At 61.6% G+C, this 105,919-nt stretch carries 86 protein-coding genes (1 of these 86 only partly in view); 32 read left to right on the plus strand and 54 right to left on the minus strand.

What is annotated here, in order from left to right; all coding sequences use genetic code 11:
• The 13 genes from H0Z09_RS07235 to H0Z09_RS07290 all read right to left on the minus strand — a co-directional run.
• On the minus strand, positions 1 to 1,583 hold the 5' portion of the coding sequence (locus tag H0Z09_RS07235; RefSeq protein ID WP_186688980.1) for an AMP-binding protein. 121 nt of this gene lie to the left of the window's left edge; only the first 1,583 of its 1,704 coding nucleotides appear in the window; its start codon is at positions 1,581 to 1,583; its stop codon lies beyond the left edge, outside the window.
• A gap of 31 nt (positions 1,584 to 1,614) precedes the next feature.
• The gene (locus H0Z09_RS07240) at positions 1,615 to 2,913 is read right to left on the minus strand and encodes an acetyl-CoA C-acetyltransferase (RefSeq protein WP_186688983.1); all 1,299 of its coding nucleotides are present in this window, start codon (positions 2,911 to 2,913) and stop codon (positions 1,615 to 1,617) included.
• Entirely contained in the window at positions 2,910 to 3,800 is an 891-nt protein-coding gene (locus H0Z09_RS07245) for a MaoC/PaaZ C-terminal domain-containing protein (RefSeq protein WP_186688986.1), read from the minus strand. The genes H0Z09_RS07240 and H0Z09_RS07245 overlap by 4 nt, the downstream gene beginning before the upstream one ends.
• A gap of 3 nt (positions 3,801 to 3,803) precedes the next feature.
• Positions 3,804 to 5,147: a 3-oxoacyl-ACP reductase gene (locus H0Z09_RS07250; RefSeq protein WP_186688989.1), complete on the minus strand. Its 1,344-nt coding sequence runs from the start codon at positions 5,145 to 5,147 to the stop codon at positions 3,804 to 3,806.
• Positions 5,148 to 5,300: 153 nt separating this feature from the next.
• On the minus strand, positions 5,301 to 7,826 hold the full coding sequence (locus tag H0Z09_RS07255) for an acyl-CoA dehydrogenase (RefSeq protein ID WP_186688990.1): 2,526 nt from the start codon (positions 7,824 to 7,826) through the stop codon (positions 5,301 to 5,303).
• A 198-nt stretch (positions 7,827 to 8,024) separates the two neighbouring features.
• Positions 8,025 to 9,479 (minus strand): outer membrane protein transport protein, encoded by a 1,455-nt coding sequence (locus H0Z09_RS07260; protein ID WP_186688993.1) that lies wholly within the window; start codon positions 9,477 to 9,479, stop codon positions 8,025 to 8,027.
• A 102-nt stretch (positions 9,480 to 9,581) separates the two neighbouring features.
• Entirely contained in the window at positions 9,582 to 10,073 is a 492-nt protein-coding gene (gene praB, locus H0Z09_RS07265; protein ID WP_186688996.1) for an alkane oxidation protein activator PraB, read from the minus strand.
• Between the two features lie 133 nt (positions 10,074 to 10,206).
• The gene (locus H0Z09_RS27475) at positions 10,207 to 10,332 is read right to left on the minus strand and encodes a hypothetical protein (protein WP_273017008.1); all 126 of its coding nucleotides are present in this window, start codon (positions 10,330 to 10,332) and stop codon (positions 10,207 to 10,209) included.
• Between the two features lie 287 nt (positions 10,333 to 10,619).
• Positions 10,620 to 12,074 carry an outer membrane protein transport protein gene (locus tag H0Z09_RS07270; protein WP_186688998.1) on the minus strand — a complete coding sequence of 485 codons (1,455 nt, stop codon included), beginning with the start codon at positions 12,072 to 12,074 and terminating at the stop codon, positions 10,620 to 10,622.
• A 129-nt stretch (positions 12,075 to 12,203) separates the two neighbouring features.
• Positions 12,204 to 12,698, minus strand: a complete 495-nt coding sequence (praB, locus tag H0Z09_RS07275) for an alkane oxidation protein activator PraB (RefSeq protein WP_186689001.1) — start codon at positions 12,696 to 12,698, stop codon at positions 12,204 to 12,206.
• A gap of 131 nt (positions 12,699 to 12,829) precedes the next feature.
• The gene (gene praA / locus H0Z09_RS07280) at positions 12,830 to 13,324 is read right to left on the minus strand and encodes an alkane oxidation protein activator PraA (RefSeq protein WP_186689005.1); all 495 of its coding nucleotides are present in this window, start codon (positions 13,322 to 13,324) and stop codon (positions 12,830 to 12,832) included.
• A gap of 130 nt (positions 13,325 to 13,454) precedes the next feature.
• Positions 13,455 to 14,735 carry an alkane 1-monooxygenase gene (locus H0Z09_RS07285; protein WP_186689008.1) on the minus strand — a complete coding sequence of 427 codons (1,281 nt, stop codon included), beginning with the start codon at positions 14,733 to 14,735 and terminating at the stop codon, positions 13,455 to 13,457.
• A 294-nt stretch (positions 14,736 to 15,029) separates the two neighbouring features.
• Positions 15,030 to 16,091: an alpha/beta hydrolase gene (locus tag H0Z09_RS07290; protein WP_186689011.1), complete on the minus strand. Its 1,062-nt coding sequence runs from the start codon at positions 16,089 to 16,091 to the stop codon at positions 15,030 to 15,032.
• 203 nt (positions 16,092 to 16,294) lie between these two features.
• Here H0Z09_RS07290 and H0Z09_RS07295 point away from each other — a divergent pair, with 203 nt between their 5' ends.
• From H0Z09_RS07295 to H0Z09_RS07305, 3 genes are read left to right on the plus strand one after another with little or no spacing between them, the layout of a single operon-like run.
• On the plus strand, positions 16,295 to 17,833 hold the full coding sequence (locus H0Z09_RS07295; RefSeq protein ID WP_186689014.1) for an NAD(P)/FAD-dependent oxidoreductase: 1,539 nt from the start codon (positions 16,295 to 16,297) through the stop codon (positions 17,831 to 17,833).
• Positions 17,830 to 18,720, plus strand: coding sequence for an SDR family NAD(P)-dependent oxidoreductase (locus H0Z09_RS07300; protein WP_186689028.1), 891 nt, complete (start codon positions 17,830 to 17,832; stop codon positions 18,718 to 18,720). The genes H0Z09_RS07295 and H0Z09_RS07300 overlap by 4 nt, the downstream gene beginning before the upstream one ends.
• Positions 18,721 to 18,735: 15 nt before the next feature.
• On the plus strand, positions 18,736 to 19,569 hold the full coding sequence (locus H0Z09_RS07305) for a metal-dependent hydrolase (RefSeq protein ID WP_186689030.1): 834 nt from the start codon (positions 18,736 to 18,738) through the stop codon (positions 19,567 to 19,569).
• Here H0Z09_RS07305 and H0Z09_RS07310 read toward each other — a convergent pair.
• Positions 19,566 to 21,641 (minus strand): EAL domain-containing protein, encoded by a 2,076-nt coding sequence (locus tag H0Z09_RS07310; RefSeq protein WP_186689033.1) that lies wholly within the window; start codon positions 21,639 to 21,641, stop codon positions 19,566 to 19,568. The two genes, H0Z09_RS07305 and H0Z09_RS07310, sit on opposite strands and share 4 nt — an antisense overlap.
• 285 nt (positions 21,642 to 21,926) lie before the next feature.
• Here H0Z09_RS07310 and H0Z09_RS07315 point away from each other — a divergent pair, with 285 nt between their 5' ends.
• Positions 21,927 to 22,256, plus strand: coding sequence for a DUF6388 family protein (locus H0Z09_RS07315; protein ID WP_186689034.1), 330 nt, complete (start codon positions 21,927 to 21,929; stop codon positions 22,254 to 22,256).
• A gap of 4 nt (positions 22,257 to 22,260) precedes the next feature.
• Here the strand turns inward: H0Z09_RS07315 and H0Z09_RS07320 are convergent, their stop codons facing one another.
• The 16 genes from H0Z09_RS07320 to tssA are packed head-to-tail and all read right to left on the minus strand — an operon-like array spanning position 22,261 to position 41,925.
• Positions 22,261 to 23,106 carry a serine/threonine-protein kinase gene (locus H0Z09_RS07320; protein ID WP_186689037.1) on the minus strand — a complete coding sequence of 282 codons (846 nt, stop codon included), beginning with the start codon at positions 23,104 to 23,106 and terminating at the stop codon, positions 22,261 to 22,263.
• Positions 23,103 to 23,816, minus strand: coding sequence for a PP2C family serine/threonine-protein phosphatase (locus tag H0Z09_RS07325; RefSeq protein ID WP_186689040.1), 714 nt, complete (start codon positions 23,814 to 23,816; stop codon positions 23,103 to 23,105). The genes H0Z09_RS07320 and H0Z09_RS07325 overlap by 4 nt, the downstream gene beginning before the upstream one ends.
• Positions 23,813 to 27,151: a type VI secretion system membrane subunit TssM gene (gene tssM, locus H0Z09_RS07330; protein ID WP_186689050.1), complete on the minus strand. Its 3,339-nt coding sequence runs from the start codon at positions 27,149 to 27,151 to the stop codon at positions 23,813 to 23,815. The genes H0Z09_RS07325 and tssM overlap by 4 nt, the downstream gene beginning before the upstream one ends.
• A complete protein-coding gene (icmH, locus tag H0Z09_RS07335) occupies positions 27,152 to 28,015 on the minus strand; it encodes a type IVB secretion system protein IcmH/DotU (RefSeq protein WP_186689053.1) in 864 nt (287 codons plus the stop codon). It lies immediately after the preceding gene.
• A 5-nt stretch (positions 28,016 to 28,020) separates the two neighbouring features.
• Positions 28,021 to 29,349: a type VI secretion system baseplate subunit TssK gene (gene tssK / locus H0Z09_RS07340; protein WP_186689060.1), complete on the minus strand. Its 1,329-nt coding sequence runs from the start codon at positions 29,347 to 29,349 to the stop codon at positions 28,021 to 28,023.
• A gap of 1 nt (position 29,350) precedes the next feature.
• A complete protein-coding gene (tssJ, locus tag H0Z09_RS07345; protein WP_186689075.1) occupies positions 29,351 to 29,836 on the minus strand; it encodes a type VI secretion system lipoprotein TssJ in 486 nt (161 codons plus the stop codon).
• Positions 29,837 to 29,841: 5 nt separating this feature from the next.
• Complete coding sequence (gene tagH, locus H0Z09_RS07350) at positions 29,842 to 31,011, minus strand: type VI secretion system-associated FHA domain protein TagH (protein WP_186689088.1); 1,170 nt, start codon at positions 31,009 to 31,011, stop codon at positions 29,842 to 29,844.
• 13 nt (positions 31,012 to 31,024) lie between these two features.
• Complete coding sequence (locus H0Z09_RS07355) at positions 31,025 to 31,156, minus strand: type VI secretion protein (RefSeq protein WP_186689091.1); 132 nt, start codon at positions 31,154 to 31,156, stop codon at positions 31,025 to 31,027.
• Positions 31,157 to 31,198: 42 nt separating this feature from the next.
• A complete protein-coding gene (locus H0Z09_RS07360) occupies positions 31,199 to 32,731 on the minus strand; it encodes a sigma 54-interacting transcriptional regulator (protein WP_186689104.1) in 1,533 nt (510 codons plus the stop codon).
• Entirely contained in the window at positions 32,728 to 35,160 is a 2,433-nt protein-coding gene (locus H0Z09_RS07365) for an AAA family ATPase (protein WP_186689120.1), read from the minus strand. The genes H0Z09_RS07360 and H0Z09_RS07365 overlap by 4 nt, the downstream gene beginning before the upstream one ends.
• Positions 35,161 to 35,172: 12 nt before the next feature.
• Positions 35,173 to 36,180, minus strand: a complete 1,008-nt coding sequence (gene tssG / locus H0Z09_RS07370) for a type VI secretion system baseplate subunit TssG (RefSeq protein ID WP_186689129.1) — start codon at positions 36,178 to 36,180, stop codon at positions 35,173 to 35,175.
• Complete coding sequence (gene tssF / locus H0Z09_RS07375; RefSeq protein ID WP_186689134.1) at positions 36,144 to 37,931, minus strand: type VI secretion system baseplate subunit TssF; 1,788 nt, start codon at positions 37,929 to 37,931, stop codon at positions 36,144 to 36,146. Before tssF ends, tssG begins: the two co-directional genes overlap by 37 nt.
• The gene (gene tssE / locus H0Z09_RS07380; RefSeq protein ID WP_186689138.1) at positions 37,921 to 38,322 is read right to left on the minus strand and encodes a type VI secretion system baseplate subunit TssE; all 402 of its coding nucleotides are present in this window, start codon (positions 38,320 to 38,322) and stop codon (positions 37,921 to 37,923) included. The genes tssF and tssE overlap by 11 nt, the downstream gene beginning before the upstream one ends.
• Positions 38,323 to 38,336: 14 nt before the next feature.
• Positions 38,337 to 39,812 (minus strand): type VI secretion system contractile sheath large subunit, encoded by a 1,476-nt coding sequence (gene tssC, locus H0Z09_RS07385; protein WP_076950555.1) that lies wholly within the window; start codon positions 39,810 to 39,812, stop codon positions 38,337 to 38,339.
• Between the two features lie 29 nt (positions 39,813 to 39,841).
• Positions 39,842 to 40,339: a type VI secretion system contractile sheath small subunit gene (gene tssB / locus H0Z09_RS07390; protein ID WP_076950556.1), complete on the minus strand. Its 498-nt coding sequence runs from the start codon at positions 40,337 to 40,339 to the stop codon at positions 39,842 to 39,844.
• A gap of 32 nt (positions 40,340 to 40,371) precedes the next feature.
• A complete protein-coding gene (gene tssA, locus H0Z09_RS07395) occupies positions 40,372 to 41,925 on the minus strand; it encodes a type VI secretion system protein TssA (protein ID WP_186689154.1) in 1,554 nt (517 codons plus the stop codon).
• Between the two features lie 479 nt (positions 41,926 to 42,404).
• Between tssA and H0Z09_RS07400 the strand changes: the two genes are divergently transcribed.
• A complete protein-coding gene (locus tag H0Z09_RS07400; RefSeq protein WP_025858362.1) occupies positions 42,405 to 42,920 on the plus strand; it encodes an Hcp family type VI secretion system effector in 516 nt (171 codons plus the stop codon).
• Between the two features lie 52 nt (positions 42,921 to 42,972).
• Here the strand turns inward: H0Z09_RS07400 and H0Z09_RS07405 are convergent, their stop codons facing one another.
• The gene (locus H0Z09_RS07405; RefSeq protein WP_186689157.1) at positions 42,973 to 43,794 is read right to left on the minus strand and encodes an aldo/keto reductase; all 822 of its coding nucleotides are present in this window, start codon (positions 43,792 to 43,794) and stop codon (positions 42,973 to 42,975) included.
• Between the two features lie 106 nt (positions 43,795 to 43,900).
• Here H0Z09_RS07405 and H0Z09_RS07410 point away from each other — a divergent pair, with 106 nt between their 5' ends.
• The 12 genes from H0Z09_RS07410 (at position 43,901) to H0Z09_RS07465 (ending at position 59,516) form a co-directional block, all read left to right on the plus strand.
• Positions 43,901 to 44,395 (plus strand): DUF1543 domain-containing protein, encoded by a 495-nt coding sequence (locus H0Z09_RS07410; RefSeq protein ID WP_186689160.1) that lies wholly within the window; start codon positions 43,901 to 43,903, stop codon positions 44,393 to 44,395.
• A gap of 97 nt (positions 44,396 to 44,492) precedes the next feature.
• A complete protein-coding gene (locus H0Z09_RS07415) occupies positions 44,493 to 44,774 on the plus strand; it encodes a peptidylprolyl isomerase (protein ID WP_076950560.1) in 282 nt (93 codons plus the stop codon).
• A gap of 130 nt (positions 44,775 to 44,904) precedes the next feature.
• Positions 44,905 to 46,764, plus strand: a complete 1,860-nt coding sequence (locus tag H0Z09_RS07420) for an extracellular solute-binding protein (protein ID WP_186689163.1) — start codon at positions 44,905 to 44,907, stop codon at positions 46,762 to 46,764.
• Positions 46,764 to 47,825 carry a microcin C ABC transporter permease YejB gene (locus tag H0Z09_RS07425; protein ID WP_186689166.1) on the plus strand — a complete coding sequence of 354 codons (1,062 nt, stop codon included), beginning with the start codon at positions 46,764 to 46,766 and terminating at the stop codon, positions 47,823 to 47,825. The genes H0Z09_RS07420 and H0Z09_RS07425 overlap by 1 nt, the downstream gene beginning before the upstream one ends.
• Complete coding sequence (locus H0Z09_RS07430) at positions 47,825 to 48,847, plus strand: ABC transporter permease (protein ID WP_076950563.1); 1,023 nt, start codon at positions 47,825 to 47,827, stop codon at positions 48,845 to 48,847. The genes H0Z09_RS07425 and H0Z09_RS07430 overlap by 1 nt, the downstream gene beginning before the upstream one ends.
• 10 nt (positions 48,848 to 48,857) lie before the next feature.
• Complete coding sequence (locus H0Z09_RS07435) at positions 48,858 to 50,429, plus strand: ABC transporter ATP-binding protein (protein WP_186689169.1); 1,572 nt, start codon at positions 48,858 to 48,860, stop codon at positions 50,427 to 50,429.
• Between the two features lie 141 nt (positions 50,430 to 50,570).
• Entirely contained in the window at positions 50,571 to 51,977 is a 1,407-nt protein-coding gene (locus H0Z09_RS07440) for a sigma 54-interacting transcriptional regulator (RefSeq protein ID WP_186689172.1), read from the plus strand.
• A gap of 287 nt (positions 51,978 to 52,264) precedes the next feature.
• The gene (locus H0Z09_RS07445) at positions 52,265 to 53,656 is read left to right on the plus strand and encodes a GntP family permease (RefSeq protein WP_186689175.1); all 1,392 of its coding nucleotides are present in this window, start codon (positions 52,265 to 52,267) and stop codon (positions 53,654 to 53,656) included.
• 7 nt (positions 53,657 to 53,663) lie between these two features.
• Complete coding sequence (locus tag H0Z09_RS07450; protein ID WP_186689177.1) at positions 53,664 to 54,437, plus strand: 3-hydroxybutyrate dehydrogenase; 774 nt, start codon at positions 53,664 to 53,666, stop codon at positions 54,435 to 54,437.
• Positions 54,438 to 54,607: 170 nt separating this feature from the next.
• Complete coding sequence (locus H0Z09_RS07455) at positions 54,608 to 56,563, plus strand: acetoacetate--CoA ligase (RefSeq protein ID WP_186689180.1); 1,956 nt, start codon at positions 54,608 to 54,610, stop codon at positions 56,561 to 56,563.
• Positions 56,564 to 56,701: 138 nt separating this feature from the next.
• Positions 56,702 to 59,197, plus strand: a complete 2,496-nt coding sequence (locus tag H0Z09_RS07460; RefSeq protein WP_186689196.1) for a PAS domain-containing protein — start codon at positions 56,702 to 56,704, stop codon at positions 59,195 to 59,197.
• Positions 59,198 to 59,240: 43 nt separating this feature from the next.
• Positions 59,241 to 59,516 carry a peptidylprolyl isomerase gene (locus H0Z09_RS07465; RefSeq protein WP_003174397.1) on the plus strand — a complete coding sequence of 92 codons (276 nt, stop codon included), beginning with the start codon at positions 59,241 to 59,243 and terminating at the stop codon, positions 59,514 to 59,516.
• 120 nt (positions 59,517 to 59,636) lie between these two features.
• Here the strand turns inward: H0Z09_RS07465 and H0Z09_RS07470 are convergent, their stop codons facing one another.
• The 8 genes from H0Z09_RS07470 to H0Z09_RS07505 all read right to left on the minus strand — a co-directional run bounded on the left by H0Z09_RS07470 (position 59,637) and on the right by H0Z09_RS07505 (position 66,233).
• On the minus strand, positions 59,637 to 60,542 hold the full coding sequence (locus H0Z09_RS07470) for a sugar kinase (protein WP_186689199.1): 906 nt from the start codon (positions 60,540 to 60,542) through the stop codon (positions 59,637 to 59,639).
• A 118-nt stretch (positions 60,543 to 60,660) separates the two neighbouring features.
• Complete coding sequence (locus H0Z09_RS07475; protein WP_186689202.1) at positions 60,661 to 61,869, minus strand: amino acid deaminase; 1,209 nt, start codon at positions 61,867 to 61,869, stop codon at positions 60,661 to 60,663.
• Between the two features lie 9 nt (positions 61,870 to 61,878).
• A complete protein-coding gene (locus H0Z09_RS07480) occupies positions 61,879 to 62,643 on the minus strand; it encodes an IclR family transcriptional regulator (protein ID WP_076950574.1) in 765 nt (254 codons plus the stop codon).
• 168 nt (positions 62,644 to 62,811) lie between these two features.
• Entirely contained in the window at positions 62,812 to 63,201 is a 390-nt protein-coding gene (locus H0Z09_RS07485) for a RidA family protein (RefSeq protein WP_010210958.1), read from the minus strand.
• A 15-nt stretch (positions 63,202 to 63,216) separates the two neighbouring features.
• On the minus strand, positions 63,217 to 63,999 hold the full coding sequence (locus H0Z09_RS07490) for an amino acid ABC transporter ATP-binding protein (RefSeq protein ID WP_186689206.1): 783 nt from the start codon (positions 63,997 to 63,999) through the stop codon (positions 63,217 to 63,219).
• A complete protein-coding gene (locus H0Z09_RS07495) occupies positions 63,996 to 64,658 on the minus strand; it encodes an amino acid ABC transporter permease (RefSeq protein ID WP_186689209.1) in 663 nt (220 codons plus the stop codon). Before H0Z09_RS07495 ends, H0Z09_RS07490 begins: the two co-directional genes overlap by 4 nt.
• An 11-nt stretch (positions 64,659 to 64,669) precedes the next feature.
• The gene (locus H0Z09_RS07500; protein ID WP_010564617.1) at positions 64,670 to 65,332 is read right to left on the minus strand and encodes an amino acid ABC transporter permease; all 663 of its coding nucleotides are present in this window, start codon (positions 65,330 to 65,332) and stop codon (positions 64,670 to 64,672) included.
• Positions 65,333 to 65,384: 52 nt separating this feature from the next.
• Positions 65,385 to 66,233 carry a transporter substrate-binding domain-containing protein gene (locus H0Z09_RS07505; protein ID WP_076950577.1) on the minus strand — a complete coding sequence of 283 codons (849 nt, stop codon included), beginning with the start codon at positions 66,231 to 66,233 and terminating at the stop codon, positions 65,385 to 65,387.
• 322 nt (positions 66,234 to 66,555) lie between these two features.
• On the opposite strand from H0Z09_RS07505, the gene H0Z09_RS07510 reads away from it, so the two are divergent.
• Positions 66,556 to 66,804 (plus strand): hypothetical protein, encoded by a 249-nt coding sequence (locus H0Z09_RS07510; protein WP_076950578.1) that lies wholly within the window; start codon positions 66,556 to 66,558, stop codon positions 66,802 to 66,804.
• A gap of 385 nt (positions 66,805 to 67,189) precedes the next feature.
• On the opposite strand, the gene H0Z09_RS07515 is transcribed toward H0Z09_RS07510, so the two are convergent.
• Positions 67,190 to 68,758 (minus strand): TerC family protein, encoded by a 1,569-nt coding sequence (locus H0Z09_RS07515; protein ID WP_186689212.1) that lies wholly within the window; start codon positions 68,756 to 68,758, stop codon positions 67,190 to 67,192.
• Positions 68,759 to 69,237: 479 nt separating this feature from the next.
• Between H0Z09_RS07515 and H0Z09_RS07520 the strand changes: the two genes are divergently transcribed.
• Positions 69,238 to 70,245, plus strand: a complete 1,008-nt coding sequence (locus tag H0Z09_RS07520) for a substrate-binding domain-containing protein (RefSeq protein ID WP_186689215.1) — start codon at positions 69,238 to 69,240, stop codon at positions 70,243 to 70,245.
• A gap of 68 nt (positions 70,246 to 70,313) precedes the next feature.
• Positions 70,314 to 71,429, plus strand: a complete 1,116-nt coding sequence (locus tag H0Z09_RS07525; protein ID WP_076950582.1) for an alcohol dehydrogenase catalytic domain-containing protein — start codon at positions 70,314 to 70,316, stop codon at positions 71,427 to 71,429.
• A 41-nt stretch (positions 71,430 to 71,470) separates the two neighbouring features.
• Here H0Z09_RS07525 and sohB read toward each other — a convergent pair whose 3' ends face one another.
• Entirely contained in the window at positions 71,471 to 72,496 is a 1,026-nt protein-coding gene (gene sohB / locus H0Z09_RS07530) for a protease SohB (RefSeq protein WP_186689217.1), read from the minus strand.
• Positions 72,497 to 72,703: 207 nt separating this feature from the next.
• Between sohB and H0Z09_RS07535 the strand changes: the two genes are divergently transcribed.
• Positions 72,704 to 73,414, plus strand: a complete 711-nt coding sequence (locus tag H0Z09_RS07535) for a histidine phosphatase family protein (RefSeq protein ID WP_186689220.1) — start codon at positions 72,704 to 72,706, stop codon at positions 73,412 to 73,414.
• Positions 73,415 to 73,470: 56 nt separating this feature from the next.
• Positions 73,471 to 73,785 carry an SCP2 sterol-binding domain-containing protein gene (locus tag H0Z09_RS07540; protein ID WP_076950585.1) on the plus strand — a complete coding sequence of 105 codons (315 nt, stop codon included), beginning with the start codon at positions 73,471 to 73,473 and terminating at the stop codon, positions 73,783 to 73,785.
• 125 nt (positions 73,786 to 73,910) lie between these two features.
• On the opposite strand, the gene H0Z09_RS07545 is transcribed toward H0Z09_RS07540, so the two are convergent.
• Positions 73,911 to 76,547 (minus strand): glucosidase, encoded by a 2,637-nt coding sequence (locus H0Z09_RS07545; RefSeq protein WP_186689222.1) that lies wholly within the window; start codon positions 76,545 to 76,547, stop codon positions 73,911 to 73,913.
• A gap of 243 nt (positions 76,548 to 76,790) precedes the next feature.
• Here H0Z09_RS07545 and H0Z09_RS07550 point away from each other — a divergent pair, with 243 nt between their 5' ends.
• Positions 76,791 to 78,167, plus strand: coding sequence for a VOC family protein (locus H0Z09_RS07550; RefSeq protein WP_186689224.1), 1,377 nt, complete (start codon positions 76,791 to 76,793; stop codon positions 78,165 to 78,167).
• Between the two features lie 61 nt (positions 78,168 to 78,228).
• On the opposite strand, the gene H0Z09_RS07555 is transcribed toward H0Z09_RS07550, so the two are convergent.
• Complete coding sequence (locus tag H0Z09_RS07555) at positions 78,229 to 78,453, minus strand: DUF465 domain-containing protein (protein WP_186689226.1); 225 nt, start codon at positions 78,451 to 78,453, stop codon at positions 78,229 to 78,231.
• A 174-nt stretch (positions 78,454 to 78,627) separates the two neighbouring features.
• Between H0Z09_RS07555 and tkt the strand changes: the two genes are divergently transcribed.
• Complete coding sequence (tkt, locus tag H0Z09_RS07560) at positions 78,628 to 80,691, plus strand: transketolase (RefSeq protein ID WP_186689227.1); 2,064 nt, start codon at positions 78,628 to 78,630, stop codon at positions 80,689 to 80,691.
• 114 nt (positions 80,692 to 80,805) lie between these two features.
• On the opposite strand, the gene uvrA is transcribed toward tkt, so the two are convergent.
• From uvrA to H0Z09_RS07575, 3 genes are all read right to left on the minus strand, one after another.
• A complete protein-coding gene (gene uvrA, locus H0Z09_RS07565) occupies positions 80,806 to 83,325 on the minus strand; it encodes an excinuclease ABC subunit UvrA (protein ID WP_186689228.1) in 2,520 nt (839 codons plus the stop codon).
• Complete coding sequence (locus H0Z09_RS07570; protein ID WP_186689229.1) at positions 83,322 to 85,034, minus strand: ATP-binding protein; 1,713 nt, start codon at positions 85,032 to 85,034, stop codon at positions 83,322 to 83,324. Before H0Z09_RS07570 ends, uvrA begins: the two co-directional genes overlap by 4 nt.
• 165 nt (positions 85,035 to 85,199) lie before the next feature.
• Positions 85,200 to 86,117: a LysR substrate-binding domain-containing protein gene (locus H0Z09_RS07575; RefSeq protein ID WP_186689231.1), complete on the minus strand. Its 918-nt coding sequence runs from the start codon at positions 86,115 to 86,117 to the stop codon at positions 85,200 to 85,202.
• A 186-nt stretch (positions 86,118 to 86,303) separates the two neighbouring features.
• Between H0Z09_RS07575 and H0Z09_RS07580 the strand changes: the two genes are divergently transcribed.
• The 7 genes from H0Z09_RS07580 (at position 86,304) to H0Z09_RS07610 (ending at position 94,361) form a co-directional block, all read left to right on the plus strand.
• On the plus strand, positions 86,304 to 87,824 hold the full coding sequence (locus tag H0Z09_RS07580) for an ABC transporter substrate-binding protein (protein ID WP_186689233.1): 1,521 nt from the start codon (positions 86,304 to 86,306) through the stop codon (positions 87,822 to 87,824).
• Positions 87,825 to 87,925: 101 nt separating this feature from the next.
• A complete protein-coding gene (locus H0Z09_RS07585) occupies positions 87,926 to 88,843 on the plus strand; it encodes an ABC transporter permease (protein WP_186689236.1) in 918 nt (305 codons plus the stop codon).
• A gap of 9 nt (positions 88,844 to 88,852) precedes the next feature.
• Positions 88,853 to 89,755 carry an ABC transporter permease gene (locus H0Z09_RS07590; protein ID WP_186689240.1) on the plus strand — a complete coding sequence of 301 codons (903 nt, stop codon included), beginning with the start codon at positions 88,853 to 88,855 and terminating at the stop codon, positions 89,753 to 89,755.
• Positions 89,756 to 89,786: 31 nt separating this feature from the next.
• On the plus strand, positions 89,787 to 90,803 hold the full coding sequence (locus tag H0Z09_RS07595) for an ABC transporter ATP-binding protein (RefSeq protein WP_186689243.1): 1,017 nt from the start codon (positions 89,787 to 89,789) through the stop codon (positions 90,801 to 90,803).
• On the plus strand, positions 90,800 to 91,789 hold the full coding sequence (locus H0Z09_RS07600) for an oligopeptide/dipeptide ABC transporter ATP-binding protein (RefSeq protein ID WP_186689246.1): 990 nt from the start codon (positions 90,800 to 90,802) through the stop codon (positions 91,787 to 91,789). Before H0Z09_RS07595 ends, H0Z09_RS07600 begins: the two co-directional genes overlap by 4 nt.
• On the plus strand, positions 91,786 to 93,210 hold the full coding sequence (locus H0Z09_RS07605) for a M20 family metallopeptidase (RefSeq protein WP_186689248.1): 1,425 nt from the start codon (positions 91,786 to 91,788) through the stop codon (positions 93,208 to 93,210). The genes H0Z09_RS07600 and H0Z09_RS07605 overlap by 4 nt, the downstream gene beginning before the upstream one ends.
• Positions 93,207 to 94,361 (plus strand): M20 family metallopeptidase, encoded by a 1,155-nt coding sequence (locus tag H0Z09_RS07610; protein ID WP_186689251.1) that lies wholly within the window; start codon positions 93,207 to 93,209, stop codon positions 94,359 to 94,361. The genes H0Z09_RS07605 and H0Z09_RS07610 overlap by 4 nt, the downstream gene beginning before the upstream one ends.
• A gap of 10 nt (positions 94,362 to 94,371) precedes the next feature.
• On the opposite strand, the gene mdeB is transcribed toward H0Z09_RS07610, so the two are convergent.
• The 4 genes from mdeB to H0Z09_RS07630 form a co-directional block, all read right to left on the minus strand.
• A complete protein-coding gene (gene mdeB, locus H0Z09_RS07615) occupies positions 94,372 to 97,077 on the minus strand; it encodes an alpha-ketoglutarate dehydrogenase (RefSeq protein ID WP_186689254.1) in 2,706 nt (901 codons plus the stop codon).
• Complete coding sequence (locus H0Z09_RS07620; RefSeq protein WP_186689257.1) at positions 97,055 to 97,486, minus strand: hypothetical protein; 432 nt, start codon at positions 97,484 to 97,486, stop codon at positions 97,055 to 97,057. Before H0Z09_RS07620 ends, mdeB begins: the two co-directional genes overlap by 23 nt.
• Positions 97,487 to 97,503: 17 nt before the next feature.
• Positions 97,504 to 97,965 carry a transketolase gene (locus H0Z09_RS07625; RefSeq protein ID WP_186689260.1) on the minus strand — a complete coding sequence of 154 codons (462 nt, stop codon included), beginning with the start codon at positions 97,963 to 97,965 and terminating at the stop codon, positions 97,504 to 97,506.
• Between the two features lie 157 nt (positions 97,966 to 98,122).
• Positions 98,123 to 99,139, minus strand: coding sequence for a 1-aminocyclopropane-1-carboxylate deaminase (locus H0Z09_RS07630; protein WP_186689263.1), 1,017 nt, complete (start codon positions 99,137 to 99,139; stop codon positions 98,123 to 98,125).
• A gap of 199 nt (positions 99,140 to 99,338) precedes the next feature.
• On the opposite strand from H0Z09_RS07630, the gene H0Z09_RS07635 reads away from it, so the two are divergent.
• Positions 99,339 to 99,848, plus strand: coding sequence for an Lrp/AsnC family transcriptional regulator (locus tag H0Z09_RS07635; protein WP_186689266.1), 510 nt, complete (start codon positions 99,339 to 99,341; stop codon positions 99,846 to 99,848).
• A 71-nt stretch (positions 99,849 to 99,919) separates the two neighbouring features.
• Here the strand turns inward: H0Z09_RS07635 and H0Z09_RS07640 are convergent, their stop codons facing one another.
• From H0Z09_RS07640 to lexA, 4 genes are read right to left on the minus strand one after another with little or no spacing between them, the layout of a single operon-like run.
• Positions 99,920 to 103,012 carry an error-prone DNA polymerase gene (locus tag H0Z09_RS07640; protein ID WP_346656785.1) on the minus strand — a complete coding sequence of 1,031 codons (3,093 nt, stop codon included), beginning with the start codon at positions 103,010 to 103,012 and terminating at the stop codon, positions 99,920 to 99,922.
• On the minus strand, positions 102,988 to 104,400 hold the full coding sequence (locus H0Z09_RS07645) for a DNA polymerase Y family protein (RefSeq protein ID WP_186689272.1): 1,413 nt from the start codon (positions 104,398 to 104,400) through the stop codon (positions 102,988 to 102,990). Before H0Z09_RS07645 ends, H0Z09_RS07640 begins: the two co-directional genes overlap by 25 nt.
• A gap of 7 nt (positions 104,401 to 104,407) precedes the next feature.
• Positions 104,408 to 105,022 (minus strand): translesion DNA synthesis-associated protein ImuA, encoded by a 615-nt coding sequence (gene imuA / locus H0Z09_RS07650; protein ID WP_186689274.1) that lies wholly within the window; start codon positions 105,020 to 105,022, stop codon positions 104,408 to 104,410.
• Positions 105,022 to 105,639, minus strand: coding sequence for a transcriptional repressor LexA (gene lexA / locus H0Z09_RS07655; RefSeq protein ID WP_186689276.1), 618 nt, complete (start codon positions 105,637 to 105,639; stop codon positions 105,022 to 105,024). The genes imuA and lexA overlap by 1 nt, the downstream gene beginning before the upstream one ends.
• Positions 105,640 to 105,919: the final 280 nt, after the last annotated feature.

Below are 105,919 nucleotides of genomic sequence, written 5' to 3' on the forward strand. Positions count from 1 at the left end.
TGCTCCTGGGTCAGGTTCGGGTCCTTGCGCACCACAATGATTTTCACCCGTTCCCCCGTCACACCGTCTTCCACACCAATGGCCGCCACTTCCGCGACCCCTGGGTGCAACGCCACCACGTCCTCGATTTCATTGGGGTACACGTTGAAGCCCGAAACCAGGATCATGTCTTTCTTGCGGTCCACCAGGCGGATATAGCCGCGCTCATCCATCACGCCGATATCACCGGTCGACAACCACCCGTCGGCGTCCAGCACCTCGGCCGTGGCCTCCGGGCGTTTCCAGTAACCCTGCATCACTTGGGGGCCGCGCACTTGCAGTTCGCCCTGTTCACCGATGTCGGCCAGTTCGCCGTCTTCGCGCATGAAGCGCACCCAGGTCGACGGTAATGGCACGCCGATACTGCCGGTGAATTCCATCTCACGCATGCGGGCGATGTTGATCGGGCTGATGCTCACCACCGGCGAGCACTCGGTCAGGCCGTAACCTTCGATGATCGGCAACCCGGTGACTTCCTTCCAGCGCTTGGCGATCGCCGTGTGCGTGGCCATGCCGCCGGCGATCACCATGCGCAGGTCGGAAAAGTCCCGCGCGCAAAACGCCTTGTTTTCCAGCAAGCCATTGAACAGCGTGTTGACCCCGGCAATGCCGTTGAAGCGTTCCTTGCGCAGGATCATCTGCACCCGCTTCACGTCCCGAGGGTTGGCGATCAGGATGTTGCGCCCGCCCAGGCACATGAACATCAGGCAGTTCACCGTCAGGGAAAAGATGTGGTACAGCGGCAGCAGGGTGACGTTGGTTTCCTGCTTGTCCTGGTCCAGTTGGTCGCCGACCCAGGCCTTGGCTTGCAACAGGTTGGCGATGATATTGCGGTGGCTGAGCATTACGCCCTTGGCATCGCCGGTGGTGCCGCCGGTGTATTGCAGGAAGGCCAGGTCGTCGCGGTGCAGATCCACCGGGAAATGGGTGAGCCCGCGCCCCAGCTTCAATGCCTGGTTGAACCGCACCGATCCCTGCAAATTGAACGCTGGCACCTGCTTCTGCACAGTGCGCAGGATGAAGTTCATCGCCGCCCCCTTGAAGGTGCCCAGCAAGTCGCCGATGGCGGCGATCACCACGCGTTTGACACTGCTGCCGGCGATGACTTTCTCCAGGGTGTGGGCGAAATTCTCGAAGATCACCACGGTTTGCGCGCCGCTGTCCTTGAGCAGATGCTTGAGCTCGTGGCCGGTGTACAACGGGTTGACGTTGACCACCACCGCGCCGGCCAGGATCGTCCCCAGCAGGCAGATCGGGTACTGCAAGCAGTTGGGCATCATCAGCGCCACGCGATCGCCTTTCTGCACGCCCTGGGCCTGCAGCCAGGCGGCGAATGCAATGCCCTGCACCTGCCAGTCGGCGTAGGTCATTTCGGTGCCGATGCTGACATACGCCACACGCTCGTGGAATTTTTCCAGGTGCTCGAGGAACACCTCGCGCAACGAGGGGTAGTCTTCGATGGCCGCATCGATATCCGCCGGGACGCCGGGCAAGTAAGCGTTCAGCCAGATCCGTTCGGTGTGTTCCAGGCTTACAGCGTTCATGGCAGTTTCCTTGTTGTTGTTTTTGGCAAAACTACTTTTCGACGATGGCGGTAATGCCCAGCCCGCCCGCCGCGCAGATGGAAATCAGGCCGCGCCCGCCGCCGTTTTCGTGAAGGGTCTTGGCCAGTGTCGCCAGTTGCCGGCCACCCGTGGCGGCGAAGGGATGGCCGCAGCCGAGTGAGCCACCGTTGACGTTCATCTTCGCCCGGTCGATGGCGCCCAGCGGCGCATCCAGGCCCAGGCGCGCGCGGCAGTAATCGGCGTCTTCCCAGGCCTTGAGGGTGCATAACACCTGGGCGGCAAAAGCTTCGTGGATTTCGAAGAAGTCGAAGTCCTCCAAGCCCAGGCCTTCGCGCTGGAGCATGCGTGGCACCGCGTAGGCCGGGGCCATCAATAAGCCTTCGGTGCCGTCGACAAAATTCACCGCCGCCGTCTCGCCGGTGCGCAGATAAGCCAGCACCGGCCAGCCATTGGCGGCAGCCCATTCTTCGCTGGCCAGCAACACCACCGAGGCGCCATCGGTCAGCGGCGTGGAGTTACCCGCGGTGAGCGTGCCGTCCTGTCGGTCGTAGGCCGGCGCCAGGCCGGTGAGTTTCGCCAGGCTGGCATCGGCGCGCAGGTTGTTGTCCTTTGCCAGGCCGCGATGGGGGCTGATCAGGTCGTCGAAGAAACCACGGTTGTAGGCCGCCTCCAGGCGCTGATGGCTGGTGAGGGTCAGCTCATCCTGGGCCAGGCGCTTGATCTGCCAGCGCTTGGCCATGGCTTCGCAGTGCTCGCCCATGGACAAACCGGTGCGCGGCTCGCCATTGCGCGGCAGCAGCGGCTTGAACAACATCGAGGGCCGGGCTTTAAGCAGCGCCTTGAGCTTATCGCCCATGCCCCTGGCGCGGTTGGCCGCGAGCAAGGTGTGACGCAAGGACTCGTTAATGCCGATGGGCGCGTCGGAGGTGGTGTCGGCACCGCCGGCAATGCCCACTTCGATCTGCCCGAGGGCGATCTTGTTGGCCACCAGCAACGCCGCTTCCAGGCCGGTGCCGCAAGCTTGCTGCACGTCGTAGGCCGGCGTGTCGGGGGACAGCGTGGTCGAGAGCAACGACTCACGCGCCAGGTTGAAGTCCCGCGAATGCTTGATCACCGCGCCGGCGGCGAACTCACCCAGGCGTTGGCCGTGCAGGTTGTAACGATCAACCAGGCCCTGCAGGGCGGCGACCAGCAGGTCCTGGTTGCTGTCGTGGGCGTAGACGGTGTTGGAACGCGCGAACGGGATGCGGTTGCCGCCGATAATCGCGACGCGGCGGACCGGGGCCGGGTTGAAGCTGTAGTCAGTCATTTAAGGCTCTCATTCCAGATGAACAACCCACGCATATGGGGCTTGTCGCCCGCGAAATTGCGCACTTCGAACTCACGGCGCGGGCCTGTTACCGGGCGGTTCCAGAGCGCGACCTGACCGGGCAGGAAGATCGGCAGCTTGAAGTCGCAATGGGCCTCGGCCTGGTCCAGCCCGCCGGGCGGTTGCTGCGCCGCCAGCGCGCGGCCCAGGGTCCACATGCCGTGGGCGATGGCGCGGCGAAAGCCGAAGAGCTTCGCGCCGATCACCGACGTGTGGATCGGGTTGAAATCGCCCGAGACCCTGGCGAAGCGCCGGCCCAGGTCGGCGGGCAGCACCCAGCGTTGGGTGCGCAACAAGCCCTCGTCCTGCAACGACAGGGCGTCGACCCAAGGTTCGCCAATCGGGCCCTTGACGTCACGGCGCAGGTACAGACTGTCGCTCTCCCACACCAGGCAGCCGTTGCCGTAGGCGCGAGTGGCGATGCTCAGCGCCTGGCCTTTGGGATGGGCGACCCAACGCTCGCAATACACTTCCAGGCGCAACGCCTGGCCTGCGTTCAGGCGCTGGTGCTGACGAATGCGATTGGCCAGGTGCACCATGCCGCTGGCCGGGTACGGGAAACTCGGGCGGGTCAACAGCATCAAGTGCAACGGGAATGCCAACACATGTGGGTACGACAACGGCACGCCCTGCTCGCGGCGAAAACCACAAGCACGCGCATACGCGGCGATGCCGATGGCGGACAGTTCCACCGCCGAGCGCACCAGGCGCGCCCTGGGCAGAACAGGCGCACCGTCGAGCTTGGGCTTGCGCAAGGCACGCACGCCATCCAGCAACAAGCGGGTACGCGAGGGTGGCGGGTCGATAATCTGCGTCACGTAGTCCATGGCTCAGGCTCCCAGCAGGCTTTGGCCGCACACGCGTACGACTTGGCCGTTGACCCCGCCCGACGCCGGGTGCGCCAGCCAGGCAATGGTCTCGGCCACGTCGATCGGCTGCCCGCCCTGGGACAGCGAATTCATGCGCCGCCCCGCTTCGCGGATCATCAGCGGGATTTTTGCAGTCATCTGGGTTTCGATGAACCCCGGCGCCACTGCATTCACGGTGACATGCTGCGCTGCCGCACGCGGTGCCAGGCCCTGCACCAGGCCGATCACGCCGGCCTTGGACGTCGCGTAATTGCTTTGCCCCAGGTTGCCGGCAATGCCGGAGATCGACGACACGCAGACGATGCGCCCGCCGGGGTTGAGCCCCTGGCTCTCAAGCAATGCATCGCTCAACTGCAACGGCGCTTCAAGGTTGACCGCCAGCACGCTCCGCCAGGCGGCCTCGGTCATTTTGGCGATGGTCTTGTCGCGGGTAATCCCGGCGTTGTGCACCAGCACATCGAAAGCGCCGTATTGGCTGACGTGGTCCTGCAACCGTGCGACGGCATCCGCCGCAGTGATATCCAGGGGCAGCGCCGAACCGCCCACACTGTCCGCCGCCCGTTGCAGCGCGGCCTGGGCCTGGGGCACATCCACGCAAACGACGTGGGCGCCGTCTCGCGCCAGCACCTGGGCGATCGCCAGGCCAATGCCTCGGGACGCGCCGGTGACCAGGGCGCGGCGGCCGGCAAAAGGCTTGTCCCAATTGACGCTGACATGGCCGTCCACCGGTTTTTCAAGGCGCACCACTTGCCCCGACACATAGGCCGAACGGCGCGACAGGAAGAAGCGCAAGCTGCTGTCCAGTGCATCTTCGGCGCCAGGTGCCACGTAGATCAACTGCACGGTAATTGCCCGGCGCAGTTCCTTGGCCAGCGAACGCACCAAACCCTCGAGGGCGCGCTGGGCGATGGCCTGGGGCAAACCCTCGCAATGTTCCGGCGCGGTGCCAAGTACCACCACCCGGCCATGTTGGCCGAGGCGCCTGGCATTGGCGTGGAAGAACCCGTAAAGCTCGTCCAGTTGTTGCGGACCGGCCACGGCGCTGGCGTCGAATACCGCGCCTTGCACCTTGACCGTGGACGGCGCCGTGAGCGTGGCCGGGGTGGCGGTAACCGTGTCGGTGGCCGCGAAAATCCGCTGCACCTCGGCGGCCAGGCGCCCTGCCCCGGCGACGATGACCGGGTTGGCCAGGCCTTGTTGGCCGCTGCGATGGCGTTGCAGGGGCAAGGGCTGCGGCAAACCGACGGCCTGGGCCAGGCGACGGCCCCAGGGGGAATTGACGAACGAAAGGTAGCTGTCACTCATAGTTGGCTCTACTCACCACACTGTCTTGGCCTGTAAACCCGATCAGTGTGGGAGCGGGCTTGCTCGCGAATGGGCCCTTTCAGTCACCGGATACTTTGACTGATCCACCGCATTCGCGAGCAAGCCCGCTCCCACATTTGGACCGCGTTTCTCCTAATTAACCGAGGTACTTTCGACCGGGGTCGTGCGGCGTTTCGCCGTCGGTTCCAACGCCTGCTTACGCTGCTGCAACGCCTCCAGCAAGCCGAAGTCCTGCGGGAAGTCATCCACCTGGATCGCGTGATCGGCATATTCCACATAGCGCGCCAGCAAGGCTTCTTCGTCGTCGCTGATCAGGTCCAGCGCCCGCGCCTTGACGCGCCAGGTGGTGAAGGCGGTGGCGGAGATCGGCAGCGGTTCGATCAGGCCTTGCTTGACGGCGGGCTTGAGTCGGGCGTCGATCAGCTCGACCTGCGGCAACAGGCGCAAGCCCAGTTCGCCGTAGGCCAATTTGTCGATTTCCGGGCGAGGAATGTAGGAGTTGGCCAGCAAGCGGTCGCGGGTTTCGCCCGGTACCTGCACCACATCGGCCACCTGGGCCAGCAGGCGGTCCGAAGGTTTGCGCAGCGGGATACCGAACGGGAACGTCAACGCCTTCAGCACTGCGGCAGCAGGCTTGGACGGGTAGTTATCGAGCACTTCGGCCAAGGCTTCATGGGCGCGCAGCAACGCATCCTGGGCCGACCAATGCACCAGCGGCAGATCGGCCTGGGGCCGGCCGTCGTCCTCAAAACGCTTGAGCACGCAGGACAGGATGTACAGCTGCGAAAGAATATCTCCCAGGCGCCCGGTGATACTTTCCTTGCGCTTGAGAGCCCCGCCCAGCACGCCCATGGAAACGTCCGAAATCAGGGCCAACACCACCGACAGGCGATTGGCCTGACGGTAGTAGGACGCCAACGCCGGCTCGGTTTTGGCCGGTACGGAAATCAGCCGCCCACCGGTCAGCGAATGCACCGCTGCGCGTACGGTGTTGGCCAGCACAAAGCTCACATGGCCGAACATGGCACTGTCGAAGTCTTCCAGCGCCTTGCGCCGGTCAGGGTTGCGCGCCGCTTCCATCTCGCGGAACACATAGGGATGGCAGCGGATCAGCCCTTGGCCAAAGATGATCAGGCAGCGCGTCATGATGTTCGCGCCTTCCACCGTAATGGCGATGGGGCTTTGCTGGTAGGCCCGGGCCAGGAAGTTGTTGGGGCCCATGCAAATGCCCTTGCCGGCGACAATGTCCATGCCGTCATTGACGATGATCCGCGCGCGCTCGGTGACATGGTATTTGGCGATGGCCGAGATCACCGACGGCTTCTCACCCGCATCCAGGGAGGCCACCGAGACTTTGCGCACCGCATCGCAGGCATACAGGTGCCCGGCCATGCGCGCCAGGGGCGCCTGCACGCCTTCGAATTTGCCGATGGGCAGGCCGAACTGCTTGCGCATCGCGGCATAGGCGGTGGTGCCGCGCACCGCGACCTTGGCCAGACCAACGTTGGACGACGGCAGGGAAATCGCGCGCCCGGCGGCCAGGCATTCCATCAGCATGCGCCAGCCGTTGCCGACTTGCTCACGGCCGCCGATCACCCATTCCAGCGGGATGAAGACATCCTTGCCGGTGGTAGGACCGTTCTGGAACACGGCATTGAGGGGCCAATGACGCCGCCCGCTGTTGACGCCGGGGTGGGACGTAGGAATCAACGCGCAGGTGATGCCCAGCGAACCCGGCTGGCCGAGCAGCCCGTCCGGGTCTTCTGCGCGAAATGCCAAGCCGAGCACCGTGGCGATCGGGCCGAGGGTGATGTAGCGCTTGTCCCAGGTCACACGAAAACCCAGCACTTGCTCACCTTCGTGCAGGCCTTTGCAGACAATGCCCAGGTCCGGGATCGCCCCCGCATCGGAGCCGGCATAGGGGCTGGTCAGCGCAAAACAGGGAATGTCTTCACCCCGCGCCAGACGCGGCAGGTAGTAATTGCGCTGGGCATCGGTGCCGTAATGCAACAGCAGCTCGGCCGGCCCCAGGGAGTTGGGCACCATCACCGAAATCGCCGCCGCCGAACAGCGCGTCGACAGCTTCATCACCACCTGCGAGTGCGCATAATGGGAGAAACCTTTGCCGCCGTACTGCTTGGGAATGATCATGCCCAGGAAGCCCGCGTCCTTGGTGTACTGCCAGCCTTCGGGCGACATGTCCTGCCAGACCTGGGTGGTTTCCCAGTCGTTGGCGATGTCGCACAGGGTTTCCACTTCGTTGTCGAGGAAGGCTTGCTCTTCGGCGCTCAGGCTGGCCGGTGCGGCTTGCAACAAGCGCTGCCAATCGGGCTTGCCGCTGAACAGCTCGGCGTCCCACCACACGGTGCCGGACTCGATGGCGGCACGCTCGGTGTCGGACATCGCCGGCATGATTGTGCGAAACAGGTTCAAGGCCTTGCGGGTGAGCAAGGTGCGGCGCAGGGGTTTGAGGGTCATCAGCAACGCCGGCAACACCACCAGCACCGCCGCGACGCCAGTGCCGAACCCGGCCACTGCATTGAACAGGTAACCCGCCGCCAACCAGAGCACGCCAGCGCCCAACCACATGGCGGCAGCCGCTTGTCGATAGGCCAGGGCGATCGCTGCTGCGAAACCCACTATTAACCAGATAACCATGGAAATACCTCTACTCGATTCAGGGTACGGCTACGTGCGCCAGGTCGGATGACATGCGGCGTAACGCCACACTACAAAATTCGAAAACTATATTCAAATTTTGTTTTGAAATTATTATTTAATCCCTGAGCAAAAAAAAGGCGGCTGAGCGGGCCGCCTGGTCAATCAGTACCTTGGAGGAGTGGTTCTCCTTAAACGTCAGAAGGCGTAAGTGGCCGAAAGGCTGACGACGTCACCGGACGCATTGACCTTGCCATCAAGGTTCGCAGCGCCAAGGCGGTCGACGTTGCGGTTCTTCAACTTCACCTGCTGAACGAATTGGTGGGAATACGCAACATCCAGCGTCAGGCCCTCGACTGCCCTCACCTCGTACCCGGCGCCAAGGGACAGAAATGTGCGATCCCCATCCGGTATCCGCGGGTCACGGGTCGAATTGCGCGTGGGCGTCTGGTCAATGGCCAGGCCTGCACGCAAGGTCAATTCATCGGTCGTGCGCAAGTCACCACCGAGGGCGTACATCCAGGTGTCTTTGTAGTTGTAGGGAATAGAGACAATCGTGACGTCACCGGACGTGAGCGTCAGGTCTTTGAACGACGACCACTGCGTCCAGACCACACTTGCGCCCAGGGTTAAACGATCATTGAACCGGTGCACCCAGTCCAGGCCCGCAGTGGCGGGAATATCCAGCCGGGTGCTGGCTCGGGCACCGTCCGGAAACAGTTCTAGCCCCGGATACGCCGTGCCGACCAGCGTACCGCTACCGCCGAACGGGCTCGGTTGGGTCATGAGGTTGTAGGAAAATTTATCGGCATGGATGTTGTACTTGCCGGTCATCCTGTTCTTGATCCTGGCGTGGTAGTTCAAGCCCACGGTGTCTTTGTCCGTGGGTTTCCAGGCGACGCCGGTAAACCAGCCTGCCGAGATATTGTCGACCTTGACGCGCATCAGCGCGCCCCCGACATCAGACGGAAAAGGAATGCCGCCCAGTTCGGAATCGGACACCGCCGCCGCCGACAACAAGTCGATATTCTGGCTGACGAAGCCTTTGCTGTGTTGGACGATCATGCCGCCCCCGATGGAAAACCGCTCGTTGACTTTGAACGACAAGGACCCTGTCAGCCCTACGGTTTCAATTTTGGTGTCCACTGCAAAGCCGCGCAGTTTCGAGTCTTCATCCCAGGTTGAACGCATGCCCTGGGGCACAACCTGGCTCAGGCCAAAGGCGAATCGATCGCCCAGGGGCATCACCATGAAGCCCGTCGGCAGCCAGGCCGTGAACCCGCCTTGTCCGCCATCATTGGTGTTGACAGTGGTTGCCGAGCCGTCGGGAAAGCCATCGCTGTCCAACGGCGTAGTGGAGATGGGGTTGCCTGCATAGTCAGAGGCGTCGCCTTTGTACTTGATCCTGATGCGTGCGTAGTCAACCGTGAACTGCGCGATGTTGCGATCAACGAAGGCCATGGCGGCCGGGTTGTTATACGCCGAACTGGGATCGTTCCTGAACAGCGAACCGCCCGCGAACGCCCTCCCCCAACCGGGTGCACCATAAGTCGGCGTGGAGAAACCGCCGGCCTGCACAGGCAAGGCAATCAGCAACTCGCCGATCAATGCCAGCCCCAGCAGAACCCGTACCTGTCGCCTTTTATCATTCATACGGCACTCCTTACTGCGATAGCCCTCAGCCTGCGCAACCGGCGCCTCGCTTGAGGCGCCGGTCTTTTAACGGGCGATCAGCCCTGTGTGCTCAAGCCAGCGTCAAGGCACAATGGTGAATGCAGGCGTCGGCTTGACGCTCAGGCTCACCACGGTGCAGTTGCCCGCCAGGGATTGATTGGACGCGGTCAGCACGCCACCGCTGTAGCTGGAGGTGATGGTCGAAGCACCACACTTCGAGGCCGGGTACAGGATTGACCCGGCGATGGTGTAACCGACGTTGGACACAGAACCCTGGGTGGTCCCGGTCGCCGTCAATGTCCACGGCAGCCCGGTAATCTTGGGCAAGCTGCAAAGGCCGCCACCGGTGACGGCAACGCCGGTGATCTTCGCAACACCCGCGGCGTCGACATTGCCGGTGAAGGTCGCCCTACAGTTAACGGCAGCCTGGTAGGAAGACGGCGATTTCACCGAGATCGTGCCAGGAGCGGTGAAGTTGGTGTTTATCGGAGTGATGCTATAGGCATTGGCCAGTGAAGCTGCGCTCATGCAAACAGCCAGGGCAGACAATGATACGAGGGTCTTGAAGTTCATCTTTATTATTCCTCATCTATAAAGGCGAGTGACTCGCCGGGGGTAATGGCCATGATCAAAAAGCCCTGCGCAAACAACAGGCCCTTTGGTCCAGCCAAATCATCAACTCACTGATCGGCACATAAAAAGAATCTCAGCGGAATACTTTAATGAGGGCGCGCTCGGCAACGCCATCCAAGTAAGACTTGATGACAAACGACAGGACCACAGCGATCCATTTAATATGAGCGGCTGACTTGCCAGAGGCGTGTTCAATCATTGCTCTTCCCTGGAAACTTACATCAATTAGGTAGAACAACTTTCTTGCATCTGAACACAAGCCGAAATAGGAATAATCTGAGCGATTAGTAGTACCAAACCACGCAACTAATATGCGCAATTGGTATATTCCTATGAGCGTAGGAAGTTTGCCCAACAGCGATAACTTCGCACCTTGGACAAGTAGGAGATATGAACGGGTTGCGTGAGTATCCCGTTAAGAAGGAGCGCAGAGGATAAAGCGCCAAGACGCGCTTGGCGCTTTATCCTTAATGCTGGGGTACAGGCTTAGAACGCATAGGTAGCCGAAACAGAGACAACATCGCCTGAAGATTCGGCCTTGCCATTGAGGCTTGCACCCCCCAGGCGATCAACGTTCTGGGTCTTGAGCTTGACCTCTTGCACGAACTGGTGGGAATAGGCCAAGTCGACACTCAGCCCCTTGATTGCCTTGACGTCGTAGCCAGCCCCCAACGACAGGAATGTACGGTCGCCATCCGGGATACGTGGATCGCGAGTCGAATTACGTGTAGGTGTCTGATCAAAGGCTACACCTGCACGCAGTGTCAGCTCATCGGTAACACGATAGTCCCCCCCGAGGGAGTACATCCAGGTGTCCTTGTAGTTGTACGGAATGGACACAATGGTGGTGCCGCCAGACTCAAGCGTCAGGTCTTTAAACGAAGACCACTGAGTCCAGGTTACGCTGGCCCCCAAGGTGAGCCGATCATTGAACTGGTGCACCCAATCCAGACCCGCCGTGGCAGGAATATCCAGTTGGACGCTGGCATGGGCGCCGTCTGGCGCCAGATTCAGCCCTGGGTAAGCAGTATTCACCAACGTACCGTCACCGCCAAACGGGCTCGGTTGAGTCATCAGGTTGTAGGAAAATTGATCGGCATAGACATTGTATTTGCCGGTCATCTTGTTCTTGATTTTGGCGTGGTAATTCAAGCCAAGCGTATCTTGGTCTGTAGGCTTCCAGACAACACCGGTAAACCAGCCAGCCGAAATATTGTCAACTTTGACACGCATCAGCGCACTGCCGACATCCGACGGGAAATTGATACCTCCCAGCACCGAATCAGACACGGCAGCGGCAGACAACAAGTCGACGTTCTGACTGACGAACCCCTTACTGTGCTGCACGATCACGCCACCACCAACGGAGAACTGGTCATTCACTTTGAAAGACAGGGATCCGGTCAACCCTACGGTTTCAATTTTGGTGTCCACTGCAAAATCGCGCAGTTTCGAGTCTTGATCCCAAGTGGAGCGCATACCCTGGGGTACAACCTGACTCAAGCCGAAAGCGAAGCGATCCCCCAGGGGCATGACCATGAAACCGGTTGGCAACCAGGCAGTAAACCCGCCTTGACCACCGTCGTTGTTATTGACCGTGGTCGCCGCTCCATCGGGGAAACCATTGGCATCCAATGGCGTACTAGAGATGGGGTTGCCTGCATAATCAGAAGCATCCCCCTTGTATTTGATCTTGATGCGAGCGTAGTCGACTGTAAATTGCGCAACGTTGTGTTCCACAAAAGCCATGGCCGCCGGGTTGTTGTACGCCGAGCTCGGATCGTTCTTGAACAGGGAACCGCCGGCAAATGCGCGTCCCCAACCTGGCGCGCCGTAGGTCGGTGTTGAAAAACCGCCGGCCTGTGCGGGCGCGGTCGCTATCGCCCCGCCAATCAAAGCCAGCCCCAGCAAAACCTGCACATGTTGTTTTTTATTATTCATGCGGCACTCCTTTTGTTATCTCTCTGAGCCAGCCCTGCCGGTTCGTCTCGCGGCTTGCAATTGAACTGGCGCCCAGTCAAGGCGCCAGTTTTTTCAACGGGCGATCAACCCTTCGTTCCTATGCGTTCTTCAAGGCACGATGGTCAGCGCAGGGCTCGGGGTAACGCTCAGGCTCACCACGGTGCAGCTGCCGCTCAGGGTCTGGTTGGTAGCGCTCAGCACACCACCGCTGTAGCCCACGGCGATGGTAGAAGGGCCGCAGTTGGAGGCTGGATAAAGAATCGAACTGGCAATGGTGTAGCCGACGTTCGTGACCGAACCGACAGCAGCGCCGGTGGCAGTCAACGTCCAAGGCAAACCGGTAATCTTAGGCAGTGCACACAGGCCGCCACCGGTGACCGCGACGCCGGTGATCTTGGCAACGCCTGTCGCATCGACATTCCCGGTAAACGTGGCCCCGCAGTTCACAGTGGCCTGGAAGGACGATGGCGACTTCACCGAAATGGTGCCCGGCGCGGTAAAGCTTGTGCTGACAGGGCTGATACTATAAGCATTCGCCATCGAAGCAGCGCCCATGCAAACAGCCAAAGCAGACAACGACACGAGGGTTTTCAAGCTTTTCATTGTTGTTCCTCACATGTTAAGGCGAGTCAGTTCGCCAGGGGTAATGGCCATGAACGAGAGGTCACGGTGAAACTGCAGAACTTCCCTTTCCAGCCAAATTTCAATTCATCTACCGCAACAATATCCGGCGGTTACTCAACAACTTTGAAGTTCGGCGGCATCTTGATCGACACCGTCTTGATCGTGCAGTCGTCGCCAATCGGTACATTGGCGGCTTCCAACTTGCCGGTGGCATTGTCCCAAGTACCTTCTGCGGTAGAAGGCCCGCATTTGCCGCCCAGGCCAAACGCATGCACATCCACGCTGATCTTCGACATGGAACCGCTCTTGGTGTCCTTGGCAACCAATACCCAGGGCAAGTTAATGGCTTCGACCCGGCTGCACTTGAGGCCGCCGTCGAATTCAACCTTGTTTACATTCACCGATGAACCATCGGCCGCCACGTTGCCGGCCACCTTGATGGTGCAATCGGCGCTGATCAGCGCACCTTTGGAGAAACTGATGGGGCCTTGGGCCGTGAAGGCGCTGCCGGCGGGTTCGATGCGGGCAGCCTGGGCCTGGTGATAAGCGATCAGCCCCAGGGCGGCCAATACAAGATGAGCAGTGAACTTGGCGGGTGAGTGCATGGTGCGTCCTTCCCTTTAAATTATTGTTGTTCGGGTCAAACTACTTAATGTGCAACTGGCGTGGGAAACAGTGGGCGACAGCGACCGCCAGATACACAGCCCCGAGCACACCCACACCTTTCAATTCACATCAGAACGGCTTGGCAGCGCCGCTGTATTTCTCCAGATACTTCAACCGCTGTGAAGGTTGAAGATTGGCCAGGCTGATATCGCCGGCATAATGGTTGAGCACGCGATGATCCATTCGCCGCCGCCATAAGTAAGGCACATAGGCCCAGACAATCATGCTTGCGTAGCCGTAGGGCAGTTGCGGCGATTCATCAAAGTGGCGCAACGACTGATAACTACGGGTCGGGTTGGCATGGTGATCGGAGTGACGCTGCAATTGGAACAGGAAGATATTGGTGACAATACGATTGCTGTTCCATGAATGCCGTGGCGAACAACGTTCATAACGACCATTGGGCAACTTCTGGCGTTTAAGCCCGTAATGCTCGACATAGTTCACCACCTCCAGCAGCGAGAACCCATAGATGCCCTGGATGATCAGGAACGGGATCACCGCCAGGCCCAGCCAGGCGATCATCGCGCCCCACAGCACCAGGCTGTACATCCACGCGCTGAGCACGCCGTTGCGCCAGTGCCAGGTCGGCAGGCCGAGTTTGCGCAGGCGTTCGCGCTCCAGGTTCCACGCCGAGCGCGCACTGAACCAGACCGAGCGCGGCAGGAACGCCCAGAAGCTCTCTCCCAGGCGCGAGCTGGCCGGATCTTCCGGTGTGGCGACGCGTACGTGATGGCCACGGTTGTGTTCGGTGTAGAAGTGCCCGTAGAAGGTCGGGGCCAGGGTGACCTTGGCCAGAAACACTTCCAGCGCATTGGGTTTATGCCCCAGTTCATGGGCAGTATTGATCGCAATGCCGGTGGCGGCACCGGTCGACATGGCCATGCCCAGGTAGGTAAGCGCGCTCACTTCACCATGCAGCTGAGTGCGCTCGGTGATGTAGCTGGCGAGTTGAGACAGCGCACTGGAGGGTTCGAGGTTCGCGGTCGTCTGCAACAAGCCGCCGTGGATGATCCAATCGATCCCGCCGGCGGCCAGCCAACCGGTGATCACCACCGATGAGAGGACGAACAGCACGCCGGTGTAGACGATCCAGCGGTAATAACGCTGGGACTCAAGGTGGCTGACGGCGGATTCGGGCGGGTTGCTTACGTCCTCACCGAGCAGGGCGTCGATCAGCGGGATAAGGCCGAAGATCACCAGCACGCCGACCCACCAGAGTGACTGAATACCGGTGGTGATCGCCAGGGCTCCGGACAGCAGCGGCGTGGCCAAAGGCATGATGCCCAGCCACCAGAGGTGACGCTTGCTGTCGGTCCATACGCTTGGGGCTGCCAGGGTCTGGTTCATGGCAGTCTCCGCGGCGGGAAAGCGCAAAACAGGTTCAGGGAGCGCTGAGTGCTCCAGGAAATCAACCATGCGATAAAAGACGTTTTTTTCATTTTTATTCGCTCTTAGGCATTTCAAAAACAATTTCAAAATAAACATTGAAATATTTTTTTAAAGAAATAGCGCGGAATCGATAGGTCGTCAACTACTTTTTCGAGGCCTTTTCAACGTGACCGGGCAGTCTGTTTTTCTGCGCCTGGGTCAGGTCTCTAGGGCAAGCATTTCGCAGCGGCTGCCCCGAAATGACAGCCACGATTATTTGTCGACCAGGGCAAACGGCGGATGCAAAATCGGTGTGGTCTCAGGTGGCCGCACGCGCTTGGCCAGCTGTTGAACCGCATCGACTACACGCGCTGTGGCGGTGATGGGCAACATATGCCCGCGCCCTTCCACCAGTTGCAGCTTGAGGCCCGGAACCTTGTCAGCGAGGGCCTGGCCGTGTCTGCGAAAGTCCAGGACCTTGTCGCGCGCGCCATAGACCAGGCTGATGGGCAGCGTCAGCTGCGGGTAGCGCTTGACCATGCCCGGCAGGTCGTTATTGACCAAGGCAATTTCGCTGGACGCGGCGTAGAAGTTATCGGGGCGCATGCCCAGCAGCCCGCCGCCACGGGTGGCGAAATCCTGAGGGGCACTGTCCGGGGCAAACACACCCTTGACGACCGATCGGCGTGTCAACAGCCCCATGGGCACGGTCAAGGTGTGCGACACCCAGCGTCGCAGCCAGGCCGGGCGCACCGCCAGTGACCAGAACACCAGCGGCAGCGTGGGCTGGGGATGGGTCAGCGGAGCCACCAACACCAGCCCCGACACCGCGTGGGGATGGTCCAGGGCCAGCGCCAGGGAAATGGCCCCGCCAAGTGAATGCCCCAGCACCAGCGGTTTATCCAGGCCGAGGGTGTTGATGAACCCAGCCACCTGCCGCGCCTGGGCCGGCAGGTCCGCGGCGGCGCCTTTATGGCGGGTGGAATAGCCCGACCCCGGGCGGTCAAGCGTGATGACGCGAAACTGTTCGCGCAGTTGCCCGGACAAGGCATAGGTCAGGTTGCGACTGCTGCCCATCAGCCCATGAATCATCACCAGTGGCGGGCCCTTGCCCTCCTCGTAGTAATGAAAGCGCTCGCCGTTGACCTCCACGAAACGCCCGTCGTTTGGCACGGCCGCTTCGATACGGCGCGTCATCCAGGCACTGAACCCCCATAAAGCGGCACTCACGCCGATAAAAACAGCTGCAGCGATCACCCATTCAACAGCCATAGCTCGGTCCTCTGCGTCCCTGCCGCTGGCGACCCGACCGGAATTGATCAAGGCCTCAGCCATCGCCTCACCAGGACCTGAACGGCGTGCCTGTCCGTCGGACAATCAGCACATAAGAGACCTGGGACTAGCGTAGGCGATATTTTCAGGTAGATTATTTAAAATCTTTTTTAAAATAAGTAATTCAATTTTTCTTTGCAATGGTGTTCTATCTAAAAAGACACAACAAGAAAAGGAGCACATCCAATGCCTACGAAGGACTGCTTATGAATGTCCGCAGTGAGTCAATTGACATCGCCATCATCGGCTCAGGCTTTGCTGGCCTGTGCATGGCGATCAAGCTCAAGGGAGCCGGGTTCACCGACTTCTTTATCGCCGAGCAGGCCGGCAGCCTCGGCGGCACGTGGCGGGACAACCACTACCCAGGTTGCGCCTGCGATGTGCAGTCCCATGTGTACTCCTTTTCCTTCGCGCCCAACCCGAATTGGACGCGGCAGTTCGCGCCGCAGGCGGAAATTCGTGCGTACCTGGAGCAATGCGCTAAGCGCTTTGAATTGGCGCCCTACCTGCGCTTCGGCATGGGACTTGTGCGCGCGGTGTTCGATGAAGCCCGGCAACGCTGGCAATTGAACTTCAGCGACGGCAGCCAGGTGAGCGCACGGGTGCTGGTGTCGGGCATGGGCGGCCTGTCGCGCCCGGCGCTGCCGGATATTCCAGGGCTGGACAGCTTCAAGGGCAAGCGTTTCCACTCCCAGCAGTGGGACCACGACTATGCCTTGAAGGGCAAGCGCGTAGCGGTGATCGGCACCGGCGCCAGCGCTATTCAGTTCGTGCCGCAGATCGCGCCGCACGTGGCGCATCTGGACCTGTTCCAGCGCACCCCGCCATGGATCATGCCCAAGCCCGACCGGCCGGTTTCACCGTTCGAGCGCTGGTTGTTCAAGCATTTGCCCTTCACTCAACGCCTGGTGCGTAGCGCTTTCTACTGGGCGCTGGAAGGCCGTGTGGTCGGCTTCGCGCTGCACCCACGCCTGATGGGCATGGTGCAGAAAATCGCCCTGCGCCACCTGCATAAACAAGTGGCGCGCCCTTCCCTGCGCAAGACGCTGACGCCGGACTACACCATCGGCTGCAAGCGCGTGCTGATTTCCAACGACTACTACCCGGCGTTATCGCGCAGCAATGTCGCGGTGGTCACCGATCACATAGCGCGCATCGAAGCCGATGGGGTGATCACCGCCGACGGCATCAAGCACCCAGCCGATTGCCTGATCTTCGGCACCGGCTTCCAGGCCACCGACCCCTTGCCCCGCAACTGCATCATCGGGCGTGGCGGCGTGGACCTGATGGACACCTGGCAAGACGGCGCCCACGCCTACAAGGGCACCACGGTGCCGGGCTACCCGAACCTGTTCCTGATCGTCGGCCCCAACACCGGGTTGGGGCATAACTCGATGATCCTGATGATCGAAGCCCAGGTGACCTACATCCTCGACGCACTCAAGCAGATGCAGCGCCATTGCATCGCCACTGTGGACGTCAAGCCCGCAGTGGAAAGCGCCTACAACAGACAACTGCAAGACAAACTCAAGCGCACCATCTGGAACACCGGCGGTTGCCAGAGTTGGTACCTCGACCCGCGCACCGGCAAGAACACCACCCTGTGGCCGGGGTCCACCTGGCGTTTCAAGCAGGCCACCCGGCAGTTTGCGCTCAAGGACTATGCGACCGACCTGCAGCCGATCAATGCGCCTGGCCATCCTGTGGCGGCGCCCCACTCCACCGTAGAAGGCAGCCTGTCATGAAGTCATTCAACGGCCGCGTCGCGGCAATCACCGGCGCGGCATCCGGCATGGGACGCGCCCTGGCCTTGGCTCTCGCGCGGGAAGGTTGCCACCTGGCCCTGGCGGACAAAAACGCCCAGGGGCTGGAACAAACCTTGGCATTGATAGAGCGCTCAACCCTGGTCCCTGTGCGGGTCACCACCCAGGCGCTGGATGTTGCCGACCGCCAGGCCATGGAGGATTGGGCCGCCCGATGCGTTGCCGACCATGGCCAGGTCAATCTGGTGTTCAACAATGCCGGGGTTGCGTTGTCGAGCACGGTGGAAGGTGTGGACTACGCCGACCTGGAATGGATCGTCGGCATCAACTTCTGGGGCGTTGTCTACGGCACCAAGGCGTTCTTGCCGTATTTGAAGGCCTGCGGCGATGGCCATGTGGTGAACACGTCCAGCGTGTTCGGCCTGTTTGCGCAGCCGGGCATGAGCGGCTACAACGCCACCAAGTTCGCCGTGCGCGGCTTTACCGAGTCCCTGCGCCAGGAGCTGGACCTGCAATGCTGCGGCGTATCGGCCACCTGCGTGCACCCCGGCGGCATTCGCACCGACATCTGCCGCAGCAGCCGTATCGACGCGAATATGACCGGCTTCCTCATCCACAGCGAACAGCAGGCCCGCGCCGACTTCGAGAAGCTGTTCATCACCGACGCCGACCAGGCCGCCAAAGTGATCCTGCAAGGCGTGCGTAAAAACAAACGTCGCGTGCTGATCGGCCGCGACGCGTTTTTCCTCGACCTGCTCGCCCGCTGCCTGCCGGCGGCCTATCAAGCGCTGGTGGTGTTCGCCAGCAAACGCATGGCGCCCAAGGCACGCCGGCCGGTGCTGGAAACCAATGACGAACCCCGCCACTGAACAGGAGCACGCACTATGTTGCCGATCCGCCGAGACATCCGTTTCGCCCTGCCCGCCGAGCGCATCAAGGACTGGCATGAACAGGGCCCGTTCATCACGCATTTCTTCAATGCCCTGTCGCTGCTGTTCCCCCAGGGTGAGCTGTTTTTCATGGACAGCGTGCGCCACTACCGCCAGCGCATCGACGATCCCGAGCTGAAGAAGGCGGTCCAGGGTTTTATCGGCCAGGAGGCCATGCACAGCCGTGAACACGTGGCCTACAACGACCTTCTGCAGGCGGCTGGCCTGCCGGCGCACACCCTGGACCGTCGGCTGAAATTCATCCTTGACCTGCAGAAAAAACACCTGCCGGCGTCCTTCAACCTGGCGGTGACCATTGCCCTTGAGCACTACACCGCGATGCTTGCGGAAATACTGCTGAGCGACCCGTCACGCTTCGGAAACTCACTCAAGGGCTACCAGCAAATGTGGTATTGGCACGCCCTTGAGGAGACCGAACACAAGGCCGTGGCCTTCGATGTCTGGAACCGCGTGATCAAGCCTGGCCCCAAGCGCTACTTGTTGCGTACCGGGACCATGCTGACCACCACGCTGTTGTTCTGGCTGGTGGTGTTCGATTTCCACCTGCGCCTGCTGATGGCCGATCGCAAGTCGGGTGGGCATCTGAAGGGTTTCTGGCGCATGTTGAAATTTCTGTATGGGCCCAAGGGGGTTTTCCCACGGATGGTGGTGCCATGGCTGCACTACTTCAAGCCTGGGTTCCACCCCTGGGACCACGACAACCGTGCGCGCCTGGCGGGCATTGACGAGCTGGTCGAAGAGATCGAGCAGACCCAGCGCGGGTATTAGCTCTGCGCCAGGGCGGCGCGCTCACGCACGAAACCCTCCAACTGATCGCCCGGCAGCGCCTTGCTGAAATACCAACCCTGGATAATCAGTTCGGCGCCGGTATTCAGGAAGGCCAGTTGCTCAGCGGTTTCCACGCCTTCCACCACCACGCCCAGGTTCAGCGCTTCACAGAAGCGCAACATGCCCGTCATGACCTGGGCGCCCTTGGGGTCGTGCTGGGCCACGACGAAACTGCGGTCGATCTTGATGAAATCCACCGGGAACTGGTGCAGGTAACTCAAGGCTGAAAACCCGGTGCCGAAGTCATCGATATAGACCTTGGCGCCGATGGCCTGCAACTTCTGGATGGTGCGGCGCGTGACCTGGATATCACCGACCAGCGCCTCTTCGGTAATCTCCACCGACACCTGGCCGTGGGCTTGGGCGAGGATCTCCACAAGGCGATCGCCATGGGCGGCATCGGTCAGGGTCGCGCTGGAAACATTGATCGTCATCGGCAATGCAAAGCCGAGCTTGCGCCACTTCTGGTACTGGCGCACCGCCTGGGACGCCACCCACACATCCACATCCGGCATCAACCGCGCCTGGGCCAGCCATTGCAGGAACTCCCAGGGTGAATGCACCGTGCCCTTGGCGTCACGGGCACGCATCAATGCTTCACAACCGGTGCACAGGCCGGTGCGGGTCGAGACCTGCGGTTGGAATTCGAGGTAGAACTCGTAGTCGCTGATCTGCTGGATGCGGCTGAACTCGCTGGCCTGGCGCGCCAAGGTCCTGTGGGAGGCGAGCACCGGGTCCAGCTCGCGCAGCCGGCCCTTTTCCTCAAGGCCACGGAAGGTCATGTCCAGGGACTTGAGGTACACCGTGCCGCCTTCGCTGGCCTGGCGATGGATCGCGCGGACATACGGCACATACACCAGGGTACCCAGCCCCACTAACGCCACTTGCAGCAACACCGCCGCCAGGTCGCCGTGAGTACTGAGATAGGCGTTGAGCAGCACCGGAGCCGTAAATGGAACGCTGACCACCGCCGGTGCCACCCATCCCATGTGCACGACGGACAACGCCACCATGGCGTTTAACGCCGGTACGATCAAAAACGGTATGAATAAGCGCGGGTTGAGGATGATCGGCAAGCCGAACAGCAACACTTCACTGACATTGAACAGTGAAAGCGGCAAACTCGCCATCGCCAACAGGCGCATGGACTGGCTTTTGGAGATCAACAGGATCGCCAGCAGCAGGCACAGCGCACCGCCCGAGCCACCGATAAACGCAAAACTGCCCAGCAGGCCACCGTTCAATATGTACTTGATCGGCTCGCCCGCCGCCAGCGCGGCACCATTCAGCACCACGGCCTGGTCGAGCACATCGAACAGCGGCTGCATGGCGTACACACCGTGGATCCCGAAAAACCACAGCAACGAATTCATCAGCGTCACAAACAGCCCGCTGCCATAAGGCGATTGCAAGGCGTCGAATACCTGCGGCCCCTGAAGCTGCGCTACATAGGGGACCTGCAGCAACAACGACAACGCCACCACCAACGCCAAGGCGGTGATGAAGCCCGGCACCACCATATTGATCGTGCCGCGCAGGTTGTGCCCCACCAGTTCTTCGTTGACCAGGCGGGTCCAACGGTAACGGTGCAGCCAAGCCATCGTCGGCACATTCAACAGCGGTGATGCAATGGCGATGAACAGCACGAAGGTGGCCGAAGCGCGGGGATATTCGCGCAGAATAAACGTTGCCAGCAGCACATTGGCCAGGCAAAGAAACGCGACCGGCAATTGCGGCAGGCGATGCTGGATAGCCAGCATGTAGCCGATGGAAGCCGCCACCAGCAGTGGGATGACGGAGCTGATCTGATTGTGCAGGCCAGCCAGGAACGCCACCACCTGCGGATCGAATCCGAATACCCGGGCACATTCGGACAACACCAGGAAGCCAGCCGACACCAGCAGGCACGGCAGGATCCACAACAAACCTTCGCGGATCGCTCGCAGCGACTCCGTGCTGGCCAAGGCGGCCAGCCGTTGGGTAAAGAAAAGCTTGAACAGCGTTTGCGCCATGACCTATCCCTCTGCCCATCGCACACTGTCCCTGGAAGGCAGCGCCGTAAACACGGGCTAACGCTACACGTCCTGGCACGGTGAGCGAAAGCCTTTTACCATTCGTCCGTGTGAATTTTCCGTATGGGATGACAGGCAATTCCCTGGTTTTTGCGCTTATTTGAATTTCCCGCCCAAGCCAATTTCTGAATCTGCTTCAATGCGTAGTGTCTGTACTACGCGAAGACGCACGATGCCACGGCGTTCAACGCAACCCCTGACCTTGCTATTGTTTGGAGTAAGCCCTTGTCAGCACCCGGCGATAACCACCAGCTCGCGCTGGACAGATTTCTCGACGCACACCCCGATGTGGCCAATGAACTCGACACCCTGAACCCGTTGGCCGCCCAGGCCAAGGGCGAAACCCTGGCGCAATATCGCGCCGAACGGCTGCATGAAGCCTTTGAGGCCGAAGCCGAACGCCAGGGCCTGTTTGCCTGGGAACTGACCCTCAAACTGACCGCCGAATCCCTCGACGCCTTTGAAACCCAACGCCTTGAGGTGCACAAGGAAGTAGCGCAGATGGCGGGCATGAGTTGGGAAGAATACTGCCAACTGCACAACCTGGACGGCTGACGCATTACCCGATGAACCAGCGACGACGCTGGTCCGCCATCCCTTCACGTAGCTCGGCGGCGCAGACGGTTCGCTGTTCGGGGTCCGGCGCCAATGCCGCACGCAACGGGGGCCAGCACTGCCTGGGCAACTGCCTGGGCCGAGGCAGGCGCAGATTGCTTTGGCGCTCATCGGGGCGGCGTCCCTCGGCCAGTTCATACAGCACACAGGCAGCGCCGTACAGATCAGCGCTGGCCGACGGCAGCCCTCCCGCCATCAGCTCCGGTGCGGCATACGCTGGGGTCCAGGCATTCAGGCGACTGCGGCTCAAGCCGGGCAATCCTGCCCTTGCCTGGGCCTCAGCGTGGCCCAAGCCAAAATCGAACAAGCGCACTCCCTGCTCCCCCACCATGATATTGGTTGGCTTTACATCGCCATGCGCCACACCCTGGCGTTGGATGTAGACCAGTGCATCCAGCAATTGCAGGGCCATGGGTTGCAGCTCATGCCACGCCAGCCCCTGCGGATACTGCGCGAGCATGCGGTCCAGGGTCAGGCCAGGCATCACTTCCATGGTGAAGAATGCCACCTGTTGGGCCGTATCGACCTCAAACGAAAACGCACGCACCAGGTGATCATGTTGCAGGCTTCGGGTCAGCGCGAATTCGCTGTACAGCAACACATGAGCATCAGCGCACGCGCAAAGGCTGTCGCCCAACAGCTTCAGCGCCACACGGCAATCCGGCTCGCCGAACGCCTCATGCAACAGGTCACGGGCGCGATAGACCACCCCCATGCCCCCAGTCCCGAGGATGCGTTCAAGCTGATAGCGTCCCGCAAGCAGTTTCGGTGGGCCAGCAGCGCTGTTCATGGCTGGATCACCACGGCCGTGAGGTCATCCCGCGCCGGCCCCCGCAGTACGTCGCTGAACAGCTGTTCCACCACTTGTCGGGGCGTTCCTGCACTCATGGCACGCCCCAGTTCCCGGTGGCTGAGGCCTTGGTACAGACCATCGCTGCATAGCAGGAACACATCCCCGGGCCGGGCGCGCAGTTCCAGGATCTCTAGGCTCAGTGGCTGGCGCGCTCCCACCGCGCGGGTCAAAGCCCTTGCGCCTGGATGAGCCTGGGCCAGCGCTGGACTCAACTGCTGCTTGTCCATCAAATACTGCTGAAGGGAATGGTCCCGCGACAGTTGATACAGACGCTGCCCTCGCCATAGGTAGCATCGGCTGTCACCTGCCCAGAGACAGGCCGCGCGGTTTTGCTCCAGTAACAGCACGACTACCGTACTGCCCATGACGCCGCCCACACCACAGGTCTGTTGCAATTGGCTGTCGAGGCCTCGCAGGCAGCGTCGGACGGCCTCGATCCGCTGATCCAGAGCGCCCTGGCCTAACAGCGCGGCAAGGCCGCTGACTACGCTTTGACTGGCTACATTCCCGGCATGGTGGCCACCCATGCCGTCGGCCACCGCCCAACAACCGCGCTGCGGGCAATCGAGGAATGCGTCCTCGTTGCGCGAGCGACTCTTGCCCTGCGCCGTGCGTCCGGCACTTCGCCAAGGGTGAGCCGGGCTCATAATTGGTCCGGCAGGCGGAAGGTGCGCCATGTCGCCATCTGGAACGGGCTGGGGCTGCGTTGGCTGGTCAGCACGTAATTGGCACGCAGGCCCGCCAGGTCGGCCTTGAGTATCTGGCCATCCCTGCCGCTGGCAGGCTCGGTTTGCATCAGCTCGAAAAACCGGAACAACGACCAGGCACCCCGGTCTTTTTCGATCCCCAACGGCCGCTCTGAACCGCGCTCCAAGACCAGGCTGCTACGGCCATTCTCTGCCTCGCTCGGCCAATGAAACGCCACCGGCACGATCGGGCCGTGACGGTACTCCAACTGCTGATTACCCACCCGCAGCGTCGCCCGGCTGACAGCCTGGTCCAGGCTATAGGGCGCCAGCGTGAACCGCACGGCCCAATCCCCCTGGTCCTCGCTGAAAAAACCCTGGCGAATGGTTTGCGCCCTGGCCAGTTGCTCCAGCACCAGACGCGACATCGGCAGGCTGCGTCCCTCCAGGGTCCGCAGACGATAGCGGTTGCCCTCGGCACTCACAAACGGTCGCAGGTACGCCTCATAAAAGCGCGCCATGGCCCCCCGTGGTTTGAAAAACTCCTGAAAATCGCCCAGGGCAACGTCGCTGCCGGCGTGTGCATCAAATGGGTATCGGCGCTGGATGGCCTTCGCATAGAAGCCATGAAGCTCGCTTTGATACCGCTGATTCACATAGCCATAGGCATCCTCGAGCAGGTAGCGCCAGCTCTGGTCGGCCATCCCTTCGAACCATCCCCTGAGCGGTTGCGGCAAACGCGCCGCCACATCACGCAGGTTGCCCAGGAGCGGCTGCTGCCCATCCATGCGTTGCCTGGCCATATTGAACGCAGCCTGCTGCGGCGAACTGTCCCGGCTCAGTGTCGACAACTGCAGGTGCAGCTCATCGAGCAAACGCAAGGCCTGCGTCAATTCGCCCCCAGGGTTCTGCTCTTCATCGAGCAATTGATGCAAGGGTTCGAAGCGGCGCTGCAAGGCTCGTCGAGCGGTATCAGGCAGCGCCGTCCGGGCCAGTACGCTGGACGTCATTGCGCCCAGCTCGCCGGCCTGTTGGCTCACTGTTTCAAGCCGATCGGAGAGCGGTACCAGCCGCGTGTTTTCGCGAACCTGCTGCAGCAACTGCACCAGGGCCGATTGGGCCGAAGTAAGGCTTGCGAGCTGCTGCGCACCTTGTCGCAGATTGCCACTGTCGAGCAGCCTGACCCGACCAAGCGCCTCACTCCATGCATCAGCGTATTCACTGAAATAGCGCTGCTCCAATTCAAGCACCAACTTGCGTAAGTCCATGACGCTGAGGTCGGTGCCTTCGCCAAGCACCCAGTTATCCTTGGCGATGGCATTGACCAGTTGAGGGCCCTGTTTTTCGAAAAACTGCAGATATTTTCGAGTATAGAACCCCGGTATAGGCGGCTCGACCCTCGAAAACGCCGGACCTTCGGCCAGGCGGTAAGGCTCCAGGCTCCGCGCTTGCTCGCGCAGCGTTCGGTAAACCACCTCCGCCAGCGACTCACCGCGTAATACCAGGCGGGCCTGGGCCACCAATTCGTCGTTCAACGGCGCCAGAAACGGCTGCTCAAGGAGCCGTGCCAGGTGTTGATTCAGACGTTTATGCGTCGAGGGGTCCGTTGGCCACTGGCCCGCCACATACTCCGCCAACCACGCCGTATCACGTCGTTCGCGCAGGTTGAGCATCAGGTAGGCGCGCAGGCTGTCCAGCAACCGCTCGCGATCCGCCAGGCGGCCTCGCACCTGTCCTTCGAGCAGCCTTGTCAGGTACGGCAGCAGTTGTTGGCGCAAGGCTTGTTCATAGGCGTTGACCACCGGCGGGCGGGTCGACTCCCCTTGGTACAAACCCGCCCGATCAACCCACCGGACGTCCGCCAACGGTGCATAGACTTTTGTTGCAGCCAGGCGGCTATCCAACAGGGCCAGCAACGTGAGGCTCTCGTCTGAACCCGGTGGAGCAGAGGGCCCGATAGCGCTCAGTTCCAGCAGTCGCTGATGGTTGAACGAGAAACTGTGCATCCACAACGCTGCCGCTGTGCCGATCACCACGGTTGCGGCCAGCGCCAGCAACCCGTGACGTCGATGTATGCGCTGGCGCTCCGGGGCATGCAGCCCGGCGAGATCGGCCTCGGCAAATATCACGCGATTGAACAGGCCCTGGACAAAATGAGCGCGCATATCGCCAGTTTTCGCACAGGTCAGGTAAAACCCTTGCAGGCCATTTATGCGCTGGTAGCGATGCGCGCAAAACGCGGTTTCGATGAACAGGCACAGGGGATCACCTAGGCGTGCGACGTGCCGGGGAAAATCCAGCATCCGGCCGCGACGCTCGATATTGCGCTCCTGATGCAAGCGCGCGATCAGCTCTGATCCCAAGCGTTGCAACATGTTCTGGAACATGTCCCTCACCTGGGCGATGTCCGTACCGGACGTGTCGGCGACCAGGTGCCCACCCAAGACTTCTTCTGTGCCGTCACCCTGCTGCGCGTCAAAGAACTCAGCAAACCCGGCCAGCCGATCCGCCTGGGTCAACACCAGGTATACCGGCACATCCACATGCAATGTCTGCTGGATCTCATGCAAGCGGGTACGCACATCACGCGCGTGGCGCTCAAGGTCATGTTCGTCGCTGCTTGAAAGTGTATCGACTGACAACGTCACCACTACGCCGTTGAGCGGCCGCCCCCTGCGCCACGACTTGAGCAGGCCCAACAGGGCCGTCCATCCCGCCGCATCGACCGCATGCTCGGGCTGGCCCAGATAGCGGCCAGCCGTCTCGACCATCACGGCCTCCTCGGCAAAGTACCAGTCACAGTAAGACGTTGTGCCTGCGGGCGCTTCAGCCCGATCGAGCGGAGACTGCAAGCCACCGGCGGCCAACAGGCAGGTCTTGCCACTGCCTTGTTCGCCGACCACCAGGTACCAGGGCAACTCGTTTCGCCATCGCTCGCTGCGCGAGCCGTAGCGCCGCGAGCTTTTCAACGTCTGCAGCGCCTCCTTGAAACGCCCTTGCACCTGTCTTATTTCATGACTGATCAGTTCCTGCCGCTGGTGAAGCGCCTGGTGCTCGGGCTCATGCAACCGAGCGGTACGACGCGCGCCCACCACTACCATCGCCAGGCCCCACATCAGCAGCAACCCGCTGATGGTCAGTAAACGGGACGTCGAGCTTCGCCAGAAACGGTGGTCATCCACCGCCAGCGAAGGCCCGCAAAACCACACCAGCAGCGCGCTGGACAACACCAGCAGCAGACTCCATACCCAACTTTTGCGCAGTACCGTACCCACGCCCTTGAAGAATGCGTTCATTCATTGCTCCAGCGTTACGAGGGCGTCCGGGACAGATTGAAACGTCTGCAGCGCCGTTATGCGTTCCTGGCCCAGTACCCAGGCGAATCCCGAATACATCACAAGCAAACAGGCCAGTACGCAGACGGCGGCCCAGGTGACCGAGACAATGCGCAGCCGTGGCCGGGATGCCCTCTTCGCGTGCGGCGCGATGGATGCCGGCAGGCGGTCACCGCGCACATGCCTGATCTGGCGATACACCGCGTCATGCACCGCTTCAAGGTGCACCCTTCCCCGCTCCATGACCCGGTACTTACCTTCGAACCCCAATAACAGGCACAGGTACATCAATTCCAGCATGGCCACATGCTTGACGGGGTCGCGGGACAAACGCTCCAGCAACTGGAAAAACTTTTCACCGCCGAAGGTTTCGTTGTGAAAACGGCTCAAAAGGCTTCTGCTCGACCAGTCGCTGCGGTTGCCCCACGGCGTGGTGACCACCGCTTCATCAATGACACTGCAAAGTACATAGCGCGCCGACATCACCTGACTGTCCTGCACGCCCAAGTGCAACGCATGGGCCTCAAACGCGTTAATCCCCGATGAAAGCTGGTCATTGAGCGCCTGCAGGCTTTCCCGGCCAGAAATGAACTTGAGCTGGACAACCTGCGACAACAGATCCCACGCTGCCGCCAACAGCGCGTTCGGGCTTATCTTGAAGCTCTCGCTCCCCTGCAGACGGGCCGCATAGATCATTCGGTCCTCCAATTGCTCGAAGCGCGGCGGCGTTGGGAAGTCGGTGATTGGCCCCTGCGCCGGTCCGAGCCCGTCACGGTCAAGCAGCACGGTTTTTTCGTCCTGCGGGTATTCACTGTCCATAGTCATGGTGTTCAGTTCCTGATAGCCCAGAAGTTGAGTTCCAGCTCGGCGAACTCGCCGCTGGCGTGGAAGGCGAAACCACCCGATTGTTCCAACTGCGCGATGTCGCGCGGGCTGAGTTCGAGCATGAAATAGGTCTTGCCGGCATGAAACGGGATCTGTCGCGGCGCTACCGGCAAGGGCGTGACCTTGATACCGGCGAGATGCAGGTTCACCAGTTCGCGGATGCGTTCCACGGGGCCGATCTTCAGATGCGCGGGCAAGCGGTGACGCAGCTCTTCGCTATCGCACTGGGCGGTGGCCGCCAGGATGAACGTCGCAGTGCCCAGTAACTTGAGATCGTTGACCGGACAGACCAACACCCCGTACTGGCGTTGCTGCAACGCGAGCTCGATGGCGTGTTGTTCCAGCACCCGCGACAACGCAGTACGAAGCCCCTCCATCAGCCCACGAAAGCTCGCCCCCTGATCGCCATGCTGGTACTGAAGCGTCAATGGCGCGCGCCTGTTGTCACTGGCAAAGGCCGACAGTTCGCCGAGAATCGACAGCAACTCCCGATACAACCGCTCCGGACGCACTTGGGCCTGACTCAGGTAGTGACGCAATATCAATTCGGCACGATTGGTCAGTTGCAGCATCAGGAAGTCGCCGACCTGCGCACCCGCCGAGGCACCGCTGCCCTGGATGCGCGCGGCAATCGCATCGCCACGGGTCGTCAGCAGGCTGATCACCTCCTTTAGGCACGACCACACATACCCCGAGCCCTTGAGGTAGATGAATGTCGGTACAAAATCCGCATCCAGCCTGGTGCCGCCGTCAAGGGTTGAATCCTGTACCTGGGCAACCTGGAGTTTCACGTAAAACGGGTCACTGGTGCCCTCCCCCAGCACCAGGCGCAAATCGGGGCGTGCACAGTTGACCTGGCAACGCGAGTCGACGCCGGCATTGGAGTCTCCGATTTCCGTTTCACAAGCGACGTAGCGCGCCAGGACATCGCCTTGCTCCTTCCTGCGCACTTCAACCTGATTCGCCGTCGCCAGGGGCAGCGCCAGATACACCGCCTGCCGGCCCACATTCGCAGGTATCTGCAATACCAGCGGTTCCATCGCACCGCTCAGCTCGAACAGGCTGCCATCCGGCAATACGCCGCTGGCCTGGTTGAGCACTATCTTGCCCAGGTTGAGGTACTGCAGATCCACATCCAGGCTCAGGAACCCCCAGGCATCGGTGTTCAGCAGGCGTGTGCGGTTGAGTTGTCGATGGAAGTAACGATCGCTGTGCTGCAAGTGCTGAGGCCTGAGCAGCATGCCTTCTTGCCAGATAACGTTATGGATCTGCATCTCAATCCTCCGCCCTGTCAGTGTGGGACGCGGCCATACGGATGCCCGCCTGGTCCAGCACAACGTCGGCACGGGTCAATTGCCCTGGGTTTACAGGCAGCACCAGCCGCCATTGCACGTGGGGCAAGTCGCGATAGGCCGCCAGCACGCCGACATAACGGCTGTGCGGCTCGACACTCAGCTTGAGTGCCAGGTGTTCACCGGGGCGCAATTCCAGCTCTTCGCTGGCGACCCAGTCCTTGGGCAGCGTCTGTTCGGCCCTGCCGTAAAGGCTGAAGAACTCGGCGTTTTCAAAAGCCACGGGGTGCCGCAGCTCGATCAGTTGCACCACCACGGGGGATGGACGGCCGTGAAGGTCCGGGTTGACTTCGTCAGCGGCCACCAAGGTCAGGTCCAGTTTGGTCATGCTCGAAAAAGGTGAGAGGGTGCTGCAGCCGGCCAGCAGGCCAAACGCCAACAGCCTTGATATAACGGCGATTCGATACATGAACATCATCCTGGGTGCCCGACGTGGAGAGTGGAGACCAGGCGTACCTGCTCTGCGTAGGCCTTGGAGAAGTCTCTGCGTAACAGCTGCTCGCCCGAGACCTCCTCGTCCGTCAGCCGCCGATAATGGCGCTGATACGCTCGCCAACGGGCACCATCACTGAAGAACCGGGGCGGCTTGCCCTCGCGCTCGAAACACTGCACTAAATGCCCAGGCGCGAAGGCGGCCAATGCACCGCGGACAGCGGCCCGACTGGCCACGACCAGCGCCAGTTGATGAACTTGCAAATCACGATAAGCCTGGGTCACCGCTTGTTCGGCAGAGAGTTGCCGCGACTCGCTGGCGCCCAGCAGTGCTGTCATGGCAGCGTGGCTGTCGGCGCAGTCTTTTAACGGATTGGAGGTAACGGACACCGGGGCGGTTGATGCTTCGTTCAACTCACTGTGCAGCTCGTCACGGGTCCGCAGGCTTTGCTGCAAGCCCTCGAGGGTCAGTTTGAACAGGCCTGCTACCTGGATTGCCAGCGCTTCACGCGCCGGCGTATCGAGCGTGTCCAGTGGCATGCCCAATGCTCTCGCAAACTGCGTCCAGAACGTTTCACCGGCAGGTGCGGCCGTGGCAAGTTCGCAAGAGGGGGCTTCTTCGGACGGTGCCGCCCATTTCGGTACGACCAGATGATCGCGATCCACAGGGCCCTGGCAAAGCGATGGGGGCAGCCCCTGCGTTGAGGTGTCCAGGGCGCCCAGCTCTGCCGATGAGTCACCGTCCATGTGCAAGCGCTCCAGCGCACAGACCGGGTCAAGACCGAAGAAGGCATCGTCTGGAATCTTGTCTTCCCGGGCAAACGGCCGCCGTTCCTGCGCCACCAGGCTGGCCCGAATATCCAGCCTGCCCAGCTGGTATACGTCACCGTCACTGATCAGCCGTGCCTGGCCTTTGCACAAGCGCTCCATGCTGCCCGATATGCCGATGCCGTTGCTGCTGATATCGGTGAGAAAGTAGTGGCCTTCCCGATAAACGACCAAGCCGTGATGGCTGGAAACCAAGCGATCAGCGCCCGCGATGATCCAGTCACAGCCCTTTCCTCGGCCGATCACGCCGCCAACGCCGTCAAACGTTTTGCGAGCAGGCGGCTCACCGCTTGCAGTACTGCAGACTTCAAAGGTTAATTGCATGCAGCTCCCCTGCTCATTGCCCACGGCGGACCGCCTGGGGGTCGCCCAATGGACGATAATCGGCATCGTCAAAAACGTAATTGCCGTTACAGCCGCTCAACACACACAGCGCAAGCACCACGGCTTGCCACGGATGAATACGCATCAGGTATCTCCCATAAGAATTAAGTGCCCATGCGTCGCTCATTCAGCATTCCTCGCGCATATCGCCAACCGGGATCTTCAGGCGCGCCAGCCGATAGAGCAGCGTGCGCCGCGCCACGCCCAACTCGCGCGCGGTGCGGGTGCGATTGCCACGGTTCTTGTGCAAGCAGTCGATCAGGAACACCCGCTCTACGCGCTCCAGGCGTTGGCGCAGCGTTGCATCGATAGGCTCATCGGCGGTCGGCGCGGGCAAGGACAGGTGCGCCGGCAGGATCACGCCGTCGTCGCAGAGCAGCACGGCGCGTTCCACCAGGCATTTGAGTTCGCGGACATTGCCCGGGAAGGCGTAACTGGACAGTTGGTCAAGGGCGGCGCTGGACCACGCCACCGGTGAGCGTCCCAGTGCAACTGAGGCCTTTTGCGCAAACTCGCGCGCCAACAGCAACACATCGCCGTCGCGCTGGCGCAACGGCGGCAGCTCAATGGGAAACTGCGCCAGCCGGTAGTAAAGGTCCTCGCGAAAACTGCCCTGCGCTACCATCGCGCAGAGGTTGCGGTGAGTCGCGGCAATGATGCGCACATCGACCTTGTGTGCCGCACTGGCCCCCAACGGGCGGACTTCGCCTTCCTGCAAAACCCGCAGCAACTTGGCCTGCAGCGACAGCGGCATGTCGCCGATTTCGTCCAGGAGCAGCGTGCCGCCATGCGCCGCGTCAAACAGCCCTGTGTGGTTACGTTCGGCGCCCGTGAAAGCACCTTTGCGATAGCCGAACAGTTCACTTTCCAGCAGCCCCTCGGGAAAGGCCGCGCAATTTTGCACCACGAATGGTTTTTGGCTACGCGGCCCCGCCGCATGAATAGCGCGCGCCACCACCTCCTTGCCCGTTCCCGTCTCGCCGCGCAGCAGTACGGTGTAGGGCGCATTCAGAACCTTGCCGATCAGGCGGTACGTCTCATCCATGGCCGTACTGCTGCCGATCAACCCAAACTCCACACGCAGAGCCGGTGGGCACCCCTTGGGTGGGGTGACATGCCCTGTGGAACGCTGGCACCGCAGCAAAGACAGTTGCATCGAGGCGAAACTGCCGAGTTGACTCAAGGAAACGCTGTAGTCCTGCAGTTTTTTTCGGCATTGGCTGGCATACACCAACACGCCGCTGATGGCCTTGCCGCGGTTGAACAACGGCACGCATGACACGGCTTCCCAGGGCCGCGCCATCACTGGCAGGAACCCGCATTCGTATACGCTGCCTGCAAGGTCTTGCAGGCTGAGAGCGGTCTGATGGCTAAGCACATAGTGCAACACTTGCTCGTGCTGAAAGTCCTCGGTACAGACCGGATCGACGGGGCGAAGGGCTGCGGGCAGATGCTGCGCAATCAGCTCAAGTCGGCCCGTGGATTCATCCCGCCAGTACCACTGGCTGAGTTCGCACTGGCTCAGTTGCGCCACCGCTGCGACGCACAAGCCGGGCAAGGTGGTTTCGTCGGCGTCGATGCCCAGGCGAATGAACCAGCCGAGCAGCGCATCGGCGTAAGCGGGAGCATGGAGCGCCTGGGTGAACTGCGGATCGCTCATTGGCTGAACTCACAGAGTGGGAAGCCATTGGCCTCCAGGCGCGCATGCACATGCGCCAAGGGTTCGCCTTGAGCCATGGCCGCCAGCAGACGATCCACGATCTGCGGCAACACATGCAGCTCGATCCACTGGTCGATATAACGAGCGCCGCTGTCACCGTGAACACAACGCTCGGCCATGTGGGCAACCAGCTCCGGCGTGTAGCTGAACGCCAGTTTGCGCAGGTGCAGCCGCTGCCCCAGGCGTTCCAGCTTGAGCCTTGCCAGGTCATGCAGAACCTCACCGGTGACCGGGTAATACGGAACCACACGCATCCGTGCCAACAAGGCGGGTTTGAAGTGTTCGCGCAGCAGCGGGCGGATCGTCTCTTGCAGTACGTGCGTGTCAGGTCGCTGGCCACCCGCGCAGCGTTCACTGATGCACTCGCTGCCGAGGTTGGACGTCATCAGAATCAGCGTGTTGCGAAAGTCGATTTCCCGGCCTTCCCCATCATTGACCCGGCCCTTGTCAAAAATCTGATAGAACAGGTTCAACACTTCCGGGTCGGCTTTCTCGACTTCATCGAGCAGCACGACAGAATACGGTCGCTGACGCACGGCTTCCGTCAGCACACCGCCCTCGCCGAAGCCGACGTAACCGGGCGGTGCGCCAATCAACCGAGACAGCGAGTGTTTTTCCTGGAACTCCGACATGTTGAGGGTGGTGACGAAACGCGCTCCCCCGTACAACAGATCGCCAAGGGCCAGCGCAGTCTCGGTCTTGCCTACGCCACTTGGGCCGACCAGCAGGAATACACCGACCGGCGCGTCGGCGTTGTTGAGGCCTGCGGCGACGGCACGAAGATTGCGATCCAGGGCCTGCACCGCCTGCTCCTGGCCAAGGATGCGCGAACGCAGCGCATCGGCGAAACCCAAGACCTGTTCACTGTGTTCGAATGACAGCTGTTCAACCGGGATTCCGGTCCAGGCACTGATAATCTGAGCCACCAGGCGCGGGCACACCTGCTGCGCCGATCCTTGCTGTTCCTGCCAGCAGCGCTCCAGATGCTCACGCTCCTTTTCCACGGCCTGCATGCGCAGGCCCAACCCGAGCAGGAGCTGTTCATCCACGGGGAAACCTGCGTCCCTGTCTCGGCTCATTGCTTGCAGCTGCCGGGCGCCCTCCGCTTGTTCCGAGTACAGGCATTGCAGTGCTTGCGGCGCGGTCTCCCGGCTGATTTTCAAACGGGCGCACGCGGTGTCCAGCACATCCACCGCCTTGTCGGGCAACTGGCGCCCGGTCAGGTAACGGGCACTCAACTGCGCGGCCGCCACGACCGCATCGTCGCGCACGTAGACGCCATGGCTGCGCTCATACACAGGCACCAATCCGCGCAGGATCGAAACCGCTTGCTCGACACTGGGCTCGTCCACCAGCACGGGCTGGAAGCGCCGCGCCAACGCAGGATCTTTTTCGAAGTATTTCTTGTATTCCGACCAGGTGGTGGCGCCGATGGTGCGCAGCTCGCCACGGGCCAGGGCCGGCTTGAGCAGGTTGGCCGCATCCGACGCACCGGCCTGCGCACCTGCCCCTACCAGCGTATGCGCCTCATCGATAAACAGAATCACCGGTCTGGGCGAAGCATTGACCTCGTCGATCACACCCTTGAGGCGCCGTTCGAACTCCCCCTTGATGCCGGCGCCTGCCTGGAGCAGGCCCATGTCCAAGGTCAACACCCGGACTTCGCGCAATAACGCCGGTACCTGCGCGGTGGCGATGCGAAGCGCGAGGCCTTCGACAACGGCCGTCTTGCCTACCCCGGCTTCGCCGACAAGGATTGGATTGTTCTTGCGCCTGCGCATGAGTATGTCGATCAACTGGCCGATCTCGGCATCACGGCACAACACCGGGTCGATACGCCCCTCTTGAGCCTGGCGTGTCAGGTCGTGGGTGAAGCGCTCCAGCAATGATTCACCCTTGGGCGCGGGATGCGTTTCAGGCGCCTGGCTCGACACGAAGCCGTACACACGCTGCGCATCCAACCGGTTCAATAGCCGCTGATAGGCGCTCCCTGCGTGATGCAGAGGGTGGCGCAACAGGGCCAGCAACAGGGCACCCTGATCGACCTCAGCCTGACGCAGCTCCAAATGGGCGACCATCACGGCCTGTTGCAGCCATTGCACAAGCGCCTGGGCAAACACCGGATTGCGCGACGCACTCGCCTCCACCTTGGGCTGCAGTGTGGCTTGCAACTCGCCGGCGTCGATACCCGCATCGGCCAAGGCCCTGGCCAACAGGCCATCGTGATGCTCGAGCAAGGTCAGCAGCAGGTCTTCCACCAGCACTTCCCTGCCGCCGCGCATGACGCAGCGCTCGGCCGAGCGCTCCAGGTCGCGACGCGCCTGGGAGGTCAAGGTCTGGATCAGGTGTTGCAGGTCAATATTCATCATAACGATTCATCCCTAATGAGCATTGCTCGACACGATGACCACGCCATCGGCGCACTCATGCGCCAGCCAACTGGTCCAGCCGAGGCGACAGACGTTGCGTTCGCCAATGTGCAGCGGCCTGATCTCTTCCTTGGCCAGCACCAGGCGCAGGTCATAGGCCAGAGGTTCCCGAACCGTCAGCCGCACCAACGAACACAGCGGCGCGTAGTCCGTGCCAGTGGGCAGGAACCCATGAAACTGCTGCCAGCCCAGATCCTGCAGATGCACCCTGAACTTGCCACTGCGGTCGGCGACCCGGTTTCCCAACACCTGGTCACGGCCGAGCACGCTGTTCGCAGCGCCGAGGCGGTTGCGCTGCGAGTCGGCGATGGCCACCATGCGCAGCACCCATTGCTCGATGAACACGCGGTCGTGCTTTGAGTAGTAGCGCAGCACCTTCTCGATCAAGGCTGCCGAATGCGCCCGCAGGCTCAGCAACCCCAGGTACGGCAACAGTCGCTTGCAATCCAATTGGGCAACACTGCGAATCTGCCGCCCACTCAGGCCAATCAATGCAAACAGGTGCTCGGAAAAGGCATCCCGTGCGCCCGCCTGGAAACACGCCCGATAGCGGTACTTGCGCCAGATTGGCAGCATCAGCCGTTGCAGACGGTGGTGAAATACGTTCAGGAAGTCGCGGGTGGTGTTGCCACTCACCCCGTCGGCGCACGCCTGCTCGCTATAAAACGCGGGCAATGGCGAACCCGCGCCACACAAGCCCAGTACGTTGAGGCGAAGACGCGCACGCAACTGGTCGTGCTCGATGAAAAACTCCACCCGATCAATATCGTGCCCCGGGAAACCAAGACCTGGGTTGGCCTGAAACTCCAGCAAGTCATACAGCGCGTCGTCACTCAACAGTGGGTGGGCATCACGCAGATGCTTGATTACCTGTAAAACCGCCTGGAACAGCGAATACTCGCGAATGATCCGGGACAGTTGCGTCAAAGCAGGGGCTGCTGCCCCATCCGTGGTGCCCATAGATACACGTCTCCTTGTGTGCTGATGACGCTCAGTTCGTGGTAGGTATTGAGGCCGGCGTAGAGCGCGAAAAATTCGTTGAGTACCGAGGCGAACACGAACACCTCGCCCTGCCCCAAAAAGCCTTGGGGGTCGACGGTCAGTTCAATTCGTACGCCGCGGAGCGGCAAGCCAAGGTGCAACCGGTCGACGGCAGCGTGGCTGACAGACCGCAGCGCGCCCAACCTCCTGTCGCTGACCTTCTGTGCCTGTCGGTCGTGATAGCGAGGAAAGTCATAGGTTCGAAGAATCGTCTTCAAGGCATTGATGTCGCTCAAGGACAGGTAGTTGAGCGACATGTTGCTGATAAGCCGCCAGAGAAAATCCTGGTCCAGGGGCGGCGAGAAACTCGCTGTCGGTGCGCAGATATTGCGGAATGACAACCCTTCCGGCGTCTTTTCGCACGGCTGGTTGATATCCCCTACCTGCAGCAGTCGGGGCAGGTTGTGATTGGTGCATGTCAACTCGATCGACAGGGTTTGCGGCGCGTGCTCCTGAAAGTTATCAAACCCAAGCCATGTATCGAGCCCTGCATGCTGTGCCGATGGCCGTTGGCGAACGCTGTAGCTCACAGGGCGCTCCGACACGTCGTTATCACCGTCATGTTCGAAGGATTCAAAGGGTACGTAAGCCTGGTATCCAAGCCCGCCCGGCTGCCAGCCCGTCACGCGGTCTACGGAAAATACACTGGCGTTCTCCCGTGAATATTCGCCAGGCATCAGCAAGTACTCGTCTTGCTTGCCGTCCAGGCGAATGGGCACCGCGTCATGCTTGAACAGGTTGACGATGGGCGTGCAGTAAAGCTTCACGTTATCCAGGGTGGGCTGTTGAGGCTCGCGCCATGGAGTGCGTAACTCAAAGCGCATCATCACGCCGCACACCTGCTTGAGCAGCTCGCCGGGCAATCCGTGCAGTACGTCCAGTCCTCCCACATCGACAAACAGGTATTTGGCGGGAAAGGCAAAGTACTCCTGCAAATGGCGATACCCCTGAAACGTATTCAGCGGGTACGGGACCAATGCCTGATCCTCACTGAAGCCCACCGGTTGCACACGGTCAGCGCCCAGCCTCAGCGAGACAGCCTGACCATCAAGATCGATGATCGGCAGGCCGTCGCGCCTCAGAGGCAGCAGCTCGATACCATCGAGATGACGCAACAGGCTCAGGTACAGTTCCTGGCTCATGTAGCGGTCTCCCGCCAGGTGCAGGCGTAACTGATCGAAGGTCCATTCACCGAAGTTACCCTCGGCGCTCATCTCCAGACGCAGGCTCAACATCCCCCGGTCCGCCTGGGCGCTGTACTCCAGCGCACTCAGTTGCAGCGCCAGGATCTGCGTGTCGTAGCAGGTACGAAAACAGCAACGCTGGTCATTGACGGCGGCGCTTTCAACCGGCGTATCCCGCGCAACCGAAACGGGCGGCCCCGAGCGTTTCAACGGGTCGAACTGCAGGATGCTGAACGCCGGCATGGGCCGCATGTAATTGGGCCAAAGCAAATGCATCAGCGAATGCGTCAGTTCTGGAAGCTCGTCATCCAGCTTCTGACGCAAGCGACCGGTGAGAAATGCAAAGCCTTCCAGCAGGCGTTCCACATCCGGGTCCTGGCCGGACTCTGCCAGAAAGGGCGCAAGCGCGGGATTGCGTTCCGAAAACCGCCGCCCTAGCTGGCGCAAGGCACTGAGCTCGCTCTGGTAATAACGGTTAAAGGACATCCGGCAAGACCTCTACGCGGCCGCTATCACTGAGCCTCGCGGTAAACGCCACAGGTTGTTTGCTGCCCTTCACCACCAGAAAGGCTTCGATCGCGAACGCCAGGGCCAGTGGGTCGTGATCCCGCGGCAATGCCGTGACCCGTACCTGCTTCAAGCGTGGCTCATAGGCGCGGATGAATCGCTCGATCAACAGGCGCGACTGGCTCAATGACTCATGCAGGCTCTGGTTCATGTCGTTGAGGTCGGGCAACCCGTAGTCCGGCAGTGTCTGCACACTGCCTGCACGGATGCTGAGCATTTTCCCCAGATGCAGCGCAACGGATGTCACGCCACACGCAGGGGCAGTTGCCGGGCGTCCTAGCCGCTCGAAAAGGCTTTGATGGTGGGGCATTCCTTGGCCTGCGCTCATTCTTTGTCGAGCTTCCCAACCAGGGACAGGGTGAAGTCCGCCCCCATGTACTTGAAGTGCGGGCGCACGCTCAGGTTTACGCGGTACCAGCCGGGCTCGCCCTCAACATCACTGACCACAATGCGCGCTGCCCGCAACGGACGCCGCCCCCGCACTTCGGCGCTCGGGTTTTCCTGATCGGCGACGTACTGGCGAATCCATTTATTGAGTTCCAGCTCCAGGTCGGTGCGCTCCTTCCATGAACCCAATTGTTCGCGCTGAAGGACTTTGAGGTAGTGGGCCAGGCGGTTGACCACCATCATGTAGGGCAGTTGAGTCCCCAGGCGGTAATTGAGCTCGGCTTCCTTGCCCTCGGGACTGAGGCCGAAGTGCTTCGGTTTCTGGACCGAGCTGGCCGAGAAGAACGCGGCATTGTCGCTGCCCTTGCGCATGGTCAAGGCGATGAAGCCCTCTTGGGCGAGCTCGTATTCGCGGCGGTCGGAAACCAGCACTTCCGTCGGAATCTTGGTTTCGATTTCCCCCATGCTGTGGAAGTGATGCAACGGCAAGTCTTCCACCGCACCTCCACTTTGCGGACCAATGATATTCGGGCACCAGCGAAAGCGCGCGAAGCTGTCGGTCAAGCGCGTGGCAAAGGCGTAGGCGGTATTGCCCCACAGGTAGTGTTCGTGACTGTTGACCACGTTTTCCTGGTAGGCGAAGGTCTTGACCGGGCATTCAAGGGGGTCGTAGGGCGTACGAAGCAGGAAGCGCGGCACGGTCAAGCCGATATAACGGGCGTCTTCGCTTTGGCGAAAGCTTTGCCATTTGGCAAATTGCGGGCCCTCGAAATGGTCCTTCAGGTCTTTGAGGTCCGGTAGACCGGTAAAGCTTTCCAGCCCGAAGAACGCGGGCCCGGCTGCGGCGATAAAAGGCGCATGGGCCATGCAGGCCACACTGGCTGCGTACTGCATCAGCTTCACATCGGGCGCGCTGGGGGACAGGAAGTAGTTGGCGATGATCGCCCCCACCGGTTGACCGCCAAACTGGCCGTATTCGGCGCTGTAGATATGCTTGTACAACCCGGACTGGGTCACTTCCGGCGAGTCTTCGAAGTCTTCGAGCAGGTCTTGCCGGGAGACGTTGAGCAGTTCGATCTTGATGTTTTCGCGGAAGTTGGTGCGGTCGACCAGCAATTGCAAGCCCTTCCAGGACGCTTCCAGGGCCTGGAACTGCGGGTGGTGCAAAATCTCGTCCATCTGCAGGCTGAGCTTTGTGTCGATCTCGGCAATCATCCGGTCGACCAGGCGTTTCTTGACGGGCTCGCCACGATTGTGCGGCTTGATCAACTCTTCGATAAACGCCGACACGCCACGTCGGGCAATGCCATAGGCCTCGTCATCCGCGCTCAGTAGCGTCTGCGCAACGATGTTGTCGAGGATGCTGTGCTGGTCAGTGGTCTGTTCAGGTAGCGAGTACTGTTGGGTAGTCATGGGGTCAGTGTCCTTTTACTGAAGAAATGTCAGGCGCCTGGGTTGCCCAGGCCCAGCTCCGCCAGAACCCGCGCGCGGGACTCGTCATCGGCCAGGGCCTGCTCGATCGCCTTGCGAAAGCTCGGGGTGTTGCCCAAGGGTCCCTTGAGTGCCATGAGCGCCTCGCGCAACGCCATCAGCTTGTGCAACTCGGGCACCTGCTCAACCAGGTTCGCGGGGTTGAAATCCTTCATGGAATTAATGCGTACCTGAATGGCGAGTTCCTCGACATCCGCCTCCTCCTGCAGGCGATTGGGCACGTTCAGTGTCAGGCTCAAGGCTTGCTTGGCCAGCACGTCATCCAGGGTGTTCTTGTCGATCGCGATGGGCTTGCGATCTTCGAGCTTGCGTACATCCTCACGCTGGGTGAAATCGCCCAGCACCAACAGTTTCAACGGCAGCTCGACTTCTTCCTGCGCCCCACCGATGGCGGGCTTGAATGTAATGTTGATACGTTCCTTGGGGGCTACCGAACCTTCTTTGGCCATGGTGCATCTCCGTTTTCAAGTGGCCCGAAAGCCTATTCAAGTGCCGCTTCAAGATCGAAGAGGCACAGCCTGCGATGGGTGTCTTCCTTGCGCTTGCGCACGGCATGGTTTTGCGGCAATAAATCGCAACAGCGATACAGAAGCTGGGTGACCTGAAGGGCCAGCTCCGGCTCCCAGCGTTCCAGGCCGGTGCGTTGCAGTTCGTGGTCAAGATGTTCAAGCTGGATCTTCGCCAGCTCGTGCTTGCCGGCCTGTACACACAAGCGCGCCAGGGCAAGCCGCCAATGAAAACGCGCACGATCACTGCGCGCCGTGTACATGCCCTGCTTGAGTTCATGGACGGCGTCCTTGAGCCCGTCCTTTCGCAACCGCCGGGCGACCGCCTGCAAGGCGACCTCCCAGGGCGCGGCATCGGCATCGACCACCACCGGGGTTGATTCGGGCATCTGCAGGTGGCGGGAAACCTGCAGCGTGATCCAGTCGCGCGTGGCGGCATCGGCAAACGGAACGCCGTCATGGAAGTGAAACGCCGGCAGGTCCGGCAGGCGTTGCAACAACAGGGCGAAGGTCACTTCCAGCTCAACCATGGCCTGGGCGGCCTGCAAGGCCTCCAGGCATTGCCAGAGCATGCGCAGCCCATCGAACCAGAACATCGCGCCGGCCAGGCTGGCTTCGAGCTCAAGCACCAGGTCGGCGTAATGGCCTTGGGCAAAGCGCTCCTGATAACGCCTGAGTTTGTCGGGAGCAGGCCCGCGCAAGGCTGTGAACCGTTCGTTGTCGGCGTCCGGATAGCTGGCCAGCGCCAGCCAGGTCAATGTTCGATTCAGGCGCAAGGCGCGCGCGTCAGTGGCGTTCTGGCGTAACCACCAGGCACACAACGCTCGGGCCTGCTCCTGCAAGGTGCGCAGCAATTTGTTGGCGTCTTTTTCGTTGTTCACCACCGCTTCGGGCTTGAGCAATTGGCCGGTTGCCTGCTTGACGTGGGCAATGACGTCGCTCAGCCCCACCGCTGGAGGATCGTCCTGCGCAGCCCGCTCCAGCGTCTGGGCCAATTGCCTGCGAACCGGCAGCAGCAACGGCGCGTCATTCCCCAAGTGCCTGGCCCAAAGCTCATCGAGGCACTCAAGATGCTCAAGCACGGCGCGGAACAGCGGTTGCTGGTTCTGCAACGGCACGCCCTGTGTAAACAATGGTTCAAGGCGCAGCACCAACCAGCCGAATGCCGCGCCACGGGTACGTGGTTTTTCCGGATAGACCACCGACCAATGATGTTCGCAGAGGTCGCGCAGCAACCCGAGCCCGGCCAGCAAGCCCGGAAAGGATTCACACTGGTGCAACGCCCAGGTCAGCCAGACGGCGACCTTCAGGTCCTTGGACTGCTGGCGTAGCAGTATCTCACTGGTTTCCCGGACCTTTTGCCAATCGGGCTGGTCGCCACCATGAATCGATTGCGCCTTGGCCAGCTCGAATTCCAGCGCCTCATATTCACTCGAAAAGCGTACATCGCTGCCCGCAAAACACGTTTGCGTGCAAGGTGAGCGTGCAACTTCAAGGTAATAATCACAAAGCTTGCCTGAATAAGCCATTTGGTACCGCGCGCAACTCGTCATGACAGGAAAGGCCAACTAACCGCATTTAAACCGCGCATCAGAATGCCATCTAGGCTTTGCCGGAAAATCCCGCAAAGCTCACGAACCTTAGTCACGACCAAAACATTCAGCAAGCGACGAAATAACACTTAATCCTTTTCCTACAAGTGCCTCTGAATGCATGAGCGCGCAGGATTTTTCGCACCAAAACGACCGTATCCACGACCCCCTTCGACCAACGCCAATGTTTGCGCAACAATCGATGTGAGCAACTAATTGCGCACTAATGCGCAATCCAATAGTCACTAAATCAACTAAATACTGCGCAACTCTTCATAAATCGCCACTTAAATAATTCAATACGCCCACCTTTATTGGCCAACGCACTTTCAGGCACGCTTCTTGTTATAGGTAATTCTCCAGCCGGCCCAATGACCGGCTGGAACTACCTCATCAATCAGACAAGGAAACCCGTCATGCCAACACCCGCGTATCTCTCCATCACCGGTGTCAAACAAGGTTTGATTACGGCAGGTACGTTTACCCAGGACTCGGTAGGTAACATTTATCAGGAAGGCCATGAGGACCAGATCCTGGTGCAGGCCTTTTCTCATCAGGTGATCATTCCGCGCGACCCGCAATCGGGCCAGCCGACAGGCCAGAGGGTTCATAAACCCCTGATGATCAGCAAGGTCTTCGATAAGTCGTCGCCCTTGCTGTTCAGCGCACTGACCAGCGGCGAAGAGGTCAAGTGCCGGCTCGAATGGCTGCGCACCTCTTCGGCCGGCACCCAGGAGCACTACTTCACCATTGAGCTGGAGGGGGCAACCATCGTGGATATCCAGTCACGCATGCCCAATTGCCAGGACCCGGACAACGCCCACTTCACCCACCTGGAAGATGTGTACTTCACGTACCGGAAAATTGTGTGGACCCACGAAGTGTCCGGTACTTCCGGTTCGGATGACTGGCGCAGCCCGGTTGCGGGTTAAGCCGGATTGACGCAGAGGCGGCGCCAGGGAAGGCGCCACCTCTATCGGTTGGCTACACCATCGCCAGCGGATGCTTGCGCTTGGGTGCGCCAAACACACGATCGATGGCGTCCAGGTCGTGTTCATCCAGCAGCACCTTGGCAGCGGCTGCGTTGAGTCGCACATGTTCCGGGGTGACCGCTTTGGGAATGGCGATCACACCGTCCTGGCGCAACACCCAGGCCAGGGCCACCTGGGCGGGTGTGACCTCATGGCGGCGGGCGATCTGCTTGAGGGTCGGGCTGGACAGCAGCTCACCGCCCTGGGCGATCGGGCAGTAAGCCATTAACGGCAAGTGGTGCTGTTGCCACCAGGGCAGCAGGTCGAACTCAATGCCGCGCTCTTCGATGTTATAGAGCACCTGGTTGGTGGCGCAGGCCGGGGATGCGAGTTCCTGCAGGTCGGCGACATCGAAATTGGAGACGCCCCAGCGGCCGATCTTGCCGGCTTCGCGCAGGCGTTCGAACGCTTCCACGGTTTCTTCAAGAGGGTATTGGCCGCGCCAGTGCAGCAGATACAGATCGATGTAGTCCGTACCCAGGCGTTCGAGGCTGGCTTCACAGGCACGGGGCACGCCCTGATGGCTGGCATTGTGCGGATAGACCTTGCTGACGAGGAACACCTGATCACGCCTGCCGCGAATGGCCTCGCCGACAACCCTTTCGGCGCCGCCCTCACCATACATTTCGGCGGTATCGATCAGGGTCATGCCCTCGTCGATGCCCAGTTGCAACGCCGCCACTTCGGCGCGGTGCTGGTCGGGATTTTCGCCCATGCGCCAGGTTCCCTGGCCTATGACAGGAACGGGAACCCCCGCCAGATCAATGGTACGCATGACAACCTCCTGGTGAATTCGCGGATTAACAGTGTGGCACTGACCGGACAAAAGGGTTCAATCGCAGTATGGTTACGCTTTGCCAAGTCGTCAGGAAGAACCTGCAATGCTGTTTGTCGTGATGCTCGGGGGCAAGCACCCACGGGCAAAAATTGAAGTTCACGATGTGGTGTTCGCTGCCGCGGACACGCTTGAGTCGACCTACCCGCAACTGCGCGCCGATTGGTTCGGCAGCCCCAAGGGCGTGCATATCGATTCGTGGATGGCCGTGGACGGTGTCGACGGTTGGAAAGTCGAACTCAGCCACCTCGCACCTGCCGCTGGAGCGCATCATCTGTATTTCATTAACCTCGGCGGTTATGAAGCCAAGAGTTTTGGCGAAGCCCACCACTACCTGCTGGTGGTTGCTCGCAACAAGCAGGAAGCAATGAGCAAGGGCAAGCAGAATACGCTGCGCCATTGGTCCCAGGCCCATACGGACGCTGTGATGGATATCGACGACTGCCTGCCCATCGACCTGGTAGCCGGACGCTACATTCACCTCGTACAGGGCCCACACCGACCGATCATCCAGCAGAACGACTATATCGTCCTGTCTTGACCCAACCCGAACCGCTCGGCAATCGGCAGGAACTTTGCCGGGAAATAACCGCCTGAATCCGGTAGGCTCACCCTTTTCACTCAAGGAGTTACTCCCCATGGCCAAAGCCACCGCCCGTCACATCCTCGTTTCCACTGAAGACAAGTGCAACGAACTCAAGACCCAGATCGAAGGCGGCGCCGATTTCGCAGAAATCGCCAAAGCCAACTCCAGCTGCCCCTCCAGCCGCGATGGCGGCAACCTGGGTTCGTTCGGTCCAGGCCAGATGGTCAAGGAATTCGACACCGTCGTATTCAGCGCCCCGGTCAACACCGTGCAAGGCCCGGTGAAAACCCAGTTCGGCTACCACCTGCTGGAAGTCACCAGCCGCCAGGACTGATCCGGTCTGCGCTGATGCGATAAACAACGGCCCGCCTTCTGGTGGGCCGTTGTGCATGTGATGACTGGCGACGCTGATGCCGTTAGCGTACAAATCCCTTTTCTTCTTCACACGGCGTTCAAGGCTGACAATGCGATTGGCTTTTTCCTATCTACTAAGTTCGAGCCTGGCCCTGCTGGTGGCCAGCACTGCGGCGTTCGCGACGCCGCAACCGTATCTGACGGTGTACGGCGAACCGGCCAAGTACGCCGCCGGCTTCACCCATTTCGATTACGCCAACCCCAATGCCCCCAAGGGTGGGAGCCTGCGCCGCTCGGCCATCGAGATCGGGCGCTATGACCATGTGTTGCCGTATATCGACAAAGGCATCGGCGTTACCCAGGTTGACGGCTGGGTGTATGCCCCGCTGGCCCAGCGCTCCCTGGATGAGCCCTACACCGTCTACGGCCTGGTTGCCGAAAAGATGGAGCGCGCCGATGACGGCATGTCGCTGCGTTTTTTCCTCAACCCCAAGGCACGCTTTGCCGACGGCAAGCCGATCACCGCCGAAGACGTGCGCTACAGCTTCGACCTGCTGATGACCCAGGGCAGCCTGCGCTTTCGCACCCTGTTTGCGGACGTCAAGCACGTTGAAGTCGAAGGCGAGCGCCAGGTGCGTTTTGATTTCTCCAGCAACGAAAACCGCACCCTGCCCCTGGATATCGCAACCCTGCCGGTCTTCCCGGAACACTGGTGGAAGACCCGTGACTTCGCCAACGGCGGTGGCTATGAAGCACCACTGGGCAGCGGCCCCTACAAAATCAGCAAGATCGATTCCGGCAGCACCATCACCTTTACCCGCGACCCGACTTGGTGGGGCAAGGATCTGCCGGTCAGCCGCGGCCTGTACAACTTCGATCACCTGAGCCTGGAATATTTCGGCGATACCGAAGTGGCCCGCCAGGTGCTGCGTGGCGGCGCCTACGATTTCAATCGTGAATTTTCCGCCACCGGTTATTCCATCGGCTACAACGGCCCGGCCCTGGACGATGGCCGCCTGCAGCGCGCCCACCTGGCCAAGGAAATGCCGCAACCGGCCCAAGGTTACGTGTTTAACGTGCAAAACCCGATGTTCAAGGACCGCCGCGTGCGCCAGGCACTGGCGATGCTGTGGGACTTCGAATGGGCCAACCGGCAGATGATGCGCAATATGTATATCCGCCAGCAAAGCTTCTTCTCCAACAGCCCGCTGGCGGCCAGCCAACTGCCGACCAAAGAGGAACTGGCGATTCTTGAACCTTTGCGCGGCCAGGTGCCCGACGAGGTGTTCACCCAGGTGTTCAAGGCCCCGGTCACCGATGGCAGCGGCATGATCCGCGATAAACAGTTGCAAGCCCTGGCCCTGCTGCAGGAAGCTGGCTGGAAACCGGACGGCGACAGACTGGTCAATGCCGAAGGCAAGCCGCTGGAATTCACCTTCCTCAATGCCCAGGCCGGCCTGGAGCGCCTGCTGTTGCCGTACAAGCGCAACCTTGCGCAGATCGGCATCACGCTGAATATCCGCCGCATCGACTCCTCCCAATACGTGAACCGGTTAATGGCCAGGGACTACGACATGATTGTCACCGGTTTTCCCGTCACCACGTCGCCCGGCATGGAGCTGTACAACTACTTCGGCTCGGCCGCCGCCTTCGATCCCGGCGCGAATAACTACATGGTGCTCAAGGACCCGGCCGTCGACAGCCTGATCAAGGGCCTGGTCAAGGCCGACACCCAGGCGCAGATGCTCACTTACGCCCATGCGCTGGACCGCGTGCTGCAATGGAATTACCTGTGGATCCCCAATTACTACCCACCGGGCACATCTGCCGCTTGGTGGAACCGCTTCGGCCGCCCGGTCATCGAGGCGAAGAACGACGAAGCCCTGGAAACCTGGTGGGAAATCAGCCCCACGCCACTGACTAACGAGCAAATGAGCGCTGAGTTGAAAAAACGCGGAGGGGCGCGCTGATGTTTGCCTATATCGTGCGGCGCCTGCTGCTGATCATCCCGACGCTGGTGATCATCCTGCTGGTGAATTTCGTGATCGTGCAGGCCGCCCCCGGTGGCCCGGTGGAACAAGCCATCGCCCACCTGCAAGGCATCGGCGGCGGTGGCGTCGGCGGCGCGTCCGGCGAAGGTATCAGCAGCGGTTCCCGCGCCAGCCGTGGCCTGGACCCGAAATTGATCAAGGACATCGAAAAACAATACGGCTTCGACAAGCCCGCGCCGGAACGCCTGTGGCTGATGCTCAAGAGCTACGCCCAGCTGGATTTTGGTAACAGCTTCTTTCGCGGCAAGACGGTGATCGACCTGATCCTGGAAAAAATGCCGGTGACCATTTCCCTCGGCCTGTGGGCCACGCTGATCACCTACCTGGTGTCGATCCCCCTGGGGATTCGCAAGGCGGTGCGCCACGGCAGCAGCTTTGACGTATGGAGCAGCACCGCCATCGTCATCGGCTATGCGATGCCGGCGTTTCTGTTCGCGATGTTCCTGATCGTGGTATTTGCCGGTGGCACTTCGCTGAACTGGTTCCCGGTGCGCGGGCTGGTCTCGGAAAACTTCGAAGAGTTGAGCACGATTGGCAAGGTGGCCGATTATTTCTGGCACCTGGTGTTGCCGGTGACGTCGCTGGTCATCGGCGGGTTCGCCACGCTGACCATCCTGACCAAAAACTCGTTCCTTAATGAAATCACGCGCCAATACGTGGTGACCGCACGCGCCAAGGGCTTGAGCGAACAGCGCGTGCTCTACGGCCATGTGTTCCGCAACGCCATGCTGCTGGTGATCTCGGGGATTCCCCAGGCATTCATCAGCGTGTTCTTTGCAGGCTCCTTGCTGATCGAGGTGATTTTCTCCCTCGACGGCCTGGGCCGCATGAGCTACGAAGCGGCGGTATCGCGCGATTATCCGGTGGTGTTCGGCTCGTTGTTTATCTTCACCTTGTTCGGCCTCTTGATAAAACTGATCGGCGACCTCTGCTACACCCTGGTGGACCCGCGTATCGACTTCGCCGCGAGGAACGCCTGATGCTTGATCTGTCTCCCGTTGCCCGTCGGCGCTTCGAGCGCTTCAAGAAAAACCGTCGCGGCTGGTGGTCGCTGTGGCTGTTTATCGGCCTGTTTCTGCTGACCCTGGGCGGCGAACTGATCGCCAACGACAAGCCGCTGGTGCTGAGCTTCAAGAACGAGCTGTATTTTCCGGTGTTCAAGCGCTACACCGAACAGCAGTTCGGCGGACAGTTGCCGTTCCAGGCCGACTACCGCAGTGACTACGTGCAAAAGCTGATCAAGCAGGACGGCGGCTGGATGCTGTTCCCGCCGATCCCGTTCAGTGACGACACCCCCAACTACGAACTGACCCGCCCTGCCCCCAGCCCGCCCTCATCGGTAAATTGGCTGGGCACTGATGATCAATCGCGGGATGTGCTGGCGCGGGTGATTTTTGGCGCGCGGGTGTCGATCCTGTTTGCCTTGGCGCTCACCGCGATCAGCGCGGCCATCGGCATCGCGGCCGGTGCGTTGCAGGGTTATTACGGCGGTTGGGTGGACTTGATCGGCCAGCGCGTGCTGGAGGTGTGGTCCGGGTTGCCGGTGCTGTACCTGCTGATCATCCTGTCGGGCTTTGTCGAGCCCAATTTCTGGTGGCTTCTGGGGATCATGGCGCTGTTTTCCTGGCTGGCCCTGGTGGACGTAGTGCGCGCCGAGTTCCTGCGCGGGCGCAACCTGGAATACGTCAAGGCCGCACGGGCGCTGGGCTTGGGCGACGGCAAGATCATTCGCCGGCATATCCTGCCCAACGCCATGACGGCGACGCTGAGCTACCTGCCGTTTATCCTGACCGGGGCGATCTCCACCCTCAGCGCTCTGGATTTCCTCGGCTTTGGCATGCCGGCGGGCAGCGCGTCGCTGGGCGAACTGATCGCCCAGGGCAAGCAGAACCTGCAAGCACCCTGGCTGGGCCTGACGGCGTTTTTCACCCTGGCGCTGATCCTGTCGCTGCTGGTCTTTATCGGCGAGGCGTTGCGTGATGCCTTCGACCCCCGCTCATGAGTACGTGCGTATGAACCTCATCGAAATACGCGACCTCAACGTCGCTTTCAGCGGCCAGACCGTAGTGCGCAACCTCAGCCTGGACGTGCGCCCCGGCGAATGCCTGGCGCTGGTGGGCGAGTCGGGTTCGGGCAAGTCGGTGACGGCCCATTCGATCCTGCAACTGCTGCCCGAGGCCGGTACGCACACGACCGGTTCGGTGAAGTATCGCGGCCAGGAGTTGATCGGTGCGTCGGCGGCCACCCTGCAGAAGCTGCGCGGCAACCGCATCGCGATGATCTTCCAGGAGCCGATGACGTCCCTGAACCCCCTGCACAGCATCGGAAAGCAGATCGGCGAAACCCTGCTCTTGCACAAGGGCCTGGGCGGCAAGGCGGCGCAGGCACGCATCCTCGAACTGCTCGATCTGGTAGGCATCCAGAAACCCCAGGAACGGCTCAAGGCCTATCCCCATCAGCTCTCCGGCGGCCAGCGCCAACGGGTGATGATCGCCATGGCCCTGGCCTGCGAGCCCGAGCTGCTGATCGCCGACGAACCCACCACCGCGTTGGACGTGACCGTGCAGCGCAAGATCCTGCTGCTGCTCAATTCCTTGCAACAGCGTCTGGGCATGTCGCTGCTGCTGATCAGCCATGACCTCAACCTGGTGCGCAGCATTGCCCAGCGCGTGTGTGTGATGCGCGCCGGCGAAATTGTCGAACAGGCCGATTGCGAAACCTTGTTCACCGCGCCGCAGCATCCTTACAGCCAGCTGTTACTGGATGCGGAACCCGCGGGCGACGCCGTGTGCGTTGACGAACGCGAGACGGTGCTGGAGGTGAATGACCTGAGCGTGCAATTCCCCCTCGGCGGCGGGCTGTTTCGGCGCAAGCGCTACTTACGCGCGGTGGACGGCATCAGCCTCAGCGTGCAGCGCGGCAAGACCCTGGGGATTGTCGGCGAGTCCGGCTCGGGCAAATCCACCCTGGGCCAGGCCATCCTGCGGTTGCTCGATTCCACCGGCAGCATTCGTTTTAAGGGTGAAGCCCTCGACCCGCTGAATAACCAACAGATGCGGCCCTGGCGCAAGCAGATGCAGGTGGTGTTCCAGGACCCCTACGGCAGCCTCAGCCCACGCATGACCGTGGCGCAGATCATCAGCGAAGGCCTGGAGGTGCACGCGCCTTGCAGCCTGGCCGAGCGCGATGCGCAGGTGATCCAGGTGCTCAAGGACGTCGGCCTCGACCCCGCCACCCGGCACCGCTACCCCCACGAGTTTTCCGGCGGCCAGCGTCAGCGCATCGCCATTGCCCGCGCCCTCGTGCTCAAGCCGGCGCTGATGCTGCTGGACGAACCCACCTCGGCCCTCGACCGCACCGTGCAGAAACAGGTGGTGGGGTTGCTGCGCGAACTGCAGGATAAATACGGCCTGACCTACCTGTTTATCAGCCATGACCTGGCCGTGGTGCGCGCCATGGCCCATGACATGATCGTGATCAAGGACGGCAAGGTGGTGGAGCGCGGCGCGAGCCACGAGGTGTTTGATGCGCCGCAGCATCCATATACCAGGGAACTGCTGGCGGCGGCGCACATTCCCTTGTAGGCACTCCCCCTGTGGGAGCGGGCTTGCTCACGAAGGCGGTGTATCAGTACCGTATAGGCCCGCTGACACACCGCTTTCGCGAGCAAGCCCGCTCCCACAAGGATCGCGATTCCCTTCCCCATTTGTGCTGGTAGCCTGAACATGAACATGACCGATAGCCTCAAGGACTACCAACAGGTTCGTGGCCTGGCCATCCAGTCGCTGTTCGAGATCATCGAGCAGTCCAGCGAAGGCACGGTGATTGTCGACCGCGACGCCACTATCGTGTGGATGAACGAGCGCTATGCCAGGCGCTTCGGGCTCAAGAGTGCCGACCAGGCCATCGGCCAACCGTGCGAACAGGTGATTTCCAACAGCCTGTTGCGCCAGGTGGTGCGCAATGACCAGCCGATATTGCTGGACATCCAGGACACACCCAAGGGCCCCCTGGTGGTGATGCGCCTGCCGATTCACAACGATGCCGGCGCGGTGATCGGGGCGATTGGCTTTGCGCTGTTCGATGAGCTGCGCAACCTGTCGCCATTGATCGAACGCTACCTGAGCCTGCAGCAGGAGCTTGCGTCCACGCGCTCGCTGTTGCGCTCACGGCAGAGTAAATACAACTTCGCGCACTTTATCGGCACCAGCGCGGCCAGCCTTGAAGTCAAGCGCCGGGCGCGGCGCAGTGCGAGTGCCGAATCGCCCGTGCTGCTGCTGGGCGAAACCGGCACCGGCAAGGAGTTGCTGGCCCAGGCGATTCATGGCGCATCGACGCGTGCGCACAAGGCCTTTGTCAGTATCAACAGCGCCGCCATCCCCGCCGACCTGCTGGAAGCCGAGTTTTTCGGCACCGCGCCGGGCGCGTTTACCGGCGCCGACCGCAAGGGCCGTCCGGGCAAATTCCAGATTGCCCAGGGCGGCACGCTGTTTCTGGATGAAATCGGCGACATGCCCTTGCCACTGCAAAGCAAATTGCTGCGGGTGCTGCAGGAAAAGGAATTCGAACCCGTGGGCTCCAACGAGATGCTGCACAGTGATGTGCGGGTGATCGCCGCCACGTCCATGGACCTGGAAGCGGCGATCAAGCGCGGCGAATTCCGCGCGGACTTGTATTACCGGCTGAACGTGCTGCCAATCCAGGTGCCGCCGCTGCGTGAGCGCCTGGATGATATTCCGGCGTTGAGCGAAGCCATCCTTGAAGAACTGCGCAGCCAGCACGAGTTGGATCAGGACGCCTTGACCTTGCTGGCGCAGCATGCGTGGCCGGGCAACATCCGCGAGCTGCGCAATGTGCTGGAGCGCGCGGCGCTGTTGAGTGATGACCTGGTGCTGGATGCCCGGGAAATCCGCGCGGCGATAGGGACGTTTACCCCGGTGGAGCGCAACCCGGTGCCGGCCGTCGAGGGTGAGTCGTTCAGTGCGGCACGGAAGCGGTTCGATCGGCAGGTGATTGGGGCGGCATTGAGCGCGTGCGGCGGGAATGTGGTGGAAGCGGCCAGACGGCTGGGGCTTGGGCGGTCGACGTTGTATAAGAAGATGGTGGCGCTGGGCATTAGCGAGTCTCAATAAAGAGACGAAATTCCACATAAAAAGACATTCCAATGTGGGAGCGGGCTTGCTCGCGAATGCGGTGGTTCAGTACCGAATTCTCTCGCTGACACACCGCTTTCGCGAGCAAGCCCGCTCCCACAGGGGATCTTCACTTGTCTCAAATAGGAGACTAAATTCAAGGTCACTTACCGAAAAAGATATTTTCCCCTTATATTTCAACACGTTAATCTTTTGGCACGCATCTCGCTATAGCCCTCCCCACAGCCACACCCCACAAAAATAACAATCCAACCTGGAGACACACCATGAGTGTGATCATTGCCCTGGCGGCCCTCGCGCTGCTGATGCTGGCCGCCTACCGTGGCTACAGCGTCATCCTGTTTGCCCCCATCGCTGCGCTCGGCGCTGTGCTGCTCACCGACCCGTCCGCCGTCGCACCCGCCTTTACCGGCGTGTTCATGGAAAAAATGGTCGGTTTCATCAAATTGTATTTCCCTGTATTCCTGCTGGGCGCGGTGTTCGGCAAGCTGATCGAGCTGTCGGGCTTTTCACGCTCCATCGTCGCCGCCGCGATCCGTTTGCTCGGCACACGCCAGGCGATGTTGGTGATCGTGCTGGTCTGCGCCCTGCTCACTTACGGCGGCGTGTCGCTGTTCGTGGTGGTGTTTGCGGTGTATCCGTTCGCGGCGGAGATGTTCCGCCAGAGCAATATCCCCAAGCGCCTGATTCCCGCCACCATCGCGCTGGGTGCGTTCTCGTTCACCATGGACGCCCTGCCCGGCACGCCGCAGATCCAGAACATCATTCCCAGCACCTTCTTCAACACCACCGCCTGGGCCGCGCCGTGGCTGGGTTTGATCGGCACAATCTTCGTGTTCTGCGCCGGCATGCTGTACCTGGCGCGCCAGCGCAACAAGGCGCAACGCGCCGGTGAAGGCTATGGCACCGAGTTGCGCAACGAGCCGGAAACCGCCGAGAACCTTACGCTGCCCAACCCTTGGATCGCAGTGTCGCCGCTGATCCTGGTCGGGGTGATGAACCTGCTGTTCACCCACTGGATCCCGCAGTGGTACGGCAAGACCCACAGCCTCAGCCTGCCGGGCATGAGCGCACCGGTGACCACCGAAATCGCCAAGCTCACCGCGATCTGGGCGGTGCAGGCGGCGTTGCTGGTGGGCATTCTCATGGTGCTGGCGTTTGGCTGGTCGGCGATCAAGAGCAAGCTCGCCGAGGGCAGCAAAAGTGCGGTCAGCGGCGCGCTGCTGGCGGCGATGAACACCGCGTCCGAGTACGGCTTTGGCGCCGTGATCGCCTCTTTGCCGGGCTTTCTGGTGCTGGCGGACTGGCTCAAGGGCATCCCCAACCCGCTGGTCAATGAAGCGATCACCGTGACCTTGCTGGCCGGTATCACCGGCTCCGCGTCGGGCGGCATGAGCATCGCCCTGGCGGCGATGTCCGAGAGCTTTATTTCGGCGGCCCATGCGGCCAATATTCCCCTTGAAGTGCTGCACCGGGTCGCGGCCATGGCCAGCGGCGGCATGGACACCCTGCCTCACAACGGCGCGGTGATCACGCTGCTGGCGGTGACCGGCCTGACCCACCGCGAAGCCTACAAGGACATTTTCGGCATCACCCTCATCAAGACCCTCGCGGTGTTCGTGGTGATCGGTACTTTCTACGCCACTGGCATTGTGTGAGGTGTTCATGACGACTTTGAATGGCAAGACCGCCCTGGTCACCGGCTCCACCAGCGGCATCGGCCTGGGCATCGCGTTGAGCCTGGCCAAGGCTGGCGCCAATCTGATCCTCAATGGTTTCGGCGACGCCAGCGCGGTGGTCGCTCAGGTGCAGGCGTTTGGCGGCAAAGTGGGCCATCACCCGGCGGATGTCAGCGACCCGGCGCAGATCGCCGACATGATCGCCTACGCCGAGCGTGAATTCGGCGGCGTGGATATCCTGGTGAATAACGCCGGAATCCAGCACGTGGCCGCCGTGGAAGACTTCCCGGCCGAGCGCTGGGATTCCATCATCGCGATCAACCTGTCATCGGTGTTCCACAGCACGCGCCTGAGCTTGCCGGGGATGAAGGCCAAGGGCTGGGGGCGTATCGTCAATATCGCGTCGGTGCACGGCCAGGTCGGCTCGGTGGGCAAGGCCGCGTATGTGGCGGCCAAGCACGGGGTGATCGGCTTGACCAAGGTGGTGGGCCTGGAAACGGCCACCAGCAATGTGACGTGCAATGCCATCTGCCCCGGCTGGGTGCTGACGCCGCTGGTGCAGAAGCAGATCGATGATCGCGCCGCCCATGGCGTCGACCCGCAGCAGGCGCAGCAGGAGTTGCTGGCGGAAAAGCAGCCGTCGCTGGAGTTTGTGACACCGCCACAGTTGGGCGAGCTGGTGCTGTTTTTATGCAGCGAGGCCGGCAGCCAGGTACGCGGTGCGGCGTGGAATATCGATGGTGGCTGGCTGGCTCAATAACCCCCGAATCCAGCCAACACGGGAGATCCAAATGTGGGAGCGGGCTTGCTCGCGAATGCGGTGGGTCAGTCACAGATGTGCCAACTGAAAGACCGCATTCGCGAGCAAGCCCGCTCCCACATTGGATCTGTGTTGTCTGGCAGACTTCTACAAGAACAAGAGAGCTCGCGATGTCCGACATCCTCTGGCAACCCTCCCCCGAACGCGTCCGCAACACGCGGATGGACCAGTTCCGGCGTTACATCAACGAGCGCTATAGCCTGCAGCTCAACGACTACCCGGCCCTGCACCAGTGGAGCATCGACCAGCGCCCGGCCTTCTGGCAGGCCATCGTCGAATACTTCGATGTGCAATTTCGCAGCCCGCCCACAGCGGTGCTGGTTGAAGGCACCGAAATGCCCAGCGCCCAGTGGTTCCCCGGCGCGACCCTGAACTTTGCCGAGCACCTGTTGCGCCGTCGCGACGATCACACGGCGGTGGTGGCCATTGGCGAAGACGGCCAGCGCGAACAACTCACCTATGCCGAACTGGCCGCACACGTCGCCGGCCTGCAAAACAGCCTGCGCGCCGCTGGCGTAACCCAAGGCGACCGCGTCGCTGCGTGTATGCCCAACACCTGGCAAACTCTGGTGGGGATGCTCGCCACCACCAGCCTGGGGGCGATCTGGTCGTGCTCTTCGCCGGACTTCGGCACCCAGGGCGTGATCGACCGTTTCGGCCAGATCGAACCCAAGGTCCTGATCACTTGCGCGGGTTACCGCTATGCCGGCAAAACCATCGACCAGCGCGCCAAGCTCAATGAAATCCTCACGCGCCTGCCGTCCTTGGAGCAGTTGATCATCGTGCCCTACGCGCGGCCACAGGCGCGGGTCGAGGACTATCAGATACGGGCCAGCGTCACTTTGTGGCAGGACTTCTACTCACCCGGCGGCGAGCCGGATTTCGTCGCGGTGCCCTTCGATCATCCGCTGTACATCCTCTATTCCAGCGGTACCACCGGCGTGCCCAAGTGCATCATCCACGGCACCGGGGGCGTGTTGCTCACCCATCTCAAGGAACACGGCCTGCATGCCGACTTGTCCAGGGACGACTGCCTGTTCTACTACACCACTTGCGGCTGGATGATGTGGAACTGGCTGGTCTCGGTGCTGGCCATCGGCGCCACGGCGGTGCTGTATGACGGCTCGCCGTTTCATCCAGGCCCCGAGCGGCTGATCGACCTGATAGACGCAGAACGCATCAGCGTGTTCGGCACCAGCCCCAAGTTTCTCGCGACCCTGGAAAAATCCGGGCTGCAGCCGCGCCTGAGCCACGACCTGGGCAGCCTCAAGGGGCTGATCTCCACCGGTTCGCCGCTGTCGCCGCAGAGCTACGACTATGTGTACCGCGAGATCAAGCACGAGTTGTGCCTGTCGTCGATGTCCGGCGGCACCGATATCGTCTCCTGCTTTGTGATCGGCAACCCGGTGTTGCCGGTGCGTCGCGGCGAAATGCAATGCAAGAGTCTGGCGATGGCCATTGAGGTGTGGGACGACGAGGGCCAGCCGCGGGTCGGCGAAAAAGGCGAACTGGTGTGCACCCGGCATTTCCCGGCCATGCCCATCGGCCTGTGGAACGACCCGGATGGCCAGAAGCTGCGCGCCGCATATTTCAGCCAGTTTCCCGGCGTCTGGGCCCAGGGCGACTATGCCGAACAACGCCCGAATGGCAGCCTGCTGATCCACGGGCGCTCCGACGCCGTGCTCAACCCCGGCGGCGTGCGCATTGGTACCGCAGAGATCTATCGCCAGGTGGAAAAGCTGCCACAGGTGCTGGAGAGCCTGGCCATCGGCCAGCGCTGGCAGGACGACGTGCGCGTGGTGCTGTTCGTGCGCCTCGATGACGGCGTGGAACTGGACGAAGCGCTGCAGCAGCAGATTCGCCAGGTCATCCGCGCCAACACCACGCCGCGCCATGTGCCGGCCAGGATCCTGGCGGTCAGCGATATCCCCCGCACCATCAGCGGCAAGATTGTTGAATTGGCGGTGCGCAATGTGGTGCACGGCGAACCGGTGAAGAACACCGATGCCCTGGCCAACCCCCAGGCCCTGGAGCAGTTTCGCGATCGCCCGGAGCTGGCTGAATAATGAAAGGTTTCAGCGCCGACGTACGGAGGTGAAGAAAAACCCCCAAGCCATGCTATTTTTTGGGGGTAGTCACCCATTCCCGGCTCGCGGGATAATGGGTGTTGTCATCTTTCAAAGCGTTACGCTCAGGGCTTTTTCATGAATGGAACATCCACCGGCAGCGAAACCGCCGCATTGATTGCGCGGTTGGACTGGGCGCACAGCCCCCTCGGTGAGGCCAATGAATGGCCGCAAAGCCTGCGCACCGCAGTGGACATCGTCGTGCATTCGCCGATGCCCATGCTGCTGCTGTGGGGCAAGCAGCTCACGCAACTCTACAACGACGGCTTCGCCCTGCTTGCCGGCAACAAACACCCCGAAGCGATGGGGCAGCCGACGCACCAGACCTGGCCGGAGCTGGAGAGCTTTACCGCGCCGATCTACGACGCCGTGTTCAGCGGCCAGGCGCGCACCTTCAGCGAGCAGCGTTTCGTGCTGCAACGCCATAACCGCGACACCGAAATCTGGCTGGACCTGACCTACAGCCCGATCCGCGACGAAAGCGCCAACGTGGCCGGTATCCTGGTTACCGCCATCGAAACCAACGAGCGTCGCAAGGCCCAGCACAATACCGAGCAACGCCTGCAGCTCGCACTGGCGGCGACCGACGCGGTGGGCACCTGGGATTGGGATATCGGCGAAGACCGCTTCATCGCCGACGCGCACTTCGCCTACCTGCATGGCGTGGACCCCAGCGACGCGGGCCGCCTGCCGATCAGCGACTACCTGCAAGGCGTGCACCCCGAAGACCGCGGCATGGTGGCGCGCAGCATCAAGCATTGCATTACCTTCGGCACCGAATACGCCGAGGAATACCGGCTCTTGCAGGCCGACGGCCAAGTGCGCTGGGTATTTGCGCGGGGCCGCTGCTACAAGGATCATCAGGGCCGCCCCGCGCGGTTCCTCGGTGCCGCGCTGGACCTGACCGAGCGCAAGAACACCGAGCAGGCCCTGCGCCAAAGCCAGACCGAACTGCAACTGATCATCAACGCCATGCCGGTGCTGATCGGCTATGTCGACCATGAGGAACGCTTTCGCCTGAACAACAGCGCCTACCTGGAGTGGTACGGCAAGACGCCCCAGGAGCTGTACGGCAGGACCATCCGCGACGTGCTCGGCGAGCAGGTGTACGCAGGCCGCGCCGACAAGATCGCCGCCGCGCTCAAGGGCAAGGCCTGCAGCTTCATGACCGTCACACCGCACCGCGACGGCCGGCCGCGCCATGCCTTGATGAAGTACCTGCCGCGCTTCAGCAATGACGGTTCGGTGAATGGGTTCTACATCTTTGTGATCGATGAAACCGAACGCAAGCTCACCGAAGAAGCCCTGCGCCACCTCAACGAAAATCTCGAAGAGCGCGTGGCGCAGCGCACCCAGGCACTGGCCGAGGCCAACCAGCGCCTGCAGAACGAGATGTACGAGCGCGAGCGCGCCGAAGACGCCCTGCGCCATGCGCAGAAGATGGAGGCCGTGGGCCAGCTCACCGGCGGCATCGCCCATGACTTCAACAATATGCTCACCGGCATCATCGGCAGCCTCGACCTGATGCAGCGCTATATCGCCGCCGGGCGCAGTGACGAGATCGGCCGCTTTACCGATACCGCCGTGTCTTCGGCCCGGCGTGCCGCCGCCCTCACCCACCGGCTGCTGGCCTTCTCGCGGCGTCAATCGCTGGACCTCCGCCCGCTGGACCCGAACCAGTTGGTGGCGTCCCTGGAAGAGTTGTTCCGCCGCACCAAGGGCGCGCATATCGACCTCAAGGTGCGACTGGGGCGCGATATCTGGCCGGTCAACACCGACGCCAGCCAACTGGAAAACGCCTTGCTCAACCTGGTGATCAACGCCCGCGACGCCATGCCCGACGGCGGTGAAATTCTGATCGAGACCGCCAACAGCTACCTGGACGGTAGCGACATCACCACCCTTGAACCGGTCAAGGCCGGCGACTACGTGATGCTTGGCGTATGCGACAACGGCACCGGCATGGCGCCGAAGATCCTGGCCAAGGCGTTCGATCCGTTTTTCACCACCAAACCCATCGGCCAGGGCACCGGCCTGGGGCTGTCGATGATCTACGGGTTTGCCCAGCAGTCCGGCGGCCACGTGACCATCCACAGCGAGCCGGGCCAGGGTACGTGCGTGCGCCTGTACCTGCCGCGCCTGTTCGGTACGTCGCTGGAAAACAACCTGCCCGCCCACTTGAGCGAGGCGCCGCTGGCCCTGGCCGGTGAGGCGGTGGTGGTGGTCGAGGACGATCCGGCGGTGCGCATGCTGGTGGTCAATGTGCTCGATGAACTGGGCTACACCGCGCACCAGGCGGCGGACGCACGGGCCGCGTTGCCGCTGCTGGAGTCGGACCTGCGCGTGGACCTGCTGGTCACTGACGTCGGCCTGCCGGGTATGAACGGCCGGCAGTTGGCGGAAATTGCGCGCCAGCACAGGCCGGGGCTCAAGGTGCTGTTCATGACCGGTTACGCCGAAAAAGCCGCCGAGCGCCAGGGCTTCCTCGAAGAAGGCATGGACATGGTCGCCAAGCCGTTTTCCATCGACCTGCTGGCCACGAAAATTCGCGGCATGATCGGCGGGGCGCAATGAGTTCAGGCATAATCGCGCGCCGTCGCCCACCCGGTAGAGAGTTATGAAAGCCCAAGCCCGTCATATCCTGGTGAAAACCAGCGAAGAAGCCGAACAACTCAAGCAGCGCATAGCCAAGGGCGAAGCGTTTGATGTACTGGCCAAGAAGTACTCCACCTGCCCCTCGGGCAAGCGTGGCGGCGACTTGGGTGAAGTGCGGCCTGGGCAGATGGTGGGGGCGATTGATGCGGTGATTTTCAAGAAGCCGGTGAAGGTGGTTCATGGGCCGATCAAGAGCAAGTTCGGGTATCACCTGGTGCAGGTGTTTTACCGCGATTGAGGGGTTGGCTCCAGGCCGCTATCGCAGACAAGCCAGCTCCCACAATTGACCGCATTTCAATTGGAGAAACTCGGTCAATTGTGGGAGCGGGCTTGCCTGCGAACCGCCGCAGGCGGCCATTCACCTGGGAATCAAGGCCCCCGGCAGCTGAATCACCCGACTGGCCAACCGATGCCCGGCCAGAGCAGCCTCTTGCGGTGAACCCCCTTTAAGCCGACCGGCCAAATACGCCGCACTGAACGAATCCCCCGCCGCCGTCGTATCCACCACCTTCTCCACCTTCAGCGCCGGCACCGCAAAGCGCTCGCCCCTGCAACGGATCAGACACGCATCCGCCCCGCGTTTGAGCACGACCTCTTCAATGCCTGGATACGCCGCAAACACCTGCTCACTGTCGGCATAGCCAAACAACGCACGCTCGTCATCTTCGGTGAGCAAGGCGATATCCACCTCGTCCAACACTGAGCGATAAGCCACGCGCGCCGCCTCGACATCGGCCCACAGGCGCGGCCGGTAATTATTGTCGAAAGCCACCTTGCCACCACGCCTGCGGGTTTCGATCAGCGCCTGCAGCAAACGCTCGCGGCCGACTTCACCCAGCACGGCCAGGGTGACACCGCTGAAATACACCACGTCATAGTCCGGCAAGGCCGCCAGGATCGGCTCGGCCGCTGGCGTGGTGAAACAGTCACGCACGGCGGCCTCGTTGCGCCAGTAAAGGAATTTTCGCTCGCCCTTGGCATCGGTCTGGATGCAATACAAACCGGGCAAACGGCCAGGCAAGCGCTGGACCCTTGACAGGCCCAGGCCTTCTTGCGCCCAGTGTTTGCACATGGCGTCGCTGAAACTGTCGTCGCCCAGGGCGGTGACGTAGTCGACGCTGCCGTTATCGCCCAGCTCGCGGCGCAGGTACACCGCCGCGTTCAAGGTGTCGCCGCCGAAGCTCTGGTGCAGGCTGCCGTCGGCGCGGTGTTGCAGTTCGATCATGCATTCGCCGATGAGGGCGATGTGGGGCTTTGGGTTCATGCCTTGGGTCTCTCGGTGTGCTGGAAGGCCTCATCGCAGGCAAGCCAGCTTCCACATTCAGACTTGTGAATGCATTCAAATGTGGGAGCTGGCTTGCCTGCGATGGCAGCGACTCGGTTCAGAAGCAGGTACGCAAACGCTCAACCACCTGCATTTGCTCATCCACCAAACAACCCACCTGCCACTTGTCAAAGGTGAGGCAAGGGTGCGAAGTGCCGAACGAAATAATGTCGCCAATGCGCAGCTCAACCCCCGGCGCCACGCTCATGAACGCATGCTGGTCCATCACCGCCGTCACCTTGCACGCTCCAACATCATCGCCTTGCGCCGGCAGAACTCCGGCCCTGTAGCGTTTGAGCGGCACCGGCAAACCCGCGTCGTAGGCCACGTCGCGCTTGCCCAGGGCAATCACCGCAAAGCCAGGCTCAGGCAGCGATTGCACGTGGGCCCAGACTTCCAGTGCCGGGCGCAGGCCTCCGCTGAGGTCGCTGCGACGCTCGAGTACGCAGCATTGCGCCTCTTTGTAGATACCGTGGTCGTGGGCCACGTAGCTGCCCGGGCGCAGCACGCTGAGGAAGCGGCCGGCGGCGTTTTGCGTCTCGAACGATTCGGCAATCAGGTCATACCAGGCCGAGCCCGAGGCGGTGACGATGGGCTTGGGCAGGTCAAAAGAGCCATTGTTCTGCAGGTCCACCGCCAGGCGTACCAGGCTGGCAGCGAAGTCGCGAATGCCGCTGATCGCATGTTCGCCATGGATCACGCCTTCATAGCCTTCGATACCGGTCAGGGCCAAGGCGGGCTGGGCCTTGATCGCCTTGGCCAGGTCGCGCACTTCCTGCTCGCTGCGGCAGCCACAACGGCCGCCGACCACGCCGTATTCGATCATCACGTTCAGGCGCAGGCCACGGGCCGCGAAGAACAGGCCCAGGTCGGCGACGTTGTCCGGGTGGTCCACCATGCAGTGGAAGTCGAAATCCTGGTCGGCCAGCAGGTCAGCGATCAACGCCATGTTCGGCGCGCCCACCAGCTGGTTGGCCATCAACACGCGACGGACACCGCCAGCATAGGCGGCTCGGGTCTGCACCGCGTTGGCCAGGGTAATGCCCCAGGCGCCTGCGGCGATCTGGCGCTGGAACAGTCCCGGCATCATGCTGGTCTTGCCATGGGGCGCCAGCTGCGCGCCGCTCTGGCTGACAAAATCCTGCATCCAGCGGATGTTGTGCTCCAGGGCGTCACGGTGCAGCACCAAGGCAGGCAGGCTGACGTCGCGGACCAGGTGGGCACCGACGGCGGCGGCGCCCTTTTCAACGGCGTTGATGGCAGACATGGAAAACTCCTATTCGTTGATGCGCCGGGCCAGGTTATTGGCGCTGTCGATCAACACCCGGCGATAGCTGCTGTAGTTTTTGAGCGCATCGGCCCGTGGGGCGACGATGCACAGGGTCGCAATGCTGATGCCTTGCGCGTCCCGCACCGGGGCGGCAAAGCAGTGGGTAAAGGTGTCGGCCACGCTGTCGAAGGAAAAGAAGCCATCGAGGCTGGCCTGACGGATTTGCGCCAGGAAGGTGTCCAGCGCCAGGCGCTGGCCGTCCGGCAGGATAAAGTCATCGGGGTCGATCAGGTCGACGATCTGCTCGTCGCTCAAGTGCCCCAGCAACAGGCGCCCGGAAGCGGTCCAGGGGATCGGCGCGTTTTCGCCGATGTCCGAAGAAATGCGGAAATGCCGCTCGCCTTCACGCATCAGCGCCACCGTGTATTTGCGCCCGTTGAGCAGGCACATTTGCGCGGTTTCGTGGGTCTGGCTGACGATTTCCTGCAAGGCGTGGTCGGCTTCGCGGGTCAGGTCGAAATGACGCAGGTGCGCCTGGCCGAGAAAGTACAGCTGGCGACCGAGGTAAACGTGACCGTCCTTGCCCACCGTTTCCAGGATACGGCGCTCGAGCAGCGACGCGACCAGTTCGTAGACCGTGGATTTGGGGCTGCCGATGCCGCTGGCAATATCATTCGGGCGCAGGGGCTGGCCGATTTCCTTGAGAAAATCGAGGATATCGAATGCTCGGTCCAGGCCTTTGGCACGGCGTTTGATGGTGTCTTCGGTCATGGTGGTCGTCGGTCCCGTTAAAGGTGGTGCTATCTACACAGATCCCCTGTGGGAGCGGGCTTGCTCGCGAATGCGGTGTATCAGTTACAGGTGTATTCACTGACACACCGCATTCGCGAGCAAGCCCGCTCCCACATTGGATTTTTTGTGTTCTCAAGAGCGAGGCATTTAGCCTTTTTTCTTGTAGGCCACGCAATCAATCTCCACCTTGCAATCGACCATCATGTTGGCCTGCACACACGCACGCGCCGGGGCGTGCTCAGGGGTGAAGTATTCGCCGAATACCTTGTTGAAACTCCAGAAGTCCCGCGGGTCTTCCAGCCATACGCCAACGCGCACCACGTCCTTGAGCTCGTAGCCGGCCTCTTCAAGGATCGCCACCACGTTGCGCATGGTCTGGCGGGTTTGCTCGATGATCCCGCCGGTGATGATTTCACCGTCCACCGCAGGCACCTGGCCTGAAACGTACAACCAACCGTCCGCTTCCACCGCACGGGCGAAAGGACGTGGCTGGCCACCGCCGGCTGTACTGCCGGCACCGTAACGCGTAATGCTCATAAAATAGCTCCTTGATTAAAAACGAATGTTCTTGAGAAATTCCGCCAGCCGCGGCGACTGCGGGCGTTCGAAAATAGCCTTGGCGCTGCCCTGCTCTTCAATGCGCCCCTGGTTCATGAATACGATCTGGTCCGACACTTCATAGGCAAAGCGCATTTCATGGGTGACCAGCAACATGGTCATGCCCTCTTCCGCCAGGCCCTTGATCACGCTGAGGACTTCGCCCACCAACTCCGGATCCAGGGCTGAGGTGACTTCATCGAACAGCATCAGGCTGGGGTTCATGGCAATGGCGCGGGCAATCGCCACACGCTGTTGCTGGCCGCCGGACAGTTGACCGGGGAAGTGATTGCGGCGCTCTAAAAGTCCTACACGATCGAGCCATTTTTCCGCCAACGCCACCGCCTCGTCCTTAGGCATTTTCTTAACTTTCAACAAACCCAGGGTCACGTTCTGCAATGCCGTCAAATGCGGGAACAGGTTGAACTGCTGGAACGCCATGCCGGTCATCGCGCGGTGCTGGGAAATCACGCGCTCAGGATGACGCACGCGCTTGCCGGCGATCTCGCTGTAGCCGATGGACTCGCCGTCCAGGGTGATCTGCCCGCCCTGGAATTCCTCGAGCAGGTTGACGCAGCGCAGCAGCGTGGTCTTGCCCGAGCCGCTGGAGCCGATCAAGGTCACCACGTTGCCGCGCTGCATGGACAGGTCGACGCCCTTGAGCACTTCGACCTCGCCGTATTGCTTGCGCAGGCCACGGATGTCCAGCAGCGGTGGGTTGGTTTGAGGTTGGTTCATGGCAAAGCCACCCGCTTTTCAATGTAACGCCCGAATAACTCGATGGCGTAGTTGATGACAAAAAACAGAAACCCGGCAAACAGATAGAACTCCAGGGTCATGAAGGTGCGTGCGATCACTTGCTGGGTGCTCAGCAGCAACTCGGCCACGCCGATCACCGAGAGCAAGGTGGACGCCTTGACGATTTCCGTGGAGGAATTGACCCAGGTCGGCAGGATCTGACGCAGCGCCTGGGGCAACAGCACGTAACCCAGGGACTGCGGGAACGTCAGGCCGATCGCCTTGCCCGCTTCCAGTTGCCCACGGGGAATGGCTTGCAGCGCACCGCGCACAATTTCTGCGACGTGGGAGCCGCAAAACAGCGTGAGGCCGACGGCGCCGGCCTGGAACGCGCTGATTTGCCAACCGAGCGCCGGCAGCATGTAGAAACACGCCAGCACCAGCACAAACACCGGCGTGCCACGGATCAGGTCGACGTACAGACGAAATGGCGCGCGCATCCAGAACTTGCCGTAGGTCAGCACCAACCCGGCAACGATGCCGATCAGGGTGCCAAAGATAATCGCCAGCGCGGAGACGTACACGCTGGTTTGAAACCCCGCCCAGAGCGTATCCCGGGCGATCCACAACTCCTGCAGCCAGCTGGGGGATTGGTACATGCAAGCCGCTCCTAACGACGGATCGCCAGACGCTGCTCAAGATAACGGAGCAACATGGCAATGAGGTAACAGGCAGCCACGTAGAGCGCGGTCGTGACCAGCCAGGTTTCGATGACCCGGTAGCTTTCGACGTTGATCTTGCGGGCGTAATAGGTCAGCTCGGGCACCGCGATGGCGGCGGCCAGGGAAGTGTCCTTGAACAGCGAAATGAAATTGTTCGACAGCGCCGGCAGCACGTTGCGCAGCATCACCGGCACGGTGATGTAGGCGCGGATACGCCACTCACCCAGGCCGATGGCCAACCCGGCTTCACGCAAGCCCTTGGGAATGTTCAGCAGCCCGGCGCGGAACACTTCGGTCAGGTAGGCACCGGCATACAGCGACAGGGTGATGATGAAGGACGGGATCTTGTCCAGACGGATGCCCAGGCTGGGCAGCGCGAAATAGATCAACAGGATCAGCACCAGAATCGGCGTATTGCGCACCACCGTGACGTATACCGACGCCAGGATGCGCAACGCGCGATGCCTGGACAGCATGGCGAACGCCATCAGCAGGCCGATCACGCAGCCGATGGCGATCGACAGCAATGCCAGTTCCAGGCCCAGCCACAGCCCCGCCAGCAGGGTGTCGAAATCACGCCAGACGGCGGCAAAATTCAACTGATAGTTCATGTTGGACAGTACCTGATGGAGGCGCCGCGCGCGGCGCCCCGGTTTTCACGAATCACTTGAACTCGACTGGGAACCCAATCGCAGGCTCTGGCAAATCCACGCCGAACCATTGCTTGAACGAGGCCTTGTAGGTCGGGAACTCCACGCCGGTCATGGCTTCATGCAGCGCCGTGTTGACGAAGTTCAGCCAGTCCTGGTCGCCACGCTTGACGGCGCACGCATAGGTCTGCGGGCTCCAGGCGTAGCTCGGGCTGCGGTAGCGGCCGGGGTTCTGCACCATCAGGTACTTGACCGAGGACTGGTCGGTGGCGGCGGCATCGGCGCGACCGGAGTTCACGGCCTGGTACATCAGGTCGACGCTGTCGTACTGGTCGACCTTGGCCTTGGGCAGCGCCTGGTGCACCAGTTCTTCGGCGTACACATTTTGCAGCACGGCCACGGTGACGTCGTCGCCGGCCGCCTGCAGGTCTTCAATCTCTTTGTATTTGCTGTTGTTCGGCAACAGCAGGCCGACGCCTTCGCGGTAGTACGGCAGGGTAAACGCCACTTGCTGCGCACGGCTGGCGGTGACGGTGATGAACTGGCAACTCATGTCGACCTTGTCGGTCAGCAGGTTGGGAATGCGCGCGTCGGACGACTGCACCACGAACTCGACCTTGCTCGGGTCGTTGAACAAGCCCTTGGCCACGATGCGGCCGATGTCGATATCAAACCCTTGCAACTTGCCATCCGCTCCCTGGAAGTGCCACGGCGCATTGGTACTGCCTGTACCCACGATCAGGTGCCCACGCTTGAGCACATTATCGAGCTTGCTGTCCGCCGCCTGCACGAGGCTTGCGAGGGAAGCCGATGCGGCGAAGAGAAAAACACACGCTTTGAACACGGAAGGTCGGTGATGCATGACAAGCACTCCAGGGGTTGTGTATTCCGCTATACCGGAACTTAGTATGTAACAACGGAATAGACAGCAGAAAGTGTGCCACACGAGGCAGCAGGAAAACAGGCAGACAGTAAATACGTTAGAAATCAGCCAGATAAACACTGATATGGAATAAGGCGTTGCGCCAGCATCTGGAATCAATTTGCTACCCAAGGCCCCACGCAGCCGTGACAGGCCCCACACGGGTGCGCCACTGCCGCGCTACCGTGCACGCCGGCGATGGAAAAATCCCTGCGCTGCGCTAGCCTTGGCGGAGACAGGTCGAATAAAGGACGACGCCTTGATGAAGTTCAGTCTCACCCTGCTTGTGCTCAGCTTCCTGGCCACGGGCAGCGCCTGGGCGAGCAATGATCGTCGCGAGTGCAAGGCAGAGCTGCGCAAGCTCAATGAAGCCTTGAGCACCAACTACACCAGCCAGAATCACCATGGTTATCGCCAGGCAAAGGCCTCGAGGGACAACCTGGAATACAAGAAATGCGCGAGCCAGGCGCGCAAGGCCCGTGAACGCGTGGAGCGTAAAGGGGACCTGTGAAGGTTGACAGTAGACGGTCGTGATATTGCGGCTTAGCGTTGGCAAAACGCCGCAGCCGAGCAGGAGATCACGATGGGCATTGCTAAAGATATCATCGCCAGCAACGACGACTATCAGTCAGTGCTGACATCGCACTCGACAGTGTTCATGCTGTTTGTTTCGCCGACCTGCTCGCCGTGCGTGAGGGCCGTGGAGCTTTTTACGCCCATCGCCGATAGTTATGACCCACTTATCAAATGCCTGGTACTCGATACAGCCATCACTCCCAGGCTCTCACAAGTCATCAGCACGCCGACGCTGGTCACGCACGTAGCCGGCAAAATAGCGGAAGTTATACGGGGTTTCGGCCCTTGGGAAACCCAAGAGCAAACCATCAGAGAAATCTTCAGCCGGTATGCACGGCAGCAGGCTCCAGGCGAACCTGCGTTACCCGCCGCTCCTCAACCACCGCGACAGTAAGGCGCCAGCCCTCATACACAAGGCTGTCGCCCACCACCGGCAACCGATCCAGCAGGCTCATCACCAACCCGGCCAAGGTCTGGTAGTCGTCGGTCGCAACCGCGTTGAACCCGGTGCGCTGGCGCACCTGACTCAGATTCAAGGCGCCATTGGCACGGAAGCCATCGCCCTCCTCGACAATATCCGGGCCCGCGATCTCACTGGCGTCCGGCAACTCACCGGCGATGGACTCGAGAATATCGGTCATGCTCAACACGCCCATGAAGTCGCCGAATTCGTTGATCACAAACGCGATGTGAGTCGACTCCTGGCGCATCTGCTCCAAGGCATTGAGGATCGAAAAACTTTCCAGCAGGTTGATCGCCCGGCGCGCCAGGTGCGCAAGGTTCGGCTCGTTGCCGGCCAGGTATTCCTTGAGCAACTCCTTCTTGTGCACGAAGCCCAACGGCTCATCGACGGCACCGTTGCGGATCAACGGCAGCCGCGAGTAGGACGAATGCATCAATTTCAGGCGGATAGTCTCGGGATCATCTGCCAGGTCGATACAGTCGACGTTGGCCCGCGGCGTCATCAGGCTGCGGATCGGCCGTTCAGCCAGTTGCAGCACACCGCTGATCATCACGCGCTCACGTCGGTCAAACAGCGGGCCTTGCGCAGCATCCGGCTCGCCGAGCAAATCGGCGACCTCCTCGCCTACCTCTTCCACCGCCAGGCTACGCCCGCCGAGCAAACGCATCACCGCATGGGCCGTGCGTTCACGTACCGGCAGCACGCCTTGCGCCGACTTCTTGCGCCGCGACCGAGCGATCTGGTTGAACACCTCGATCAGGATCGAGAAACCAATCGCCGCATACAGATAGCCCTTGGGAATATGAAAGCCCAGGCCTTCGGCGGTCAGGGCGAAACCGATCATCATCAAAAAGCCCAGGCACAGCATGATCACTGTCGGGTGCGCATTGACGAAACGGGTCAACGGCTTGCTCGCGATAATCATCAGGCCGATGGACACGATCACCGCGATCATCATCACCGCCAGCTCGTCCACCATGCCCACGGCGGTAATCACCGCGTCGAGGGAGAACACCGCGTCGAGCACCACGATCTGCGCCACGATCGGCCAGAACATCGCGTAGGCGACGTTGCCTGAACGCTGGGCCACATGCCCTTCCAGACGCTCATGCAATTCCATGGTGGCCTTGAACAGCAGGAACACACCGCCAAACAGCATGATCAGGTCACGGCCGGAGAAGCTCTTGTCGAACACCTCGAACAGCGGCTGAGTGAGCGTCACCAGCCAGGAAATACTCGCCAGCAGGCCCAGGCGCATCAGCAAGGCCAGGGACAAGCCGATCAACCGCGCACGGTCGCGCTGCTCCGGTGGCAGCTTGTCCGCCAGGATCGCGATAAACACCAGGTTGTCGATGCCCAGCACCAGTTCCAGCACAATCAAGGTCAACAGGCCGAGCCAGGCCGTTGGATCCGCTAACCATTCCATTTATAGAGTCTCTTGAGTCGTTGTTCTGAATGCCGGGCACGGCAAGGCGCGGTCGTTGGACCGGTACAAGGCTAGCAGTCGGAATACGGGGTGCGTCAGAGGGAACAGCGGCGGCGAATGCCTTGGAGAGAGGCGACTGGGAGGCTCCGAGAGGGTGTTCATGCAAATCCTGCGATGACAAAAGGACTTGAATCGTACAGGTGAACAGGAAACTTCCCACAGCCCGAAACTATTACAAGATCTGTGAACGGACCCTACCGCCATCGATCATATGATCAATAGATGAAATTAATATCAGGCTAAATACAACAAAAAACATGCCAGAACCAGACCTGACCGGCTTTTAACCGGGCAAACAAGCCTATTTTGCGGTTTTTAGCGAAAGCGTTTGACTGATCAGAATTTCATTTGATAAACATATGATCACAACAAGGCAATGAACGAACGACTGACTACAACAATAAAACGGGGTTCTCATCATGAAACTTGGTACGACCTTCGCCGCCGCCGCGGCCCTCTCCCTCCTCGCCAGCAGCATCGCCCTGGCCGCCGACGGCAAGACCTACAAGGTCGGCGCCGCGGTCTATGGCCTCAAGGGCCAGTTCATGCAGAACTGGGTGCGCGAGCTCAAGGAACACCCTGCCGTGAAAGACGGCACCGTGCAGTTGACGGTGTTCGACGGCAACTACGACGCGCTGACCCAGAACAACCAGATCGAAAACATGGTGACCCAGCACTACGACGCCATCCTCTTCGTGCCCATCGACACCAAGGCCGGCGTGGGCACCGTCAAGCAAGCCATGAGCAACGACGTGGTGGTCATCGCTTCCAATACGAAAGTGGCCGATGCCTCCGTGCCCTACGTGGGCAACGACGACGTGGAAGGCGGTCGCCTGCAGGCCCAGGCGATGGTCGACAAGCTCAACGGCAAAGGCAATGTCGTGATCATCCAGGGGCCAATTGGCCAGTCGGCACAGATCGACCGGGAAAAAGGCGAGCTGGAGGTGCTGGGCAAGCACCCGGACATCAAGATCATCGAGAAAAAAACCGCCAACTGGGACCGCGCCCAGGCCATGACGCTGACTGAAGACTGGCTGAACGCCCACCCCAAAGGCATCAACGGCGTGATCGCGCAGAACGACGACATGGCGCTCGGTGCCATACAGGCACTGAAATCCCACGGCTTGACCGCCAAAGACGTGCCGGTCACGTCCATCGACGGCATGCCGGATGCGATCCAGGCGGCCAAAAAAGACGAAGTCACCACCTTCCTGCAAGACGCCCAGGCCCAATCCCAAGGCGCACTGGACGTGGCCCTGCGCGCGCTGGCCGGCAGCGACTACAAGCCGCAATCGGTGATCTGGCAGCGCTACGCCAAGGACGTGAAATGGGGTGATGGCACCACCAAGAACTACATCCTGCCCTGGGTGCCGGTGACCAACGCCAACGCCGACGCGCTTTACAAGCAAGTCAGCGGCGCCAAGTAAACCGTTGCCGGTTGATCGCTCCCGTGCCTGCGCAGGAGCGATGAGTTCATCATGCTGCGAGGTCTGCCATGTCCACCGTTACCGAACGCCCACAAGATCAACTGTCCCCGGTCATCCCGAAAACCATGCAGGCCGTGGTCTGTTACGGCCCGGAAGACTATCGCCTGGAAACCGTCGATGTGCCCACGCCCGGCCCCGAGGAGATTCTTACCAAGGTCGAGCTGTGTGGGATCTGCATGGGCGACATCAAGACTTATCGCGGCGCGCCCTCGTTCTGGGGCGACGCCGAGCAACCGCGCTACGTGAAACCGCCGATGATTCCCGGCCATGAATTTGTGTGTCGCGTGGTCGCATTAGGCCCCGGCGCGGAAAAACGCGGGGTGAAGGTCGGTGACCGGGTGATTTCCGAGCAGATCGTACCGTGCTGGGGCTGCCGCTTCTGCAACCATGGCCAGTACTGGATGTGCCAGAAACACGATCTGTATGGCTTCCAGAACAATGTGCAGGGCGCCATGGCCCAGTACATGATCTTCACCAAGGAAGGCATCGTGCATAAAGTCCCGGATTCCATCGCGCCGGACGAAGCCATCCTGATCGAGCCGCTGGCCTGCTCACTGCACGCCGCCGAGCGCGCCAATGTGGATTTTGACGACGTGGTGGTGGTTGCCGGTGCCGGCACGCTGGGCCTGGGCATCATTGGTGCGGTGCGCATGCGCAATCCGAAGAAGCTGATCGTGCTGGACATGAAACCCGAACGCGCCGCCCTCGCCCTGCGCATGGGTGCCGACGAAGTGTGGAACCCGGCCGAAGTCGACGTGCTGGCGAAGATTCGCGCAATCACCGACGGTTACGGTTGCGACATCTACATCGAAGCCACCGGCCACCACAAGGCGGTGAACCAGGGCCTGGCGATGCTGCGCAAGCTGGGGCGCTTCGTCGAGTTCAGCGTATTCAATGACGAGGCCACGGTGGACTGGTCGATCATTGGCGACCGCAAAGAGCTGGATGTACTCGGTTCGCACCTAGGCCCATACATGTACCCGCGCGCCATCGACTTCATCGGCAACCGCAAGATCGACATGCGCGACGTGGTCACCCACAAATTCGCCCTGGCGGACTTCAAGGAAGCGTTCGCGGTAATGGAGCGCGGCGATAAGTCGCTCAAGGTCGTACTCGAACCCTGATACCGCCGCAAAACAAATGTGGGACCACCTGCATTTTCTGGTTACCAGAACCGCTGCTGGGTCAACCGGCTCCACCAGGTCAGCAGCACCCGGTCCACCGAGCCGCTGGCCGCCAGGCCCACACGCTCCTGCAAGCTCTTGCGCTCGGCATAATGCAGGTGGAACACCTCAGCGGTCTTGGCCTTGGTAGCCAGGTACTCGTCGCTGGTTTGCAGCTCATCGACCAGTTGCTTGTCGAGCGCTGCAACACCCAGCCACACTTCTCCGGTCGCTACCTCATCGATTGCCAGCTGCGGGCGATAACGCGAGACGAAGTTCTTGAACAGTTGATGGGTGATGTCCAGGTCTTCCTGGAACTTCTCGCGGCCTTTCTCGGTGTTTTCACCAAACACCGTGAGGGTGCGCTTGTACTCACCGGCGGTCAGCACTTCGAAGTCGATGTCGTGTTTTTTCAGCAGGCGGTTGACGTTGGGCAACTGCGCGACCACGCCGATGGAGCCCAAGATGGCGAACGGCGCGCTGATGATCTTCTCGCCAATGCAGGCCATCATGTAGCCGCCGCTGGCCGCCACCTTGTCGATGCACACGGTCAACGGTACGCCCGCCTGGCGGATACGCGCCAGTTGCGAAGACGCCAGGCCGTAGCTGTGGACCATGCCGCCGCCGCTTTCCAGGCGCAGCACCACTTCGTCTTTTGGTGTGGCCAGGCTCAGCAAGGCGGTGATTTCATGGCGCAGGCTCTCAGTGGCCGAGGCCTTGATATCGCCGTCGAAATCCAACACAAACACCCGTGGCTTGGCCTCGGCTTTCGCCTTGCCCTTCTTCTTTTCGGCCTTGCCTTCAGACTTGCGCAGGGCTTTGAGCTGGTCCTTGTCGAGCAGGCTCGATTCCAGGCGTTCACGCAGGCCCTTGTAAAAGTCATTAAGCTTGCTGACCTGCAATTGGCCGGCGGATTTGCGACGGCCTTTGCTGCGCAGCGCCGCGAAGCTGATCAGGACCACCAGAATAGCGACCACCAGGGTGACGGTCTTTGCTAAAAAGCTCGCATATTCGGCCAGGAAATCCATATTTCTCTCTATTCAGGACAATGATTTTGATGTGCGCCAGGCGCGCAATGGCCCAAGCATACCGACGGGGCCGCGTTCGGGCCAGTGATCAAACCGCCAGCAAGCCGGCCTCCAACAGGCTTTTAAAACAAGCGTATGTTTTTTCATTGACAGCTTGAAGGCATCCCCATAACCTCGCCTGACTTTCAACGTACCGGGTGAACGGACGTGGGCAGCATCTATTTGATTCGACATGGCCAGGCCTCGTTCGGTGCAGACGACTATGACGTCCTGTCGCCCGTCGGCGTGGAGCAAGCGCAAGTGCTCGGTCGTCACCTGGCGGACCTGGGCCTGGTGTTCGACCGCTGCGTGGCCGGCGACCTGCGTCGCCAGCAGCACACCGCCACCGCCACCTTCGACCAATACAGCGCCCTCGGCCTGCCGGTACCCTTGCTTGAAACCGACAGCGCCTTCAATGAATTCGATGCCGACGCGATCATCCGCGCCCTGCTCCCCGACCTGCTCACCACCGAACCCGAAGCCCTGGAGATTCTGCGCAATGCCGCGCAGAACCGCAGCGAATTCCAGCGCATCTTCGCCCTGATCGTCGCGCGCTGGCTGGCCGGTACCTACGACCCGCCGGGGCTGGAAAGCTGGTTGGGGTTCGTGGAACGTGTCCAGGGTGGCCTGCAACGCCTTCTCGAAGCGGCGAACAACACACAGAAAATCGCGGTGTTCACCTCCGGCGGTACCATCACCGCCCTGCTCCACCTGATTACCCGAATGCCCGCCGCCCAGGCCTTCGAACTGAACTGGCAGATTGTTAACACCTCGCTCAACCAGCTGAAATTCCGCGGTCGCGAGGTGGCACTGGCTTCCTTCAACAGCCATACCCACTTGCAACTGTTGAAGGCGCCGCAGCTCATCACCTACCGATGAACCGCGGCCAACCGTGACCCCAAGGTCACTGGACTCCACCCAAAAGGATCGAAACCATGACTGACGTAGCCAAAGCTGTAGAAGCAATGAAAGCCAAATTCAACCCAAGCGCTGCCGAAGGCTTGGACCTGGTGTTCGGTTTCCGCATCGACGACACCAAGAACTTCTCCCTGGTCGTCAAGGACAAGACCTGCTCGCTGCAGGAAGGCGAAAACCCGGACGCCCAAGTGACCCTGGTCATGGACAGCGAAACCCTGGAAGGCATCGTCGACGGCTCCACCGACGGCATGCAGGCGTTCATGGGCGGCAAGCTGCGTACCGAAGGCGACATGATGCTGGCCATGAAGCTGAGCGAGTTGTTCCCTTCCTGAGTACGCTGCAATTTAACTGTGGGAGCGGGCTTGCTCGCGAATGCGCAGTGTCAGTCGATAGAGTTGTCGACAGGCCTACTGCATTCGCGAGCAAGCCCGCTCCCACATTTAGTCTGCGGTGTTGCCTAGGTTTTTGGCTGCAGCAACAACGCCACCAACGCACTCCAGCCGGTCTGGTGCGACGCGCCCAGCCCACGTCCCGTCTCGCCATGAAAGTATTCATGGAACAACAGCAGATCCCGACTCGCCGGATCCGCCTCCAACTGCGCATACCCCGCCATTGACGGGCGCAGGCCATTTTCATCGCGCAGGAACAACCCGGTCAGCCGCTGACTCAGGCTGTCGGCCACTTCCTCCAGGGATGACAGATAACCATTGCCCGTCGGGTACTCCACCGAAAAGTTATCGGCATAGTAGCGGTGAAATTCGCGCAGCGATTCAATCAACATATAGTTGACCGGCATCCACAAGGGCCCGCGCCAGTTGGAGTTGCCGCCGTACAGGCGCGAGTCGGACTCCCCCGGTCGGTAGCACGCGCTGAGGGTGTCGCCGTTCATTTTCAGCGCCAGGGGTTGTTCGGCGAAGGCCTTGGACAGGGAGCGCACGCCAAAGGTGGACAAGAACTCGCTTTCATCGAGCATGCGCCGCAGCAGGTCCTTGGTACGCTCGCCGCGCAACAATGCCAACAGCAGGCGATTGCCCTGCCCAGGCTCATTCCAGCGTGAGACCAGCTTGGCCAGGTCGGGCCGGTGCTGCATGAACCCCAACAGACGCTCGCGCAGTCCCTCCAGGCCTTCATGCTCGCGCTGTTCCAGCACCAGCACGGCGAACAGCGGCATCAGGCCGACAATGGAGCGCAGGCGCACGGGCTCGTTCTGGCCGTCGGGCCGGTGCAACACGTCATAGAAGAACAGATCCTGCTCATCCCACAGGCCTTCGGCGCTGTCATCGACACGGTTGATGGCCCCGGCGATATACAGGAAATGTTCGAAGAACTTCACCGCGATGTCGACGTAGACCACGTTGCGCCTGGCCAGCTCCAAGCCGATGCGCATCAAGTCCAGCGCGTAGGCGGCGACCCATGCCGTGCCGTCGGCCTGGTCCAGCTGGTAACCCGGCGGCAACGCGGCCGAGCGGTCGAACACGGCGATATTGTCCAACCCCAGGAAACCGCCTTGGAACAGGTTGCGCCCCTCGGCATCCTTGCGGTTGACCCACCAGGAAAAATTCAACAGCAGTTTGTGGAATATCCGCTCAAGGAAATCCATATCGCCTACGCCGGTCAACGCCTTGTCCTGCTGGTACACCCGCCAACTGGCCCAGGCGTGTACGGGCGGGTTGGCGTCATCGAAGCGCCATTCATAGGCTGGCAACTGGCCGTTGGGGTGCATGAAGCGATCTTTCACCAGCAACAGCAGCTGTTGCTTGGCGTAGTGCGGGTCGATCAGCGCAATGGCCACCGCCTGGAAGCCTTGGTCCCACGAGGCGTACCACGGATATTCCCAGGTGTCGGGCATGGAAAGGATGTCGAAATTCGACAAGTGCCGCCAATGGGTGTTGCGGCTGTGCAGGCGCTCGGGCGGCGGTGCGGGTTGTGCCGGGTCGCCGTCGAGCCATTGGTTGACGTCGAAATAGTACAGCTGCTTGGACCATAGCAAACCGGCCAACGCCTGGCGCTGCACGTTGCGCGCATCGTCGTCGACAATGCCGTATTGCAGGGCGGCGTAGAAGTCGTCGGCCTCCTGGCGGCGCTGTTCGAACAGGCGCCGGGCGCTGACCCGAGGCGCACCCATCGGGGCAAAACGCAGGTAGAGGGTTTTGCTTTCCAGGCCCGCCAGCTCGAGGATGAAACGCGCCGCGACTTTGGTACCGAGGTCACGGCGAATCGCCGATTCAATTCCCTCGACCACGTAATCATTGATCCCGTCCTTGAACGGGCCTGGCGCCGGCTGCCCATCCATCCTGGGCACGTTGCTTTCGTTTTCGCAGAACAACCACTCCACCCCGCCCTGGCCCCAGGCGCTGAGATGACGGTCAGGCAGTTCGGGATGGCACGCCAGGACCTGGTCTGCGTCCATCTTCAGTTGCGGCTTGGGCGCATCGAAAGTCCAGCTCCAGTCATTGCGTGCCCACAACTGGGGCAGCACCTGCAAACGCGTCGGCTGGTCCGAACGGTTGTGCACGGTGACGCGCATGAAAATGTCATCGGGCTGATGCTTGGCGTATTCGACGCTGACATCGCAGTAGCGGTTGTCTTCGAACACCCCGGTGTCGAGAATCTCGTACTCGGCATCCTCCAGGCCGCGGCGCGCGTTCTCGCCGGTCAAGTCGTCGTAGGGAAAGGCCGCGTGGGGGTATTTGTAGAGCATGCGCATGTAGGCATGGCTCGGTACGCCGTCGACGAAAAAGTACAGTTCCTTGACGTCCTCGCCGTGATTGCCTTCGGCGTTATTGAGGCCGAACAGGCGCTCCTTGATGATCGCGTCACGCTCGTTCCACAGGGCCAGGCCCAGGCACCAGCGTTGCGCCTTGTCGCTGAAACCGGCCAGGCCATCCTCGCCCCAGCGGTAGGCGCGACTGCGTGCATGCTCATGGGGGAAGTAGGCCCAGGCGTCGCCGTCGGCGCTGTAGTCTTCGCGCACCGTGCCCCATTGGCGTTCACTCAGGTAAGGGCCCCACTCGCGCCAGCGTTCGACCTGCGGCATCGCCAGGCGCTGGCCTTCGGTGGTCTCAAGCAGTCGGGTGTCGGGTGTGGCCGTCATCGGGTCCTCCATCGCCTACCGGGTGAGCGGCAGTGTAGAGCCCAATGACGCCCGGTTGCACATGAAGCTTTGGAAGAGGGCGTAGGTGTAGTTGAAGATCAGGCGGGCTGTTTTGTCATATCCCGGTCATTTCATTCATTTGCAGAATGAAGTCCTGAGGATTCTTCGTTTGCAAGCAAGCCTCTGGCTCAACAAACTCAGGCAAAGGCTTTTTCCATCGCCGTCGCCATCAGGAATTTTTCTATGCACGCCACCGCACATGTCAGCCCGGACGAGATCCGCAAGGGCTTTTCCAGGGCCATGTCCGATATGTACCGAGAAGAGGTCCCCCTGTACGGCGCGTTGATGGAACTGGTGGTCGAGACCAATACCCGCGTGCTCGACACCGAGCCGCTGCTGGCGCAACAGCTGCGACGCACCGGCGAAATCCGGCGCCTGGACATGGAACGCCACGGCGCCATCCGCCTGGGTACCGCCGCGGAACTGGCGACCATCAGCCGCCTGTTTGCGGTGATGGGCATGCAGCCGGTGGGCTATTACGACCTGACGCCGGCCGGCGTGCCCGTGCACTCCACAGCGTTTCGCGCGGTGCACGAACAGGCGCTGCAAACCAGCCCGTTCCGCGTATTCACTTCGTTGCTACGCCTGGAGCTGATCGAGAACCCCGAGCTGCGCGCCTTCGCCGAAACCGCCCTGGCCAAGCGCTCGATCTTCACCCCCGGCGCTCTCGCGCTGATCGAACAAGCGGAAAAGGACGGCGGCCTCAACGCCGTGGATGCCGATGAATTCGTGCGCCAGGCCCTGGAAACCTTTCGCTGGCACCCCAGCGCCACGGTCACGGGTGCGCAGTACCGGCAGTTGAGCGACCAGCACCGCCTGATCGCCGACGTGGTGGCCTTCAAGGGTCCGCATATCAACCACCTGACCCCACGCACCCTGGACATTGACCAGGTCCAGGCCGCCATGCCCGGCAAAGGCATCACGCCCAAGGCCGTGATCGAAGGCCCACCGCGCCGCCATTGCCCGATCCTGCTGCGCCAGACCAGCTTCAAGGCCCTCGACGAAGCCATCGCCTTCTCCGATGCCCAAGGCAGCCACAGCGCGCGCTTTGGCGAAATCGAACAACGCGGTGTCGCGCTCACGCCCAAGGGCCGCGCGCTGTACGACAGCTTGCTGAACGCCGCGCGCGATGAACTGGGCGCCTTCCCCAATGAGGGCAACGCCGCACGGTATACGCAATTGATGGAACACCACTTCCAGGCCTTCCCGGACAACCACGCGCAGATGCGTGAACAGGGCCTGGCGTATTACCGCTACTTCGCCACCGAGCAAGGCCTGGCCGCGCGGGGCAGCGCCGATCAACCGCGCACCCTGGACGCACTGATCGCGGCCGGTCACATCGATGTGGAACCGTTGGTGTATGAGGATTTCCTGCCGGTGAGCGCGGCGGGGATTTTCCAGTCGAACCTGGGGGATGCCGCGCAGAGCCACTACGCGGCCAACGCGAACAAGGCCGAGTTTGAACAGGCGCTGGGGCGTCGGACCGTGGATGAATTGAAGCTGTATGGCGAGACGCAGCAGCGCTCCATGGATGAATGCACGCGGGCGCTACTGGGATGAAATGATATCGATAGCGTTGCAGGAGCAAAGGGACGCCTGCTCCTGCAATCGTCCTTTGCGATTAACCCAACTTCGCGACTATTTCGTCTTTGATCAACAGCCGTTTCTTCTTCAGTTTTTCCACATTCTCATCGCTGGCGCTTGCCGATTCCGCCTTCAGCACCTCCCCGTCGGCGGCGTCGTATTGAGTGAGAAGCGAGTCCAGGCGTTTGTCGCCCGCCCTGCGTTCGTGAACGGCTTCCTTGCTCAATCCCAAGTCCTGATACAGGTCGTGTTTCACTGGCATGGCGTACCTCCGCAGTTGATCTATGGCTTACGCCCTAGAAGCTAGACCATTGCGGGGGGTCTTGTCATGTGCGGGGTCGATTCATCCCCGTTCGTCGCAGCGCGGGCGTTTGGATCAAACCTTTGCGCCGCCCTGCCCTCCACTCTAGATAGCCATTCGAGGGAGACCGGTTTCATGACGCATGCCGCCACCGCAGTCGACACCCAATGCATCAACACGATTCGCACCCTGGCCATGGACGCCGTGCAGAAGGCCAATTCCGGGCATCCGGGCACGCCCATGGGCCTGGCGCCGGTGGGCTATACCTTGTGGAGCCGCTTCCTGCGCTACCACCCGGAACATCCCGACTGGCCCAACCGCGACCGTTTTGTGTTGTCGGTGGGGCATGCGTCGATGCTGCTGTATTCGCTGCTGCACCTGGCCGGCGTGGTCGAGATCGACGCCCATGGCAAGCGCTCCGGCCAGCCGGCGATCAGCCTGGACGATATCAAGCAGTTCCGGCAGGCCGACTCGAAAACCCCGGGCCACCCCGAATACCGCATGACCACCGGCGTCGAGACCACCACCGGCCCACTCGGCCAAGGCTGTGCCAACAGCGTCGGCATGGCGATGGCCGAGCGTTGGCTGGGCCAGCGTTTCAATCGCGATGGCAAGGTGCTGTTCGACTACAACGTCTACACCCTGTGCGGCGACGGCGACATGATGGAAGGCATCAGCAGCGAAGCCGCGTCGATGGCCGGGCATCTCAAGCTTGAAAACCTGTGCTGGATCTACGACAACAACACCATCAGCATCGAAGGCCACACCGAACTGGCCTACAGCGAGGACGTGATCAAGCGTTTCCAGGCGTACGGCTGGCACACCTTGCACGTCACCGACGCGAACGATTTGCAGGCCTTGAGCACGGCGCTGGAGACCTTCCAGGCAAACACCGGCGCACCGACCCTGATCGTGGTCGACAGCGTGATCGGCTACGGCTCGCCGCACAAACACAACACCGCCGCCGCCCATGGCGAGCCACTGGGCGATGACGAAATCCGCCTGACCAAGGCCGCTTACGGCTGGCCGCAGGATTCGAGCTTCCTGGTGCCCGACGAAGCCCGCAGCGTATTGCAAGAGGCGCTGCTGGAACGCAGCCAGCCGTTGTATGACGCCTGGCAGCAGCAGCTGTCGCAGCTTGAGCACGACCGGCCGCAGCTGGCCGACGAACTGCGGCGCATGCGTGCCGGGGAAATGCCCGAGCAATGGCAAAGCGATCTGCCTCACTTCGACAGTGATGCCAAGGGCGTGGCCAGCCGCGCCGCCGGTGGCGAAGTGCTGAATGCGTTCGCCCGGCAGATACCCTGGCTGCTCGGCGGTTCGGCGGACTTGTCGCCTTCGACCAAGACCAACCTCACCTTCGACGGTGCCGGGCGTTTCAGTGCCGACGACTACAGTGGGCGCAACCTGCACTTCGGCATCCGCGAACATGCCATGGGCGCGATTGCCAATGGAATGGCGCTGTCCTATCTGCGCCCGTACACCTCGACATTCCTGGTGTTCAGCGACTACATGAAACCGCCGATCCGCCTGGCGGCGATCATGGAGTTGCCGGTGATATTTGTGTTCACCCATGACTCGATTGGCGTGGGTGAGGATGGGCCGACGCACCAGCCGATCGAGCACCTCACACAGTTGCGCGCCACACCGGGGTTGCTGACCCTGCGCCCGGGCGATGCAAATGAAACCCTGGAGCTGTGGAAAGTGGCCCTGGCGCAGACCCATCGGCCCAGTTGCGTGGTGTTGTCGCGTCAGCCGTTGCCGACCTTGGACCGCACCCAATATGCGCCCGCCACCGGCGCGGCCAAAGGCGCTTATGTGCTGGCGGGCGCGGATGAGCCTCAGGTGATCCTGTTGGCGACCGGCAGCGAAGTCAGCCTTGCGGTGGCGGCTTATGAACAACTCAAAAGCGAAGGGATTGCCGCGCAGGTTGTCTCCATGCCCAGCTGGGAGCTGTTTGAAGATCAGGACCAGGCTTATCGCGACAGTGTCTTACCGCCTGCGGTGAGAGCCCGGGTGGTGGTGGAACAGGCCGGGCCGCTGGGTTGGGATCGGTATGTGGGGCAGACCGGGGCCAAGGTGGTGATGAACAGCTTTGGCGCGTCGGCGCCGCTGGCCAAGTTGCAGGAGAAGTTCGGGTTTACGGTGGAGAATGTGGTGAAGCAGGCCAAGGCGCAAATCCAACTGGCTGAGCGTTGAGCAAAATGTGGGAGCGGGCTTGCTCGCGAAGGCGGTGTGTCAGTCAATGCATCTGCTGACTGAACCGCCGCCTTCGCGAGCAAGCCCGCTCCCACAGTTGATCTTCTTCGGGGGCTAGATCAGCTCCCTGGCAAGAAATGGCGCCGTACGGCTGGCCTTGCTCTTGGCGACCTTTTGCGGCGTGCCGCAAGCCACCACCGTCCCGCCCAGGTCCCCCGCCCCCGGCCCGATATCAATCACCCAATCACTCTGCGCCACCACGCGCATTTCATGCTCCACCACAACCACCGTATGCCCCGCCTCCACCAAGTGATTCAACTGGCTGAGCAAGCGGTCGACATCCCGTGGATGCAAGCCGGTGGTAGGCTCATCCAACACGTACAACGTGGCGCCCCGCGCATTGCGTTGCAACTCGGTCGCCAGTTTGATGCGCTGCGCTTCGCCGCCGGACAGTTCGGTGGCCGGCTGCCCCAGCCGCAGGTAGCCCAGACCGATATCGCGCAGCACCTGCAATGCACGCAATACACCCGGTTGTTCGGCGAACACCTCGACCGCCTGCTCCACCGTCAGGCCCAACACCTGGGCGATGCTCAAGCCTTGCCATTTGATCGCCAGGGTCTCGGGGTTGTAGCGCGCCCCGTGACAGGTCGGGCATGGCGCATAGACGCTGGGCATGAACAGCAGCTCGACACTGACAAACCCCTCGCCTTCACAGTTCGGGCAGCGGCCCTTGGCGACGTTGAACGAAAACTGCCCGGCGTCGTAACCGCGCTTTTTCGCGGCCGGCGTGGCCGCGAACAGTTTGCGCACGTTGTCGAACAGACCGGTATAGGTCGCCAGGTTGGAGCGCGGGGTGCGGCCGATGGGTTTCTGGTCCACCTGGACCAGGCGGCGGACCTGCTCAAGGCCCGCGCCGATGCGCCCGCCGCTGGTTTGCGGCACGTCGTCTTCCAGGCTCGGCTCTTCGTCGTTTTCCACTGCCCGCCCCAGGCCGCTGCTCACCAGTTCCAGCAGCGCCTGGCTGACCAGGCTGGACTTGCCCGAACCGGAAATGCCGGTGACCGCCGTAAAGCAGCCCAACGGGAAATCCACAGTCAAGTCCTTAAGGTTATTGCGCGTCACGCCTTCCAGTTTCAGCCAGCCGGAAGGCGTGCGGCGCAGCGGGTTCGACACGCGCTTTTCGGCGAACAGATATTCACGGGTCTGTGACGCCTGCACCTGTGCCAGGCCGGCCGGCGGCCCGCTGTACAACACTTGCCCGCCATGTTCGCCGGCGGCCGGGCCGACATCGATCAGCCAGTCGGCGCGGCGCATGGTTTCCAGGTCGTGTTCCACCACAAACAATGAGTTGCCCGCCGCTTTCAAACGCTCCAGCGCGGTGAACAGCGCCTCGCCGTCCGCCGGATGCAGGCCCGCCGACGGTTCGTCCAGCACATAGATCACGCCGAACAGCTGCGAGCCCAGTTGCGTGGCCAGGCGCAGCCGCTGCAACTCGCCGGACGACAAGGTCGGTGTACTGCGCTCCAGGGACAGATACCCCAAGCCCAGCTCGGTCAAGGTGCTGACCCGCTCCAGCAGGTCCTGGGCAATGCGCTGCGCCGCCAGGCGTTTTTCCACCGACAGTTTCATCTTGTCCTGCCCGGCCGCCACCGGGCGCAGCAACTCGGCCAATTGCGCCAGCGACAGTTGCGACAACTCGCCGATATCCACCCCGGCAAACTTCACCGACAGCGCGGCCTTGGTCAGGCGCTTGCCCTCGCACAACGGGCAGGCGCTGCCCTGCATGAACTGCGAGACGCGCTTTTTCATCAGCGCGCTCTGGGTGTGGCTGAAGGTGTGCAGGATGTAGCGCCGCGCACCACTGAAGGTGCCCTGGTAACTGGGCTCCAGCTTGCGCTTCAGCGCATCGCGAGTCTGCGCCGGGGTGAAGCCGGCATACACCGGGACGGTCGGGGTTTCGTCGGTGAACAGGATCCAGTCGCGCTGCTTTTTCGGCAGGTCGCGCCACGGAATATCCACGTCATAGCCCAGGGTCACCAGGATGTCGCGCAGGTTCTGCCCCTGCCACGCCAACGGCCAGGCCGCCACCGCGCGCTGGCGAATCGTCAGGGAAGGATCCGGCACCATCAGCGCCTCGGTCACTTCATACACGCGCCCCAGACCGTGGCATTGCGGGCAGGCGCCCTGGGGCAGGTTCGGCGAAAAATCCTCGGCATACAGCATCGCCTGGCCCGGCGGGTAACTGCCGGCGCGGGAATACAGCATGCGAACCAGGCTCGACAGCGTGGTAACGCTACCCACCGACGAGCGCGCGCTCGGCGTACCGCGCTGCTGTTGCAGAGCCACGGCGGGCGGCAGACCTTCGATGCTGTCCACATCCGGCACGCCGACCTGGTCGATCAACCGTCGCGCATACGGCGCCACCGACTCGAAATAGCGCCGCTGGGCCTCGGCGTACACCGTGGAAAACGCCAGTGACGACTTGCCGGAACCCGATACGCCGGTAAACACCACCAGGGCGTCGCGCGGGATATCCACGTCGACATTGCGCAGGTTGTGTTCGCGGGCGCCACGCACGCGGACGAAGCCGGTTGATTGGGCGGTGATCGGCGGGATGTTGCGCTGTGAAGTCATGGACAACCTTGTCGGGCGGTGAGCACGCTGCGCACCCGTTGCGTCAGGGCTTCGGGGCTGTAGGGCTTGCTCAGCAGATGAATATCGGGGGTCAGCAAATGGTTGCTGGAAAGGATGTCGCGGGTATGGCCCGAAGTGAACAGCACCGGCACCGGCGGCGTTTGCTGGCGGGCCCAGTCAGCCAGGTCGGTACTCTTGATGCGGCCGGGCATCACCACGTCAGTGAAGATCAGTTCCGGATGCAAACCCTCTTGCAGTTTGAGCATGGCCTGGTCGCCGTCTTCGGCCGTGAGTACGGTGTAGCCGGATTGTTCGAGCAGCTCCACCACGGTCAGGCGTACGCCTTCATTGTCCTCGACCACCAGGATGGTTTCCTGGCCGCCGCTGGGGGGCACGTGGTCTATATCCCCATCAAGGCATTCAGGCTCCAGGCTGTGGGGGAAATACATCTGCACCACCGAGCCTTTGCCCTCCTCGCTCCACATCTCCACATGGCCGCCGCTTTGACGCACAAAGCCGAACACCATGCTCAGGCCCAGGCCGGTGCCATGGCCTTCGCGCTTGGTGGTGAAAAAGGGTTCAAACGCACGCTTGAGGGTGGTCTCGGACATGCCGACGCCGGTGTCGATAACCGCCAGGCGCACGTACTCGCCGGGCTTGATGCTTTTACCCGCGCAATCGTCGGGGTTGAGAATAACGTTCTCGCCGGTGATACGAATCACGCCCTCGCCCTTCATGGCATCCCTGGCATTGATCGCCAGGTTGAGCAGTGCGTTTTCCAACTGGTTGCGGTCGACATTGATGCACCAGGAATCCTGGGGCAGTTGCACATCGATATGAATGGTTTCCCCCAACGCGCGTTGCAACAGTTCACCGAGGCCTGCGTAGATGCGTTGCGGGTTGTACACCGCCGGCGACAGCGGTTGGCGGCGGGCAAACGCGAGCAGTTGCGAGGATAACTTGGACCCGCGCTCCACCGCCGCAATGGCGGCCGCGACACGCCGCTGCACCTGGGCGTTCTCCGGTTCATGGCGGGCCAGCAGGTGCAGGTTGCCGGCGATCACTTGCAGCAGATTATTGAAGTCATGGGCCACGCCGCCGGTCAGGCCGCCGATGGCTTCGAGCTTCTGCGACTGGCGCAACTGCTCTTCGGCGGCAGAGCGCGCCTGCACTTCCGCGGCCACGCGCTGCTCGAGGTTGTGGGTGAGCTCCTGGCGCACCTGCTCGGATTTCACCAGTTCGGTGGTCTCCACCACAATCGCCAGCACCCCGGCGGGTCGCTGGTCGTCGCCAGCGACGGGGCTGTAATACAGATCCAGCCAGACGGTTTCCGGCTTACCGTTGCGCGACAGGACCAGGTCTTTGTTGTTGAACGACAAGGTGCCGCCGGCCAGGCAGGTATCGACCACGTGCCGGTTGAAGTCAGCCACTTCCGGCCAGCCCAGCTCGACCGGCATACCCAGCAGCTTGGGGTGTCGGCCGCCGGCGAATACCGAGTAACTGTCGTTGTAGATCATGTAACCCGCCCGGCCCCACAGCATCACCATCGGCACGGGAGAAGCGAGCATCATCTGCACGGTACAGGCCAAGCTGGTGGACCAGTCTTCAATGGCGCCCAAGTCAGTGGCAGACCAATCGAACGTGCGAATACGCCGGGCCATTTCTCCGGCCCAGCCTTCACAGCCGTGAGGGTTGGATAAAAACTGCATAGTAAACTCTGCGCGGGGGAAGACAGTCGCCAAATTTGGAGCGCGTCAGACGCGGATGGTTTCATATTGTATGAATTAGGGTATTACCGCCTTGGAAAACCAATGGCTCCAGTGAAAATCACGCAGACGCACTGCTCGTTCATGGGCTCCACAGGGTGCCGGTTTTCAATGACGCTGTGCCTTCACCAGATCAGCAATCAGAAAATCCCTGAACGCGCAAACCGCCGCCGGTAAATTGCGCCCCGCCATGCTCTGCAGTTCAATGCGCCGTGCCTGCATGCCTTCGTCGAGAATCGGCACGCATTGCAGGGCCTTGTCCGCCACCTGCTTTTGCAAGGTCATTTCGCTGGCCAGGCTGATCACCCCTTCTTCACGCACGAAGCTGTAGAGCGCGGCAACGTAATTAGTGGTCAATACCGGGTCGAACAGCAACCCCTGTACACCGCAACAGATATCGAACAGTTGCCGTATCGTGGTGTCAGCCTTGGGCAGCGCAATGGGCCAGGGCTGCAGCTCGGCCAGGCTGACCGCTTCACGCCCGGCCAAGGGATGGGAATTGGCGACCACGGCAAAGATCGCCCCGCTCAGGACGTGCTCGACCTTGATTTCCTTTTGCGGCGTCAGGCTGAAGGTCATCGCCAGGTCGGCTTCGCCGGAACGAACCTTTTCGGTCGCCTGCGCGGGCGCACAGACCTCCAGGGTGAAATGAATACCCTGGTACTCACGCCGGAACGCGCTGATGTTTCGGGGCATATATTCCAGTGCAAAGCCTTCCGAGCAGGCCACATGCACGTGCCCGCGCTGCAGACCATGCAGCTCGGTAATTTCCAGCACCACCTGCTCTGCCTCAAGCTGCGACTTGCGCGCATAGGCCGCCAGCCGCGCGCCCGCCTCGCTGAGCACCATGCCTCGGGCACGGCGCTCGAACAGGCTCGTACCCAGCGCCAATTCAAGCTTGGAAATTTGTCGGCTCACGGCGGATGCGGCCACATTCAAGCGTTCCGAGGCTTCGCTGACCGACCCGCATCGCGCGACTTCCAGGAAATAACGCAGTGCCGTGGACTGCACACCGTACAGCTGCATAGGCGCCTCCGTGAGTTGCCTTTTTGGCAACGCAAGTATCGAAATATTATTCTTGCGGCATTCATAGCCTTTCCCTACATTCGTGTCCAGACCAAAAAAACATGACCTGACCTGCTCATCCTCCTTTCACGCATTTGCGATCCGCTGCCCTTTGATTCAACCACTCTCGCCAACGGAGACGACGGCATGGGCATCAAAGGTTTCGCCTGCAGCATTGCGCTGACAGGCCTCATCAGCAGCTTTGCGGCGCACGCCGGTAAAGCCAACGACACCCTGGTTTACGCTTCCGACAGTGAACCTGAAAACATCAGCCCCTATCACAACGACTTGCGCGAAGGGGTGATTCTCGGCCGGCTGATCTGGGACAACCTGATTTACCGCGACCCCAAAAGCGGCGAATACAAACCCATGTTGGCCTCCGCCTGGAAGCAGATCGACGACACCACCCTCGACTTCGAGCTACGCAAGGGCGTGAAATTTCACAACGGCGACGCGTTTACCGCCGACGACGTGGTGTTCACCCTCAATTACGTGGTGTCGCCCGAAGCTAAAGTCGTCACCGTGCAAAACGTGGACTGGATCAAGAGCGCCGAAAAAACCGGCGACTACAGCGTTCGCCTGCATTTGAAGAAGCCTTTCCCTCCGGCACTGGAATACCTCTCCAACGCCGTTCCGATGTTTCCCAAGCAGTACTTCGAGAAGGTCGGCCTGGCCGAGTTCAGTCGCAAGCCGATAGGCACCGGGCCTTACAAAGCGGTGTCGGTGGTGGCGGGCGAAGGCGTGACCATGGCGATCAACAAGGACTATTTTGCGGACAGTCCACAAGGCAAGCCCCATATCGCCCACCTCAAATTCCGGGTGATTCCGGATGCCGAAACCCGCCTGGCCGAGTTGATGACCGATGGGGTCGACTGGACGTGGCGCGTAACCTCGGATCAGGCCGTCGACCTTAAAGGGATGCCGAACCTGACCGTAACCAGCGGCGAAACCATGCGCATCGGTTTCCTGATCCTTGATGCCCGGGGCACCTCGAGTGAAAACTCGCCAATGAAGCAGCTCAAGGTGCGCCAAGCCATCAACCATGCGATCAACCGCGCTGCACTGGCCACGCAATTGGTGGGCGGCGAAGCCAAACCCTTGCAGGTGGCCTGTTATCCAGCCCAGTTCGGCTGCGATACCAGCGCGGCCACGGTGTACGACTACGATCCGGCGAAGGCCAAGGCGCTGCTCGCCGAAGCCGGTTACCCCAATGGCTTCGAGACCGAAATCTTCGCTTATCGCGACCGTGACTACGTTGAAGCCATCATCGGCAACCTGCGTGCCGTCGGCATCAACGCCAAGCTGCGCTACTTGAAGTACGCGGCCCTGCGCGATCAGCAACGTGGCGGCAAGGTGCCTATGTCGTTTCAGGCCTGGGGTTCGTTTTCGATCCTCGACACGTCGGCGTCGGCCGGCACCTGGTTCAAGGGCAACCCGGACGACAACATCAAGGACCCGCAGGTCCAGGGTTGGCTGCAGACGGCTGACAACGCGCTCGACCCGCAGGTGCGCAAGGACAACTACCGCAAGGCCTTGCAGCGCATCAGCGAACAGGCGTACTGGGCGCCGTTGTTCAACTATTCGATGAACTACGCCTACACCGCCGATCTGAATTTCACGCCTTACCCGGATGAACTGCCGCGCTTCGTCGAGGCCACGTGGAAGTAATACGCGACCGGGCAGATTGATCGAAGGGTGTCGTGGCGCGTGGACACGTCCGCGCCGGGACACCTCCTCAACGTCATCCACTGGATATGAGGCAACTCGTCATGCTTGGATTCCTCCTGCGCCGCCTGGGCATCGCCATTTGCGTTGCCATCACCGTATCGGTGATCAGCTTCTCCCTGTTGCATCTGTCCGGCGACTTGGCCACCGCCATCGGCGGGCCGGAAGCCAGCAGCGAACAGATTGAACAGATCCGCGTGCAATACGGCTTGGACAAACCGCTGCCGACCCAGTACTTCAACTGGCTGGGCGATTTGGTAAGGCTGGACCTGGGCAACTCTTTTTTCTTTCAGGAATCGGTCTACAACCTCGTCGCCAGCCGCTTGCCGATTACGCTCGGGCTGGGTGCCATGGCGCTGGGCATCGCCCTGCTGGTGGCGATTCCACTGGGCGTGCTGGCCGCGGTCAAGCGCGACACCTGGGTTGATCGACTGGCCCTGAGCATTGCGGTACTGGGCCAGGCCATGCCGAGCTTCTGGTTTGCGCTGATGCTGATCGTGGTATTCGCGGTGACGCTCAAATGGCTGCCGGTGTCCGGCAATTCGACCCTGCTGCACTTCGTCATGCCGGCCATTGCCCTGGGCTACTACGCGACGCCGGCCATCATGCGCCTGACGCGCGCGGGCATGCTCGATGTGCTCGGCTCCGATTACATCCGCACCGCCCGCGCCAAGGGCCTGCGCCCTGCCCGCGTGCTGTTCAAGCATGCACTGCGCAACGCGTTGATTCCGGTCGTCGCGCTGGCGGCGGTGGAGTTTGGCTTCATGCTCGGCGGTTCGGTGGTGATCGAAACCGTGTTCTCGTTGCAAGGCATCGGGCAACTCGCCTGGGACGCCATCGCCCGTGATGACTTCCCGGTGGTACAGGCGGTGGTCCTGCTCATTGCAGTGATCTACATCGTCCTCACTCTGCTGGCCGATGTACTCAACGCACTGCTCGACCCGCGCATTCGTGTGCGCTAGGAGGCTGACATGAGCACCCCCACTACCCTCGCGATCAACGACTATCTGCCACCCCCGAGCAGCCTGGGCCGAATGCTGGGCAAGAGCTTGCGTCACCGTGGCTTTGCCATCGGCATGGCGTTGCTACTGCTTATCTTCGTGGGCGCACTCTTTGCGCCATGGCTGGCGCCTTATGACCCGTATGCGCAAGACGTGATGCTGCGGATGAAACCGCCGGTATGGATGGCCCATGGCACCTGGGAGTACATCCTGGGCACCGACAAGCTGGGCCGCGACTACCTGTCACGCCTGCTCTACGGCGCGCGGATTTCATTGTTCATCGGCATTGCGGCAGCGCTTATTTCCGGCTTTATCGGCACCGTCATGGGGTTGTTGGCGGGCTACTACGGCGGCAAGGTCGATGCGTTTATCAGCTACCTGATCACCACGCGGCTGGCGATGCCGGTGGTGATGGTTGCGCTGGCCTCGGCCTCGCTGATGGGCGGCTCGCTGAAAGTGGTCATCGTGCTGCTCGGTTGCCTGTTGTGGGATCGCTTCGCCGTGGTGGTCAGGGCGTCGGTGCAACAGATTCGCGACGCGGAATATGTGGCGTCGGCCCAGGCGCTTGGCTGCTCGACCCTGCGCATTCTGGTCAGCGAAATTTTGCCCAATCTGGTCGGCGCGCTGATCGTCGTCGCAACGCTGGAAATGGCCCACGCGATCCTGCTGGAGTCGGCGCTGTCATTTCTCGGGGTTGGCGTGCAGCCGCCGACGCCGTCCTGGGGCTTGATGATCGCGGAAGGCAAACCCTACATGTTCTTTTCCCCCTGGGTTATCGCCATTCCCGGCGTCGCCCTGATGATTCTAGTGCTGGGCATCAACCTGGTCGGCGATGGCCTGCGCGACCTGATCCTGCCCGACGGGCGCAACTGATAGACGCCGTAACAAATAGAGGGCACCGAACATGGCACTACTCCATGTAGAAAACCTGCGCGTGGATATCCCCATGGGCAACAGCCCGACGCCGGATGACATGCTGCATGCCGTGCGTGGGCTGAACTTTGAAGTCGAGCGCGGTGAAATGCTGTGCATCGTCGGGGAGTCCGGCTGCGGTAAATCCCTGACCTCGCTGGCGCTGATGGACCTGTTGCCGCGCAAGGCCACGCGCACCGCGTCGCGGCTGATGCTGGACGGTATCGACATGATCGGCCAGAGCGAACGGCATATGTGCGACTTGCGCGGCAACCGTCTGGCGATGATCTTCCAGGAACCGATGACGTCGCTCAACCCGGCCTACAGCATTGGCGATCAGCTCAGCGAAGTGCTGACCCGGCATCGCAAGGTGTCACGCAAGGAAGCCCTGGTGCGCGCCGGGCAGATGCTGGAGAAAGTCGGCATCAGCAATGCCACCGAGCGCTTGCGCCAGTACCCGCATCAACTGTCCGGCGGCTTGCGCCAGCGGGTGATCATTGCCATGGCGTTGATGTGCGAACCGGACCTGATCATCGCGGATGAACCCACCACCGCCCTGGACGTGACCATTCAAGCGCAGATCCTGCGCTTGATTCGCGACATTCAGAAAGAGTTCGGCCTGGCGGTGATCTTCATTACTCACGACCTTGGGCTGGTGGCACGGATCGCCGATCGGGTCGCCGTGATGTACGCCGGGGAAATCGTCGAAACCGCACCTGCCCGGCAACTGTTCGAGAACCCGCAGCATCCGTATACCCGTGGCTTGCTGGCCAGTATTCCAATCCCCGGCCAGACCCGGCCGGGTGAGGCGCTGGGTTCGATTCCAGGCCTGGTGCCCAGCCTGGTAGGCGAGCAGCACGGGTGTGCGTTCCGCAATCGTTGCGCCAAGGCGATACCGGCGTGCGGGCAAGACGTCCCCGAAGTCGAACAGGACGGGCACATGGCCCGCTGCCTGTTTGCGGCACCGGCCGCGGCACCGATTCGCCTTCAGGAGCGTGCAAGGTCATGAAGAAAGACATCGCTTTGGAGCTGTGCGACATCCGTCGTGAGTTTCGGATCAACCAGGGCTTTTTCAAACCCGCCGCCACCCTGAAAGCCGTGGATGGCGTGTCCCTGCGCCTGATGCGTGGCGAGACCCTCGGCCTGGTAGGTGAGTCCGGTTGCGGAAAAAGTACCCTGGCAAAGCTACTGCTCGGTCTGCTGACGCCCACCAGCGGCGATGTGCTGGTCAATGGCAAACATCTGGCGGCAACTGACCGCAAGCAAATGTCGCGGCACATCCAGCCGATATTCCAGGACCCGTATTCCTCGTTGAACCCACGCAAGACCCTGCGCGAGATCATTACCCTGCCGCTGATCGTACATGACATCGGCGCCCCCGCCGAGCGGCGCCGCAAGACCGAAGCGATGCTCGACGTGGTCGGCCTGCCCAAGCGCGTGATCGACAGCTACCCGAGCCAGCTTTCCGGTGGTCAACGCCAGCGCGTCGCGATCGCACGGGCGCTGATCATGCGCCCCGATGTGTTGATCTGCGACGAGCCCACCTCCGCGCTGGATGTGTCGGTGCAGGCGCAGATTCTCAATCTGCTGCAAGACCTCAAGCGTGAATTCGGCCTGACCTACCTGCTGATCAGCCACAACCTCGCGGTCATCGAACATCTCGCCGACCGGGTGGCGGTGATGTACCTGGGACGCATCGTCGAGGAGCGCACGCGCGAAGCGTTGTTTGCCCAGCCCGGCCACCCGTATACCCGTGCGCTGCTGGACTCGGTGCTCACGCCCGATCCACGCCTGGGCATTCCCGATATCGGCCTGCACGGCACCTTTCCCAACCCGATGTCACCGCCGTCCGGTTGCGCGTTCCACCCGCGCTGCCCGAGTTGCTTCGCACCGTGCAAAACAGCCTACCCGGCCAGCGATTCCATTATCGGCGGCAACGTGCGTTGCCACCTTCACGACAGTCCTGCCCAAACACTGGAGCTTGCCCACTCATGAGTCGTTCATTGGCCATCAGCAACACCACCGCGCAATTCGACAACGGCGCATTCTTCAGCCTGCTCGAACGCAGCGTGGCCTTGCACACCGAAAGCCAGGCAGCGGACAGCCAGCCCGAGTTGTATCGCTACCTCAGGGACTTCATCACCCCGCATGTCGAGGCGATGGGCTTTTGCGTCACGATCCATGACAACCCGGTCGCAGAGCGTGGCCCCTTCATGATCGCCACGCGCATCGAACATCCGGAACTGCCGACGCTACTCAGCTATGGCCACGGTGATGTGGTGCGTGGCTATGAAGCCCAATGGCGCGAAGGCCTGTCACCGTGGCAAGTCACAGTAGAAGATGATCGCTGGTACGGGCGTGGCACCGCCGATAACAAAGGCCAGCATCTGATCAACCTGACCGCGCTTGAGCAAACCCTCAAGGCGCGCGGCGGCAAGCTGGGATTTAACGTCAAGCTGCTGCTGGAAATGGGCGAAGAAGAAGGCTCGCCGGGTTTGAATGCGTTCTGTGCCGCGCACCGTGAAGCGCTCGCGGCGGATATTTTCATCGCTTCGGACGGCCCACGCCTGGCGGCCTCGCGCCCGACTCTGTTTCTCGGCTCGCGCGGGGTGTTCAACTTCGAGCTGGCGGTGAATTTGCGCGAAGGCGCCCATCACTCCGGCAACTGGGGCGGGTTGCTGGCCAACCCGGGCATCATCCTGGCCAACGCCATCGCCAGCATGATCGATGCACAGGGCCGGGTGAAGGTGGCCGGCCTGCAGCCCGAGACACTGCCCGAGCCGGTTCGACAGGCACTGGCCGATATTGACGTGGGTGGCGGGCCGGGCGATCCGGAAATCGACGCCAACTGGGGTAACCCGCAGCTCTCGCTGAGCGAAAAAGTGTTCGGCTGGAACACCCTCGATGTCATCGCCTTCAAGACCGGCAACCCGGATGCTCCGGTGCATGCGATCCCCGGTAAAGCCAATGCCCATTGCCATATCCGCTTCGTGGTCAACAGCGACTACACAACCTTTATCCCGGCGGTGCGCGCTCACCTGGATGCGCATGGTTTCAGCAATGTGGAGGTCAAGCCAAGCCGTATCGACGTGATGCATGCCACGCGGCTCGACCCGCAAAGCCCGTGGGTCGATTGGGCCCTGCGCTCCCTGACACAAACCACCGGCAAAAAACCTGCGCTGCTGCCCAACCTCGGCGGCTCGCTGCCCAACGATGTGTTCGCGGATGTGCTCGGCCTGCCTACCTTGTGGGTGCCGCACTCGTACCCGGCCTGCTCGCAACATGCGCCGAACGAGCACTTGCTGGCGCCGGTGGTCAAGGAAAGCCTGCAAATCATGGCCGGTCTGTTCTGGGACCTGGGCGATGACGCGGCGCGCCTGACCCAGGAACATCACTTGCGCGAGCAGGCACAATGAGCGCCACGTCGCAACAGGCGCTGGACTGGCTGGCCGGCCAGCGCCAGGCCATGGAAGCGCTGCTGCAGCGTCTCGTGGACACCGACTCCAACAGCTATGACAAGGTGGGCGTCGACGCGGTCGGCGCGCTGCTTGCGGCGGAGCTGGAAGCCGATGGCATCCTGCTCACGCGCATGCCGGTCGACGACTTTGGCGACGTGATACTCGCCGAAGTCTCCGGCAAGGCCGCCAGGCCGGTACTGTTGCTGGGCCATCGCGACACGGTGTTCCCCAAGGGCACCACCACGACGCGCGGCTACAGCCGCGACGCCCAACGCGCCTATGGCCCCGGTGTCGCCGACATGAAAGGCGGCCTGGTGCTCAATTGCTTCGCGCTCAAGGCCCTTAAACGCGCCGGTGAGCTGCCCTACCCGGTGCAGGTTCTGTACACCGGTGACGAAGAAATCGGTTCCGGCAGCGCCAGGCTACACATCGAAAAAGCCGCGCGTGGCGCACGTGCCGTGCTCAATACCGAACCCGGCCGGGCCAGCGGCAACGTGGTCAGCGCACGCAAGGGCGGCGCCACGCTGGTCATCGAAGTCAGCGGCCGCGCGGCGCATGCCGGGGTCAACCATGCCGACGGCGCCAGTGCCATCGAAGCCCTGGCGCGCAAGGTCATCAAGCTGCATGCCCTGACCGATTACGCGGCAGGCATCACCACCAATGTCGGCCTGATTGCCGGCGGCACCTCCAGCAACACCGTCGCGCCTGGCGCCAGCGCCCGGCTGGATGTGCGCTTCATCGAACTCAAGCACTGGGATCGCCTTTTTACCCAAATCCAGGCCATTGTCGCCGAAGAAGAACTCGCCGGCACCCGCGCCGTGCTCACGCAGGCAACCACCTTTCTCCCCATGGAAGCACGCCACAGCGAACGCCTGCTGCACCTCTACCAGCAAAACGCACGGGCGCTGGGGTTCAGCGTCGAAGGCGAATTCACCGGCGGTTGTGCCGACTCCGGGTTCACCGCCAGCCTGGGCATTCCCACCCTGTGCGGTCTCGGGCCAGTGGGTGGCAAGGTGCATACCGACCGTGAATACCTGGAACTGGACACGCTGGTGCCGCGCGCCCTGGCGTTGGTGGCGACCATTCTGGCCGTCGGCGATAACGCTTGATTGTCCGGTTTCAGGCGTCCCATGGGGCCACCGCATCAACGTCAATCGCGTAGCGTTCAATGGCTTGGGCGCACACATTGGCGTCGAGGTGTCCTTTGTGCACCAGGGCAGTCAGTGCACTCAGGACAATCTGGTGGCGGTCCACTTCGAAAAAGCCGCGCAACTGGCTGCGGGTATCGCTGCGGCCAAATCCGTCGGTGCCGAGCACCGTGTAGCGGGCATCGAGATAACTGGCGATCAACTGCGCCAAGGCGCGAACGTAGTCGGTGCAGGCGATAATCGGCGCAGCCTGGTTGAGTGACGCCTGGACATGGCTGCAGCGCGCAGGTTGCCCTGGATGCAGCCGATTCCAGCGTTCCACTTCACGCGCATCGCGTGCCAATTCGGTGAAGCTGGTCACGCTCCACACCTGGCTGTCGACCCCCCAATCGCTGGCCAGCAACTCGGCGGCGGCAATCACTTCGCGCAGGATCGCGCCGGAACCCAGCAACTGCACACTGCCACGCGCCTGCTCGACTTCATGCCGGGCAAACAGGTACATGCCCTTGATAATCGCCTGTTCGACGCCTTCGGGAAGGCTCGGCTGCGGGTAGTTTTCGTTCATCAAGGTGACGTAGTAAAACTCGTCCACCTGACGCTCCAGCATCTGACGCATGCCGTGGTCCAGGATCACCGCGAATTCACCGGCAAAGGCCGGGTCGTAGGCACGACAATTGGGCACCATGGCCGCCATCAGATGGCTGCTGCCGTCCTGGTGCTGCAGGCCTTCGCCGCCCAGCGTCGTGCGCCCGGCGGTGGCCCCGAGCAGAAAGCCGCGGGCCCGTTGATCCGCCGCCGCCCAGATCAGGTCGCCGATGCGCTGGAAGCCGAACATAGAGTAATAAATGTAAAACGGCAGCATCGGCAAACCATGCACCGAATAGCTGGTCGCCGCCGCGACCCAGGAACTGATCGCCCCGGCCTCGCTGATGCCCTCTTCGAGAATCTGGCCGTCCAGCGCCTCTCGATAGCTCAGGATCGAACCGATGTCTTCCGGCTCATAGCGCTGGCCCACGCTGGAGTAGATGCCGATTTGCTTGAACAGGCTGGCCATGCCGAACGTACGCGCTTCATCCGCCACGATCGGCACGATGCGCGGGCCCAGTTGCTTGTCGCGCAGCAGGCCGCTGAGCATCCGCACGAACGCCATGGTGGTGGACATTTCCTTGCCTTCGGCGTTGATGGCAAACCCGCCATAGCTGCCGATGTCAGGCACCGCCAATGATTGGCCAGCCGAAGACCGCGATGGCATGTATCCGCCCAATGCACGGCGACGCTCATGCAGATAGCGCATTTCAGCACTGTCTTGCGCGGGTTTGAAGAAACTCAACGAAGCGGCCTGTTCATCGGTCAACGGCAGGTTGAACCGGTTGCGGAACGCGATCAGCGCCTCGCGGTCGAGCTTCTTCTGCTGGTGCACGGTCATCCTGCCTTGCCCGGCATCGCCCATGCCGTAGCCCTTCTTGGTCTGCGCCAGGATCACCGTGGGTTTCCTGCCTTCGCGCCGTGCGCTTTCATAGGCCGCGAAGATTTTCACCATGTCGTGACCGCCGCGCTTCAGGCGGTCGATCTGCTCATCGCTCAGGCCGTGCGCCAACTGCGCCAGGGCCTCGTTCTGGCCGAAGAAATGTTCACGGTTGAAGCGCCCGTCTTTTGCCGCGAATGTCTGGAACTGCCCATCGACGGTAGCGGACAAGGCCTTGACCAGCGCCCCCTCCGTATCGCGCGCAAACAAACCGTCCCAGTCGGAACCCCAGACCAGTTTGATGACGTTCCAGCCAGCACCGCCAAACAATGCCTCCAACTCGTCGATGATGCGGCCATTGCCACGCACCGGCCCGTCCAGCCGTTGCAGGTTGCAATTGACCACCCAGACCAGATTGTCCAGGCCTTCCCGGGCGGCCACCGTCAGGGCCGACATGCTTTCCGGCTCATCCATTTCACCGTCGCCAAACACGCCCCACACGGTGCGCCCGGCGGTGTCCTGCAGGCCTCGATGCTGCAGATAGCGCATGAAGCGCGCCTGGTAGATCGAGCTGATCGGGCCAATGCCCATCGAGCCCGTCGGAAACTGCCAGAAGTCCGGCATCAACCAGGGATGCGGGTAACTCGACAAACCTCGGGCCCCCTTGGCACGCGCGCCGATCTCTTGCCGGTAGTGCAGCAGATCCTTTTCTTCCAGGCGTCCCTCAAGAAACGCCCGCGCATAGACCCCAGGCGCCGAGTGCGGCTGATAGAACACCAGATCGCCACCGAAACTGTCGGTTCGCGCCTTGAAAAAATGGTTGAAGCCCACTTCGAACAAATCCGCCGCGCTGGCATAACTGGCGATATGACCGCCCAATTCGCCATAGGCGTGGTTGGCCCTGGCAACCATGGCCAACGCGTTCCAGCGCATGATCGAGGCCAGCCGCTCTTCGGTGGCCAAGTCCCCGGGAAATACCGGCTGGTGCTCGACACTGATGGTATTGATGTAGGGCGTGCCATGGCTGGGCTGCCAACCAATGTCCGAGGCGCTTGCCACATTCACCAGCATGTCGAGGATCTGCTTGGCCTGAGCCGTGCCGCCATGGGCGATCACCGACAGCAAGGCGTCACGCCATTCGGCCATCTCTTGAGCATCTTCGGCGGTCTGGCCCGGCCATTGGGCATAACTATTGGACGAGGTCACAGGCATCTCCTGTCATGTCGGGTAACGCTTCAAGGCGCGAATAGCTCAATCGGGCGAGTTTCTTGACCTGCTCTATCGCTTCAATCACAGAACGCTCGGCCCGGCAGTCTTGGCCTATCCGGTAGATACTCGGGTTGCCGATGGAAAGTGAGTCCAACAGATACGCATCCAGTTCACCGCAAACCACAACGCGGTAATCACACGTCGCGACGGGTACTTCCACGCCCCTGTCAGCCCTCATATCCGAAGCCTCAACCTGTAGCAGCGCGATATTGTCAAAACAGCTGAAGCCATGATGCATGAGGTCAATATGATCACTGTCAATGGCGGCCACGATAACAACGATGCGCGTACAGCTCGATGGTTCACGCATCCACTTCACGGTGTTGGAACGACAGTCGCCGGAACGGCTCATGGGCGTGGCCTTTCTATCTAACTGAAACAACGTTCCTGCAACACGCTTTTCACCAGCGTGCGCGTCACCGATAAAATCTCTTCCACCTGTTTATCAATCGCTGCCTGGGAGCCTGCGTCTCCACGTTGGAAGACACGCAGTGGGTGACCGCAGACGGATCCCAGCCAGGTGAATGCGGGTACCGGGCTGTCTTCCACAGCCAATAAAAAGCAGCCTTTGGACACGCCGCGCAGCAGTTGGCTGGCCCTGCAGGTGCTGACCGGCGCCGGCGCTAGCGGGTCGGCCCCGAACCGCAGCCAGTCGAGCATAAACACCTCGGCTTGCTTGACCACCAGGTAAGCAACCTGGTCCCAGTCGTCGATCGCCCTGTGTAGCGCGTTAATCATGGAGGTGGGCAATGCGGCGCTGGTCACGATGACCACCCCGTTCTCCGCCAGCGGTTCTTTCACCCAGAGCGCAGACTGCGATATCCCATGCATGGTGGTACCCCCCCGACATAACCTGTAGTGAGCGGGCTTGCCCCGCGCTGGGGGGCGAAGCCGCCCTAATCGAAACACCGCGGTGTACCAGGCGAAATTGGGGCGCCTGGTTTTGGGGCGGCTTCGCCCCCAGCGCGGGGCAAGCCCGCTCACTACGTCAGCCGTTGCGGAACAGGAAGCTGTAGGCGTTCAGCGCCGGTGCGCCGCCCAAGTGGGCGTAGAGCACTTTTGAACCTTCGGGGAATTCACCACGACGCACCATTTCAATCATGCCGTGCATTGATTTGCCCTCATACACCGGGTCCGTCAGCACCCCTTCAAGGCTGCCGCACAGTCGGATGGCTTCCAGGGTGCCTTCGTTGGGCAAGCCATATTCCGGGTAGGCGAAACGGGTATCGAGCACCACATCCTCCTCCGTAATCTCGCGCCCCAACTCCACCAGCTCAGCCGTGTGTCGAGCGATGCGCAGAATCTGTGCCTTGGTCTGTTCCGGCTTGGCCGATGCATCGATACCAATCACATGCTTCGAACGGCCGTCAGCCGCGAAACCGACCACCATGCCTGCCTGCGTGCTGCCGGTCACCGAGCAGACCACGATGTAGTCAAATGTGAAGCCCAATTCTTTTTCCTGCTGTCGCACTTCTTCGGCAAAGCCGACGAAACCGAGGCCGCCAAAGGGATGCTCGGAACACCCCGCCGGAATCGGAAACGGTTTGCCGCCCTGCTCCACCACATCGCTCATGGCTTTTTCCCAACTTGGCCGAATGCCAATGTCGAAGCCTGCTGCGTCAAGCCGCACGTCTGCGCCCATGATCCGCGACATCTCGATATTGCCGACGCGGTCATACACGGCGTCGGAATAGTTCACCCAGTTTTCCTGGACCAACACGCATTTCATGCCCAGGTGCGCGGCGACTGCAGCGACCTGACGGGTCTGGTTCGACTGGATGCCGCCAATGGAAACCAGCGTATCGCAGCCTTGCTCGAGCGCTTCGGGAATGAGGTATTCGAGCTTGCGTGTCTTGTTCCCGCCAAAAGCCAGGCCACTGTTGCAGTCTTCACGCTTGGCATACAGCTCGACCTTGCCACCCAGGTGTTCGCTGAGGCGCTTCAAGGGCGTGATGGGAGATGGACCGAAGGTCAACGGGTAACGCTTGAAACGACTCAGGTTCATGACTTTGCTCCTTGATGATTGGATATCCAAGCGCCAGACCGACAACCAAAGGCCGCATGGCGGGCGCTTTGAGGATGGGCTCCGATGGGTTCAATCTTAAGAAAAAATCAGAAAATATGTGTTGCAAGTTTTTATCGTTTGAAGAACCATAATTTATTGATAAACCTATAAAACACACGTTAATTGCGCAGAACTGCACATGAAAGCAATAAACAGTCACAAGAAGACAGGCGATACAGCCCCGACGCCGCAGCCACTGGATCGAACCGACCGCGCCATTCTCAAGACCCTGCAGCGAGATGCTTCCATCTCCAATGTGGCGCTTGCGCAGAAGGTGAAACTGAGCGCCCCGGCCTGTCTCAGGCGTGTTGAGCGGCTCAAGCAGGTCGGCCTGATCAAGGACATTGTCGCGTTGCTGGACAATGAAGCGCTGGATGCGGGAATGGTGGTCTTGATCGGTGTCGTGCTGGACCGCTCCACACCGGAGTCTTTCGCCGCATTCGAGGCGGCCGCACAGAAGGTGTCCGGCTGCATGGAATGCCATGTGGTGACGGGAGAGTTTGACTATTTCATGTTGCTACGCACCAAGGACAGCAACAGTTTCAACCGGCTGCACGCGGAACAATTGCTTTACCTGCCTGGGGTTCGCCAGATCCGGTCGTTCATGGGGTTACGCCAGGTCTTGTCGACCACCCATATCCCTTTTTAAGGTTCAGACCGGCCCGGACAGGCGGCTAGACATCGTGCAGCGAGAGCTTATGGCTGCACACGCCACTGGCCTCAGTGGAAATCCCGACTGCGCACGTTTATCCCTTCCAACAACGGCGTCAGGTCGGTGAGTCGCCCGGCAATCAGGTGCCGCACCTCGCCCACGGCCTCCCAACGCCCGTCCACTTTCAACAGGCGCGAACCCACCAGGGCCTGGCGTTGACGTTCGGCCAGGTCGCGCCAGACCACCACATTGAGGTTGCCGAATTCATCTTCCAGGGTCACGAAGGTCACGCCGCTGGCGGTGCCTGGGCGCTGCCGACCGGTGACCAGCCCGGCGACGCTGACATTGCGCCCGTGCTCGACCCCCATCAGCTCCTGCGAACTGCGGCAGCGCCGTTTGCGCAATTCAGCCCGCAGCAACGCCAACGGATGGGGGCCAAGGGTAGTGCCGACCGTGGCGTAGTCGGCGTGCAGGTCCTCGCCCACCGTCGGTGCCGGTAATTCCACCACCGCTTCTTCCGGGCTGGGCAGGCCGGCAAACAGCCCGAGTTGTTTGTGCACGCCCGCCACTTCCCAGCGTGCCGTGTGCCGGTTGCCGGCCAAGGCGCGCAAGGCGCCGGCGTCCGCCAGCAACGCCTGGGCGCGTGCCTCCAGCCCGGCGCGCTCGTCCAGGTCGGCAATGCCGCTGAACGCGCGACGCTGGCGTGCGGCTTCGATGCGCCGCGCATCCTCTTCGCGAAACCCCGAGATCATGCGCAGGCCCATGCGAATCGCCGGCTGCGCGCCGTCGATGGGCTCCAGGCTGCAATCCCAGTCGCTGGCCTGCACGTCCACCGGGCGGATCTGCAAGCGATGACGCCGCGCGTCCTGCAGGATCTGGTCCGGGCTGTAGAAACCCATGGGCCAGCTGTTGATCAGCGCACAGGCAAACGCCGCCGGTTCATGGCACTTGAGCCAGCAACTGGCATAGGTGAGCAAGGCGAAACTGGCGGCGTGGGATTCGGGGAAGCCATAGCTGCCAAAGCCCTTGATCTGCTCGAAAATCTGCGCGGCGAAGGCTTCGGTGTAGCCGTTTTTCAGCATGCCGGTGCGCAGGCGTTGCCGGTGCGGTTCCAGGCCACCGTGGCGTTTCCAGGCGGCCATGGAGCGGCGCAACTGGTCGGCCTCGCCGGGGCTGTAGTCGGCGGCGACCATGGCGATCTGCATCACTTGTTCCTGGAACAGCGGGATGCCCAGGGTCCGCTCCAGCACGACCTTGAGTTCCGGTGAAGGGTAAGTGGTTGGCTCTTCCTTGTTACGCCGGCGCAGGTACGGGTGCACCATGCCACCCTGGATCGGCCCCGGCCGCACGATGGCCACTTCAATCACCAGGTCATAAAATTTCTGCGGCTTGAGCCGGGGCAACATCGCCATCTGTGCCCGCGACTCGATCTGGAACACGCCGATGGTGTCGGCCTTGCTGATCATTGCGTAGGTGGCCGGGTCGTCCTTGGGGATGCCGGCCAGGGACAGGTCCCGATTGCGATGGCGGCGCAGCAGGTCGAAGCAGCGGCGGATCGCGCTGAGCATGCCCAGGGCCAGGATATCCACCTTGAGCAGGCCGACGGCATCGAGGTCGTCCTTGTCCCACTGGATGATGGTGCGGTCGGCCATGGCGGCGTTTTCCACCGGCACCAGGGTGTCCAGCGGGTATTCGGAAATCACGAAGCCGCCGGGGTGCTGGGACAGGTGCCGGGGGAAGCCGATCAGTTGCTGGGTGAGGGTGAGCACGCGGCGCAGGATCGGGCTCTGCGGGTCGAAACCGGCTTCACGCAGGCGCTCCAGAGGCGGCGCGTCATCACTCCAGCGCCCGCAACACTCGGCCAGCGCGTTGATCTGGTCCGGCGGCAAGCCCAGGGCCTTGGCCACATCGCGCACCGCGCCGGTCGCGTGGTAAGTGCTGACCACCGCCGTCAATGCCGCGCGGGTGCGGCCATAGCGCTGGAACACGTACTGCAGCACCTCTTCGCGGCGTTCATGTTCGAAATCCACGTCGATGTCCGGCGGCTCATTGCGCTCTTTGGACAGGAAACGCTCGAACAGCACGTTCGAAAGGCTCGGGTCGATCTCGGTGATGCCCAAGGCAAAACACACCGCCGAGTTGGCCGCCGAGCCACGGCCCTGGCAGAGGATCGAACGGCTGCGGGCGAACTGCACGATGTCATGCACCGTGAGGAAATAGCTTTCGTAGCCCAGCTCGCTGATCAGTTGCAGTTCTTTGTTGATCTGCTGCAAGGTCTTGGCATCCACACCTTGCGGCCAGCGCCGGGCCATGCCTTCTTCGGTCACGGCGCGCAACCAGGTCCTGGCGTCGTAGCCGGCGGGGACCAGTTCGCGCGGGTAGTGGTAACGCAATTGGCTGAGGTCGAACGTGCAACGCCGCGCGATGACCTCGGTTTGCTCAAGCAGCGACGCGGGATACAGCGCCTGTAACGCCTCCAGGCTGCGCAGATGCCGCTCGCCATTGGGGTGCAGGCGCGTGCCGGCGTCGGCCACCGGCACGTGATGACGGATGGCGGTCATGGTGTCTTGCAGGGCACGGCGGCCGCGCGCATGCATGTGCACATCGCCACAGGCCACCGCCGGGATGCGCAGGCTGGCGGCCAGGCCCAGGCGTTGCTCCAGCAGGCGCGCATCGTCCTGGCCGCAATGCAGGTGCACTGCCAGCCACAAGCGCTCGGCGAAGGTGCGGCGCAGCCATTGGATCGAGGCCTGGGTGTCGCTGTCTTCGGCAACCCATAGCGCCAGCAAGCCAGGCAGCGGTTGCTCGAAGTCCTCGCGCAGCAGGCGATAGCGGCCTTTTTCGGCACGTCGCCGGGCCAGGGTGATCAAGCGACACAGGTGTTGGTAGCCGCTGAGGTCTTCGACCAGCAACACCAGCTTCGGGCCGTTCTCGATGCGCACCTCGCTGCCGATAATCAGCGGCAACTGCACCGCCTTCGCTGCCTGCCAGGCCCGCACGATGCCCGACAGGGTGCATTCGTCGGTGATCGCCAGGGCGCTGTAGCCTTGACGCTTGGCGCGTTCGAACAACTCCAGCGCACTCGACGCGCCGCGCTGGAAGCTGAAGTTGGACAGGCAATGCAGTTCGGCGTAGCTCATGCAAACCAACCTTGCAGCCACAACCCATCGCGTTGGCCAACGTTGCGGAACGCCCAGCCTTGCTGGCCGGCGCGGGTCTGGATCAGGTAGTAGTCGCGGCGGATATCGGCACCGTCCCACCAACCGGATTCGATGCGTTCCGGGCCCATGAGTATCTGCACACCGTGGTCGGCCAGGAGCACGGGTTCGCTCAGCAGCCAGCCGGGACGTTGGACGGGGCTCAAGGCCGGGCACGGGTGTTTATCCGCCGCCGCTTGCCAGGCGCATTCGGGACGGTGGTCGGCATGGAAGCGCAGGCCCTGCACCGCCTCATCGCCCAGGCGGGCGCGCAGGCGTTCGCGCAATTGCTCCCACGGCAGGGTCTGGTGCGGGCGGTCGTCGAACAGGTCCTGGCGCTGCGGCACGAACACCGGCAAGTCCTGCGCCACCAGGCGAAAGCCGCGCACCGGTGAAGTGACTTGCACCTGCTCCAGGCGGCCTCGGGCCAGTTCAAACAACATCGCCGGTTCGCGCTCGGCGCTGAGCAGGCCGACCTTGATCACAGTGTCCGGGGCCTGGGCGTGTTCCAGGTGCAGGTCGAAGCGCTGCACGCCACTGTCGCGGCCACACAGAAACGCGGACAAATCACCGGTCAGACGCCTTAGAGGAAACAGCAACGCCTGGTGGGACTGCACGTCGAAATTAAGCTCGATGCGCACATCGAAGCGGTCCGGCGGTTGATAGAACGCCAGGGCCAGTGGTCGCTGCCCGACCAGGGCATCGAGGTGCTTGAGCAGGCCGGCATCGAAACGCCGCGCCAAGGTATGCCGAGGCAGCGCCTGCACCTGGGCCAGGCTGCGCAGGCCCATGCGTGCCAAGGCAGTGGCGGTCTGCGGGTCGAGACCGGCGCGGTCGATGGGCAACGGCGCCAGGGCCTGCAGCAAGCCGTCATCCTGCACCGCCAGGCCATCGTAGAAATTGGCCAGCACCCGCGCCGCGGCCGGGTTGGGCGCGGCGACGATGCGGTGGTGAAAACCCAGTTCGGTCAAGTCCTTGCGCAAGCATGCTTCGAACCGTGGCCAGGGACCGAACAGGCCAAGGCTCGATTCGATCTCGAACAACAAGGCGCGCGGATAGTACAGGCTGACCTGGGAGCTGAACTGGTAGGCCCATGCGGCCAGAAACTGTTGGCTGCGTTCAATCTCGGCGGGATCGTATTCGGCGCAGGCAAAGGTCTTGGCCAGGGCATGCGCCGCCGTCAGCGACTGGCCGGGGCGCAGGCCCAGGGCGCGAGCGGCGTCATTGACGGTCTGCAGCACCCGCCGCTGCGGCGTGCCGGCCAGCAGGGCCAGCGGCTGGTCCGGTTCGGGGTGCACACGCTGCACCCCGTCCAGCGCCAATTGCGGGAAGATAATACACACCCAGCGCATGGCAAGCTCAGTGCCCCGCCAGCGCAATCGGCGCCGGATGGGCCAACCCGCCCCGACACTTGAGCACGCGCACCTGGGCAGGCCTGGCCTCCACGGCCAGGCGCAAGGCGGCGGGCGATGCATTGACCGCCTCACTCAAGGCGCGCCAAGCAAACGCCAGGGTCTGTCCGGTTTCCGCCGCCACTTGCAGGCGCCGCAGCGCACGGTCATCGGCCTTGCGCGGCCAACACAACACCGCGCCACAACTGCCGGAACGCAGGCACTGCTCCGCTGCCCACAAGGCGTCGCGCTCCTGCGCCTGGACCACTGAAAGCAGGCGCAAATCCACCCCGGCGTTCTGCCAGGCGTGGGGATACGGTGTATAGGGCGGCGCCACCAGCACAATGCGCTCCCCCGCCTTTGACAAGCGCGCCAGGGTCGGCAGCACCAGTTGCAGTTCGCCCACGCCCTCCTTGGCCATCAGGATTTCACTCAAGGCCGCCTCCGGCCAGCCGCCCGTGGGCAACACCGCGTCCAGCGCCGCCAGCCCGGTGGGGTGCACGCTGGCCGGCGGTGCGGCGGGCCGGCCTTTCCAGACACGCCCGCCATTGAACAGCGTGTCGAGGGCAACCACGGCGCCCATCAGCCTTGCCTCACCAGGCCGCAGAACACCCCTTCGATGGCCAGGTCCTGATCGGGCCCGACGACGATGGGTTGATACGCGGGGTTGCGCGGCAACAGGCGCACGCTGTCGCCGTTGCGTTCGAAACGCTTGATGGTCACTTCGCCATCCAGGCGCGCCACCACGATCTGCCCGTTCAAGGCCTCGGCATTGCGGCGTACGCCAACCAGGTCACCGTCGAGAATGCCGTCTTCGATCATGGAGTCGCCCTGCACCCGCAACAGATAGTCCGGGGTTTTCGCGAAGGTCGACGGGTCCAGCTGCAGGCGGCTGTGCACTTCGGCATCGGCGTCGATGGGCAAGCCGGCAGCGACGCGCCCGAGCACCGGCACATCCAGCCATTCCGGGCGCACCGGTTGGTTGAGCAGGCGAATGCCTCTGGCCTGGTGAGGGTTGACCTCGATAAACCCGGCTTCGGTCAGCGCGAGCACATGCTTGCGCGCCACGCTGCGCGAGGCAAAGCCGAACGCCTCGGCGATCTCGGCGAGGCTGGGGGGCTGACCTTGCTGCGCGATGCGATCGCGGATGAAGGTCAGGATGGCGGTACGGCGGGGCGTTAGAGTCGTCATGGAGCACATTTGTACTCCTGTGGGAAATTTCTGACAATAGCCGCCAGTCGCTTGAGGGAGGACGAGCGATGTCGAAGCGTCCCACGTTACGGCCGGATTAGCTCTACTGCCCTGCTCCGGAGACCTCTGCAAAGTCCCTCGCCTGAATACACAGTGCGAGGGATTGCAGATGATGTTTTTTGTATGGGCCCCGGTGGGTGGGGCTGCCTCTTGATTCCGGTTATCGGCAAGTTCGTCCTATCCCCCATGGACGCCAAGAAGCCGGACGTCGGCAGTGTTTTCCGTGACT

The organism is Pseudomonas sp. SWRI18 (assembly GCF_014268345.1).
In the GTDB taxonomy this organism is placed as follows: domain Bacteria; phylum Pseudomonadota; class Gammaproteobacteria; order Pseudomonadales; family Pseudomonadaceae; genus Aquipseudomonas; species Aquipseudomonas cedrina.

Excerpts from the sequence above, each read along its gene's own strand:
- tssM (WP_186689050.1), bottom strand. The coding sequence starts at position 27,151 with ATGAACGCATTCTTCAAGGGCGTGGGTACGGTACTGCGCAAAAGTTGG.
- tssA (WP_186689154.1), bottom strand. The coding sequence starts at position 41,925 with ATGGCTTATTCAGGCAAGCTTTGTGATTATTACCTTGAAGTTGCACGC.
- tagH (WP_186689088.1), bottom strand. The coding sequence starts at position 31,011 with ATGCAATTAACCTTTGAAGTCTGCAGTACTGCAAGCGGTGAGCCGCCT.
- H0Z09_RS07510 (WP_076950578.1), top strand. The coding sequence starts at position 66,556 with ATGAAGTTCAGTCTCACCCTGCTTGTGCTCAGCTTCCTGGCCACGGGC.
- H0Z09_RS07455 (WP_186689180.1), top strand. The coding sequence starts at position 54,608 with ATGTCCGACATCCTCTGGCAACCCTCCCCCGAACGCGTCCGCAACACG.
- tssG (WP_186689129.1), bottom strand. The coding sequence starts at position 36,180 with ATGGGCACCACGGATGGGGCAGCAGCCCCTGCTTTGACGCAACTGTCC.
- H0Z09_RS07295 (WP_186689014.1), top strand. The coding sequence starts at position 16,295 with ATGAATGTCCGCAGTGAGTCAATTGACATCGCCATCATCGGCTCAGGC.
- H0Z09_RS07575 (WP_186689231.1), bottom strand. The coding sequence starts at position 86,117 with ATGCAGCTGTACGGTGTGCAGTCCACGGCACTGCGTTATTTCCTGGAA.
- H0Z09_RS07495 (WP_186689209.1), bottom strand. The coding sequence starts at position 64,658 with ATGTACCAATCCCCCAGCTGGCTGCAGGAGTTGTGGATCGCCCGGGAT.
- H0Z09_RS07290 (WP_186689011.1), bottom strand. The coding sequence starts at position 16,091 with ATGGCTGAGGCCTTGATCAATTCCGGTCGGGTCGCCAGCGGCAGGGAC.
- praB (WP_186689001.1), bottom strand. The coding sequence starts at position 12,698 with ATGAAAAGCTTGAAAACCCTCGTGTCGTTGTCTGCTTTGGCTGTTTGC.
- H0Z09_RS07620 (WP_186689257.1), bottom strand. The coding sequence starts at position 97,486 with ATGAGCCGTTCCGGCGACTGTCGTTCCAACACCGTGAAGTGGATGCGT.
- H0Z09_RS07425 (WP_186689166.1), top strand. The coding sequence starts at position 46,764 with ATGTTTGCCTATATCGTGCGGCGCCTGCTGCTGATCATCCCGACGCTG.
- praA (WP_186689005.1), bottom strand. The coding sequence starts at position 13,324 with ATGCACTCACCCGCCAAGTTCACTGCTCATCTTGTATTGGCCGCCCTG.
- sohB (WP_186689217.1), bottom strand. The coding sequence starts at position 72,496 with ATGGATTTCCTGGCCGAATATGCGAGCTTTTTAGCAAAGACCGTCACC.
- H0Z09_RS07400 (WP_025858362.1), top strand. The coding sequence starts at position 42,405 with ATGCCAACACCCGCGTATCTCTCCATCACCGGTGTCAAACAAGGTTTG.
- H0Z09_RS07260 (WP_186688993.1), bottom strand. The coding sequence starts at position 9,479 with ATGAATGATAAAAGGCGACAGGTACGGGTTCTGCTGGGGCTGGCATTG.
- H0Z09_RS07500 (WP_010564617.1), bottom strand. The coding sequence starts at position 65,332 with ATGAACTATCAGTTGAATTTTGCCGCCGTCTGGCGTGATTTCGACACC.
- H0Z09_RS07600 (WP_186689246.1), top strand. The coding sequence starts at position 90,800 with ATGAAGAAAGACATCGCTTTGGAGCTGTGCGACATCCGTCGTGAGTTT.
- praB (WP_186688996.1), bottom strand. The coding sequence starts at position 10,073 with ATGAACTTCAAGACCCTCGTATCATTGTCTGCCCTGGCTGTTTGCATG.
- H0Z09_RS07245 (WP_186688986.1), bottom strand. The coding sequence starts at position 3,800 with ATGGACTACGTGACGCAGATTATCGACCCGCCACCCTCGCGTACCCGC.
- tssJ (WP_186689075.1), bottom strand. The coding sequence starts at position 29,836 with ATGTATCGAATCGCCGTTATATCAAGGCTGTTGGCGTTTGGCCTGCTG.
- imuA (WP_186689274.1), bottom strand. The coding sequence starts at position 105,022 with ATGGGCGCCGTGGTTGCCCTCGACACGCTGTTCAATGGCGGGCGTGTC.
- tssC (WP_076950555.1), bottom strand. The coding sequence starts at position 39,812 with ATGACTACCCAACAGTACTCGCTACCTGAACAGACCACTGACCAGCAC.
- H0Z09_RS07595 (WP_186689243.1), top strand. The coding sequence starts at position 89,787 with ATGGCACTACTCCATGTAGAAAACCTGCGCGTGGATATCCCCATGGGC.
- H0Z09_RS07450 (WP_186689177.1), top strand. The coding sequence starts at position 53,664 with ATGACGACTTTGAATGGCAAGACCGCCCTGGTCACCGGCTCCACCAGC.
- H0Z09_RS07475 (WP_186689202.1), bottom strand. The coding sequence starts at position 61,869 with ATGTCTGCCATCAACGCCGTTGAAAAGGGCGCCGCCGCCGTCGGTGCC.
- H0Z09_RS07545 (WP_186689222.1), bottom strand. The coding sequence starts at position 76,547 with ATGACGGCCACACCCGACACCCGACTGCTTGAGACCACCGAAGGCCAG.
- H0Z09_RS07570 (WP_186689229.1), bottom strand. The coding sequence starts at position 85,034 with ATGCAGTTTTTATCCAACCCTCACGGCTGTGAAGGCTGGGCCGGAGAA.
- H0Z09_RS07355 (WP_186689091.1), bottom strand. The coding sequence starts at position 31,156 with ATGCGTATTCATCCGTGGCAAGCCGTGGTGCTTGCGCTGTGTGTGTTG.
- H0Z09_RS07240 (WP_186688983.1), bottom strand. The coding sequence starts at position 2,913 with ATGACTGACTACAGCTTCAACCCGGCCCCGGTCCGCCGCGTCGCGATT.
- H0Z09_RS07555 (WP_186689226.1), bottom strand. The coding sequence starts at position 78,453 with ATGCCAGTGAAACACGACCTGTATCAGGACTTGGGATTGAGCAAGGAA.
- H0Z09_RS07505 (WP_076950577.1), bottom strand. The coding sequence starts at position 66,233 with ATGCATCACCGACCTTCCGTGTTCAAAGCGTGTGTTTTTCTCTTCGCC.
- H0Z09_RS07270 (WP_186688998.1), bottom strand. The coding sequence starts at position 12,074 with ATGAATAATAAAAAACAACATGTGCAGGTTTTGCTGGGGCTGGCTTTG.
- H0Z09_RS07460 (WP_186689196.1), top strand. The coding sequence starts at position 56,702 with ATGAATGGAACATCCACCGGCAGCGAAACCGCCGCATTGATTGCGCGG.
- H0Z09_RS27475 (WP_273017008.1), bottom strand. The coding sequence starts at position 10,332 with ATGATTGAACACGCCTCTGGCAAGTCAGCCGCTCATATTAAATGGATC.
- H0Z09_RS07250 (WP_186688989.1), bottom strand. The coding sequence starts at position 5,147 with ATGAGTGACAGCTACCTTTCGTTCGTCAATTCCCCCTGGGGCCGTCGC.
- H0Z09_RS07360 (WP_186689104.1), bottom strand. The coding sequence starts at position 32,731 with ATGAGCGATCCGCAGTTCACCCAGGCGCTCCATGCTCCCGCTTACGCC.
- H0Z09_RS07525 (WP_076950582.1), top strand. The coding sequence starts at position 70,314 with ATGTCCACCGTTACCGAACGCCCACAAGATCAACTGTCCCCGGTCATC.
- H0Z09_RS07405 (WP_186689157.1), bottom strand. The coding sequence starts at position 43,794 with ATGCGTACCATTGATCTGGCGGGGGTTCCCGTTCCTGTCATAGGCCAG.
- H0Z09_RS07605 (WP_186689248.1), top strand. The coding sequence starts at position 91,786 with ATGAGTCGTTCATTGGCCATCAGCAACACCACCGCGCAATTCGACAAC.
- H0Z09_RS07430 (WP_076950563.1), top strand. The coding sequence starts at position 47,825 with ATGCTTGATCTGTCTCCCGTTGCCCGTCGGCGCTTCGAGCGCTTCAAG.
- H0Z09_RS07540 (WP_076950585.1), top strand. The coding sequence starts at position 73,471 with ATGACTGACGTAGCCAAAGCTGTAGAAGCAATGAAAGCCAAATTCAAC.
- lexA (WP_186689276.1), bottom strand. The coding sequence starts at position 105,639 with ATGTGCTCCATGACGACTCTAACGCCCCGCCGTACCGCCATCCTGACC.
- tssE (WP_186689138.1), bottom strand. The coding sequence starts at position 38,322 with ATGCCCCACCATCAAAGCCTTTTCGAGCGGCTAGGACGCCCGGCAACT.
- H0Z09_RS07310 (WP_186689033.1), bottom strand. The coding sequence starts at position 21,641 with ATGGCGCAAACGCTGTTCAAGCTTTTCTTTACCCAACGGCTGGCCGCC.
- H0Z09_RS07580 (WP_186689233.1), top strand. The coding sequence starts at position 86,304 with ATGGGCATCAAAGGTTTCGCCTGCAGCATTGCGCTGACAGGCCTCATC.
- tssF (WP_186689134.1), bottom strand. The coding sequence starts at position 37,931 with ATGTCCTTTAACCGTTATTACCAGAGCGAGCTCAGTGCCTTGCGCCAG.
- icmH (WP_186689053.1), bottom strand. The coding sequence starts at position 28,015 with ATGACTATGGACAGTGAATACCCGCAGGACGAAAAAACCGTGCTGCTT.
- H0Z09_RS07630 (WP_186689263.1), bottom strand. The coding sequence starts at position 99,139 with ATGAACCTGAGTCGTTTCAAGCGTTACCCGTTGACCTTCGGTCCATCT.
- H0Z09_RS07480 (WP_076950574.1), bottom strand. The coding sequence starts at position 62,643 with ATGACCGAAGACACCATCAAACGCCGTGCCAAAGGCCTGGACCGAGCA.
- H0Z09_RS07365 (WP_186689120.1), bottom strand. The coding sequence starts at position 35,160 with ATGATGAATATTGACCTGCAACACCTGATCCAGACCTTGACCTCCCAG.
- H0Z09_RS07610 (WP_186689251.1), top strand. The coding sequence starts at position 93,207 with ATGAGCGCCACGTCGCAACAGGCGCTGGACTGGCTGGCCGGCCAGCGC.
- H0Z09_RS07635 (WP_186689266.1), top strand. The coding sequence starts at position 99,339 with ATGAAAGCAATAAACAGTCACAAGAAGACAGGCGATACAGCCCCGACG.
- mdeB (WP_186689254.1), bottom strand. The coding sequence starts at position 97,077 with ATGCCTGTGACCTCGTCCAATAGTTATGCCCAATGGCCGGGCCAGACC.
- H0Z09_RS07550 (WP_186689224.1), top strand. The coding sequence starts at position 76,791 with ATGCACGCCACCGCACATGTCAGCCCGGACGAGATCCGCAAGGGCTTT.
- H0Z09_RS07305 (WP_186689030.1), top strand. The coding sequence starts at position 18,736 with ATGTTGCCGATCCGCCGAGACATCCGTTTCGCCCTGCCCGCCGAGCGC.
- H0Z09_RS07440 (WP_186689172.1), top strand. The coding sequence starts at position 50,571 with ATGAACATGACCGATAGCCTCAAGGACTACCAACAGGTTCGTGGCCTG.
- tssK (WP_186689060.1), bottom strand. The coding sequence starts at position 29,349 with ATGCAGATCCATAACGTTATCTGGCAAGAAGGCATGCTGCTCAGGCCT.
- H0Z09_RS07300 (WP_186689028.1), top strand. The coding sequence starts at position 17,830 with ATGAAGTCATTCAACGGCCGCGTCGCGGCAATCACCGGCGCGGCATCC.
- uvrA (WP_186689228.1), bottom strand. The coding sequence starts at position 83,325 with ATGACTTCACAGCGCAACATCCCGCCGATCACCGCCCAATCAACCGGC.
- H0Z09_RS07485 (WP_010210958.1), bottom strand. The coding sequence starts at position 63,201 with ATGAGCATTACGCGTTACGGTGCCGGCAGTACAGCCGGCGGTGGCCAG.
- H0Z09_RS07435 (WP_186689169.1), top strand. The coding sequence starts at position 48,858 with ATGAACCTCATCGAAATACGCGACCTCAACGTCGCTTTCAGCGGCCAG.
- H0Z09_RS07585 (WP_186689236.1), top strand. The coding sequence starts at position 87,926 with ATGCTTGGATTCCTCCTGCGCCGCCTGGGCATCGCCATTTGCGTTGCC.
- H0Z09_RS07470 (WP_186689199.1), bottom strand. The coding sequence starts at position 60,542 with ATGAACCCAAAGCCCCACATCGCCCTCATCGGCGAATGCATGATCGAA.
- H0Z09_RS07520 (WP_186689215.1), top strand. The coding sequence starts at position 69,238 with ATGAAACTTGGTACGACCTTCGCCGCCGCCGCGGCCCTCTCCCTCCTC.
- H0Z09_RS07325 (WP_186689040.1), bottom strand. The coding sequence starts at position 23,816 with ATGAGCCCGGCTCACCCTTGGCGAAGTGCCGGACGCACGGCGCAGGGC.
- H0Z09_RS07490 (WP_186689206.1), bottom strand. The coding sequence starts at position 63,999 with ATGAACCAACCTCAAACCAACCCACCGCTGCTGGACATCCGTGGCCTG.
- H0Z09_RS07445 (WP_186689175.1), top strand. The coding sequence starts at position 52,265 with ATGAGTGTGATCATTGCCCTGGCGGCCCTCGCGCTGCTGATGCTGGCC.
- H0Z09_RS07465 (WP_003174397.1), top strand. The coding sequence starts at position 59,241 with ATGAAAGCCCAAGCCCGTCATATCCTGGTGAAAACCAGCGAAGAAGCC.
- H0Z09_RS07420 (WP_186689163.1), top strand. The coding sequence starts at position 44,905 with ATGCGATTGGCTTTTTCCTATCTACTAAGTTCGAGCCTGGCCCTGCTG.
- H0Z09_RS07515 (WP_186689212.1), bottom strand. The coding sequence starts at position 68,758 with ATGGAATGGTTAGCGGATCCAACGGCCTGGCTCGGCCTGTTGACCTTG.
- H0Z09_RS07415 (WP_076950560.1), top strand. The coding sequence starts at position 44,493 with ATGGCCAAAGCCACCGCCCGTCACATCCTCGTTTCCACTGAAGACAAG.
- tkt (WP_186689227.1), top strand. The coding sequence starts at position 78,628 with ATGACGCATGCCGCCACCGCAGTCGACACCCAATGCATCAACACGATT.
- H0Z09_RS07625 (WP_186689260.1), bottom strand. The coding sequence starts at position 97,965 with ATGCATGGGATATCGCAGTCTGCGCTCTGGGTGAAAGAACCGCTGGCG.
- H0Z09_RS07255 (WP_186688990.1), bottom strand. The coding sequence starts at position 7,826 with ATGGTTATCTGGTTAATAGTGGGTTTCGCAGCAGCGATCGCCCTGGCC.
- tssB (WP_076950556.1), bottom strand. The coding sequence starts at position 40,339 with ATGGCCAAAGAAGGTTCGGTAGCCCCCAAGGAACGTATCAACATTACA.
- H0Z09_RS07410 (WP_186689160.1), top strand. The coding sequence starts at position 43,901 with ATGCTGTTTGTCGTGATGCTCGGGGGCAAGCACCCACGGGCAAAAATT.
- H0Z09_RS07590 (WP_186689240.1), top strand. The coding sequence starts at position 88,853 with ATGAGCACCCCCACTACCCTCGCGATCAACGACTATCTGCCACCCCCG.
- H0Z09_RS07320 (WP_186689037.1), bottom strand. The coding sequence starts at position 23,106 with ATGAACAGCGCTGCTGGCCCACCGAAACTGCTTGCGGGACGCTATCAG.
- H0Z09_RS07285 (WP_186689008.1), bottom strand. The coding sequence starts at position 14,735 with ATGAACCAGACCCTGGCAGCCCCAAGCGTATGGACCGACAGCAAGCGT.
- H0Z09_RS07645 (WP_186689272.1), bottom strand. The coding sequence starts at position 104,400 with ATGCGCTGGGTGTGTATTATCTTCCCGCAATTGGCGCTGGACGGGGTG.